General features: G+C 71.1%; 102 protein-coding genes, 1 tRNA gene and 1 riboswitch (1 of these 104 only partly in view). Of the genes, 62 read left to right on the top strand and 41 right to left on the bottom strand.

Going from position 1 to position 113,093, the window contains the following annotated elements; all coding sequences use genetic code 11:
• The 4 genes in view from iolD to iolC are tightly spaced (at most 34 nt apart) and all read right to left on the bottom strand, a layout consistent with a single transcriptional unit that may run on beyond the window.
• Positions 1 to 1,688, bottom strand: partial view of a 3D-(3,5/4)-trihydroxycyclohexane-1,2-dione acylhydrolase (decyclizing) gene (gene iolD, locus ACFY5C_RS02240; protein WP_389439476.1) — the 5' portion only. Its footprint begins 190 nt before the window's first position; 1,688 of the gene's 1,878 nt are visible here — the first part of the coding sequence; its start codon is at positions 1,686 to 1,688; its stop codon lies off the left edge, out of view.
• An 11-nt stretch (positions 1,689 to 1,699) separates the two neighbouring features.
• Entirely contained in the window at positions 1,700 to 2,587 is an 888-nt protein-coding gene (gene iolB, locus ACFY5C_RS02235) for a 5-deoxy-glucuronate isomerase (RefSeq protein ID WP_389439475.1), read from the bottom strand.
• Positions 2,588 to 2,615: 28 nt separating this feature from the next.
• Positions 2,616 to 3,494, bottom strand: a complete 879-nt coding sequence (locus tag ACFY5C_RS02230) for a deoxyribose-phosphate aldolase (RefSeq protein ID WP_389439473.1) — start codon at positions 3,492 to 3,494, stop codon at positions 2,616 to 2,618.
• A gap of 34 nt (positions 3,495 to 3,528) precedes the next feature.
• A complete protein-coding gene (gene iolC / locus ACFY5C_RS02225; protein WP_389439471.1) occupies positions 3,529 to 4,488 on the bottom strand; it encodes a 5-dehydro-2-deoxygluconokinase in 960 nt (319 codons plus the stop codon).
• A 297-nt stretch (positions 4,489 to 4,785) separates the two neighbouring features.
• Here iolC and ACFY5C_RS02220 point away from each other — a divergent pair, with 297 nt between their 5' ends.
• Genes ACFY5C_RS02220 through ACFY5C_RS02195 form a run of 6 tightly spaced genes read left to right on the top strand, consistent with a single transcriptional unit; the run spans position 4,786 to position 10,383 of the window.
• The gene (locus ACFY5C_RS02220) at positions 4,786 to 5,802 is read left to right on the top strand and encodes a sugar ABC transporter substrate-binding protein (protein ID WP_389439469.1); all 1,017 of its coding nucleotides are present in this window, start codon (positions 4,786 to 4,788) and stop codon (positions 5,800 to 5,802) included.
• Positions 5,802 to 6,881 carry an ABC transporter permease gene (locus tag ACFY5C_RS02215; RefSeq protein WP_389439467.1) on the top strand — a complete coding sequence of 360 codons (1,080 nt, stop codon included), beginning with the start codon at positions 5,802 to 5,804 and terminating at the stop codon, positions 6,879 to 6,881. The genes ACFY5C_RS02220 and ACFY5C_RS02215 overlap by 1 nt, the downstream gene beginning before the upstream one ends.
• A gap of 5 nt (positions 6,882 to 6,886) precedes the next feature.
• Positions 6,887 to 7,795, top strand: coding sequence for an ATP-binding cassette domain-containing protein (locus ACFY5C_RS02210; RefSeq protein WP_389439465.1), 909 nt, complete (start codon positions 6,887 to 6,889; stop codon positions 7,793 to 7,795).
• A 1-nt stretch (position 7,796) separates the two neighbouring features.
• A complete protein-coding gene (locus tag ACFY5C_RS02205) occupies positions 7,797 to 8,699 on the top strand; it encodes a sugar phosphate isomerase/epimerase family protein (protein WP_389439463.1) in 903 nt (300 codons plus the stop codon).
• A gap of 25 nt (positions 8,700 to 8,724) precedes the next feature.
• Entirely contained in the window at positions 8,725 to 9,747 is a 1,023-nt protein-coding gene (locus ACFY5C_RS02200) for a Gfo/Idh/MocA family protein (protein WP_389439461.1), read from the top strand.
• Between the two features lie 3 nt (positions 9,748 to 9,750).
• Positions 9,751 to 10,383 (top strand): DUF2690 domain-containing protein, encoded by a 633-nt coding sequence (locus tag ACFY5C_RS02195; protein WP_389439459.1) that lies wholly within the window; start codon positions 9,751 to 9,753, stop codon positions 10,381 to 10,383.
• Here ACFY5C_RS02195 and ACFY5C_RS02190 read toward each other — a convergent pair.
• A complete protein-coding gene (locus ACFY5C_RS02190; RefSeq protein WP_389439457.1) occupies positions 10,343 to 10,960 on the bottom strand; it encodes a TetR/AcrR family transcriptional regulator in 618 nt (205 codons plus the stop codon). The genes ACFY5C_RS02195 and ACFY5C_RS02190 overlap by 41 nt on opposite strands.
• A 121-nt stretch (positions 10,961 to 11,081) precedes the next feature.
• Between ACFY5C_RS02190 and ACFY5C_RS02185 the strand changes: the two genes are divergently transcribed.
• The 5 genes from ACFY5C_RS02185 (at position 11,082) to ACFY5C_RS02165 (ending at position 17,983) form a co-directional block, all read left to right on the top strand.
• Positions 11,082 to 12,293 carry an alpha/beta fold hydrolase gene (locus tag ACFY5C_RS02185; RefSeq protein WP_389439455.1) on the top strand — a complete coding sequence of 404 codons (1,212 nt, stop codon included), beginning with the start codon at positions 11,082 to 11,084 and terminating at the stop codon, positions 12,291 to 12,293.
• Positions 12,290 to 13,645, top strand: a complete 1,356-nt coding sequence (locus tag ACFY5C_RS02180; RefSeq protein ID WP_389439453.1) for an MFS transporter — start codon at positions 12,290 to 12,292, stop codon at positions 13,643 to 13,645. Before ACFY5C_RS02185 ends, ACFY5C_RS02180 begins: the two co-directional genes overlap by 4 nt.
• 5 nt (positions 13,646 to 13,650) lie before the next feature.
• Positions 13,651 to 14,826, top strand: a complete 1,176-nt coding sequence (locus ACFY5C_RS02175) for a thiolase family protein (protein ID WP_389439451.1) — start codon at positions 13,651 to 13,653, stop codon at positions 14,824 to 14,826.
• Positions 14,823 to 17,009 carry an AMP-binding protein gene (locus tag ACFY5C_RS02170; protein ID WP_389439449.1) on the top strand — a complete coding sequence of 729 codons (2,187 nt, stop codon included), beginning with the start codon at positions 14,823 to 14,825 and terminating at the stop codon, positions 17,007 to 17,009. The genes ACFY5C_RS02175 and ACFY5C_RS02170 overlap by 4 nt, the downstream gene beginning before the upstream one ends.
• Before the next feature lie 95 nt (positions 17,010 to 17,104).
• A complete protein-coding gene (locus ACFY5C_RS02165) occupies positions 17,105 to 17,983 on the top strand; it encodes an MBL fold metallo-hydrolase (protein WP_389439447.1) in 879 nt (292 codons plus the stop codon).
• Here ACFY5C_RS02165 and ACFY5C_RS02160 read toward each other — a convergent pair.
• Genes ACFY5C_RS02160 through ACFY5C_RS02120 form a run of 9 tightly spaced genes read right to left on the bottom strand, consistent with a single transcriptional unit; the run spans position 17,922 to position 28,464 of the window.
• Positions 17,922 to 18,728 carry a thioesterase II family protein gene (locus ACFY5C_RS02160; RefSeq protein ID WP_389439445.1) on the bottom strand — a complete coding sequence of 269 codons (807 nt, stop codon included), beginning with the start codon at positions 18,726 to 18,728 and terminating at the stop codon, positions 17,922 to 17,924. The genes ACFY5C_RS02165 and ACFY5C_RS02160 overlap by 62 nt on opposite strands.
• The gene (locus tag ACFY5C_RS02155) at positions 18,725 to 19,834 is read right to left on the bottom strand and encodes an alpha/beta fold hydrolase (RefSeq protein ID WP_389439443.1); all 1,110 of its coding nucleotides are present in this window, start codon (positions 19,832 to 19,834) and stop codon (positions 18,725 to 18,727) included. The genes ACFY5C_RS02160 and ACFY5C_RS02155 overlap by 4 nt, the downstream gene beginning before the upstream one ends.
• A complete protein-coding gene (locus tag ACFY5C_RS02150) occupies positions 19,831 to 20,058 on the bottom strand; it encodes a hypothetical protein (protein ID WP_389439441.1) in 228 nt (75 codons plus the stop codon). Before ACFY5C_RS02150 ends, ACFY5C_RS02155 begins: the two co-directional genes overlap by 4 nt.
• Positions 20,055 to 20,294 (bottom strand): phosphopantetheine-binding protein, encoded by a 240-nt coding sequence (locus tag ACFY5C_RS02145; protein WP_369274833.1) that lies wholly within the window; start codon positions 20,292 to 20,294, stop codon positions 20,055 to 20,057. Before ACFY5C_RS02145 ends, ACFY5C_RS02150 begins: the two co-directional genes overlap by 4 nt.
• The gene (locus tag ACFY5C_RS02140) at positions 20,291 to 22,228 is read right to left on the bottom strand and encodes an HAD-IIIC family phosphatase (protein WP_389439439.1); all 1,938 of its coding nucleotides are present in this window, start codon (positions 22,226 to 22,228) and stop codon (positions 20,291 to 20,293) included. Before ACFY5C_RS02140 ends, ACFY5C_RS02145 begins: the two co-directional genes overlap by 4 nt.
• Positions 22,225 to 23,247: a 3-oxoacyl-ACP synthase III family protein gene (locus ACFY5C_RS02135; RefSeq protein WP_389439437.1), complete on the bottom strand. Its 1,023-nt coding sequence runs from the start codon at positions 23,245 to 23,247 to the stop codon at positions 22,225 to 22,227. The genes ACFY5C_RS02140 and ACFY5C_RS02135 overlap by 4 nt, the downstream gene beginning before the upstream one ends.
• Positions 23,247 to 26,303: a type I polyketide synthase gene (locus ACFY5C_RS02130; RefSeq protein ID WP_389439435.1), complete on the bottom strand. Its 3,057-nt coding sequence runs from the start codon at positions 26,301 to 26,303 to the stop codon at positions 23,247 to 23,249. Before ACFY5C_RS02130 ends, ACFY5C_RS02135 begins: the two co-directional genes overlap by 1 nt.
• Positions 26,300 to 26,620, bottom strand: a complete 321-nt coding sequence (locus tag ACFY5C_RS02125) for an acyl carrier protein (RefSeq protein ID WP_389439433.1) — start codon at positions 26,618 to 26,620, stop codon at positions 26,300 to 26,302. The genes ACFY5C_RS02130 and ACFY5C_RS02125 overlap by 4 nt, the downstream gene beginning before the upstream one ends.
• A gap of 23 nt (positions 26,621 to 26,643) precedes the next feature.
• Positions 26,644 to 28,464: a fatty acyl-AMP ligase gene (locus tag ACFY5C_RS02120; protein ID WP_389439432.1), complete on the bottom strand. Its 1,821-nt coding sequence runs from the start codon at positions 28,462 to 28,464 to the stop codon at positions 26,644 to 26,646.
• 272 nt (positions 28,465 to 28,736) lie between these two features.
• Between ACFY5C_RS02120 and ACFY5C_RS02115 the strand changes: the two genes are divergently transcribed.
• The 5 genes from ACFY5C_RS02115 (at position 28,737) to ACFY5C_RS02095 (ending at position 34,261) form a co-directional block, all read left to right on the top strand.
• Positions 28,737 to 29,453, top strand: a complete 717-nt coding sequence (locus tag ACFY5C_RS02115; RefSeq protein ID WP_389439430.1) for a 4'-phosphopantetheinyl transferase family protein — start codon at positions 28,737 to 28,739, stop codon at positions 29,451 to 29,453.
• 169 nt (positions 29,454 to 29,622) lie between these two features.
• Entirely contained in the window at positions 29,623 to 31,227 is a 1,605-nt protein-coding gene (locus ACFY5C_RS02110; protein ID WP_389439428.1) for a DHA2 family efflux MFS transporter permease subunit, read from the top strand.
• Positions 31,228 to 31,233: 6 nt separating this feature from the next.
• Entirely contained in the window at positions 31,234 to 31,920 is a 687-nt protein-coding gene (locus ACFY5C_RS02105; RefSeq protein ID WP_389439426.1) for a TetR/AcrR family transcriptional regulator, read from the top strand.
• A complete protein-coding gene (locus tag ACFY5C_RS02100) occupies positions 31,917 to 33,131 on the top strand; it encodes an alpha/beta hydrolase family protein (RefSeq protein WP_389439424.1) in 1,215 nt (404 codons plus the stop codon). Before ACFY5C_RS02105 ends, ACFY5C_RS02100 begins: the two co-directional genes overlap by 4 nt.
• A gap of 314 nt (positions 33,132 to 33,445) precedes the next feature.
• Entirely contained in the window at positions 33,446 to 34,261 is an 816-nt protein-coding gene (locus ACFY5C_RS02095) for a BTAD domain-containing putative transcriptional regulator (RefSeq protein ID WP_389439422.1), read from the top strand.
• A gap of 398 nt (positions 34,262 to 34,659) precedes the next feature.
• On the opposite strand, the gene ACFY5C_RS02090 is transcribed toward ACFY5C_RS02095, so the two are convergent.
• Genes ACFY5C_RS02090 through ACFY5C_RS02075 form a run of 4 tightly spaced genes read right to left on the bottom strand, consistent with a single transcriptional unit; the run spans position 34,660 to position 38,694 of the window.
• A complete protein-coding gene (locus tag ACFY5C_RS02090) occupies positions 34,660 to 35,679 on the bottom strand; it encodes a Gfo/Idh/MocA family protein (protein ID WP_389439420.1) in 1,020 nt (339 codons plus the stop codon).
• Positions 35,676 to 36,680 carry a Gfo/Idh/MocA family oxidoreductase gene (locus ACFY5C_RS02085; RefSeq protein WP_389439418.1) on the bottom strand — a complete coding sequence of 335 codons (1,005 nt, stop codon included), beginning with the start codon at positions 36,678 to 36,680 and terminating at the stop codon, positions 35,676 to 35,678. Before ACFY5C_RS02085 ends, ACFY5C_RS02090 begins: the two co-directional genes overlap by 4 nt.
• Positions 36,681 to 36,740: 60 nt before the next feature.
• On the bottom strand, positions 36,741 to 37,517 hold the full coding sequence (locus ACFY5C_RS02080; RefSeq protein WP_389439416.1) for an SDR family oxidoreductase: 777 nt from the start codon (positions 37,515 to 37,517) through the stop codon (positions 36,741 to 36,743).
• Positions 37,518 to 37,533: 16 nt separating this feature from the next.
• Positions 37,534 to 38,694: a phytanoyl-CoA dioxygenase family protein gene (locus tag ACFY5C_RS02075; RefSeq protein ID WP_389439414.1), complete on the bottom strand. Its 1,161-nt coding sequence runs from the start codon at positions 38,692 to 38,694 to the stop codon at positions 37,534 to 37,536.
• Positions 38,695 to 38,801: 107 nt separating this feature from the next.
• On the opposite strand from ACFY5C_RS02075, the gene ACFY5C_RS02070 reads away from it, so the two are divergent.
• Together ACFY5C_RS02070 and ACFY5C_RS02065 are read left to right on the top strand one after the other, a co-directional pair.
• Positions 38,802 to 39,830, top strand: coding sequence for a LacI family DNA-binding transcriptional regulator (locus ACFY5C_RS02070; protein WP_389439412.1), 1,029 nt, complete (start codon positions 38,802 to 38,804; stop codon positions 39,828 to 39,830).
• 66 nt (positions 39,831 to 39,896) lie between these two features.
• Positions 39,897 to 40,514, top strand: a complete 618-nt coding sequence (locus ACFY5C_RS02065; protein WP_389439410.1) for a TMEM175 family protein — start codon at positions 39,897 to 39,899, stop codon at positions 40,512 to 40,514.
• Between the two features lie 9 nt (positions 40,515 to 40,523).
• On the opposite strand, the gene ACFY5C_RS02060 is transcribed toward ACFY5C_RS02065, so the two are convergent.
• Complete coding sequence (locus tag ACFY5C_RS02060) at positions 40,524 to 41,681, bottom strand: Gfo/Idh/MocA family protein (RefSeq protein ID WP_389439408.1); 1,158 nt, start codon at positions 41,679 to 41,681, stop codon at positions 40,524 to 40,526.
• Between the two features lie 134 nt (positions 41,682 to 41,815).
• Here ACFY5C_RS02060 and ACFY5C_RS02055 point away from each other — a divergent pair, with 134 nt between their 5' ends.
• A complete protein-coding gene (locus tag ACFY5C_RS02055; protein ID WP_389440650.1) occupies positions 41,816 to 42,820 on the top strand; it encodes a LacI family DNA-binding transcriptional regulator in 1,005 nt (334 codons plus the stop codon).
• On the opposite strand, the gene ACFY5C_RS02050 is transcribed toward ACFY5C_RS02055, so the two are convergent.
• Entirely contained in the window at positions 42,810 to 43,154 is a 345-nt protein-coding gene (locus ACFY5C_RS02050) for a cupin domain-containing protein (protein WP_389439406.1), read from the bottom strand. The two genes, ACFY5C_RS02055 and ACFY5C_RS02050, sit on opposite strands and share 11 nt — an antisense overlap.
• A 223-nt stretch (positions 43,155 to 43,377) precedes the next feature.
• Here ACFY5C_RS02050 and ACFY5C_RS02045 point away from each other — a divergent pair, with 223 nt between their 5' ends.
• From ACFY5C_RS02045 to ACFY5C_RS02015, 7 genes are all read left to right on the top strand, one after another.
• A complete protein-coding gene (locus tag ACFY5C_RS02045) occupies positions 43,378 to 44,028 on the top strand; it encodes a GntR family transcriptional regulator (protein WP_389439404.1) in 651 nt (216 codons plus the stop codon).
• A gap of 72 nt (positions 44,029 to 44,100) precedes the next feature.
• A complete protein-coding gene (locus ACFY5C_RS02040) occupies positions 44,101 to 44,889 on the top strand; it encodes a PIG-L deacetylase family protein (protein WP_389439402.1) in 789 nt (262 codons plus the stop codon).
• On the top strand, positions 44,886 to 45,596 hold the full coding sequence (locus tag ACFY5C_RS02035) for a 4-carboxy-4-hydroxy-2-oxoadipate aldolase/oxaloacetate decarboxylase (RefSeq protein ID WP_389439400.1): 711 nt from the start codon (positions 44,886 to 44,888) through the stop codon (positions 45,594 to 45,596). The genes ACFY5C_RS02040 and ACFY5C_RS02035 overlap by 4 nt, the downstream gene beginning before the upstream one ends.
• Positions 45,593 to 46,702 (top strand): 4-oxalomesaconate tautomerase, encoded by a 1,110-nt coding sequence (locus tag ACFY5C_RS02030; protein WP_389439398.1) that lies wholly within the window; start codon positions 45,593 to 45,595, stop codon positions 46,700 to 46,702. Before ACFY5C_RS02035 ends, ACFY5C_RS02030 begins: the two co-directional genes overlap by 4 nt.
• Positions 46,699 to 47,649, top strand: coding sequence for a catechol 2,3-dioxygenase (locus ACFY5C_RS02025; protein WP_389439396.1), 951 nt, complete (start codon positions 46,699 to 46,701; stop codon positions 47,647 to 47,649). The genes ACFY5C_RS02030 and ACFY5C_RS02025 overlap by 4 nt, the downstream gene beginning before the upstream one ends.
• Positions 47,650 to 47,795: 146 nt before the next feature.
• The gene (locus tag ACFY5C_RS02020) at positions 47,796 to 49,124 is read left to right on the top strand and encodes an MFS transporter (protein ID WP_389439394.1); all 1,329 of its coding nucleotides are present in this window, start codon (positions 47,796 to 47,798) and stop codon (positions 49,122 to 49,124) included.
• Between the two features lie 159 nt (positions 49,125 to 49,283).
• On the top strand, positions 49,284 to 49,631 hold the full coding sequence (locus ACFY5C_RS02015; protein ID WP_389439392.1) for a hypothetical protein: 348 nt from the start codon (positions 49,284 to 49,286) through the stop codon (positions 49,629 to 49,631).
• A 21-nt stretch (positions 49,632 to 49,652) separates the two neighbouring features.
• On the opposite strand, the gene ACFY5C_RS02010 is transcribed toward ACFY5C_RS02015, so the two are convergent.
• Positions 49,653 to 50,585 (bottom strand): alpha/beta hydrolase fold domain-containing protein, encoded by a 933-nt coding sequence (locus tag ACFY5C_RS02010; protein WP_389439390.1) that lies wholly within the window; start codon positions 50,583 to 50,585, stop codon positions 49,653 to 49,655.
• Between the two features lie 173 nt (positions 50,586 to 50,758).
• Between ACFY5C_RS02010 and ACFY5C_RS02005 the strand changes: the two genes are divergently transcribed.
• Positions 50,759 to 50,832 (top strand) — tRNA-Pro (locus tag ACFY5C_RS02005).
• Positions 50,833 to 51,264: 432 nt separating this feature from the next.
• On the opposite strand, the gene ACFY5C_RS02000 is transcribed toward ACFY5C_RS02005, so the two are convergent.
• The 6 genes from ACFY5C_RS02000 to ACFY5C_RS01975 form a co-directional block, all read right to left on the bottom strand.
• Complete coding sequence (locus ACFY5C_RS02000) at positions 51,265 to 52,203, bottom strand: ABC transporter permease (RefSeq protein ID WP_389439388.1); 939 nt, start codon at positions 52,201 to 52,203, stop codon at positions 51,265 to 51,267.
• Positions 52,190 to 52,987 (bottom strand): ABC transporter ATP-binding protein, encoded by a 798-nt coding sequence (locus ACFY5C_RS01995; RefSeq protein WP_389439386.1) that lies wholly within the window; start codon positions 52,985 to 52,987, stop codon positions 52,190 to 52,192. Before ACFY5C_RS01995 ends, ACFY5C_RS02000 begins: the two co-directional genes overlap by 14 nt.
• Positions 52,988 to 53,023: 36 nt before the next feature.
• On the bottom strand, positions 53,024 to 54,130 hold the full coding sequence (locus ACFY5C_RS01990) for an ABC transporter substrate-binding protein (protein WP_389439384.1): 1,107 nt from the start codon (positions 54,128 to 54,130) through the stop codon (positions 53,024 to 53,026).
• A gap of 107 nt (positions 54,131 to 54,237) precedes the next feature.
• A complete protein-coding gene (locus ACFY5C_RS01985) occupies positions 54,238 to 54,339 on the bottom strand; it encodes a putative leader peptide (protein ID WP_389439382.1) in 102 nt (33 codons plus the stop codon).
• 85 nt (positions 54,340 to 54,424) lie between these two features.
• Entirely contained in the window at positions 54,425 to 56,386 is a 1,962-nt protein-coding gene (locus tag ACFY5C_RS01980) for an FAD/NAD(P)-binding protein (protein ID WP_389439380.1), read from the bottom strand.
• Positions 56,383 to 57,381: an amino acid ABC transporter permease gene (locus tag ACFY5C_RS01975; protein WP_389439378.1), complete on the bottom strand. Its 999-nt coding sequence runs from the start codon at positions 57,379 to 57,381 to the stop codon at positions 56,383 to 56,385. Before ACFY5C_RS01975 ends, ACFY5C_RS01980 begins: the two co-directional genes overlap by 4 nt.
• A 547-nt stretch (positions 57,382 to 57,928) precedes the next feature.
• Between ACFY5C_RS01975 and ACFY5C_RS01970 the strand changes: the two genes are divergently transcribed.
• The 5 genes from ACFY5C_RS01970 to ACFY5C_RS01950 all read left to right on the top strand — a co-directional run bounded on the left by ACFY5C_RS01970 (position 57,929) and on the right by ACFY5C_RS01950 (position 62,899).
• Complete coding sequence (locus ACFY5C_RS01970; protein ID WP_389440647.1) at positions 57,929 to 59,080, top strand: LLM class flavin-dependent oxidoreductase; 1,152 nt, start codon at positions 57,929 to 57,931, stop codon at positions 59,078 to 59,080.
• Positions 59,077 to 59,592: a GNAT family N-acetyltransferase gene (locus ACFY5C_RS01965; protein ID WP_389439376.1), complete on the top strand. Its 516-nt coding sequence runs from the start codon at positions 59,077 to 59,079 to the stop codon at positions 59,590 to 59,592. Before ACFY5C_RS01970 ends, ACFY5C_RS01965 begins: the two co-directional genes overlap by 4 nt.
• Positions 59,589 to 60,563, top strand: a complete 975-nt coding sequence (locus ACFY5C_RS01960) for an ABC transporter substrate-binding protein (RefSeq protein ID WP_389439374.1) — start codon at positions 59,589 to 59,591, stop codon at positions 60,561 to 60,563. Before ACFY5C_RS01965 ends, ACFY5C_RS01960 begins: the two co-directional genes overlap by 4 nt.
• Positions 60,560 to 61,324, top strand: a complete 765-nt coding sequence (locus tag ACFY5C_RS01955) for an amino acid ABC transporter ATP-binding protein (RefSeq protein WP_389439372.1) — start codon at positions 60,560 to 60,562, stop codon at positions 61,322 to 61,324. Before ACFY5C_RS01960 ends, ACFY5C_RS01955 begins: the two co-directional genes overlap by 4 nt.
• Before the next feature lie 285 nt (positions 61,325 to 61,609).
• Entirely contained in the window at positions 61,610 to 62,899 is a 1,290-nt protein-coding gene (locus ACFY5C_RS01950) for a sulfite oxidase (RefSeq protein ID WP_389439371.1), read from the top strand.
• A gap of 11 nt (positions 62,900 to 62,910) precedes the next feature.
• Here the strand turns inward: ACFY5C_RS01950 and ACFY5C_RS01945 are convergent, their stop codons facing one another.
• Positions 62,911 to 63,117, bottom strand: a complete 207-nt coding sequence (locus ACFY5C_RS01945) for a hypothetical protein (RefSeq protein ID WP_389439369.1) — start codon at positions 63,115 to 63,117, stop codon at positions 62,911 to 62,913.
• A gap of 139 nt (positions 63,118 to 63,256) precedes the next feature.
• Here ACFY5C_RS01945 and ACFY5C_RS01940 point away from each other — a divergent pair, with 139 nt between their 5' ends.
• From ACFY5C_RS01940 to ACFY5C_RS01910, 7 genes are all read left to right on the top strand, one after another.
• The gene (locus ACFY5C_RS01940) at positions 63,257 to 63,337 is read left to right on the top strand and encodes a putative leader peptide (RefSeq protein ID WP_351078001.1); all 81 of its coding nucleotides are present in this window, start codon (positions 63,257 to 63,259) and stop codon (positions 63,335 to 63,337) included.
• Between the two features lie 195 nt (positions 63,338 to 63,532).
• The gene (gene sfnG / locus ACFY5C_RS01935; protein WP_389439367.1) at positions 63,533 to 64,660 is read left to right on the top strand and encodes a dimethylsulfone monooxygenase SfnG; all 1,128 of its coding nucleotides are present in this window, start codon (positions 63,533 to 63,535) and stop codon (positions 64,658 to 64,660) included.
• Positions 64,661 to 64,723: 63 nt separating this feature from the next.
• Positions 64,724 to 65,281 (top strand): NADPH-dependent FMN reductase, encoded by a 558-nt coding sequence (ssuE, locus tag ACFY5C_RS01930; protein WP_389439365.1) that lies wholly within the window; start codon positions 64,724 to 64,726, stop codon positions 65,279 to 65,281.
• Positions 65,278 to 66,474: an SfnB family sulfur acquisition oxidoreductase gene (locus ACFY5C_RS01925; RefSeq protein WP_389439363.1), complete on the top strand. Its 1,197-nt coding sequence runs from the start codon at positions 65,278 to 65,280 to the stop codon at positions 66,472 to 66,474. Before ssuE ends, ACFY5C_RS01925 begins: the two co-directional genes overlap by 4 nt.
• A 41-nt stretch (positions 66,475 to 66,515) precedes the next feature.
• Positions 66,516 to 67,667 carry an LLM class flavin-dependent oxidoreductase gene (locus ACFY5C_RS01920; protein ID WP_389439361.1) on the top strand — a complete coding sequence of 384 codons (1,152 nt, stop codon included), beginning with the start codon at positions 66,516 to 66,518 and terminating at the stop codon, positions 67,665 to 67,667.
• A gap of 149 nt (positions 67,668 to 67,816) precedes the next feature.
• Positions 67,817 to 69,022, top strand: coding sequence for an acyl-CoA dehydrogenase family protein (locus ACFY5C_RS01915; RefSeq protein ID WP_389439359.1), 1,206 nt, complete (start codon positions 67,817 to 67,819; stop codon positions 69,020 to 69,022).
• Positions 69,023 to 69,073: 51 nt separating this feature from the next.
• Positions 69,074 to 69,532, top strand: a complete 459-nt coding sequence (locus ACFY5C_RS01910) for an RrF2 family transcriptional regulator (protein ID WP_389439357.1) — start codon at positions 69,074 to 69,076, stop codon at positions 69,530 to 69,532.
• Positions 69,533 to 69,565: 33 nt separating this feature from the next.
• Here ACFY5C_RS01910 and ACFY5C_RS01905 read toward each other — a convergent pair whose 3' ends face one another.
• Positions 69,566 to 70,306 (bottom strand): class I SAM-dependent DNA methyltransferase, encoded by a 741-nt coding sequence (locus ACFY5C_RS01905; RefSeq protein WP_389439355.1) that lies wholly within the window; start codon positions 70,304 to 70,306, stop codon positions 69,566 to 69,568.
• A 162-nt stretch (positions 70,307 to 70,468) separates the two neighbouring features.
• Here ACFY5C_RS01905 and ACFY5C_RS01900 point away from each other — a divergent pair, with 162 nt between their 5' ends.
• The 11 genes from ACFY5C_RS01900 to ACFY5C_RS01850 all read left to right on the top strand — a co-directional run bounded on the left by ACFY5C_RS01900 (position 70,469) and on the right by ACFY5C_RS01850 (position 80,078).
• Positions 70,469 to 70,567: a putative leader peptide gene (locus tag ACFY5C_RS01900; RefSeq protein ID WP_328877807.1), complete on the top strand. Its 99-nt coding sequence runs from the start codon at positions 70,469 to 70,471 to the stop codon at positions 70,565 to 70,567.
• Between the two features lie 72 nt (positions 70,568 to 70,639).
• Entirely contained in the window at positions 70,640 to 71,536 is an 897-nt protein-coding gene (locus tag ACFY5C_RS01895) for a glutathione S-transferase C-terminal domain-containing protein (protein WP_389439353.1), read from the top strand.
• Between the two features lie 67 nt (positions 71,537 to 71,603).
• Positions 71,604 to 71,711, top strand: a riboswitch (SAM riboswitch).
• Positions 71,712 to 71,743: 32 nt separating this feature from the next.
• A complete protein-coding gene (locus ACFY5C_RS01890; RefSeq protein ID WP_389439351.1) occupies positions 71,744 to 71,893 on the top strand; it encodes a hypothetical protein in 150 nt (49 codons plus the stop codon).
• A gap of 182 nt (positions 71,894 to 72,075) precedes the next feature.
• Entirely contained in the window at positions 72,076 to 73,059 is a 984-nt protein-coding gene (locus ACFY5C_RS01885) for an amino acid ABC transporter permease (RefSeq protein WP_389439350.1), read from the top strand.
• Positions 73,056 to 73,880 (top strand): amino acid ABC transporter ATP-binding protein, encoded by an 825-nt coding sequence (locus tag ACFY5C_RS01880; RefSeq protein ID WP_389439348.1) that lies wholly within the window; start codon positions 73,056 to 73,058, stop codon positions 73,878 to 73,880. The genes ACFY5C_RS01885 and ACFY5C_RS01880 overlap by 4 nt, the downstream gene beginning before the upstream one ends.
• A gap of 77 nt (positions 73,881 to 73,957) precedes the next feature.
• Entirely contained in the window at positions 73,958 to 74,980 is a 1,023-nt protein-coding gene (locus tag ACFY5C_RS01875) for an ABC transporter substrate-binding protein (RefSeq protein ID WP_389439346.1), read from the top strand.
• A gap of 43 nt (positions 74,981 to 75,023) precedes the next feature.
• Positions 75,024 to 75,158 (top strand): putative leader peptide, encoded by a 135-nt coding sequence (locus ACFY5C_RS01870; protein ID WP_389439344.1) that lies wholly within the window; start codon positions 75,024 to 75,026, stop codon positions 75,156 to 75,158.
• Between the two features lie 79 nt (positions 75,159 to 75,237).
• Positions 75,238 to 76,479 (top strand): LLM class flavin-dependent oxidoreductase, encoded by a 1,242-nt coding sequence (locus ACFY5C_RS01865; protein ID WP_389439342.1) that lies wholly within the window; start codon positions 75,238 to 75,240, stop codon positions 76,477 to 76,479.
• Between the two features lie 20 nt (positions 76,480 to 76,499).
• Positions 76,500 to 77,873 carry an NtaA/DmoA family FMN-dependent monooxygenase gene (locus ACFY5C_RS01860; RefSeq protein WP_389439340.1) on the top strand — a complete coding sequence of 458 codons (1,374 nt, stop codon included), beginning with the start codon at positions 76,500 to 76,502 and terminating at the stop codon, positions 77,871 to 77,873.
• Complete coding sequence (locus ACFY5C_RS01855; RefSeq protein WP_389439339.1) at positions 77,870 to 78,961, top strand: LLM class flavin-dependent oxidoreductase; 1,092 nt, start codon at positions 77,870 to 77,872, stop codon at positions 78,959 to 78,961. The genes ACFY5C_RS01860 and ACFY5C_RS01855 overlap by 4 nt, the downstream gene beginning before the upstream one ends.
• Positions 78,954 to 80,078, top strand: coding sequence for an LLM class flavin-dependent oxidoreductase (locus ACFY5C_RS01850; RefSeq protein ID WP_389439337.1), 1,125 nt, complete (start codon positions 78,954 to 78,956; stop codon positions 80,076 to 80,078). The genes ACFY5C_RS01855 and ACFY5C_RS01850 overlap by 8 nt, the downstream gene beginning before the upstream one ends.
• 55 nt (positions 80,079 to 80,133) lie before the next feature.
• Here ACFY5C_RS01850 and ACFY5C_RS01845 read toward each other — a convergent pair whose 3' ends face one another.
• The 5 genes from ACFY5C_RS01845 to ACFY5C_RS01825 form a co-directional block, all read right to left on the bottom strand.
• Complete coding sequence (locus ACFY5C_RS01845; RefSeq protein ID WP_389439335.1) at positions 80,134 to 81,003, bottom strand: TauD/TfdA dioxygenase family protein; 870 nt, start codon at positions 81,001 to 81,003, stop codon at positions 80,134 to 80,136.
• Positions 81,004 to 81,030: 27 nt separating this feature from the next.
• Entirely contained in the window at positions 81,031 to 81,822 is a 792-nt protein-coding gene (locus ACFY5C_RS01840) for an ABC transporter ATP-binding protein (protein WP_389439333.1), read from the bottom strand.
• Entirely contained in the window at positions 81,809 to 82,861 is a 1,053-nt protein-coding gene (locus ACFY5C_RS01835) for an ABC transporter substrate-binding protein (protein WP_389439331.1), read from the bottom strand. Before ACFY5C_RS01835 ends, ACFY5C_RS01840 begins: the two co-directional genes overlap by 14 nt.
• Positions 82,862 to 82,977: 116 nt before the next feature.
• Positions 82,978 to 83,754, bottom strand: a complete 777-nt coding sequence (locus ACFY5C_RS01830) for an ABC transporter permease (protein WP_389439329.1) — start codon at positions 83,752 to 83,754, stop codon at positions 82,978 to 82,980.
• Positions 83,755 to 84,300: 546 nt separating this feature from the next.
• Complete coding sequence (locus tag ACFY5C_RS01825) at positions 84,301 to 85,386, bottom strand: M12 family metallopeptidase (RefSeq protein WP_389439327.1); 1,086 nt, start codon at positions 85,384 to 85,386, stop codon at positions 84,301 to 84,303.
• 94 nt (positions 85,387 to 85,480) lie between these two features.
• Between ACFY5C_RS01825 and ACFY5C_RS01820 the strand changes: the two genes are divergently transcribed.
• Entirely contained in the window at positions 85,481 to 87,379 is a 1,899-nt protein-coding gene (locus ACFY5C_RS01820; RefSeq protein ID WP_389439325.1) for a LuxR C-terminal-related transcriptional regulator, read from the top strand.
• A 27-nt stretch (positions 87,380 to 87,406) separates the two neighbouring features.
• Here ACFY5C_RS01820 and ACFY5C_RS01815 read toward each other — a convergent pair whose 3' ends face one another.
• On the bottom strand, positions 87,407 to 89,974 hold the full coding sequence (locus tag ACFY5C_RS01815; RefSeq protein WP_389440644.1) for a CHAT domain-containing protein: 2,568 nt from the start codon (positions 89,972 to 89,974) through the stop codon (positions 87,407 to 87,409).
• 148 nt (positions 89,975 to 90,122) lie between these two features.
• On the opposite strand from ACFY5C_RS01815, the gene ACFY5C_RS01810 reads away from it, so the two are divergent.
• The 3 genes from ACFY5C_RS01810 to ACFY5C_RS01800 are packed head-to-tail and all read left to right on the top strand — an operon-like array spanning position 90,123 to position 92,694.
• On the top strand, positions 90,123 to 91,559 hold the full coding sequence (locus tag ACFY5C_RS01810) for a S8/S53 family peptidase (protein WP_389439323.1): 1,437 nt from the start codon (positions 90,123 to 90,125) through the stop codon (positions 91,557 to 91,559).
• A gap of 59 nt (positions 91,560 to 91,618) precedes the next feature.
• Positions 91,619 to 92,194 (top strand): sigma-70 family RNA polymerase sigma factor, encoded by a 576-nt coding sequence (locus tag ACFY5C_RS01805; RefSeq protein WP_328877796.1) that lies wholly within the window; start codon positions 91,619 to 91,621, stop codon positions 92,192 to 92,194.
• An 8-nt stretch (positions 92,195 to 92,202) separates the two neighbouring features.
• Positions 92,203 to 92,694, top strand: coding sequence for a hypothetical protein (locus ACFY5C_RS01800; protein ID WP_389440643.1), 492 nt, complete (start codon positions 92,203 to 92,205; stop codon positions 92,692 to 92,694).
• A gap of 9 nt (positions 92,695 to 92,703) precedes the next feature.
• On the opposite strand, the gene ACFY5C_RS01795 is transcribed toward ACFY5C_RS01800, so the two are convergent.
• Together ACFY5C_RS01795 and ACFY5C_RS01790 are read right to left on the bottom strand one after the other, a co-directional pair.
• Positions 92,704 to 93,492 carry an N-formylglutamate amidohydrolase gene (locus tag ACFY5C_RS01795; protein WP_389439321.1) on the bottom strand — a complete coding sequence of 263 codons (789 nt, stop codon included), beginning with the start codon at positions 93,490 to 93,492 and terminating at the stop codon, positions 92,704 to 92,706.
• Between the two features lie 108 nt (positions 93,493 to 93,600).
• Positions 93,601 to 95,820 carry an NADP-dependent isocitrate dehydrogenase gene (locus ACFY5C_RS01790; RefSeq protein WP_389439319.1) on the bottom strand — a complete coding sequence of 740 codons (2,220 nt, stop codon included), beginning with the start codon at positions 95,818 to 95,820 and terminating at the stop codon, positions 93,601 to 93,603.
• Between the two features lie 235 nt (positions 95,821 to 96,055).
• Here ACFY5C_RS01790 and ACFY5C_RS01785 point away from each other — a divergent pair, with 235 nt between their 5' ends.
• Entirely contained in the window at positions 96,056 to 97,624 is a 1,569-nt protein-coding gene (locus ACFY5C_RS01785; RefSeq protein WP_389439317.1) for a M1 family metallopeptidase, read from the top strand.
• 14 nt (positions 97,625 to 97,638) lie between these two features.
• On the opposite strand, the gene ACFY5C_RS01780 is transcribed toward ACFY5C_RS01785, so the two are convergent.
• The 3 genes from ACFY5C_RS01780 to ACFY5C_RS01770 form a co-directional block, all read right to left on the bottom strand.
• On the bottom strand, positions 97,639 to 98,748 hold the full coding sequence (locus ACFY5C_RS01780) for a mechanosensitive ion channel family protein (RefSeq protein WP_389439315.1): 1,110 nt from the start codon (positions 98,746 to 98,748) through the stop codon (positions 97,639 to 97,641).
• Positions 98,749 to 99,134: 386 nt separating this feature from the next.
• Complete coding sequence (locus ACFY5C_RS01775; RefSeq protein WP_389439313.1) at positions 99,135 to 99,899, bottom strand: crotonase/enoyl-CoA hydratase family protein; 765 nt, start codon at positions 99,897 to 99,899, stop codon at positions 99,135 to 99,137.
• A 103-nt stretch (positions 99,900 to 100,002) separates the two neighbouring features.
• Entirely contained in the window at positions 100,003 to 100,968 is a 966-nt protein-coding gene (locus ACFY5C_RS01770; RefSeq protein ID WP_389439311.1) for a YbhN family protein, read from the bottom strand.
• A 195-nt stretch (positions 100,969 to 101,163) separates the two neighbouring features.
• Here ACFY5C_RS01770 and ACFY5C_RS01765 point away from each other — a divergent pair, with 195 nt between their 5' ends.
• The 4 genes from ACFY5C_RS01765 to ACFY5C_RS01750 all read left to right on the top strand — a co-directional run bounded on the left by ACFY5C_RS01765 (position 101,164) and on the right by ACFY5C_RS01750 (position 108,899).
• On the top strand, positions 101,164 to 103,101 hold the full coding sequence (locus tag ACFY5C_RS01765) for an ABC transporter ATP-binding protein (RefSeq protein ID WP_389440640.1): 1,938 nt from the start codon (positions 101,164 to 101,166) through the stop codon (positions 103,099 to 103,101).
• Between the two features lie 94 nt (positions 103,102 to 103,195).
• Entirely contained in the window at positions 103,196 to 107,119 is a 3,924-nt protein-coding gene (locus ACFY5C_RS01760) for a glycoside hydrolase family 2 TIM barrel-domain containing protein (RefSeq protein WP_389439310.1), read from the top strand.
• A gap of 149 nt (positions 107,120 to 107,268) precedes the next feature.
• Positions 107,269 to 108,648: a serine/threonine-protein kinase gene (locus ACFY5C_RS01755; protein WP_389439308.1), complete on the top strand. Its 1,380-nt coding sequence runs from the start codon at positions 107,269 to 107,271 to the stop codon at positions 108,646 to 108,648.
• Positions 108,645 to 108,899, top strand: a complete 255-nt coding sequence (locus ACFY5C_RS01750; RefSeq protein WP_389439306.1) for a hypothetical protein — start codon at positions 108,645 to 108,647, stop codon at positions 108,897 to 108,899. Before ACFY5C_RS01755 ends, ACFY5C_RS01750 begins: the two co-directional genes overlap by 4 nt.
• Positions 108,900 to 108,917: 18 nt before the next feature.
• On the opposite strand, the gene ACFY5C_RS01745 is transcribed toward ACFY5C_RS01750, so the two are convergent.
• The gene (locus tag ACFY5C_RS01745) at positions 108,918 to 109,391 is read right to left on the bottom strand and encodes a hypothetical protein (protein ID WP_389439304.1); all 474 of its coding nucleotides are present in this window, start codon (positions 109,389 to 109,391) and stop codon (positions 108,918 to 108,920) included.
• A gap of 451 nt (positions 109,392 to 109,842) precedes the next feature.
• Between ACFY5C_RS01745 and ACFY5C_RS01740 the strand changes: the two genes are divergently transcribed.
• The 3 genes from ACFY5C_RS01740 (at position 109,843) to ACFY5C_RS01730 (ending at position 112,620) form a co-directional block, all read left to right on the top strand.
• On the top strand, positions 109,843 to 111,363 hold the full coding sequence (locus tag ACFY5C_RS01740; RefSeq protein WP_389439302.1) for a catalase: 1,521 nt from the start codon (positions 109,843 to 109,845) through the stop codon (positions 111,361 to 111,363).
• A gap of 447 nt (positions 111,364 to 111,810) precedes the next feature.
• On the top strand, positions 111,811 to 112,233 hold the full coding sequence (panD, locus tag ACFY5C_RS01735) for an aspartate 1-decarboxylase (RefSeq protein ID WP_389439300.1): 423 nt from the start codon (positions 111,811 to 111,813) through the stop codon (positions 112,231 to 112,233).
• A gap of 42 nt (positions 112,234 to 112,275) precedes the next feature.
• On the top strand, positions 112,276 to 112,620 hold the full coding sequence (locus tag ACFY5C_RS01730; RefSeq protein WP_389439298.1) for a GNAT family N-acetyltransferase: 345 nt from the start codon (positions 112,276 to 112,278) through the stop codon (positions 112,618 to 112,620).
• Positions 112,621 to 113,093 lie beyond the last annotated feature (473 nt).

Raw genomic sequence — 113,093 nt, 5'->3', positions numbered from 1 at the left:
GCCTCGCGCAGCTCGCCCACCGTCTTGGCGCGCAGGACGTCCATGCCGAGGCTGGCGGCGTTGGCGGCGAGGTCGACCGGGAGCGGGGCGCCGGTGAAGGTGCCGTCGGCGGCCCGGTAGCGGTAGTCGGTGCCGAAGCGCTCGCCGCCGACCTCGTTCGACAGCCCGCCGATGGAGGCGTAGCCGTGGTTCTGGATCAGGACGACGTTGACCGGCAGGCCCTCCTGGACCGCGGTCACGATCTCCGTCGGCATCATCAGATAGGTGCCGTCGCCGACCAGCGACCACACGGCCGTGTCCGGGGCGGCCTGCTGAACCCCGATCCCGGCCGGGATCTCGTAGCCCATGCAGGAGTAGCCGTACTCCAGGTGGTACTGGCGCGGCGAACGCGCCCGCCACAGCTTGTGCAGGTCACCCGGGAGTGAACCGGCCGCGTTGATCACCACGTCGTCGTCCCCGACGACCGCGTCCAGCGCGCCCAGCACCTGCGTCTGCGTCGGTACGGCCGTCTCGTCGTCGGCGCGGTAGGCGGCCTCGACGACCGCGTCCCAACGCTCCTTGCCGGCGCGGTACTCGGCCTCGTACGCGCCGTCCACCCGGTGGCCGGAAAGCGCCTCAGCCAGGGCCGTGAGCCCGGCCCGCGCGTCGCAGACCAACGTCCGCGCGGCCAGCTTGTGCGCGTCGAAGCCGGTGATGTTGAGGTTCAGGAACCGCACGTCCGGGTTCTGGAAGAGCGTGCCGGAGGCGGTGGTGAAGTCGGTGTATCGCGTGCCCACGCCGATGACCAGGTCCGCGGCCCGGGCGACGTCGTCGCTGACCGAGGTGCCGGTGTGGCCGATGCCGCCGAGGTCGGCGGGGTGGTCGTGGCGGAGTGAGCCCTTGCCGGCCTGCGTGGACGCGACCGGGATGCCGGTGGCCTCCACGAAGGCCTTCAGCGCAGCCTCGGCCTCGCTGTGGTGGACCCCGCCGCCCGCGACGATCAGCGGGCGCTCGGCCGCCCGGATCGCCGCCACGGCCGCCGCCAGCTCGACCGGGTCGGGCGCGGGGCGCCGTACGTACCAGACGCGCTCGGCGAAGAACTCCTGAGGCCAGTCGTACGCCTCCGCCTGGACGTCCTGGGGCAGGGCCAGTGTGACCGCGCCGGTCTCGGCCGGGTCGGCGAGGACGCGCATGGCGTTCAGCGCGGACGGGATCAGGGCCTCGGGGCGGGTGATCCGGTCGAAGTAGCGGGAGACGGGCCGGAGCGTGTCGTTGACCGACACGTCCGCCTCGGTCGGGTGCTCCAGCTGCTGGAGCAGTGGGTCGGGGGCGTGCGAGGCGAAGTAGTCGCCGGGGAGCAGGAGGACCGGGAGACGGTTGATCGTCGCCAGGGCCGCACCCGTCACCAGGTTCGTCGCGCCCGGTCCGATCGACGTCGTCACCGCCTGTGCGGAGAGCCGGTTGAGCTGGCGGGCGTAGCCGACGGCCGCGTGCACCATGGACTGCTCGTTGCGGCCCTGGTGGTACGGCATGACGCCCTCGCCCGCCTGGAGGAGGGCCTGGCCGACGCCGGCGACGTTGCCGTGGCCGAAGATGCCCCAGGTGCCGGCGATCAGCCGGCGCCGTACGCCGTCGCGCTCGGTGTACTGCACGGACAGGAACCGCACCAGCGCCTGGGCGACGGTCAGGCGGATCGTGGGCTGGCTCATCTCTGGGGACCTCACTGGGACTCAGCGGTGTAGAGGGGCAGACGGGGGTCGACGGGCTGGTCCGGCCAGGTGCCGCGGATCCAGGCGTGGTCGGGGTGGTCGCAGATCAGCCAGGCGCGCTCGGCCTCGGGGCCCGCCATGACGTTGAGGTAGTACATGTGGTGGCCGGGCACGGCCATGGAGGGCCCGTGCCAGCCGTCGGGGATGAGCACGACGTCGCCGCCGCGCACCTCGGCCAGCACATCGGTGTTACGGCCGTGGCCGGACGGGGAGACGCGCTGGTAGCCGAGACCGGGGGTGCCCTCATGGCCGGCGAACTCGAAGTAGTAGATCTCCTCGAGGACCGACTCCTCGCCGGGGCGGTGCTCGTCGTGCTTGTGCGGCGGGAAGGACGACCAGTTGCCGCCCGGCGTGATGACCTCGACCGCGATGAGCTTGTCGCACTCGAAGACGCCTGCCGCACCGAAGTTGTTCACCTGGCGGCTGCTGTTGCCCGTGCCGCGCAGTTCCACCGGCACCGACGACGCCGGACCGTAGCGGGCGGGCAGCCGCCGGGAGCACCGCGCGCCGGTCAGCGCGAACCGTCCGCCGGCGGGCGACGAGACGGTCGTACGGGCGTCGCGCGGCACATAGGCGAAGTCGCTGACAGCGGTGAACACGCTGTCACGGCCGGTGAGGTGAAACGTGTCATGGCCGAAGTCGTCGGTGGCCTCGACCGTGCAGCCGCCGTTCAGCGGCAGCACGATCCACTCGCTGTCGTCGGTGTCGAAGCTGTGCGAGCCGCCGGGCGGCAGCTCCAGGATCCGCAGGCTGGAGTAGCCCCAGCCGGCCTTCTCGGGCGTGACGTCCACGACGTACGGGCCGCCGAGCGCCTTTCCCGCGGGAAGGTGATACGTCATCGTGTTCCTCCGGGTCACAACAGCCGGGTCACAACAGGCCGACGGCCGTGTCCACCGCCGTCTCCACGCTGCCCTCGGCCGGGTAGAGCAGCGAGCGGCCGACGACCATGCCCTGGACGGTCGGGAGCCGGAGCGCCTTGCGCCAGCGCTCGTAGGCACCCTCCTGGTCGTCCCCGACCTCGCCGCCCAGCAGGACGACGGGCAGTGTGGACGTCTGAAGAACTTCGGCCATGTCGTCGGGGTCATGGGTGACGGGCAGTTTCAGCCATGTGTACGCCGAAGTGCCGCCCAGGCCCGACGCGATGGCGATCGACTTGGTGACGGCCTCGGCGGACAGGTCGTTGCGCACCTTGCCCTCGACCCGCCGGGATATGAACGGCTCGACGAACAAAGGCAGTTGGAGCGCGGCCATGGCGTCGACGGCGCGGGCCGTGGACTCCAGGGTGGTGAGCGAGCCCGGGTCGTCGTAGTCGATACGAACCAACAGCTTCCCCGCGTCGAAGCGCAGCCGGGCGATGTCCTCGGCGCGGTGGCCGGTGAAGCGGTCGTCCATCTCGAAGGACGCTCCGGCCAGGCCGCCGCGGTTCATGGAGCCCATGACAACCTTGTCGTCGAGGACGCCGAGCAGCAGCAGATCCTCCAGGATGTCGGCGGTGGCCAGCACCCCGTCCACGCCGGGCCGGGACAGGGCGATGCAGAGACGTTCCAGCAGATCGGCCCGGTTGGCCATGGCGAGCCGGTGGTCACCGACGCCCAGCGCGCCGCGTGCCGGATGGTCGGCGGCCACGATCATCAGGCGGCCGCTGTCGCCGACCAGCGGGCGGCGCACCCGGCTTGCCGCCGCCTGCGCGATCGCCTCGGGGTTCCGGGCTCTGACCGCGGTGAGGCCGGAGATGCTGATGCTCAAGGAAAGCTCCGTTCAGGGGTGGCTCGGTCGGCCGTCATGACGCCTGGGCGAGGAGGCTCTCGACCTCGGACTCGGTGGGCATCGCGGAGGAGCAGGCGAGGCGGGACGCTACGAGGGCGCCGGCGGCGTTGGCGTACCGCATGGTTTCGGCCAGGTCCCACCCGGACAGCAGCCCGTGGACCAGCGAGCCGCCGAAGGCGTCGCCCGCGCCGAGGCCGTTGACCACCTCGACCGGCACCGGCGGCACCTCGGCCTGAGTGCCGTCGCGGTGGACCGCCAGCACGCCCTTGGGGCCCTGCTTGACGACCGCCAGCTCCACGCCCGCCGCCAGCAGCGCCTCGGCGCAGGCGCGCGGCTCGCGGACGCCGGTGGCGATCTCGCACTCGTCGAGGTTGCCGACGGCGACCGTCGCGTGCCGAAGGGCCTCGGCGTAGTACGGACGGGCCTCGTCCGGGTCGCGCCAAAACATTGGCCGCCAGTCGAGGTCGAAGACCGTCGTGCCCGCCTTGTCGCGGGCCTTGAGGGCGGCGAGGGTGGCCGAGCGGCTCGGCTCCTCGCTCAGACCGGTGCCGGTGATCCAGAACACCCGGGCCGAGCGGATGGCCCAGTAGTCGAGTTCGTCGGAGTGTATCTCCAGGTCAGGGGCCTTAGGCTGCCGGTAGAAATACAGCGGGAAGTCGTCCGGCGGGAAGATCTCGCAGAACGTCACCGGCGTCGGATACGCCGCGACGGGCGTCACCCAGCGGTCGTCGACGCCGAAGTCCTTCAGGGCCTCGTGCAGGTACGCGCCGAACGGGTCGTCGCCGGTGCGCGTGATCACGGCGGTGTCCCGACCGAGCCGAGCGGCGGCCACCGCGACGTTCGCGGCGGAGCCTCCGAGGAATTTGCCGAACGTCTCCACCTGCGTCAGAGGTAGGCCAGACTGCAGGGGGTAGAGATCGACTCCTATCCTTCCCATCGTGATCAAGTCGAAGGACTTGGCTGACTCGGCCATGCGCGACGCTCCTACAGCTGGACTGGGGGTGCGGGTCCCATCGGGCCTGCCGCCTCCCAGGTGTAGGTCGTGGAGGCCGACGCTGTCAATAGTTTGTACTTACATTCGGACCTGAGCGTGAAATGATGTCTTAACAAAGTATTGACAGTGGGCGCATCCAGGGATTGGATTCCGTGCCAGCGAACCCGCCGTGTTCCACGACACACGACCCGGACTTCCCAAGGGTCCGGGTCTCGGATCCAGTGATCATCCCTTTCCCCCCGTCGCACACCCGTCGCACAGTGAGGTGCTGGAAAGATGGACCGCTACTACCCCCGCTCCCGCAAGCTGGCCCCCATGGTGGCTCTGGCTGCCGCGGCTGCGCTGACCCTCGCAGGCTGCTCCAGCGGCTCCGGTGGCAAGCAGGCCGAGGAGGGTGGGGAAAACGCTTCTGCGGGCAAGGCCACCACTCCCCGTATGACTGTCGCCCTGGTGACGCACCAGGCGCCCGGTGACACCTTCTGGGACATCGTCCGCAAGGGCGCCGAAGCGGCCGCCGCGAAGGACAACATCAAGCTGGTCTACTCAGCCGACCCGAACGCGGGCAACCAGGCCAACCTGGTGCAGAACGCGATCGACCAGAAGGTCGACGGCATCGCGATCACCCTTGCCAAGCCGGACGCCATGAAGGACGTCGTCAGCAAGGCGAAGGCCGCGAACATCCCTGTCGTCGGTCTCAACTCCGGTGTGAGCGACTGGCAGAAGCTCGGCCTGATGGAGTTCTTCGGCCAGGACGAGACGGTGGCCGGCGAGGCCCTCGGCAAGCGCCTGAACGAGGAGGGCGCCAAGAAGGCCGTCTGTGTCATCCAGGAACAGGGCAACATCGGCCTCACCCAGCGCTGTGACGGAGTGAAGAAGACGTTCGACGGCACGACCGAGACCCTGAACGTCAACGGCACGGACATGCCGTCCGTGAAGTCCACGATCACCGCCAAGCTCAAGACGGACAGCGACATCGACTACGTGGTCGCCCTCGGCGCCCCGTTCGCGCTGACGGCCGCGCAGTCCGTGGACGAGACGGGCAGCAAGGCGAAGGTCGCCACCTTCGACCTCAACAAGCAGCTGACCGGAGCGATCAGCAAGGGCGACATCGAGTTCGCCGTCGACCAGCAGCCCTACCTCCAGGGCTACCTGGCCATCGACTCCCTGTGGCTCTACAAGAACAACGGCAACTACATGGGCGGCGGCGAGGCACCGGTGCTGACCGGACCGGCCTTCGTCGACAAGACGAACGTCGAGACGATCGACAAGTTCGCCGCGAAGGGCACTCGGTGATGGGCATGACCCGACAGGCTGAGCCGGCGGTGACCACACCGCCGGCCTCCGGCCCCGGCAAGCAATCCGACGGGCGGACCAAGGAGCGCCCTGTGGCGCTGCGCCTCCTCGCCCGTCCCGAGGTCGGTGTCTTCCTCGGCGCCGTCGCGGTGCTGATCTTCTTCCTCATCACGGCCCCGGCCGTGCGTGACGGCAGCTCGATGGCGAACATCCTGTACCAGTCGTCGACGATCGGGATCATGGCCCTGCCGGTCGCGCTGCTGATGATCGGCGGCGAGTTCGACCTGTCCGCCGGTGTCGCCGTGATCACCTCGGCCCTGACCGCGAGCATGGTCAGCTACCAGCTGACGATGAACGTCTGGGTCGGTGTGATCGTCGCCCTGATCGTGTCCCTCGGAGTCGGTCTGTTCAACGGCTGGCTGCTGGTCAAGACCGGTCTGCCGAGCTTCCTGGTCACCCTCGGCACGTTCCTGATCCTCCAGGGCGTGAACCTCGCGGTCACCAAGCTGATCACCGGCAACGTCGCCACCGACGACATCAGCGACATGGACGGCTTCGACCAGGCCAAGGCGATCTTCGCCTCGTCCTTCGACGTCGGCGGTGTCCAGGTGAAGATCACCGTCGTGTGGTGGCTCGTCTTCGCGGCGCTCGCCACGTGGGTCCTGCTGCGCACCAAGTACGGCAACTGGATCTTCGCGGTCGGCGGCAACAAGGGGTCCTCGCGGGCCGTCGGTGTGCCCGTGACGTTCACGAAGATCTCGCTGTTCATGCTGGTCGGCTTCGGCGCCTGGTTCGTCGGCATGCACCAGCTGTTCTCGTTCAACACCGTCCAGTCCGGTGAGGGCGTCGGTCAGGAGCTGATCTACATCGCCGCCGCGGTGATCGGTGGCTGTCTGCTGACCGGTGGCGCGGGCTCCGCGATCGGGCCGGTCTTCGGCGCGTTCATGTTCGGCCTGGTGCAGCAGGGCATCGTCTACGCCGGCTGGAACCCCGACTGGTTCAAGGCCTTCCTCGGCGTGATGCTCCTCGGCGCCGTCCTCATCAATCTGTGGGTCCAGCGCACGGCGACCCGGAGGTGACCCGAATGACAGGCAACGAAACCGGCACCCACGGTGCCGTCCTGCAGGACAAGACCCCGCAGAAGGACGCCCCGGTCGTCGAACTGCGCAACGCCGGCAAGTCCTACGGCAACATCCGCGCCCTGCACGGCGTCGACCTGAAGGTGTTCCCGAGCCAGGTCACCTGCGTTCTCGGTGACAACGGCGCGGGCAAGTCGACCCTCATCAAGATCATCTCGGGGCTGCACCAGCACACCGAGGGCGAGTTCCTCGTCGACGGCGAACCCGTGCGCTTCTCCACCCCCCGCATGGCGTTGGACAAGGGCATCGCGACGGTCTACCAGGACCTGGCCGTCGTCCCCCTGATGCCGGTGTGGCGGAACTTCTTCCTCGGCTCCGAGATGACGAAGGGCCCCTGGCCCGTACGCCGTCTCGACATCGACAAGATGAAGAAGACCGCCGACGAAGAGCTGCGCAACATGGGCATCATCCTCGATGACCTGGAACAGCCCATCGGCACCCTCTCCGGCGGCCAGCGCCAGTGCGTGGCCATCGCCCGCGCCGTCTACTTCGGCGCCCGGGTCCTCATCCTGGACGAGCCCACCGCCGCCCTCGGCGTCAAGCAGTCCGGCGTGGTCCTGAAGTACATCGCCGCCGCCCGCGACCGCGGACTCGGCGTCATCTTCATCACCCACAACCCCCACCACGCCTACATGGTCGGCGACCACTTCAGCGTCCTGCGCCTGGGCACCATGGAGCTCAACGCCTCCCGCGACGAGGTCAGCCTCGAAGAACTCACCAACCACATGGCCGGCGGCACCGAACTCGCCGCCCTCAAGCACGAACTGGCCCAGGTCCGCGGCGTCGACGTCGAGGAACTCCCCGAGGCCGCCGACCTGACCGCACCCGTGGCATCCTCCGAAGGGAAGTCCTGACATGCCCCCTGTGCTGGACCGCATCCGGGTCGGCTCGGCCCCCGACTCCTGGGGCGTGTGGTTCCCCGACGACCCCGTCCAGGTGCCCTGGGAACGCTTCCTCGACGAGGTCACCGAGGCGGGCTACGAGTGGATCGAGCTGGGCCCGTACGGCTATCTGCCGACCGACCCGGCCCGGCTCACCGACGAGGTGAACCGGCGCAACCTGAAGGTGTCCGCGGGCACGATCTTCACCGGCCTGCACCGCGGCCCGGGCGTCTGGGAGTCCACCTGGGAGCACGTCAGCCAGGTCGCCGGTCTCACCCAGGCCATGGGCGCCAAGCACCTGGTCGTCATCCCGTCCTTCTGGCGTGACGACAAGACCGCCGAGATCCTGGAGCCGCCGGAGCTGACCGGCGAGCAGTGGGCCCATCTGACGAAGGGCATGGAGCGGCTCGGTCACGAGGTGAAGGAGCAGTTCGGCCTCGACATCGTCGTGCACCCGCACGCCGACACCCACATCGACACCGAGGCACACGTCGAGCGCTTCCTCGACTCGACCGACTCCGACCTGGTCAACCTCTGCCTGGACACCGGCCACTACGCCTACTGCGGTGGCGACAGCGTCAAGCTGATCGAGACCTACGGCGAGCGCATCGGCTATCTGCACCTCAAGCAGGTCGACCCCGAGATCCTCGCGGACGTGGTGAAGAACGAGATCCCGTTCGGACCCGCCGTCCAGCGCGGCGTGATGTGCGAACCCCCGGCCGGCGTGCCGGAGTTGGGTCCGGTCCTGACGGCCGCGCAGAAGCTGAACGTGGACCTGTTCGCGATCGTCGAGCAGGACATGTACCCCTGCGAGCCGGACAAGCCGCTGCCCATCGCGGTCCGTACCCGCAAGTTCCTGAGCTCCTGCGGCGCCTGACGACCCGAAAGGACGGCCGATCACCATGACCCAGCGTCCGCACACGCTCGGAGTCGCCGTCATCGGTACCGGAAAGATGGGCGCCGACCACGTCCGCCGTGTCCAGGAGGTCATCAGCGGGGCACGGGTGACCGCCGTCGTGGACGTCGACGCGGAACGCGCCAAATCGGTGGCCGCCCGCGTCGACGGCTGCACCGCCCACACCGACCCGGCGGCCGCGATGGCGTCGGCCGACGTCGACGCGGTGATCATCGCCTCGCCGGGGCCCGCCCACGAGGCGGCACTCCGCACGGCCTTCGAGCACGATCTGCCGGTACTGTGCGAGAAACCCCTCACCCCCGACTCAGCGTCCGCGCTGCGCGTCCTGCAGGCCGAGCAGAAGCTGGGCCGGCGCCGGGTCCAGGTCGGCTTCATGCGGCGCTACGACGCCGAGTACACGAAGCTCAAGGCCCTGCTGGAGACAGGTCAGTTGGGCCGTCCCCTGATGCTCCACAACCGGCACCGCAACGTCGCCAGCCCGCCCGGCTGGACGTCCGAGATGCTCATCAACGACTCGGTGACGCACGAGATGGACGTGACCCGCTGGCTGCTCGGCCACGAGATCACGGCCGTCACCGTGCTGGCCCCGACCCCGTCGGGGAACGCGCCGGACGGCATCCGCGACCCGCAGTTCGTCGTCTTCGAGACCGACGGCGGGGCGATCGTCGACGTCGAGATCTTCGTCAACTGCGGCTTCGGCTACCAGGTCCAGGCCGAGGTCGTCTGCGAACGCGGCACCGCCCGCGTCGGCGACGGCCACGCCATGGTCACCAACGCGGCCGGCCGCTGGGGCGGCATCATCGCCCAGGACTACATCGAGCGGTTCGCCGACGCCTACGACCGTGAGGTGCAGGCCTGGGTCGACGCCACCCGGCGCGGTGAGGTCACCGGACCCAGCGCGTGGGACGGGTACGCCGTGGCCGCGGTGTGCGAGGCGGCCGTACGGGCGCTCGAGGAGGGCGGCCGGGTCCCGGTGGAACTGGTCGAGCGGCCCGCGCTGTACCAGTAGAGGGTGGAGGTGCCGCCCCGGTCGGGAAGGGATCGGCGTCCGCCGGTAACGGGCCGGCGCCTGCCGGGGACCGGGCCCCGGGCCGCGGACGCCGGGCGTAGGGAGCAGCGGTCGGCGCAGTCTCCGGGGCCCGGCCATGGCCTGTGGCGTGTGCTGCCGGGCCGGCCGGCGAATTCCGCAAGGCCCCGCAGTGCGGAGCGCAATGTGCTGCCCGTCGCGGTCGGTGCGGCCCTCGCCCCCGCGGTGGCCCCGGACGGGGAGGTGCCGTCCCGGAACGCCAGGACCGCGTCCACTGCGCCGCCGGGCTGCCGCGGACCGGCCTGTGCGGCCAGGGACCTGCAGAAAAAGGCTGCGGCCGGGGCCCCCTGGAACATGGCCGATCGGCGCCCCGGAGCCGGGATCGAGATCCGGTTCAGCGTGCGCTGCGAGGCGGCCTGGGCACGAATCCGGCAGTCCTGGATCGGTGACCGAGTCGAGATCGCCGGACCCGGTGGCCGGACCCAACGGGCCACCGTCGCCGACAAGTTTGACGCGGAAGGGCATCGCTTCACGCCGACGGCCCCGGCCCACGGCCCCTCGGTGTGCGCAGAAGCGTTCAGCGGCTGGCGGCGAGCGCCGCGAGGACGGCGTGTGTGAGGCGGGTGACGTAGGCGTCGTCGGTGGGGCCACCGACCGCGAGCATCCTGAAATACAGCGGAGCTCCGAAAATGTCGACGGCCAGGCCCATGTCGATGTCGCCGGGCAACTCGCCGCGGACCACCGCCTGGCGCAGGAGCGTCGCCACAGCCGCACGCCGGGGACCGAGGACCGCCTCGTGCAGCGCCTCGCGCAGGGAAGGGTTGCGGGCCGACTCGGCCACCAGGTCGGGGATGATCCGGCCGGCGAGGGGATGCCGCAGGTCGGCCATGGTGTGCCGGATGAAGCGCTCGACGTCGTCGTGCAGCGCCCCGGAGTCGGCCGTCGCGGGCAGGTGTGCGGCGGCGGCCTCCGAGACCAGCTCCACCACCATGGCCTCCTTGGCGGGCCAGCGGCGGTAGAGGGCCGCCTTGCCGACACGGGCTCGGCGGGTCACGGCCTCCATGGACATCCGGGCGTACCCGGTCTCGGCCAGTTCTTCGAAGACCGCCCGCCTGATCGTCTCGGTCACGGATTCCCGTAGCACCGCGGAGCCGGTGGGCCTGCGGTCGAACGTGTTCCGGCTGGTGGAGTCCACCGCGCGAGATTAGCACCGAACGGAACGGTTGCGTTCCGCCGAGGCCGGGTGTACGTTCCGCGACGAGACGGAACGGCCCTGTTCCGTTCCACCCCGGACCTGTCCGGGAAAGGGGGTCACGATGAAGTTCCTCTTCGACGATGTGGCGTTCTCCTTCCAGGCTCTGCGTACCGCCGGGCACGCCGCCTACGCCGGCGCGGACCTCGGCGAGGTCCTCGTCACCTGCCGGAACATCCCGGACGGCGACGAGCAGGGCTGGTACCGCGAGTGGACCGCGCTCGCCGAACGCCTCCACCGCATCGGCGACGAGGCGCTGGCCGCAGGCCACCGGGTCAGCGCCCGTGAGGCACTGCTGCGGGCCTCGAACTACTACCGGACCGCGGACTTCTTCCGCGTCGAGAACCGCGACGCCGACACCGAGTCGGACCGGCTCGCCCGGTGCTCGCGGCAGACCTTCGCACGGGCGGCCGAACTCTTCGACGTGCCCGCGCTGCGCCTGGAGATCCCTTATGAGGACACCACCCTGCCGGGATACCTGTTCCGCGCCGACGGAGCCGGCGACACGGCCCGCCGCCTGCCCACGGTGATCCACCACGGGGGCTACGACTCGACCCTGGAAGAGCTGTACTTCATGGTGGCGGGCGGTGCGCTGCGCCGCGGCTACCACGTGCTCGCCTTCGAAGGACCCGGTCAGCAGTCCGTCCGGCGGGAGCAGGGACTCGTCTTCCGGCCGGACTGGGAACACGTGGTCGGCCCTGTGGTCGACCACGCTCTGACCCGTCCGGAGGTGGACCCTGACAGGCTCGTGTTGTGGGGTACCAGCTTCGGCGGGCTGCTGGCCGCCCGCGCGGCCGCGTTCGAGGACCGCCTCGCCGCGTGCGTCCTGCACAACGGGATCTACGACTTCTACGAACTCCCGCTCCGCGGTATCCCGCCCCACCTGGGCGAATGGGTGGCGGAGGGCCGCGACGACGTGGCCGGGCCCGCACTGGACGTCGACATGGTGCGGAGCACACGGGTGCGCTGGTTCCTGCGGCACGGCATGTGGGTCTTCGGGGCCAAGACGCCCCCCGAGGCGCTGCGCGCCTGCGCGCCGTACAACCTCGACGGCGCGGCCGAGCATGTCACCTGCCCGACCCTGGTCCTCGACGCGGAGAACGACGTGATCTGCCACGGTGAGGCCAGGCGGGTGCACGACGCGCTGCGCTGCCCGAAGGAGTTCACGGTGTTCACCGACGCCGAAGGGGCCGGTGAGCACTGCCAGGAGGGCGCGGCGCTCCGCTTCCACCAGCGTACGTTCGACTGGCTCGACGAACGGCTGTCCCTGGCATGACCGTCGAAGCGGACACCCGGCCGGACGCCGCGGACGACACCCGGCGCCGCAGGCGCACCGTACTGACCCTGCTCGCGCTGTTCATCGTGATCAACGCCGCCGACAAGGCCGTGCTCGGTCTGACCGCGGGCCCCATCAAGGACGATCTCGACCTCACGGCCACCGAGTTCGGCACCATCGCCAGCAGCTTCTACCTGTTGTTCAGCCTCTCGGCGGTCTCCGTCGGCTTCCTCGGCGACCGCATCCGCCCCCGGCCCCTGCTTGCCGTGCTCGCCCTGGTCTGGGCGGCGGCCCAGCTGCCGATCCTCCTCCCCGCAACAGGATTCGCGGCGCTCGTCGCCACCCGGGTGGCGCTCGGTGCGGGTGAGGGGCCGGGGTACCCCCTGGCCAACTACACGGCCTTCACCTGGTTCCCGGAGAAGCGGCGTGCCCTGCCCTCGGCCGTCGTGGTCGCGGGTGCCGCCGGCGGCACCGTCCTGGCCGCCCCGCTGGTCGTCCTGGTCAGCAACAGCCTCGGCTGGCGGGCCGCGTTCGGCCTGCTCGGGGCCGTCGGGGTGGTGTGGGCCGTCGCCTGGCTCAGGCTCGGTGGCGGCGGCCCGTACACCGCGCGCCTCGGCCCCGCCCAGGACGAACCGTCCAGGGCGGCAGAGGAGCAGACGTCCGTGCCGTTCTGGCGCGTCGTCACCACCGGCACCTGGCTGGGGGCGACGTTCTCGGCGTTCGCGGTCATGTGGACGCTCGCACTGGGCTTCGCCTGGCTCCCGCTGTTCCTGGAGGAACAGGCCGGCTTCAGCGACGCGGAGGTCAGCGGGATCGTCGGCCTGCCCGCCCTGTCGATGGCCGTCCTCGTCCTCACCGCGGGAGCCGTCGCGCACCGGTTGCTGCGGCGAGGGGGGACCGCCCGGGTCGCGCAGGGGCTGATCGGCGCGTCACTTCCGCTTCTGGCCGGTGTCTGCCTGCTCCTGACGACCCGGGTCGGCCCCGCCGTCCTGCTGCCGCTGCTCGTACTCGCGTTCTCAGCCGGCAACGGACAGACCCCGCTGACCAACGCGGCGATCGCGGACATCTGCCCGCCCGGACGACGCAGCGCGGCTCTGGGACTGTCCTACGCCCTCGCCGCCCTCTCCAGCCTGCTCGCCCCCTACGTCACCGGCCGGATCATCGACGCCGCCCCCACCGAGGCCGTCGGCTACGGCCGGGCCTTCGACCTGACCGCCGGCCTGCTGATCACCGGTGCCGTCCTCTCGGCGTTCCTGATCCGTCCCGACCGGGACGCGCTCGCCCTGCTGCCCGACCCCCCGGTGGCGTCCCCCGCGTTCGGCACGGACGCGGAGCCCTCAGTGAAGGAGTGACCCCGATGCCCGTAGACATCGCCGTCGTCCACGGGGCCCGCACCCCGATCGGCCGGTACAAAGGCGATCTGAGTTCGGTGCCCGCCCACCGGCTGGGAGCCGTTGTGATCCGGGAGGCGGTCCTGCGCGGCGGACTGGAACTCGACGCCGTGGATGAAGTCGTCCTGGGCTGCGTGGGCCAGGTCGGCCCCGACGCGTTCAACGCCCGGCGCGCCGCACTGCGTGCCGGGCTGCCCGTGCGGACCACCGCGTACAACGTCAACAGGCTGTGCGGATCAGGACTCCAGGCGGTCTGGTCGGCCGCGCAGAGCCTCACCCTCGGTGCGACCGATGTCGTCGTGGCGGGCGGCAACGAGTCGATGACCCGTCAGCCGCTGCTCGACTACGGCGAACGGGCCCCCGACGAACTGGCCGAAGGCACGACCATCGACGGCACCGTCTCCCTGGTCACCGACCCCTTCGGGGACTACCCCATGGGCATGACGGGCGAGGCGGTGGCCGACCGGTACGGCATCTCGCGGCGGCGCCAGGACAGATGGGCCGCCGAGAGCCAGCGGCGCGCCTGTATCGCCTTGGAGGAGGGACGGTTCCAGGACCAGATCGTGCCCGTGACCACCGCGCACGGCATCGTCGAGCGGGACGAACACCCCCGGCCCGGTACGACGGAGGAGAAACTCGCAGGCCTGCGCCCCGTCTTCGCGGAGCACGGCACGATCACCGCCGGGAACTCGGCCGGCATCAACGACGGTGCCGCCGCCGTGCTCCTGATGCGCGCGGCCGACCTCGACTCCGGCATCACACCGCTGTGCCGACTGCGTGACGCCGCCGTCACGGCGCTGGAGCCGGAGATCATGGGCGTCGCCCCCGCGGAGGCGATCCGCACGCTGCTGCGCCGCAACGACCTCACCCTGGACGAGATCGACGTGATCGAACTCAACGAGGCGTTCGCAGCCCAGGTCCTCGCCGTCATGGACCACCTCAAGCTCGAACCGGACCGGGTCAACCCGAACGGTGGGGCGATCGCCCTGGGCCATCCCATCGGCGCCACCGGATGCGTCCTGCTGCTCAAGGCGGCGCACGAACTGCGCCGCACCGGCGGCCGGCTGGCCGTGGTGGCCCTGTGCATCGGCGGCGGCCAGGGCATCGCCGCACTGATCGAGAATCCGAGCGCGGCCCGATGAGCGCGTACGCCTGGTATCCGACGCGGGAGTTCACCGAGCGGAGCAACATCGCGGCGTTCTGCCGCAGGCACGGCGTCGACGGCGGCTACCGCGCGCTCCAGGCCAGGTCCGCGGCCGACCCCGAGTGGTTCTGGGAGCGGGCCGTGCAGGACATCGGCATAGTCTGGCACCGGCCGCCGCTGCGCGTGTGCGACGAATCCGGAGGCATCGCGTTCACGCGCTGGTTCCCGGGCGCGTACACCAACCTCGTGGACTCCTGCCTGGAGCGCCGGGTGCGGCAGGGGAGCGGGCAGGCTCCGGCACTGCGCTGGGAGCGGGAGGACGGCACGCGCGGGGTGCTGACCTACGGTGAGGCGGCCGCGTACAGCGCCCGGGTGGCCGGCGGGCTGCGCGGGCTCGGTGTCATGTCCGGGGACCGCGTGGCCGGCTACCTGCCTCCCGGTCCCGAGGCTTTCGTCCTGCTCTTCGCCTGCGCGCGCATCGGTGCCGTACTGGTTCCGCTGTTCTCGGGGTTCGGCGCCGAGGCCTTAGCGATCCGGCTCGTCGATGCCGACGTCCGGGTCCTGGTGACCGCCGGGGACGCCGTCCGGCGAGGGCGTCGGCAGGACATGGCGGCGGTGGCCCGCACATCACTGGAGAGCGCCACGTGCGTACGCCATCTCGTCGTCGTGCGGGAGCCGAGCGGGCCACGGCACTCGTCCGACTCACCTTGTCCGCGCGCCCCGGCTGGGCCTGGCGTGCCGTCCGGGACCGGTGGGCCCGACGAACGGGCCCACGCCGCTGAGGCTCCTTCGGTGGGTGGCGGGCGCGGTGAGCCGGTGACGGCCGAACGGCCCGCTTCGGCCGCCGGCGAGCGCGGTGAGCCGGAGGCATCCGAGAGGCCCTCCCCCGCAGGCGGCGAGCAGGAGGGGCGAAAAACGGTGCCCTCAGGGCCCGGTGGCCACGACCGCGTCGGGCTCGCGACGACGGACTGGCACCGGCTGGCCGCCGCCGAACCTGTCCCGGTCGTCTCGGTGCCCGTCACTGCCCCGTTCCTCCTGTTGCACACCTCCGGCACCACCGGCCGCCCGAAAGGCGCGGTCCACACCCACGGCGGCTTCCCGGCACAGGTCGGCAGCGAGACCCGGTACAACTTCGACCTGCGGCCGGACGACGTGGTCTTCTGGGTGACCGACCCCGGCTGGATCATGTTCCCGCTCATCGCCTTGGGCGGCACCCTCGCAGGCGCCTGCGTCCTGGCCTACGAGGGCGCGATCGACCACCCGGACGTCACCCGCCTGTGGCACCTGCTCGACGACCACGAGGTCACCGTCTTCGGGAGTTCGCCCAGCCTGGCCCGCATGCTGATGCGTCGTGAGGCGCGCGACCCGGTCGTGCCCTCCCGGCTACGGATCCTCGGCTCGACCGGGGAGCCGTGGACCGAGGACGCCTGGCGCTGGTACTTCGCCGAGTTCGGCGGCAAACGCTGCCCCGTGATCAACATCTGCGGCGGCACCGAGGTCGGCGGATCCCTGCTCGCCTCCGCGCCCACCCTGCCCCAGTCGCCGTGCGCCTTCGCGGGCCCCTGCCTGGGCATCGCCGCGGTTGTCGAGGACGACTCCGGCGCGCAGCCGCCGGAGGGGCAGCTCGGGGAGCTGGTCGTCGAGCGCTCCTGGCCGGGCATGACCCGGGGGTTGTGGCGGGCGCGCGAACGCTTCGCCCAGACCTACTTCGGCCCCAGGCCGGGCCATTGGTCCCACGGCGACCTCGTCTCACGCACCGGCGACGAGTGGTTCGTCCACGGGCGGCTCGACGATGTCATCAAGCTGGCCGGCAAACGGCTCGGGCCCACCGAGGTCGAGGACGCCGTCGTCGGCGACCCGGCTGTCGCCGAGGCGGCCGCGGTCGGTATCCCGCACCCTGTCACGGGGGAGGCCCTGTGGTGCTTCGCGGTCCCGGCCGACGGCCGGTCGCTGGGCGAGACGGAGGCCGAGCGGATTCGTGGGCGGGTGGCCGGTGCGCTCGGCGCCGCGTTCCGCCCCGCCCGGGTGGTCGCCGTGCCGGAGCTGCCCAGGACCCGCAACGGCAAGGTGATGCGGCGGCTCGTCCGCGGCCTCGTCACCGGCGAGGCACCCGGCGACCTGTCCACACTCGTCAACCCGGCCTGCCTCGACGCGATCCGTGCCGCCCTGCACGAGCAGTGAAGGCAGGACCCGTTCAGGCGGGCCACCCGACCCGGCACCCATGCAGGCGGACGAGACGTCCACAGCCCGCCACGCCCACCACCCAAGGGAGTTCCATGCCGACGATCGACATCCTCCTGCCCGGCTTCGCCATCGACACGGACCAGGGCTATCCCGCCTTCTGCGGGGTGTTCCTGGTCCGCGGTCCGGACGCGGCCGGACGGGAGAGGAACATCATCATCGACGCCGCCCACGTCGGCCGCCGCCCCTTCCTCTGGAACGCGCTCGCCCGACACGGCCTCACCGCCGAGGACATCGACACCGTCGTCCTCACCCACGCCCACTGGGACCACGTCCAGAACGTCGACCTGTTCCCGCGGGCCACCCTCGTCCTGCACCCCGACGAACGCCGGTACGCGCACCTCCCGCACGCCAACGACTGGGCCACGCCCGCCTGGACGGGGCTGCTGCTGGAACAGCTCCCCGTCCGCGAGGTCACGGACGGGGAGGAGATCATCCCGGGGGTCGGCGTCATCGGCCTGCCCGGCCACTCGCCCGGCAGCATCGGCGTGATCGTGCAGACCGAGCACGGGCGCGCCGCCATAACCGGTGACGCCCTGCACTTCGCGTACGTCGCCCGCACCAGGCGCAACCCCCTGGTGTTCTGGGACGCCGACCAGGCCGCCCACAGCATCGAGCGGGTCCTGACGGTGTCCGATCTGATCTACCCGGGCCACGACCGGCCGTTCCGGCTCACCGCGGCCGGTGACATCGACTACCTGGAGTCGTTCGAGCTCACCCTGACGGGGCTGCGGCCCGACGACCACGGCCTCGCGTTCGCCGACGCCTCGGCGCGGCCGCTGTGGGTCATGCCAGGCATCCAGGAGCAGCGCACGCTGTACGAGAAGAATGCCGAGGACATCCGGCGGCGGATCAGCCGGGTGCCCCGGGTGGTGCCCCCGGCTCCGCGAGAAGCCGGGCCAGCGAACGGTTGAGCCGGTCGAAGAACGCGTCGGGCGCCTCGCGCGGGAAGAAGTGGCCGCCGGGGACCGGAGTCAGGCGGAAGCGGTGCACATACCGCCCCCAGGCCCGCACGGCGGTCGGGTCGACGAGCGGGTCGTCGGTGCCGGCGAACGCCTCTACGGTCAGCGGCAGCCGGGCCCGCTCGTCGTCCGGGTCCGGCAGCCCCGCCCGCTGGTGGCTCGCGCAGATCCGCAGGTCGTCGCGGAGGATCGGCAGCAGCGCCCGCAGCCAGTCCTCCCGCCCCAGGAACCGCGGGTCCAGCCCGCCGAAGTCCACGAGCAGGCGGGCCAGTTCGCCGTCCTGGTACCGGTCGGGCGGCGGCAGCGTGGGCGTACGGTGCGGGGCCGCGTAAGCCCCGAGGAACAGTGCGTCCGGACCGCGGCCGCCCGCGCGCAGCCGGGCCGCCGCCAGCGCGAAGGACAGCAGGGCGCCCATGCTGTGCCCGTACGCGGCCCACGGTCCCTCGTCGAGCCAGGGAGCTAGCTCGCGCCCGAGGGCGTCGACCACCTCCCCGGCGTCCTGGTACCGCGGCTCGCGGTAGCGCGCCTCGCGGCCCGGCAGCTGCACCGGCAGGACGTCGACGTCCGCCGGCACGCGCCGGGCCCAGGAACTGAAGAACGAGGCCCCGCCGCCGGCGTGGTGAAAGCAGAACAGCCGCAGCCGGGCGCCCGCACGGGGCGCCCGGCTCAGGCAGGAGGCCGAGGCACTCCTCGTCATGCCGAGTCTCCGGCCGACGTACGGGCGAGGCGGTGGCGGGCGCGCAGGACGCGGGCGCGGGCCGAGGCGGCCCGGCGTACGGTACCCGCCGTGCCGGTCATGCGCAGCGCCTGCGACAGCAGCCACAGCCGGGTCTCGGCCGCCCGGTCGGGCCGGCCGCCGAGGACGTCGTTCTCCACCAGGCGCAGGTGCGGCACGGTACGCTCCAGCAGCTCGACGTCCGAGGGAGGCGCGATCTCGTCGGTGCGGCTCGCCGCGTAGGCGACCGGCGTGCGCAGCCGGGTGAGCCGCTCCTCGTCCAGCTCCCAGTCGGCCAGGGCGGCCGGAAGCCGGTCCACCGGTGTGCGCATGATGTGGGAGAGGGTCAGGTTCACCAGGCGCGGCAGCGGCGTGTGGTCCGCGGCGCGGACGAAGAAGTCCCGCACCGGAGCCCCGACGGTGGCCAGCCCCCGGATACGGTCGTCCTCCAGGGCCTGGCGCAGCGCGAGATGCCCGCCGAAGCTCAGGCCCACGACACAGGTGCGGGAGGCGTCGGCGGCGCGGCCGAGCAGGTCGAGGAGGTAAGTGAGCATGCGTGTGCTGTCCGTTCCGTAGGTGAGGGTGTTCTCGCCGACGCCGGGCAGTTCCGTTACCACGACGGCCGCGCCGAGCCGGTCGGCTCCGGCGAGCACCGGGGCCCACTGCTCCTTGGTGCCGGTGACGCCGCCCAGGACGATGATGAGCGGGAGCCTGTTATGGGTGGACAGGCCGGCGGCCCAGCAGGCGAAGCCGTTCTCCCCGTCGTGCAGGTCGAGCCGGGAGATGCCGCGTACGCGTTTGCGCCAGCGGTCGAAGGCCTCGACGCAGGCGCTCTGCGCCGCCTGCCGGAACGGCCCGTCGACGTAGGGGAAACGGGCCATCGCGTAGCAGCGGACGGCGTCCAGGTCGCGGCCGCGAGCCTCGGCCGCCATGCCGAGCGACGACCACTCGTGCACCCAGGCGCCGGGGCCCTCGTCCCCGACGTCCGTGCTGAGGCTCCGCATCACCCGGTCGATGACATCTGCGGGGATGCCCTGGGCGTGCGCGTGGGGCAGGGCGAACCTCCGCAGCTCCGCGAGGGGAATCATCGGGCCGCTCCTTTCTCTTCCTGGATCCGTTCCGGGGTATCGGGCGTGCCGTCGGTCGCCCGGCTGTTCCCGCGGCCGGTGAGGAAACGGGCGAGACCGGCCCGCACCCGCCTGCCGAGGCCGGGGGAGACGAACACGTCGAGCTGGGTGTCGAGGAACAAGGCGTGGAAGTGCAGGCAGGTGTCGGGGGCGTCGGGCGCGGCGGCGGGCCGAGGGGTGGTCACGGGCCGGCCACCACCTCGAACATCTGGCGGAACGTGCGTGCCTGGAGCACGTCGGCCACCGGGACGCGTCGGCCGACGACGTCCTCCACGACGGTCACGAGCCTGAGCAGCAGCACCGAGTCCCAGTCGGGGAAGTCGTCCAGCGGGCGATCGAGGTCGTCGGCCCGGACGTGCAGGCCGAGTTCCTCCTCCAGCAGCAGGCGGAACTCCGCGATGTCGGCGAGGGCGGTGGTCATGTCGGGTCTCCGTCGAACGGCCCGAACGCGGCGTGCAGCCGCAGATGGGCAGGGGCGGGGGCGATGTCGGTCAGGTCGTGCCGGAAGAAGACGGCCTCGGGATCGTCCGGGTCGGTGCCGACCGGGGCGAAACCGTGGTCGGCGTAGAAGGAGGCGAAGGCCGCGTTGCGGGGCGAGGGAAGGTAGCGGCCCGTCACCGCGCTCGCTCCGGTGTCGCGGGCGAACCGCAGCACCGCCGCCACACAGGCGCTCTCGATGCCCCGGGAGAACACCCGGCAGCTCAGGACGAAGTTGTCGATGCGCAGCACCTCTCCCTCACGCCGCAGGAACAGCGCGCCGACCAGGCCGTGGTCACCGAACCGGTCACGCGCGCGTACGGCGGGCACGTGGTGCCCCGGGCGGTCCACCTGCGCCGACACCTGGGCCGCCTGCAGACGTTCGGTGGCCAGGTGGAACTGGTTGGTGCGCAGGGTCAGCTGGGACACCCGAGCGATCTCGGACTCGTCCGGCGGCCGCAGGTCGACCTCCAGGCCGAGCCCGTCGAGATAGTCCTCGTAGGAGCCGACGTCCTCACGGAACTCCTGCCGCAGCGTCTCGGTGCGGTAGCGGCCGGCCCGCTCCAGGTCGGCCTCGGTCAGCTCGAACAGGTCGAACCAGCCGTCGGCCAGCAGCGCCGCGGGATGCAGCGCGGGCTCCTCGTCGACGCGGACCACGGCGACCTCGGGCAGCTGCTCGCCGACCAGCCCGCACTCGAAGGTGCTGTCGTCGACGAAGACGAAGCTGTCCAGGCCGAGCCCGAGCCTGTCCGCGATGTCGCGGAGATTGTCGTGCTTTGCCTTCCAGTTGGCGTTGACGCGGACGAAGTCGTCCTCGCGCAGCAGCATGCCCGGATGGGTGCGCAGCGTCGCGCGGACCAGCTCGGCGTCGTTCTTGCTGCTGACCGCGAGCAGTACGCCCTGCGCGCCGAGCTGCTGCACCGTCCGCTGGAACTCCTGGAAGGCCTCACCGCGCAGCCCCGCGCCGAGCTCGATGCCACCGGGCCCGGCCTCGCCGAGCACCCCGCCCCACAGTGTGCCGTCCAGGTCCAGCACCAGGCACTTGCGGGTGCGGCCGAGGCGGGCGCGTACGACGTGGGCGGTCTCCCGGGCGTAGGCGGCCAGCAGCGCGTCGGAGAGCCGGGCCCGGGCGTACTGCGCGGTGCGTGGCTCGCACGCCGGTACGCCCTCGGCGATCAGCGGGTCGAGGTCCACGGTGACCACGCCCGGGTACTGCTCGGCCAGGTTCAGCAGCCCGCTGTTGAACTCCCGCCACACCGCGCCGAGCCGGGCCCGCGAGCGCAGGTCGACCAGCTGGTGGGTGTAACGGCGGTGCAGCGGCACGGTGTTGAGAACGAGCAGGCCCCGGCCGGCCTGCTGGTGGGTGCGCACGGCGCCGGCCAGGAGCGAGAGCCTGGCCCGTGCGGCGGCCTCCACGTCCTCGGCTCGCCACGGCACCGTGACGTCGTCGAAGACGGTGTGCGCGTCGAGCAGGCAGAGCGTGAGCTGTGGCTGGTCCTCGCCGGCCGTCACCGGGCGCATCAGATCCTGGAGGTAGGCGCCGTACGGCGATACCTTCGCCTCCAGCAGCAGCCCGTGCCGGGCCAGTTCGGAGGTGAGGGGAGCCACCAGCCCAGCCACCGTCGAGTGGCCGGTGACGGTGACGGTGACCACCGGCACCTCCGCGTGGCAGCACACTTCCTTGGGATCGAGCCGGGCCAGCAACTGGCCCGCGGCCGGGAGGTCGGCCACCGGCATGCGCGACAGCAGGGACCGTACCGAGCCGTACTCCGCCGGGAGCCTGCCCGCGCGGTGCAGGGCGCGCAGCGCGCTCAACGCCTCGGAGTCGTGCCAGGTGGCCACCGGGTCCGGTGTGCTGTGCTTCTTGGTCGCCGTCATGAACGCTCCAGTGCGACACCGGACTTGATCCACTTGCTTGACTCGATGGCGACGGCGAGGGCGCGCCCGGGGCCGTCCCACTGCCGCAGCAGCTCCTCCAGCTGGAGGAACGGCAGCGCGTTGCCGTTGTTGCCGACATGGCGCACCACGTTGACGCGGCGGGCGTTCGGGGCGGGCATGCCGTCGGAGATGCGGTCGCTCATCCGGCCGGACAGCTGCGGGGGCAGCAGGAAGTCCAGCTCATGCGTGCCCCAGCCCAGGTCCTCCATGAGCTCCCAGAACGTCTGCTGGGCCAGCGCGGGCACCGCCTCCTCGATCGCCTTGTAGTCCTCGAAGACGGCGGTGCGGTCGGTGTGCCGGTCGCCGAGCCCGAACCAGTCGACGACCTGGCCCGGCTCCCGGCCCAGCCCCACCAGCCGGTTGAGCACCTGACGGATCACGACGCGCTGCCCGAGCGCTTCATTGCTGAGCACGGCCGCGCCGGCGCCGTCGCCGAAGAGCACGTAGTTGACCAGCTCGGCCGATGTGCGCGATCCCAGGTCGAAATCCGTCTCCAGGTGCTTGGCGCACACGTCGCCGCCGATCACCAGCACCGTGCCGCAGCGCTCGGCGAGCAGCAGCGTGCGGGCCACATCGAGGGCCTGCACGGCGCCGGCGCAGCCGGACTGCAGCTGATAGGTGGGGACGTTGTCGATGCCGAGCCGGTCCGCCACCAGGTTCACCGTGGCGGGCATCAGCTGGTCCGGCGTGGCCGTCCCCATGACGACGCAGTCGATGTCGTACGGCTCCAGACCGGCCTGAGTCAGCGCCCGGTCGGCGGCGGTCGCGGCGATGTCGGCCAGTGTGTGCCGTACCTCACCGGTCGGGAGGTCGACGGTGAAGTGCCGGGTGGCGTTGCCGATGAACATCTCGGCCCAGGTCTCGTCGACGCCGACGAGTTTGGCCAGGGTCGCGTTGTCCACGGGGTCACCGGGCAGACAGGTGCCGACCGAGGCCAGATGGACGATGGGGGCGGTCATCAGCGGGTTCCTTCCGGGGTTGTGGGTAAAGGAGCGGCGGCGCCTTCGGCGACGTGCCTCTCGCGCAGGAATCCGACGAGGTCACCCACGGTGCGCAGGCCGGCGAGCAGGTCTTCGATCGGGAGAGTGCCGAGTCGCGGGAGCGCGTCCTCGATGCGGGCCTTGAGCTCCATCACCCGGATCGAGTCGAAGCCCAGGTCCTCGTGCAGCCGGTGGTGGTCGTGCACGTGCTCGGGATCGTGCCCGCCGACCCGGCACACCAGTTGGCGTGTCAGGACGGCGAGAGGGTCCGGCAGGTCACCCGCCGGGGCCGGCGGGCACGATTCCCCGCGGTCCGCACCCCTACGGACCGCGGTGTCCGCGCCAGGGGGGACGGGCGGCGCGGACAGTTCGGGCAGGCCTGGGGCGGTGCCGGTGCGCCAGGCGCGGAACGAGTCGTCGAACACGTACGGCGGCAGTCGGCGGGGCACCCGGTCGGCCTCGGCGTACAGCACGTCCCACTCCGGTGCGAGCCCGGCGCACCACAGCTCACCGAACAGCTGCTGGGGCCGGTGGTCCGAGGCATGCTCGCCCGGGTGGGCGGCGTGCAGGCGCACCGGGCGACCGGCGTCCGGCTTGAGCCGGGCCAGCAGCGGGGTCAGCACCGCCCGCGGGCCGATCTCCACCACGTGGGTCACGCCTGCGGCCAGCAGAGCGCTCGCGGCATCGGCGAACCGCACCGGCGCGGTGATCTGCCGTGCCCAGTAGTCGGCGTCCATGGCTTCCCCGCCGGTGAGTTGATGGCCGTTCACCGTGGAGAAGAGCGGAATTCGTGGTCCCCGGGCGGGCAGGTCCGCGCACTCCCGGCGGAAGTCCTCGACCACGGGTTCCATCAGCGGCGAGTGGAAGGCATGGGAGACGGTGAGCCGCCGGGCGGCCACCCCACGCTTGGCCAACTGATCTTCCAGTGCGGCCAGTTCACGAAGGTCACCGGCGACCACCGTGCTGCCCGGTCCGTTGACGGCGGCCAGTCCGAGCCGCCGCCGCCTCACCAGCAGCGACTCGACGTCCGCGGCACCCATGCTCACCGCGAGCATCCCGCCGTCCCCGGGCAGCGCCTCCATCAGCGCCCCGCGCCGGGCGACCAGCCGGGCGGCGTCCGCCACGTCCAGCGCACCGGCCAGGCAGGCGGCGGCGAACTCGCCGATGCTGTGCCCGAGGACGTACGACGGCGCGATCCCGGACTCGACGAGGGCGGCGGCCATCGCGTACCCCACGGCGAACAGCGCCGGCTGGGCCGAGCGCGCCCGGTGGACCTCCGGATCGCCGTCGAGGACCAGGTCGCGCACCGACCGTCCGGTGTGCGGGGCGAGCACCTTGTCGATCTCGTCGAAATGCCGTGCGTAGGCAGGGAACGACCGGTACCAGGACGCGGCCATGCGGGGGTGCTGGGCGCCCTGCCCGGTGAAGGCGAACGCCACCGACGCCACCGCGCGCCGCCCGCCGTCCACCCGGGCGGCCTCCTCGGCGTGCTCCGCGGCCTTGCGCAACTCGGCGGCCAGCGTGGGCAGGTCGGCGGCGGCGACGGTAGCCCGATACGGCAGGCGGGACTTGACGCGATTGCTGGTCCAGCACAGCTGCGCCAGCTGGTTCTCCGGGCGGCGTGACAGGGCGTCGGCCTGCGCCAGCAGATTGGCGCGCAGCCGTTCGGGGGAGCGGGCGGAGACCGTGAACACCCCGGGCGCCCGGTCGCGGCCGCGGTGCACCGCTCGGGGGGCGGAGGCGAGCACGGCGTGGGCGTTGCTGCCGCCCATACCGAAGCTGCTGACCGCGGCGTGGACGGTGCCGGACGGCAGCCTGAGCGGTGCCTTGAGCAGGGAGAGCCGGCGCCCGGGCAGGTCCAGCCTCGGGTTCGCGTCGGCCGCGAACCGGCTGGGCGGCACCGTGCGGTGGTGGAGCGCCAGCACGGTCTTGATCAGCCCGGCGATCCCGGCCGCCCCCTCGGCGTGCCCGAAGTTGCTCTTGACCGAGCCCAGTCCCACGCTGCCGCCGCTGCGGCCACTGGTCAGCTCGCCGAGCGCCTGCGCCTCGATGAAGTCGCCCAGCAGGGTGCCGGTGCCGTGCGCCTCGACGAACCCGATGTCGTCGGCGGTGATGCCGGCCCGCTGCCAGACGGACTCGATCAGCCGTTGCTGCGCCCAGCGGTTGGGCGCGGTGATGCCGTTGCTGCGCCCGTCCTGGTTGATCCCGGTCTCCTTCAGCACGGCGTACACCGGCTGACGGTCCGTCAGGGCATCGCTGAGCCTGCGCAGCACCAGCACCGCCACGCCCTCGGCCCGTCCGATGCCGTCGGCCGAGGCGCTGAACGGCTTGCAGCGACCGTCGGGCGCCGAGAGGCCGGCCTGGGTGTAGAAGATGTTGATGACCGGCGTCATGATCAGGTTGGTCCCGGCCGCCAGCGCGAAGTCGCACTCCCCGGAGCGCAGTGAGCCCATCGCGAGGTGGACGGCGAAGAGCGAGGAGGAGCAGGCGGTGTCCACGGCGAGACTGGGGCCCTTGAGGTCGAGGTGGTACGAAACCCGGTTCGCGCCCATGAAGTAGCCATTGCCGGAGCCGTACCGGGCGGTGATCCTGTCGTAGTCGGCGAGCTGGAGATACGCCCACTCGTTGGCCATCACCCCGACGAACACGCCGGTGTCGGTGCCGGCCAGGTCCTGCGGGGCGACGGCCGCGTCCTCGATGGCCCGCCACGAGCACTGCAGCAGCAGCCGCTGCTGCGGGTCCATGGCCGCGGCCTCCCGCGGAGAGATCCCGAAGAAGCCCGGGTCGAACGCGTCGGGGTCCTGGATGAACCCGCCGCGCACGGTGTTGCTGCGGCCCGGCGGCCGGGCTTCGGAGGCGCTCTGCGGCGCGGTCGGTGAGGCGGTGTGGTAGCGGTCGGCGTCCCAGCGCTCGCCGGGAACCCGGTCGGTGCCGTCGCGTCCGTCCATGAGGAGCGACCAGTACTCGCGGGCGTCGCGGGCGCCGGGGAAGCGGCAGTCCAGGCCGACGACGGCGATCGGTTCGCGCTCGGTCACGACGGGTCCCCGGAGGCCAGGCGCTCGGCGAGGTGCTCACTGATCGCGTGGACGGTCGGGAAGTCGTAGGCGATGGTGGGGGAGACCGCGAGCCGGACGTGCGCCTCGATCTCGCCGCAGATGCTGATCGCCGCGACCGAGTCGATGCCGTAGTCGGCGAGCGGGGTGTCCGGGTCGATCTCCTCGGAGGCCCGGCGCAGATGGAAGGCCACCCGCTCGGTCAGCCACCCTTCGATGTCCGCAGCGCCGGAGTGCGGCGACGCCTGGTCCACGGGGGCGGTGCCGACGGGGGTGAGGGACTGGTCGGTGATGCTCATGGCGTGCATCTCTCTTCCGGATCTCAGCTGCTGGAGGACACGGCGGCGGTGCGTTCGGACGCCGGGTCCGGGGCGGGGAGCAGGGCGGCGACCGGTTCCTGGAGGCGCTGGTGCAGCACGGGCAGGGCGCCGTCGAGGAACAACTGCCGCATGAGCGTGCGCTGCGTCTTCCCGCTGGTCGTCTTGCGGATCACCCCGGGGCGGACAAGCACCACGCTCACGCCGGGCAGCTGCAACTGCCTGCTGAGCAGCGCCTGGACGTCGGCTGCGAGGCGGATCAGGTCCTCCTCGCTGCCGCCCGCGCGGGCCTTGAGCTCCTGCACCACGACCACGTGCGAGCGGTCGGACGCCTTGTCGGTGACGGTGAACACCGCGCCGCCGCCGCGCCGGAATGCCTCCCCGGACTCCTGGACGGCCTGCTCGATGTCCTGCGGGTAGAGATTGCGGCCGTGGTGGATGAGCATCTCCTTGATCCGGCCGGTGACGTAGAGCTCCTCGTGGAGCAGGGCGCCGAGGTCGCCGGTGCGGAAGTAGCCCGCCCGGCCGTCGGCCGTGACCGCCTGGAACGTCTCGGTGGTGAGCTCGCGCCGGTTCCAGTAGCCGGCGGCCACCGAGGGGCCGCGCAGCCAGATCTCGCCGATCCGGCCGCCGGGCAGCGCCTGACGGGTCATCGGGTCCACGATCAGGACCTCGGTGTCCTTCGGCCGGCCGCAGCCCACGAGGGTCCGGGCCGGGCGGTCGCTGCGCACGGGCCGCAGCTCGTCCTGCTCCAACGCGACAGCGTCGACGGTGAGTTCGAGGTGCGGCGCCTCGGTGTCGCCGCCGGAGACCAGCAGGGTGTTCTCGGCCAGGCCGTAGCAGGGCAGCAGGGACTCGGCGCGCAGACCGTTGCCGGCGAAGCGCCGGACGAAGGCGCGCAGGGTGTCGGCGCGCACCGGCTCGGCCCCGTTGAGCGCCACCCGCAGGCTGGACAGGTCCAGCCCCGCCGACTGCTCCTCGGTGACGCGCCGGACGCACAGGTCGTAGCCGAAGTTGGGCGAGGCGGTGCCCTCGACGCGATAGTCGTGGATCATGCGCAGCCAGCGGTGTGGCTGCTTGATGAAGGAGACCGGTGACATCTGCACGCTGGTACCGCCCACCCACAGTGGCTGGAGGGTCATCCCGATGAGCCCCATGTCGTGATAGAGGGGCAGCCAGCTGCCCGCCACGACACCTTCCGGGGTCCGCATCGCGGCGCGGATGGCCTCCTCGTTGGCGGCCAGGTTGGCGTGCGTGACCATGACGCCCTTGGGTTCGCTGGTGGAGCCCGAGCTGTACTGGAGGAAGGCCACGTCGGTGTCGCGCACGACGGGCGGTACCCACAGGTCGGGATCGGCTCCGTCCTGGTCGTCCGGGCCGGTCGACAGGCACACCACGTCCCGCTCTCCGGCGGCGGCCAGCCAGGCCCCGATGGCCTGCCGGAACTCGGGGAGCGTCAGCACCGCCCCGACCCCGGCGTCCCGCAGGATGCCGCTGACCCGTGCCAGCCGCTCGCCCGGCTCGTCGGGCAGGGGCGCGGGAATCGCGGTACGCCCGGCGTAGAAGCAGCCGAGGAAGGCCGTCACGAAGTCCAGGGTCGGCGGATAGAGCAACAGGACCGGGCGGGAGGGGTCGCCCTTGGACGCGTGGTGCAGCCGGGCGGCGACGAGGCGCGCCCGCCGGTCCAGTTCCGCGTAGCCGATCTCTTCGGATCGCATGGCCGGGCCGTCCTCGTGCAGATACACGAACGCGGCACGTTCGGGATGGCGGTCCACGCCGGCGCGTACGGCGTCGGTCAACGTTCGGTGCTGAAGCTGGTGAGCCACAGGCATTCCTTTCGGCGGTCGGTGACCGGTGTGGTGTGGAACGTCCGGGAGGCACCGAGTGCCATCCGGTGTCTCTCAGCCTCGATGCGCCGTGAAAAGCCGGCGTAAAGCGGAAATTGGCGCGCACGTCAAGGGTTTGGGGTTCAGCGGACGACGTCGGCGGGAGCCGGTACAACGGTGTGTGCGCGGAGCGGCACATTCAGTCCTGGCACGGGGTGCCGGTCACGGGGGTGACAGAAGGGGGTGTCATGGTCGAACAGGACGCTCTTCCTGTGAGGGGCGAACCCCTCCCTGTCGGTCCGCTGCCCGCGGTGGGTTGGCGTGCGGTCCAGGAAGCCGCGCGGCGGCACGGCTACGCCGTCTGCCACGGCCGGCCGGTGGACTGGGGGCGACATCCCGGCCCCGGCGCGCGCGAACTCCTCGGGCCGGACTGGTCGCGGTACTGCGCGGCACGCGAACCCCTCGTGCGGGCGCGGCTGCTGGGCTCGCGGCTGCTGCTGCGCCACACCGTTTCCGCCGTGGCCGGCGTGGAGCCGGACCGGGTCGTGCTGGGCCGCGACCGCCGTGGGCGGCCCGTCCTCCACGAGCCTCCCGGGCTGGACGTGGCCATCAGCCACACGGCCGGAATGCTGGTGGCGGGGGCCGCCCGCGGCCGTCTGATCGGAGTGGACGTGGAGGTGTCGGACCGCCCGCTGCTGACGCCCGGACTGGCCGATAGGTTCTGTCATCCGCGGGAGCTGGCGGAGCTGTCCGGGCTGCCGCCGGCCGAGCGGAATCAGAGACTGGTGCGTCTGTGGACGCTCAAGGAGGCCTATACGAAGGCACACGGCGTCGGACTGGCGTGGGACTTCGCACGACTGCGCCCCCGCCCCGGACCGCACGGCGACGGCTGGTGGTCCCTTGAGGCGGCGCCGGGTTGGCGACTGCGCTGTGACCGAGTGGCGGGGCGGTTCCTCGTTGCCGCGGCGCTGGGTCCTGACGGCCTGTAACTGCCCTTTCGTCAAGCCGAGTTCCGGTGGGTGCACGGCAACCGGGAATCGAGTCAAGGATGTTTCGATACACCGTTGACTCGATTGGTCGCCGGGTCTAGCGTCGGCAGTACACGGCACGAGAACGGCACTCAGCTCACGCACCCCCTCTTTACGAGGAGCGGAATCCGTGACTTCTCAGCCTCACCTCAGGCCTGCCGAGCACATCCCGTCGGCCGCGCACCCGCACAGGTGGCGCGTGCTGGCGGTACTGCTGGTCAGCCTCCTGCTCGTCGTCCTGGACACCTCGATCCTGAACGTTGCCCTGAAGACCCTCGCCGAGCCGGCACCCGTCGGCCTGGGGGCCACGCAGAGCGAGCTGCAGTGGTCGATCGACTCCTACACGCTCGTCTTCGCCGCCCTGCTCTTCACCACCGGTGTGCTCGCCGACCGCTGGGGACGCAAGCGGACGCTGCTGGCCGGGCTCGTCGTCTTCGGTGGCTGTTCCCTGTGGTCCGCCCACGCGGACAGCGCCGGCGAACTCGTCGTCGCCCGGGCGGGGCTGGGCGTCGGCGGTGCCCTCGTGCTGCCCGCCACTCTGGCGATCATCATGGCCGTCTTCCCACCCGCCGAACGCGCCCAGGCCATCGGTGTCTGGGCGGGTGCCGCCGGACTCGCTGTGGCGCTGGGCCCCGTCACCGGTGGCGTGCTGCTGGAGCACTTCTGGTGGGGCTCGGTGTTCCTGATCAACCTGCCCATCGTGCTGATCGGCGCCGTAGCCGCGCTGTTCGTCGTACCCGAGTCCCGCGACCCCGGGCGCGGCGGCTTCGACCCGCTCGGCGTCGCCCTGTCCGTCGCCGGCCTGACCGCCCTGGTGTACGGCGTGATCAAGGGGGGCGAGTCCGGTGACTGGGCGGACACCGCCGTCTGGGGGACGATGCTCTGCGGCCTCGCCGTCCTGGGCCTGTTCGCCGTCTGGGAACACCACAGTCGGTGTCCCGCGCTGGACCTCGCCCTGTTCACCGATCGTCGCTTCAGCGCCGCCGTGGCCGTCATCGGGCTGGTCTTCTTCAGCCTGCTCGGCGCCACCTTCTTCCTGGTCTTCTACCTCCAGAGCGTGCGCGGTTGGACCCCGCTGGAGGCCGGCCTCCTGCTGCTGCCCCTGGCGGTGGCCCAGCTGACGTTCGCACCGGCCGCGACGGTCGCCGCCAAGCGGATCGGGGTCCGGCCGGTGTGCGCCGGCGGGATGCTGCTCACCTCGCTCGGCTTCCTCGCGGTCGCGACCGTCGACGAGCGGACCGAGGTCTGGGTCCTGGAGTCCGTCCTGTTCGTGATGGGCGTCGGCATCGCCTGTGTGATGCCCCCGGCGACCTCCGCCGCCATGTCCGCTGTCGGCCCGGGCCGGTCCGGCACCGGAGCGGCGGTCAGCACCACCTTTCGGCAGGTGGGCGGCGCCCTCGGCGTCGCGGTCCTGGGCTCGGTGCTCTCCGTGGCTTACCGCTCCCGGATCGAGGACCACCTGGCGCCGCTGCCCGCCGCAATGAGAGACCCGGCGCAGGAGTCCGTCGCCGCCACCCTCACCGCCGCGCGGGAACTGGGCCCGGGCGGCGCCGCCATCGAGGACCGCGCGGTCGACGCGTTCGTCTCGGCCATGCACCTCACGTCCCTCGTCGCCGCGGGCGTCACGCTCGTCGGTGCTCTCGCCGCCCTGCTGCTCCTGCCCTCCCGTACGGCCGTCGGCACGCCCGGCGCCGAGGAGGCGACCGCCGAAGAACCCCACACCGCGGAGGTATGAACCCGTATGCCGCCACACCTCGACCGATCGGCAGCCGCCCCGGGGCGCACGGCCCGGGGCGGCCGCCAGCGCGATCCCGCCGCCGACCGGGCGATCCTGGACGGCACCCTCGCCCTGCTCAGCGAAGGGTGCAGCTTCGGCGACCTGTCCATGGACCTGGTCGCCCAGCGAGCCGGGGTGGCCCGCGCCACCATCTACCGCCGCTGGCGCAACAAGGAGGAACTGGTGCTCGCCGCGCTGAGCACCCTTGACCTTCCCGTGCCGCCGCTGACCGGACTCAGCCTGCGGGACAAGCTGGTGACCCTCGTGGACCAGCTGCGCCACCGTGGCCAGGACACCCCGCTGCACCGGCTGATCGGCAGCCTGCTGGGTGAGGCGGTGCGCCGCCCGCAACTGGTGGAGCGATTCGAACAGACCGTCACCGCCGCCCGGCGCGAGGCCCTGCTGGCGACGCTGCGCGACGGCGTCGACAGCGGTGAGCTGCGCGCCGACCTCGATCTGGAGGATGCGGTCGAGATTCTGACCGGACCGATGGCCGCCCGGCTGATCCTGCGTCAACGCACCGTGGAATCGCGTGCGTTCGCCGAGACGATCGTCGACACGTTTCTGAACGGAACCCGCACGACCTGTGCCGGAGCAGGACCCGGCACAGCACCGGAGCACTCCCCACCACCACAGGAGCCGCAACCATGAAATTCCTCTTCGACGACCCCGCCTTCGACTACCAGGCGCTGCGCACCGCCGGTTACGCCGATTACGGCGGTGCGCAGCTGGGCGAGGTCGTCGCGGTCGCCTCGCGCATCCCGAACGGCGACACCGAAGCGTGGCGGCACCAATGGGCCTCCCTCGCCGAAGGGGCTCACCGGCTGGGCACCGCCGCCCTGGGCGAGGGCCGCCGCGACGACGCGCGCGCCGCACTGCTGCGGGCACACAACTACTACCGGACCGCCGAGTTCTTCCAGCGCGACAACGCACGGGACCCGGAGGCCCTGCGGCTGATGCGGCTGTCCCGGGAGACCTTCGCCGACGCCGCCCAACTCATGGACCGGCCACCGGAGTTCGTGCGCATCCCCTATGAGGACACCTCGCTGCCCGGCTACCTGTACCGGGCGGATGACTCCGACGAGCCGCGGCCGATGGTCATCCATCACGGCGGCCTCGACTCCACCCTCGAGGAGGGCTACTTCTTCGTGGCGGCCGCGGCAATCGCCCACGGCTACGACTGTCTGTGCTTCGAAGGGCCGGGTCAGGGCTCGGTCCTTCGCGACCAAGGGCTGGCCTTCAGGGCCGACTGGGAGAACGTGGTCACGCCGGTCGTGAACCACGCGCTGTCCCTGCCGGGTGTGGACCCCGACCGGCTGGTCCTGGCCGGGACCAGCCTCGGCGGCCTGCTCGCCGTGCGCGCCGCCGCGTTCGAGCACCGGCTGGCCGGCTGCGTCGCCCACGACGCGGTCTGGCAGCTGGGTGATGTCGTGGCGCTGCCGCCATTCGTGCTGGAGTGGGTCGAGCAGGGGCACGACGACTTCGCCAACCCGGTGATGTGGGGAATTGCCGCGCAGCAGACCTTCACCCGCTGGATGCTGCGGCAAGCCCTGTGGACCTTCGACGCCGAGACCCCGGCCCAACTGCTGCGCCGGTTACCGGCGTTCGCCCTGTCCGACGTGATCGGCCAGGTGCGTTGTCCCGTGCTCGTCCTCGACGCGGAGGAGGACCTGTTCTTCACCGGGCTGGAGCACGCGAAGAAGGTGTACACGGGGCTGAATTCGCCCAAGACGCTGCACGTCTTCACGGCTGACGAGGGCGGCGGGGCGCACTGCCACTCCGGTGCCATGCGCCTGTTCCACGACCGGCTCTTCTCATGGCTGCTGGAGACTCTCGGGGCGGACCGGCCGGCGGCGACCTGACCGGCGACGGCCGGTCCGCGGCACATCCAGCTCGAAACAGCCCGGCCCGCTCCCCGCGGGCCGGGCTGCTCGGCTCCGAGTCATACGGCGGTTCGTGAGGCGGCCGATTTCTTTCCGGCCGCCTGTCATCGGACCGCCGAATTTCATTCTCCTTAATGGCCGTGTAACGAGCGAGACTGGTACCGAAGAACAAGCTCGCATATGCTGCACACCATAGCGACGAAATCGCTGATCATTGTGCCGCCCCCAGACCAGGGGCGGACGGGGGATCCGAAGATTAGTTGAATGCGTTCCACGCATTCGGGGGGTTTGTCGTGTCCCTGTCCCCTTTAGTGCCCGACCACACTCTGCATTATGCGCTGCTGGGGCGGCTGCGGGTGTCCCGCGGCGGCGCCGATCTCACACCCGAGCCGCCCAAGCTCGCCAAACTCCTCGCCCTTCTGCTGGTCAGGGCGGGTGAGACGGTGCCGGGGGAAAAGCTGATGGCGGAACTGTGGGAGCGGGAGCCGCCGCGCTGCGCGTCTACCAGCCTGCGCGTGTACGTCTCACAGCTGCGGAAATTGCTGAATGGCGATCAGCAAACATCCCCGATCGTCACGACACCGCCCGGGTACATTCTCGATGTAAGCGGCGCGGTGACCGATTCTCATGAATTCGAAACGCTCTACAGTCGTGGCCGGGAACGGTACTTGGCGGCCGATTTCCACCACGCATCCGAGCTCCTGCACAGGGCACTGTCCCTGTGGCGAGGACCTGTTCTCGAGGGTATTCCCGGGTCGCTGGACATCGAATCGTTCGCGGCCGTGCAGGAGGAGAAGCGGCTGAACTGCACCGAGCTGAGCATCGATTCCTCGCTGGCACTCGACCGGCATCATGAGGTGTGCGAGCAGCTGAAGGGCCTGCTCGTGCAGCACCCCATGAGGGAGCCCTTCTACCGTCAGCTGATGGTCGCCCTGTACCGGGCGGGCCGCCAGGGAGACGCGCTACAGGTGTACCGCCGCGCGCGCAGGGTGCTCAAGGAGGAACTCGGGGTCGAGCCCGGGCCGGCACTGCGGCTCGCCCAGGAGGCCATCCTGCGGGCGGACCCGGAGCGGCTCGAGGCCTCCGGGATGACCTCGTCCGTCCACTGACCGTCAGGGCCCCGTCCGGCCGGTCGGGCCCCGCACGGCGTCTGCTCATCCGGCGTTTGCGCCCCCTTGACCGCTCGCCCACAGCGTGCGGTCGATCCCGCATGAGCGGGAGAGCTGAGCTGTCGTGCTGGTTCGTGCGCGAGCGGGCACCGGCCACGGTGCCGTGACCTTGGTCCCGGCCGACGCCGTTTGCCGAAAGCCGTTGCCCGCTCGACCTGCCCCGTCCGGCACCGTTCCCGCACACGGGAGGAAGAGCCGTGGCCGGTCCGGCAGCCGTCCTTTTCACACTCCGCCTGATCGGGCTCACCGTCGGTCCGGCGGGGCCCCGGCGCACGGCGACACCCCAGGGCGACTGAATACCGTCCTCCGAGCACGGTGGGATCCCCGCGGTTCGGGCGTCAACTCACTGTCGTGCGCGGCCGTGGCTCGAACCCCGCCGCCCGGTAGGCCTCGTCGATCAGCGACATCGTCGCCAGCGCGTCGTCCGCGTCCAGCGCGAGCGGGGCGTCCCGGCGGATGTGCGCGGCGAGCGCCTCCAGTTGGTAGGTGTACGACGAGCGCGTGCCCAGCCGCTCCGTCCGCTCGCCCTGCGCCGTACGCACCACGACCCGGTCGTCGCGGTGCGGCAGCACGAAGTTCGGCGCGAACGCCTCGCCGCGCGAGCCGACGATCCGGCAGCTCATCTCCAGCTCGCCGTACGCCATGTGACAGCGCGCGGACGCGGTCGCCCCGCCGGGGAACTCCAGCTCGGCGTCCAGCCACTCGTCGACGCCCGCAGCCCCGGCCCGCTCCCCGCCTCGCGCGCAGACGACGCGCGGCGCACCGCCGGCCCAGGGCGCGAGCATCCGCACCGCGTGCAGGCTGTAGCAGCCGAGGTCCATCACGGCGCCGCCCGCGAGGGGCAGCGACCAACGCGGGTCCAGGTCGCCCGGTGCCGGGATCGCGACGAGCGTCTCCACCCGGTGCAACTCGCCCAGTTCGCCGCTCTGAACGATCTCGTGCAGGCGCCGGGTGACCGGGTGGAAGAGATAGTGGAACGCCTCCATGAAGACGCTCCCGGACTTCGTGACCGCCTCCCGCACCTCGGCCGCCTCCTCGGCGTTGCTCGCCGACGGCTTCTCCGTCAGGACGTGCTTGCCGGCCGCGAGCGCGGCGAGGTTCCAGGGCCCGTGCAGACCGTTGGCGAGCGGGTTGTAGACGACCTCGACCTCGGGGTCGGCGAGCAGGTCGGCGTAGGAGTCCACCACCCGCTCCACGTCGTGCTCGTCGGCGAACGCCGCGGCGCGGGCCCGGTCGCGCGCGGCCACCGCCACGAGACGGTGGCCGGTCGTCCGGGCCGGGCCGACGAGGGAGAGCTCGGTGATGCGTGCCGCGCCCAGTACCCCGATGCGCAGCGGTTCCCGGCCCGAATCGTTCATCCCTGCCGTACCTCCTCGATCGTCACCGGACGGTGCTCGTGCAGCGACAGTGTGCAGGCGTCGGCGATCCAGCCCGCCTCCAGGGCGTCCTCGATCGTGCACGGGGAGGGCCGGGTACCCGCCACGACCTCGGTGAACGCGGTGAGTTCGGCGCGGTATGCGGCGCTGAAGCGGTCCATGAAGAAGTCGTGCGGCGTGCCCGCCGGGAAAGTCACGCCCGGCTCGACCGAGCGCAGCGGCAGCTTGTCCTCCAGGCCGACCGCGATGGAGTCCGTGAAGCCGTGGATCTCCATGCGGACATCGTGACCCCGGGCGTTGTGGCGGGAGTTGGAGACGACCGCGATCGTGCCGTCGTCCAGGGTGAGGATCGCGCCGGTGGTGTCGGCGTCCCCCGCCTCCTTGATGTAGTCGGCGCCCCTGTTGCCGCCGACGGCGTACACCTCGCTCACCTCGCGGCCGGTCACCCAGCGGATGATGTCGAAGTCGTGCACCGAACAGTCCCGGAAGATGCCACCGGAGGCGGCGATGTACGCGGCGGGCGGCGGCGCCGGATCCAGCGTGGTCGAGCGGACCGTGTGCAGCTTGCCGAGCTCGCCACTCTGCACGGCGGCGCGGGCGTTGACGAAGCCGGTGTCGAAGCGGCGGTTGTAGCCGATCTGGATCGGCACGTCCTTGCCCTGGACCGCCTTCAGCACCTCGACACCCTCGGCCATGGTCCTGGCGACGGGCTTCTCGCAGAAGACGGGAACGCCGGCCTCGACGCCGGCCAGGATCAGCGCGGGGTGGGCGTCCGTCGCCGCCGCGACGACGATGCCGTCCACGCCGGCGGCCAGCAGGGCCTCGGGCGAGTCCACGACCTCGGCGCCGAACCGCTCCGCGGCGGCCTTGGCGGCGTCCGCGAACGGGTCGGTGACGACGAGGGAGTCGACCGCGTCGAGGCCGGAGAGGGTCTCGGCGTGGAAGGCGCCGATGCGGCCGAGGCCGAGGATTCCGATACGCATGGTTCTGCTTCCTTGGGTACGGGGCTTGCGAGAGGAGAGGTCGGAGTGGCAGACGAAGATCTAGTCGAGGCCGCCCAAGACGTTCTGGTCCCAGTCGATCACCGATCCCGTGACCACCCCGGACCGGTCGGACAGCAGGAACACCACGAAGTCGGCGATCTCGTCGGGTTGCCCGAGCTTCCCCATCGGCAACCCGGCGGCAGCCGACTCGCGCCAGCCGTCGTCGGCCCCGTGGAACGCCTTCTGCGTGGCGTCCTCGCCCTCGGTCGCCGTCCAGCCGATGTTGAGGCCGTTGATGCGGACCCGGTCCCAGCGGTGGGCGTGCGCGGCGTTGCGGGTCAGGCCGATCAGGCCGGCCTTGGCGGAGACGTACGGGGCCAGGAACGGCTGCCCGCCGTGTGCCGAGGACGTGATGATGTTGACGATCGTGCCGGGCGCCTTGCGGGCGACCATGTCCGAGACGGCGGCCTGCATGGCGAAGAACGGTGCCCTGAGGTTGATCGCGATGTGCTGGTCGAACAGCTCGGGCGTGGTGTCGAGGAGTGTGCCCCGGGAAGTCAGCCCCGCCGAGTTGACCAGGCAGTCGATCCGGCCGTACGCGTCGACGACCTCGGCGACGGAGGCTTTCGCCTGCTCGGCGTCCGACAGGTCGGCCCGCACGAACAGCGCCTTGCCCCCGGCGGCCGCCAGCTCGGCCACCAGGGCCTCACCGGGTTCGGCGCGCCGCCCGGTGACAGCCACGACCGCGCCTTCGCGCACGGCAGCCCGCGCGATGGCGGCGCCGACACCCTGGCTGCCGCCGTTGACGAGGACGACCTTGTCGTCGAGAAGTCCCATGTCTTTCCGGGTCCTTTCAGCTCTGGCGCCGCTCGGCGCCGGCCCGTAGCTCGTCCCGCAGGGCCTCGGGAGTCCATGCCTCGCGCAGTGCGCGCCGTACGACGTCCGCCTGGGAGGGCGGAGCCAGACCGTCGACCGGCGGGTCGCTGTCGAGGTTCGTGGGGAAGGGGTAGCCCTCGGCGCTCGCGGCGATCACGTTCGCCGTCCACGTCTCGTCCACGCCCGCCCGTCCCAGCAGCACCGGGTAGACGGCGTTCGCGACGGCCTCGCGGTCCACCGTCTCCATCGCCCGTCCGAACGCGGAGGACACCTGGAGGAGGTTCGCCATCCGCCGGATGTCCGCCGACCGGTTGGTGCCGGCCGCGTGGAACAGCGCCGGGTTGAAGAAGGCCGCATCGCCCTTGGCGAGGGGGAGCTGGACGTGCTGCGCCTCGAAGTACTCCTGGAACTCGGGCAGTCGCCAGGCCAGGTACCCCGGCTCGTACGTCTGTGAGTACGGCAGGTACATCGTCGGCCCGGATTCCACTGGCATGTCGCAGTGCGCGACGGCGCCCTGGAGGGTGAGCACGGGGGAGAGGGCGTGGACATGGGCCGGGTAGGCGGCAGCGACCTCGTTGGAGAGGAAGCCCAGGTGGTAGTCGCGGTGCACGCTCTGCGCGGCGCCGCCCGGGTTGACCACGTTCACCTGCGAGGTCACCTGGTAGCCGGGGCCGAGCCAGGCGCGGGAGACCAGCGCGAGGATGTCGTTGGCGTAGTAGTCCGCGAAGGCCTCGGGGTCGTAGAGGGCCGCCTTCTCCAGCGCGTTCCAGACCCGGTCGTTGGCGCCCGGCTTGGCGAAGTGGTCCCCGGCGCTCGCGCCCGAGGCGCGCTGCTCGGCGATCAGGGCGTCGAACACGGCGCTGAGCCGGTCGACGATCTCCGGGTCCGGGAAGGCGCCCTGGAAGACCACGATGCCCGGCCCGTCGGTGAGAGCGCGGACCAGCTCGGCCCGCACCGCCCTGCTGTCGTCCGCCTTACGGAGGCGGTCGCTGTCGTAGATCAGGACGTTCCGCTCGACGGCGGAGGCGTACGGGTGGTCGGCGAGGTCCGTGGTCCGCTCGACCACCTCACGGAAGCCGGCGAGGTCGCAGTCGTGCTCGGACAGCCAGGCCCGGCGGTGTACGGGGGTGAAGGACATCGGCGTCCTCTCGGTGACAGGGGCGACTCAGCGCTGCCATTCTTGTCATGACAATCCCGTCGAACAACCAGCAGACGACCATCAAAAACCCCTCAAGGAGCCGTCGCATGGGTCACCCGTTCCCGATCCGGGAGATCGCACGTCAGGCGGGCTTGAGCGAGGCCACGGTCGACCGGGTTCTGAACGGACGGGGAGGGGTGCGCGAGAGCACCGAGCGCGAGGTCCGCCAGGCGATAGCCGACCTGGACCGGCAGCGCACACAGGTCCGGCTGGTGGGCCGTACCTTCATGATCGACATAGTGATGCAGACGCCGGAGCGGTTCTCCACGGCCGTACGGGCCGCCCTGGAGGCCGAGCTGCCGGCCCTGCATCCGGCCGTCGTGCGCTCGCGCTTCCACTTCCGTGAGACGGGCCCGGTGGCGGAGCTGACGAGGACGCTGGACCGGATCGGCCGGCGCGGTTCGCAGGGCGTGATCCTGAAGGCCCCGGACGTCCCCGAGATGGCCGCCGCCGTCGCGCGGCTCGCGGAGTCCGGCATCCCCGTAGTGACCCTCGTGACGGACCTGCCGTCCACACCGCGCCTCGCGTACGTCGGCATCGACAACCGGTCCGCCGGTGCGACCGCCGCGTACCTCATGGGCCAGTGGCTCGGGGACCGTCCCGACCATGTCCTCACCAGCCTCAGCAGCGGCTTCTTCCGCAACGAGGAGGAGCGCGAGATGGGTTTCCGCAGCGCCATGCGCGCCCGGCACCCCGAGCGCACGCTCGTCGAACTCGCCGAGGGACAGGGCCTGGACGCCACCCAGTACGACCTGGTCAGGGCCGCCCTGGAGCGTGACCCCGAGATCCGCGCGGTCTACTCGATCGGCGGCGGCAACATCGCCACGCTGCGCGCCTTCGAGGACCTCGGGCGGCGGTGCGCGGTGTTCGTGGCGCACGACCTCGACCATGACAACACCCGCCTGCTGCGCGAGCAGCGCCTGTCCGCCGTCCTCCATCACGACCTGCGCCACGACATGCGCGAGGCCTGCCACATCGTCATGCGGGCCCACGGCGCGCTGCCGCCCGCGGGACCGACACTGCCGTCGGCGATCCAGGTGGTGACCCCCTACAACATGCCCACACCCATCGGGTGACGATCGCGGCCGTGCTCGTGGCGTGTACGCCCGCGCCGGGCGCTCCGGCTCCCTACCGTCGTGCCCATGTGGAAATCGAACCCGGAAGGTGGGCCCGAACGGCTGGTGGCGCTCGCCGACGGCGTGTTCGCCATCGCCATCACCCTGCTCGTCCTGGACCTCGACGTGCCACGGGGGCTGACCGGGCGGGAGTACCACGACGCACTGCGCGAGGTGCTGCCGGACTTCGGCGCCTACGCCCTCAGCGTGGTGGTGCTGGGCAGCTTCTGGCGTGACCACCGCCGGATCTTCCGCACCGTGCGTGAGGTCGACGGACAGCTGATCACCCTGTCCGTCTTCGGCCTGGGCATCGCGGCGCTGGTGCCGTTTCCCACCAGGCTGATCTCCGAGTACGGCGGCGAACCCGTCTCGGTCGCGGTCTACGCCGCGTCGGTCGCGGCGCTCGGAGCCGCCCACCTCGCCCTGGTCGCCGTACTGGCCCGGCGCCCGTGGCTGCGCGGCGACATCACCCCCGTGGGCGGCTTCGGGCTGTACGCCCTCGATCTCGCCGTGACGGTGACGGTGTTCCTCCTCACGATCCCGCTGACGCTGGTGGTCGGGGCCGCCGCCGCGTGGTGGTGGCTCGTCCTGGTCCCGCTCAAGATCTCCCTCGGCCGGCGCGCCCGTGTGCCCGCCGACCAGTGACCGATCCGGCTACGCGTCCACGTTCACCCACGCTCGGCTCTTCGCCGACCGCGCCATCGCGTCCAGCACGGCGGCGCTGTGCACCGCGTCCTGAAGGGTGGCCCCGTGCGGGACGCCCTCGGCGACGGAGCGCAGGAAGCGGGACGCCTCGATGACCTTGAGGTCGTCGTAGCCCATGGCGTTCGCCGCGCCCGGCTGGAAGGCGCCGAACTCGCCGTCGCCCGGGCCGACGTACACCGTGCTGACCGGCTGGTCCTGGTAGGTCGTGCCGCGGCTGATGCCCAGTTCGTTCATCCGGCGGAAGTCCCAGAGGACGGCGCCCTTGGTGCCGTGCACCTCGAAGCCGTAGTTGTTCTGCTCGCCGACCGAGACCCGGCAGGCCTCCAGCACGCCGCGGGCGCCGGAGGCGAAGCGCAGCAGGCAGTTGACGTAGTCCTCGTTCTCGACCGGACCGAGCTCGCCCCCGGTCGCGCGGCTGTGGCCGGCCGTGGCGCCGGTGGGGCGGGCGCGCTCCGGGAGGAAGATCGCCGTGTCGGCGGTCAGGGAGGAGATGTCGCCGAGCAGATGGCGGGCCAGGTCGGCGCCGTGTGAAGCCAGGTCGCCCAAGACCCCGCTGCCGCCGCGCTCCTTCTCGTACCGCCAGGTCAGGGCGCCGTCGGGGTGGGCGGCGTAGTCGCTGAAGAGGCGGAGGCGCACGTGCGTGACGGTGCCGATCTCGCCGGCGGCGATGAGGTCGCGGGCCGCCTCCACGGCGGGTGCGTTGCGGTAGTTGAAGCCGACCGCGCCCTGGACGCCGGCCTTGGCGACGGCGTCTGCGACCGCCCGGGCGTCCGCGACGGTCAGGCCCACCGGCTTCTCGATCCAGATGTGCTTGCCGGCCTCGGCCATCGCGACGCCGATCTCGCGGTGCAGGAAGTTCGGCGCGGTGATGCTGACCGCCCGCACACGCGGGTCGGCGGCCACCTCCCGCCAGTCACGGGTCGTCGAGGCGAACCCGAACTGTGCGGCGGCCTCCTCGGCCCGGCCGGGCACCTCCTCGGCGACGGTCACCAGCTGCGGACGCAGAGCCAGCTGCGGGTAATGGTGCGGGACGCGGGCGTACGCCTGGGTGTGCACCCGCCCCATCCAGCCGAATCCGACGACGGCGACACCGAGCGTATCCACCATTGCAGCCCTTCTCTGGACGTTGTTTGGACCGGTCCATCTGCTGTCCAAATCACCTTGGGTGCGGCCCGCCGCCGGTGTCAACCCTTTCCCGGCCCCTTTGACAAGGTGAGCACCGCATGGAACGGTCCATGTCCATGAGAGCGCCGACGATCCGTGATGTGGCCGACCGGGCCGGCGTCTCCAAGTCGCTGGTCTCGCTGGTCCTGCGCGGTTCGGACCAGGTGCGCACGGAGAAGCGGGAGGCCGTGCTGCGGGCCGTGCGCGAGCTCGGCTACCGCCCGAACGCCGCCGCGCGCAGCCTCAGCGAGCAGCGCACCCGCACGGTCGGCGTCCTCCTGAACGACCTGCGCAACCCCTGGTTCGTCGACATGCTCGACGGTCTGAACTCGCTCCTGCACGACAACGGCCTGCACATGCTCCTGGCCGACGCCCGGCTCAACCGCCGTACCGGACAGGACCCGACCGGCCCCTTCCTGGACCTCGGGGTCGACGGCCTGATCGTCGTCGGCACGCTGCCGGACCCGGCCGCGCTCGGGGCGGTCGCCGAGCGCCTCCCGGTGGTGGTGGCGGGCGCGCGCGAGCCGCGGCTGCCCGGCGTGGACGTCGTCGCCAACGACGACGAGCGGGGCGCCCGCCTGGTCACCGAGCACCTCATCGGCCTCGGGCACCGGCGCATCGCGCACATCGCGGGATACGGCGCGGTCGGTGAACTGCGTCGGAGCAGCTTCGAGGCGACCATGCGGGAGCACGGCCTCGCGGCCGAGGCGGTCGTCGAGCCGAGCGACATGACCGAGGAGGGCGGCTACCGCACGACGGTCCGCCTGCTGAGCCGGGCGGAACGGCCGACGGCCGTCTTCGCCGTCAACGACATCGCCGCCATCGGCGCGCTGTCCGCGGCCGACGAGTCGGGGCTGCGGGTGCCCCGCGACCTGTCCGTCGTCGGCTACGACAACACGAGCATCGCCCGCCTGCGGCACGTCTGGCTCACCAGCGTCGACAACGCCAGTCACGAGGTCGGCCGGCGCGCGGCCCGCTGCCTGCTCGAACGGTTCGACGGTGCCAAGAGTGCGGGCGAAGTCCGCCTCGCGGCACCGACGTTGGAGATCCGGGGCTCGACGGCACCCCCGCTCACTGGTTGATCGCGTACGCCTTGCGTAGCGTCTCGTGCACCGTCCACGTCGTACGGTCGCCCTCGCGCAGTACGGCCATGTCGCCGGGCCCCACCGTCAGCGTCGGCCCGCCCTCGACCTCGATGGTGGCCGACCCGCTGATGACGACGAACAGTTCGTCGGCCTCCGTGTCGGTGACCACGCCGGGCGTGATCTGCCAGATGCCCCGCACCTGACGCCCGTCCTCCGACTCCCAGACGACTTTCCCGGTCACCTCGGGTGTGCCGGAGACGATCTGCTCGGGTTCGAGCGGCTCGGGTTCGAGCTCGGCGTCGGGGATGTGCAGTACGAAGCTGTGCGTCATGCCGCGACCCTAGCCGGGGTGAACGGGGCAGGGGCGTGGACAGGGTGTGGGGTCTCGGCGGCGCCGAGCGGACACTCCGTCGCCACCGCGCACCGCCCGACGATTCTCGGCACGGCCCGGCACCGAGTGCGGCGGAGCCTTGCGCTCAATGCGGTAGACAAAATTGTTGACAATTCTGTTTGGCTAGATTTACGTTCGACAGGCACTCACTCAGGGAGGGCACATGCCGAAGGAAGCCCGTCCGAGCACCGGAGAGCAGGCCAAGCAGCATGCGCTCGCGCAGCTGCGGCAGGCGATCCTGCACGGCGAGATGGCACCGGCACAGCGGCTGGTGGAGAACGAACTCGCCGAGCAGTTCGGTGTCACACGGGCCAGCATCCGCGCGGCACTCATCGATCTGGAGGCACAGGGACTGGTCGAGCGGATCCGCAACCGCGGTTCGCGGGTGCGGGTGGTGACCGTGGAGGAAGCGGTCGCCATCACCGAGTGCCGCATGGTCCTGGAGGGGCTGTGCGCGGCCAAGGCAGCCGTCGCGGCCGGCGACGAGCAGCTGACCCAACTGGCGGACCTCGGCGCGGCGATGACCAAGGCCGTCGCCGACGGCGAGCCGATGACGTACTCGGAGCTGAACCAGGAACTGCACGCCAGAATCCGGGAGTTCTCCGGCCAGCGCACGGCCGTGGAGCTGCTGGAGCGGCTCAACGCACAACTGGTGCGCCACCGCTTCCAGCTGGCGCTCAGGCCGGGTCGTCCGCAGCACTCCCTGAACGAGCACCTGGCCATGATCGAGGCGATCCGGGCCAGGGACCCGCAGGCGGCCGAGGCGGCCGTCCGCGCCCACCTCAGCAGCGTGATCGAGGCGCTGCGCGACTGAGTCGTGCACGTCGCCGCGTGACGGCGCGTCGGAGGGCGGGCGCACACCTGTCACCCAAGGAGAAGACCCGTAATGACGCACGCCGATGCGCCCTCACCCACGCTCGAACAACCTCGCGCGGCGGGACCCGCGTCCCCGCCACGCTCGACCCTCGTCATCACCGCGCACGCCGGCGACTTCGTGTGGCGGGCGGGCGGAGCCATCGCCCTGGCCGCCGCCCGGGGCGAGAAGGTCACCATCGCCTGCCTGACCTTCGGCGAGCGCGGCGAGTCCGCCAAGGCCTGGCGCGAGGGCAGGAAGCTGGAGGAGATCAAGGCGATGCGCCAGGGAGAGGCCGAGCGTGCCGCCGCCACCCTCGGCGCCGAGGTCCGCTTCTTCGACGCCGGCGACTATCCGCTGATCGCCTCCGCCGAGCTGACCGACCAGCTCGTCGCCGTCTACCGCGAGACCCAGCCCGACGTGGTGCTCACCCACCCGACGGAGGACCCGTACAACGGCGACCACCCGGCCGCCAACCGCATGGCCCTCGAGGCCCGGATCCTCGCGCAGGCCATCGGCTACCCGGGCGACGGCGACATCATCGGCGCCCCGCCGGTCTTCTGCTTCGAGCCGCACCAGCCCGAGATGAGCGGCTTCCGGCCCGAGGTCCTGCTCGACATCACCGAGGTGTGGGAGACCAAGCGGGCGGCCATGGAGTGCCTCGGCGCCCAGCAGCACCTGTGGGACTACTACACCGACCTCGCCGTCCGCCGCGGCGTCCAGCTCAAGCGCAACGCCGGACCCAACCTGGGCCTGGCCCACAGGACCATGGCCGAGGCGTACATGCGCCCCTTCCCGCAGATCGCGAAGGAGCTGGCATGAGCGGCGTGATCGTCACCAACCCGCCCAGGGCAGAGCTGAAGGACGTCGACGCGCTGGCCTGCTTCGGCGTGGCGACGGTGAGCGAGGCGATGGGCCGAACCGGCCTGCTGGGGACGGCGATCCGTCCCGTCCAGCAGGGCGTGCGGGTCGCCGGTACGGCTGTCACGGTGCTGAGCTGGCCCGGCGACAACCTCATGATCCACGCCGCGGTGGAGCAGTGCGTCGAGGGCGACATCCTGGTCGTCACCACCACCTCACCCTGCACGGACGGCCTGTTCGGGGAGCTGTTCGCGACCGCCCTCCAGCAGCGCGGCGTGCGCGGTGTCGTGCTCGGCACGGGCATCCGCGACACCCAGGAGCTGCGGGACATGGGCTTCGCCGCCTGGTCGCGGGCGGTGTGCTCGCAGGGCACCGTCAAGGCCACCGGCGGCTGCGTGAACGTGCCGATCGCCATCGACGGCCAGGTCGTCCGCCCCGGAGACGTGATCCTCGCCGACGACGACGGCGTGGTCGTCGTACCGCGAGAGCGCGCCCGGGAGACGGCGGCGAAGGCCGAGGCCCGCGAGGCCAAGGAGGCCGCGACACGTGCCGCCTTCCTCGACGGCCAACTCGGCCTGGACCGCTACGGGTTGCGGGAGACCCTCGTACGGCTCGGTGTGACGTACAAGTCCTACGACGAGTACGTCCGTGAGGAGGCGCAGCCGTGACCGGCCAGGCCGAGGTCCGCTGCATGCTGATGCGCGGCGGCACCTCCAAGGGCGCCTACTTCCTGGCCACGGACCTGCCCGCCGACACCGGCGCCCGCGACGAACTGCTGCTGCGCATCATGGGCAGTCCCGACGAGCGGCAGATCGACGGCCTGGGCGGCGCGCACCCGCTCACGAGCAAGGTCGCCGTGGTCGCGCCGTCCTTGGACCCGGGTGCGGATGTCGACTACCTCTTCCTCCAAGTCGCCGTGGACAAGTCTGAGGTGAGCGATCGTCAGAACTGCGGGAACATCCTCGCGGGCGTCGGTCCGTTCGCCGTCGAGCGCGCTCTCGTGCCGGCGGGTCAGGGGCGGACCTCCGTACGCATCCGCATGGTCAACACCGGCGACTTCGCCACCGCCACCTTCCCGACCCCGCACGGCCGAGTCGATTACACGGGGGATGCCGAGATCTCGGGCGTACCAGGTGTGGCAGCCCCCGTGGTGATCGAATTCCCGCCCGGCGCCGGGAAGTTGCTGCCCACCGGAAACGTCCGCGACGGGATCGACGGCATCCCGGTGACCTGCGTGGACAACGGCATGCCGACCGTCCTCGTCCAGGCCGCCGCGCTCAAGGTCACCGGCTATGAGACGCCCAAGGAGCTGGAGGAGGACCTCGCGCTCGCCGAGCGCCTGCGAGAACTCCGGTCGGTGGCGGGCAAGTTGATGGGCCTGGGCGACGTCTCGGACACCACCGTCCCCAAGGTCACACTCCTCGCCCCGCCCCGCCATGGCGGCGCGGTCACCACCCGCACCTTCATCCCTGTCCGCTGCCACTCGTCGATCGGAGTGCTCGGGGCGGCCAGTGTCGCCGCGGGACTGCGCGTCGCAGGAGGCGTCGGCGCGGATCTCGCGGAACTTCCTCCCGAGGGCGACCGGGTCCGCCTCGAACACCCCGCGGGCTTCCTGGACATCGAATGCAGCCTCGGCACCGACTCCGCAGGCCTGCCAACTGCCGGCCGTACGGCTGTCGTCCGCACCGCCCGCAAGATCTTCGACGGCACCGTCTTCCCCCGGTCCACCGAGACGGCCCCGCTCCCCGTACCCACCACCGGAGGTTCCCGATGACCCCGCCGCTCGGCGACATCGCCCACATCGGCCACGCCCAGCTGTTCACCCCGGACCTGGACGCCAGCGTCGCCTTCTTCACCGACTACCTGGGCCTCACCGTCAACGGGGAGGACGGCGACACGGTCTACCTGAGGACCTTCGACGACTACGAGCACCACAGCCTGGTACTCACCGCCCGCGAACAGCCGGGCCTCGGCCGGCTCGCGCTGCGCACCTCCAGCGAGGAGGCACTGCACCGCCGTATCGAGGCGATCGAGGCGGCGGGCGGCTCCGGCAAGTGGGTCGAGGACGAGCCCGGTGTCGGCAGGCTGTTCCTGACCACCGACCCCGACGGGCACGAACACGCCCTGTACTGGGAGAGCGAGTACTACCGGGCACCGGCGGCGCTCGAGCCCGCGCTGAAGAACCAGCCGCAGGCCAGGCCCAACCGGGGCGTGGGCGTAAGGCGGCTGGACCACGTCAACTTCCTCGCGGCCGACGTGCCGGCCAACGCCGAGTTCCAGGAACAGGTGCTGGGCGCACGGGCCACCGAGCAGATCCGGCTCGACTCCGGGAAGATCGCGGCGCGTTGGCTGACCTTCACCGACAAGTCGTACGACGTCGTCTACACCTCGGACTGGACCGGCTCCGCCGGGCGGCTGCACCACATCGCCTTCGCGGCCGACACCCGTGAGGACATCCTGCGCGCCGCCGACCTCGCCATCGACACCGGCGTGTTCATCGAGACGGGCCCGCACAAGCACGCCATCCAGCAGACGTTCTTCCTGTACGTCTACGAGCCCGGTGGCAACCGTATCGAGCTGTGCAACCCGCTCACGCGGCTGGTGCTGGCCCCGGACTGGCCGCTGGTCACCTGGACCGAGGCCGAACGGGCCAAGGGGCAGGCGTGGGGCCTGAAGACGATCGAGTCCTTCCACACGCACGGGACTCCGCCGGTCGTCTGAGAAGGCGCCTCCTTCGGATCTTTCGAGTCACTCGGGTCTTTCCAGGCGCGCTGCTGGATTGTCGCTGAGATTGTTGACAAAAACGTTGACTCTTTGCCCTCCGGCTCCTTAGCGTCTGGCGCACAACGCACGAGAGGAAAACAAGGATGTCCTCCTCCCCCTCCCCAACCGCTCGCGTCGGCAGACTGGCCGTCCTCGCCGTCGGCCTGTGCTGGCTGGCCGTCCTCTTCGACGGCCTGGACATGTTCATCTACGGCTCGGTGCTGCCCCACATGCTGGAGCAAAAGGCTCTCGGCCTCACCCCGGACCAGGCCGGCGACCTGGGCAGTTACGCCACGTTCGGCATGCTGGTCGGCGCCCTGACCGCGGGCACGGTCGCCGACCGGATCGGCCGCAAGAAGCTGATGGTCGGCTGTGTGGCGCTGTTCTCACTGGCCTCCGGGCTGTGCGCGATGGCGGGCAGCGTCGGGGTGTTCGGCCTCGGCCGCACGCTCGCCGGAATCGGCCTCGGCGGTCTGCTGCCGACCGCGATCAGCATGGTCTGCGACTACGCCCCGCGCGGCCGTGGCGCTCTCACCATCGGCATGCTGATGACCGCCCACCACGCGGGCGGCATCCTCTCCGCGTATGTCGCCCTGTGGGTCGTCGAACCCCTGGGCTGGCGGGCCGCGTTCTGGTTCTGCGTGCTCCCGCTGCTGTTCGTGCCGGTCCTGGCCAGGTTCCTGCCCGAGTCGCTGAGCTTCCTGGTCGCCAAGGGCCGCAGCGAGGAGGCCGGCGAGCTGGCCCGGCGCCACGAGGTCGCACTGCCTGCCGCACCCACTGACGGGCAGGCCACCACCGGCCGTTGGAACTCCCTGGTCAGCCTGTTCCGCGGCGGTGAGTGGAGCCAGACCCTGCTGTACTGGCTGGCCTCCTTCGGCGGGCTCCTCCTCGTCTACGGCGTCGCCACCTGGCTGCCCACCCTGATGCGCGGTGAGGGGTACAACCTCGGCTCCGCGCTGACCTTCGTGGTCCTGTTCAACCTCGGCGGCATCGTCGGCATGCTGGTCGCCGGCCGAGCCTCCGACCGGTTCGGCGCCCCCCGGATCTCGGCGATCTGGTTCGCGCTGACCGCCGCCGGTGTCTTCCTGCTCAGCGTGCACATGCCGCTGGCGCTCACCTTCGGGGTGGTGTTCCTGACCGGGGTGTTCCTGAACAGCGCGCAGACCATGATCTACGCGACCGTCTCGATCCGCTCCCGCCCCGAGAACCGAGCCACCGCCGTCGGCTGGACCTCCGGCATGGGCCGCTTCGGTGCCGTGTTCGGGCCGTGGCTGGGCGGGCAGTTGCTCGCCGCGAACAAGGGCGACTGGGGCTTCACGGCATTCGCCCTGGCCGGCCTGTCGTCCATGGTCTTCATCGGGATCGCGGCGCTGCGCGGCTCGAAACGGACCGCTGGGAGCGACAGCGAGCAGAAACTCGTAGGAGCACACTGACCGCCCGTCATATGTACTGACGAGCCATATGTACAGATGAGCCGAACTGGGTTATACGACGGTCTCGCGTATTGTTGCGTCATATGCCCGTAGTGATGGAGGGCACCTCTCGGTGCGCCCGGGGCTGCTGAGTTGTTCGGTAAAAGGGGGAGCAGGGACGTGACGGCACTTCTCGCGCTGGCAGCCGTCGTCGCGTTCATGGCCAAGGCGGGCCTGCCGTGGTGGGTGGTCGTGGCCGTGGCCCTGCTGATGTCGGGCTTCGGAGCGGGCAGGTCCGGGAGCCAGGGGCGAGGCTCCCGGACCTCCTCGACGTCGGGCCCGGTGGGTCAGCCCATCTGGCCTTCGGCCGACCGGAGTCCGGCCGTCGTGCCCGTGGTCCCGGTGCACGTGCGGGTCCCGTCCCCCGAGGAGTACGGCGTGCCCGTGGGGAGCGCGGGGACACGCGTGGCCGTGGCCGGCGAGAGGCAACCCGCGGTCGCCAACGGGCAGAGCGGACTGGGCTCTTAGGTCCGACACCGGGCGGCGCCGTCAGGCCTTGACGGCCTCCCGGAGCCGCTGGGCGATGATCGTGTAAACGTCCCGCGCCTTGTCGTCGTCGGTCCCGTCGTACCCGTGATCGGCGCCGCGCACCTCATGGTGGTCGACCAGTGCGCCGACGCCCCGGAGCCGCTCCGCGTACCGCTCGGCCTCGGCGCGGAGCAGGTCGTGTTCGGCGCTGATCACCAGGGCGGGCGCGATGCCTTTCAGGTCCGCGGTGTCCGAAGGGTGAGCGGGGGACACGAGCGGATCGAGGCGCCGCCGCACATCCGGGACGTACGACGTGTCGAAGACGTCGCCCATCCAGGGTCGCAGCAGCGGCTTGGCGATGGCGGCGCGCTTGTTGCGGACGCCCGTCGCCAGGTCGAGCGGGGGATAGTGCAGCACCTGGAGCGCGATCGCCGGCCCGCCCTCCTCCAGGGCCTGCCGCGCCACGGCCGCCGCGAGCCCGCCGCCGGCGCTCTGCCCGCCCACGGTGAGCCGCCCGCCGTCCCACCCCTCCTCGGCGCCCTGCTCGGCAACCCACCGAACGATCTCGTACGCCTGCCGGGGCGGCGCCGGGAAGGGATGCTGCGGCGCGACGACATAGTCCACGTTGATCACGACCACCCCCGCCTCGGCGGCGAGGAACCGGCACAGCGGGTCGTCCAGCTCGGTCAGCGTCATGACGTAGCCGCCACCGTGGAAGTTCACGTGCACGGGCGGGGCCGGCTCGTGATGGGAGGGCAGATACACCGTGGCCCGGGCCGGAGCGATCGACGTGGGGATCGTCAACTCGCGTACTCTGCGCGGAAATTCGGGGAAGCGCGCGTGAGAGGCGGCGGCGGAACCCCGGCCGCCGGAACGCCGGTCGGCCATGACGGCAACCCGCTGCATGACCTTGGCGACGAGGCCGGCCACCGCCGGCCGGGTCAGGAGGGACATATGGCTTCCGTTCGGTCGCGGCCCGCGGGCCTGCCCGACAGCGGGCCGACTACTTGAGTTAGGCAATTATAGATGATCGCAATAATGGGTCAAGGTGTCGGAACGGTTGGGGTGGGACGCCCATGGGGTAGGGTTGACCTGCATGATCACGCGGTTCGCTGCGCGACAGGCATCGGGACGTGGCGCAGCTTGGTAGCGCACTTGACTGGGGGTCAAGGGGTCGCAGGTTCAAATCCTGTCGTCCCGACGGATGCCGGACGGTTCGTACGGCAAGGGCCTTGCACCACTTCGGTGGGGCAAGGCCCTTCACTGTTTCCGGTCGCTGTCTCATTCGCCCGGCGCCGGGCGTCGTTCCAGTCGATGGGCAGGTCGGCCGCGGGGACCTGCCAGAACGTGAGGACGGAATCCTTCATCGAGGCCCGCAGGCCGTTCATGATCGACCGGGGCGGTTCGGTTCTCGCGTACGTGTACAGCGCCTCCTTGTCGTGGGCACCGGGGGCCCCTGCCGACAGAGGGGGGCCAGGGCGGACGCCGGGTGGAGGGAAGTGCGCAAGCCGCGGCGGTCGCGTGCCGAAGGAGGTACTCCCTGACAGGTCGCGTGGCGGAGGCGGTACGCCCTGACAGGGCGGCACCCACTGTGCGGCCGGGGCCGCCCCGGCCCCTGGCCCCCTTCCTCGCCTCAGCGGGCCACCAACAGCCCCCGCCCCCGCAGCACCCGCCGCTCCAGCGGGCTGAAGATCAGCAGGTCGATGGCGATTCCGACGAGGAGGATCAGGAAGATGGCCAGGAACACCTGAGGCATGCTGCTGTTGTTGCGGCCGTTCTCCAGCAACTGGCCGAGGCCGACGCCGAGATCGGGGGAGGACGCGATGATCTCGGCGGCCATGAGCGAGCGCCAGGAGAAGGCCCAGCCCTGCTTCAGGCCGGCCAGATAGCCCGGGAGCGCCCCCGGCATCACGATGTGCCAGGCCTCGCGCAGTCCGGTCGCGCCCAGGGTCCGACCGGCGCGCAGGAACAGCGGAGGGATCTGGTCGACGCCCGCGACGAGGCCGTTGGCGATGGACGGGACCGCGCCGAGCAGGATCACGGCGTACATCATCGAGTTGTTGAGTCCCAGCCACAGCACGGCAGGCGGCACCCAGGCCACCGACGGCAGCGACTGGAGGCCGGACAGGATGGGTCCGATGGCCGCCCGGACGAACTTCACCCGGGCGACGAGCAGACCGAGCGGCGTGCCGATGGCGAGCGCCAGCAGGAAGCCGAGCAGGCCGCGTGAGACGGACGTCCAGATGTAGTCGAGCAGTGTTCCCTGGAGCCAGGCCTCGCGGACCTCGCCCCACACGTCGGACGGCGACGCCAGCTTGTAGTCGGGGGCGACCTCGGCCCACACCAGCAACTGCCAGACGACCAGCACCAACGCGACAGCGGTGACGGGCGGCAGCACCTTCCGGACCAGGGTCTCGCGCAACGGCGTACGGCCCACCGGCACCGACTCCAGCGCGTCGAGCCCGGCCTCCAGTCCCGCCAGATCGTTCGGATCCTGCGGCGCCCCGGCCGTCGTGGAGCCGTCCTCGGTGACGTCGGCCTTGAAGCCGACGCGATTGTCAGTGCCGGCCATGGCGGCGGATCTCCCCACGCAGTTCTTCGGTTATCTCGACGGACAGCTCGGCGACCGCGGTGTCCTCGATACGACGCGGATGCGGAATGCTGACCGTCCACTCCCGCGCGATCCGGCCGGGCCGCGAGGACAGCAGCACCACGCGCTGGGCCAGCCGCACAGCCTCGCGCACGTTGTGCGTCACGAACAGCACCGAGACCCCCGTCTCCCGCCAGATCCGGGTGAGTTCGTCGTGCAGCACGTCCCGGGTGATCGCGTCCAGCGCGGCGAACGGTTCGTCCATCAGCAGCAGCCGGCTGTCCTGCGCCAGCGCACGGGCCAGGGCGACCCGCTGCCGCATACCGCCCGACAGTTCGTGCACCCGCTTGCCGTACGACCCCTGCAGCCGGACGAGTTCCAGCAGCCGCTCCGCCTCGGGGCGGCGTTCCGTCTTGGCGACCCCGCGCAGCTTGAGCGCGAGCTCGATGTTCTTGCCGGCGGTCAGCCATGGGAACAGCGCGTGTTCCTGGAACATCAGGGCGGGCCGGCCGTCCGTGCCGATCGAACCGGCGGACGGCCGATCCAGCCCCGCGACCAGGTTCAGCAGCGTCGACTTGCCGCAGCCGGAGGCCCCCAGGAGGGTGACGAACTCGCCGGGCGCGACATCGAGCGTGATGTCGTCGAGGACGAGTTGCTGCCCGGCGGGGCCGGCGAAGGACTTCGAGACATGCTCGACACGGGCGGCATACGTCACCGCCGCGGCGTCCTCGGCGACCTTCGCGGTCGTGGCCGTCAGGGTGGCCATGGTCGTCACCTCCTGGGAACTGGGCGGATGCGGTGGTTACTTGACGCCGAGACCGGCGTCGTCGACCTCGTCCTTGCCGTCGGCCTTGAGGACCTTGTTGAGCGGCGTGAGGTCGTAGATGCCCTTCAGGTCGGGCTCCTCAAGCAGGCCGGCCTTCACCGCGTGTTCCGCCTCGCTGTCGAGGGTCGCGGCCAGCGGGTCGTCGAGGAAGGTGATCGACTTCCACGCCGGGTCGATGACCTCGGCGGGCAGGGCCTTGCCGGAGAGCTCCTCCAGGGCCTTGTTCGCGGAGGCCTTGGCCTTGTCCGGGTTGGCGTTGATCCACTCGTTGGTCTTCACCGAACCGCGCAGCACGGCCTCGACGACGTCCGGGTGCTCCTTGAGGAAGTCCTGCCGCACGATGATGTTCGTGATCACGAACTTCTTGTCGGGCCACAGGTCGGCCTCGTCGAGGAGGACCTTGCCGCCCTCGGCGACGAGCTTCGACGCGGTGGGCTCCGGCACCCAGGCGCCGTCGATCGAGCCGGACTTGTAGGCATCAGGCGTGATCTTGTTGTCGGTGCGGACGACGGAGACGTCACCCTTGCCGCTCTCCGCGTCGACCTGCCAGCCCTGCTCGGAGATCCAGTTGAGCAGCGCCACGTCCTGCGTGTTGCCGAGCTGCGGCGTGGCGATCTTCTTGCCCTTGACGTCCTTCAGGGACTTGATCTTCTCCGGGTTGACGACGAGCTTCACCCCGCCCGAGGCCGACCCCGAGATGATCCGCAGGTTCTTCCCGGCCGCCTTGGTGTAGCCGTTGATCGCGGGGGACGGGCCGATCCAGCCGATGTCGATGGAGCCGGAGTTCAGCGCCTCGATCTCGGACGGACCCGCGTTGAACGTCGAAGGCTTGATCGTGGTGCCGCCGAGCTCCTTCTGGAACAGGCCCTCCTGGACGCCCACCAGTGCGGTGGCGTGCGTGAGGTTGGGGAAGTAACCGATCTTCACCTCGTCGACGGAGAGCTTCTTGGCGTCCGCCGCGACCTCGGCCTGCTTGCCGTCGTCGGTGGAGTCGGCGCCGTAGCCGCAGGCGGTCAGCAGCAGAGGGAGCGCCGCTACGGCGGCGAGGGTGCGCAGGGTGGTGAGCGGTCTTGCGGCAGACACGGAGGTGTCCTCTCGGAATGAGTGGCAGGTGAGTGACAGGGGAGTACGGAACTACGTCGGAGAACGGCGGCGCTCGCGCGGAGCACGGGCAGGGTCCGCGAACGGCTTCAGACGAGCCGACAGATGGCGCTGGACGTACGCGCGAAATCGATGTGGCGACGCGAGGTCAGACGGGGCCGGACGAGGCCTGCGTGATCGCGCACAGTCATGGCCACCCCACCCCACCGATTCCTAGTTTTCCTACCTGGTTGATGGGGATCGTGGCAGAAGGCGGCGCTCACCCCAAGAGGGATTTCACATAGTGGACGTTGCCATCTCTCCCTTTGGGAACTGCGAGCTCAGGGCACACAGCAGTGCACGCGCCACCGCGTCGTTCTGGCGGAAGGCGGGCGCGTTCGTGCGCGGGCGGGCGAACGCGGCGACGGCCCGGCTGTTGGTGGGGGCGCCGAGGGCGATACGGCGTGGGTGCGTGCCGCCGAGGGACGGGTCGAGGACGTGGCCGTCCGCGGCGGAGACGGCCAGCAGGCCGGAGCGGTGGGTGTGGGTGGGGTCGGAGATGACCTCCTCGGTGAGGGCACCGGCTTGGTGCAGGTCACGCAGGAGGGGGTCCTCGGTGCGGTCGAGGGAGGGGCGGGGCAGATACGCCTCGATCAAGGCGGTGGCGTGGAGCGTGTGACCGGGGACGGTGGAGCCGGCCGCGGTGAAGGTGCCGGTCGCCTCGTCGGTGCCGATCCGGATGCCGGCGCCCAGGAAGCGGACGACCCCGGCCCGGGACAGGGCGAGCAGCTGGCGCAGCCGGAAGCCGGGCGGCCCGGAGGCCAGGAAGCTGAAGAACCCGTGCCACCAGCCGTCGAGCTGCTCGGCGACGGACCGAGCGGTCAGCCGTCCCCCAGCGACCAGGCGCGGCAACTGGCCGTAGATGGAGAGCAGCGCGAGGAACGCCCCGAGGTCGGCGCTGAACTCCGGGTCCTCGCGGCGGGCGACGTCCCGGGCGATCCGCTCCCGCAAGTGCGCCTGGAACGCGTCCGGCGCGGGGAAGGCGAGACCGTCCAGGGGGTGGTCAAGTGTCTCGAAGTCCAGCCGGTCCGCCGGGTCGGGTACGGCCGCGGCGACGAGGTCGGTCAAGTCGTCGGCGTACCAGTCCAGACGGTCGTAGGCGGCGACGAAGTCCGGCCAGGGGAGGGCGGTGCGCTCGGGGTGGGCGTGGAAGAGCTCGTGGTAGTGGCCGAAGCCGATCTCCTTGGCCATCAGCGGCCACACATCGCGCCGCAGATCCAGCGGGCGCCCCTCGGCGAGCAGCGCGTCGACCGCTTCGGGACCGAAGTGCCGGGGGAGCGGCGGCCGGGGGCCCTGGAGCCGGTAGCGGGTCTTGGAGTGGTAGGGCACTCCCCGCCGCGATCCGACGTGGAGGACGGGCTCGCGGCCGGACGGAAGGTAGGTGAGGCTGCCGTCGGTCTCGGTGCGGTAGGTGCCGCCGCGGCCCTCGGTGAGCAGCGCCATCAGGTCGATGAAGGCGAGCCCGAAGCCGCGCAGGACGACGTGTTCGCCGGGTTGCAGCGCGGACAGGTCGGCGTCGGCGGAGAACTCCGGCGGCAGATGGAAGCGGCCGTGGCGGCGGGCGAAGGCGGCGTGGGCGCGGTGTTCCGCGGCTGGGGTGGAGCCGATGTGTCCCTGGGCCAGGACCACCAGGTCGGCGGTGAGGGGGGTGGCGCGGTCGGCCAGGTGGACCTGCTGCGGGCCGTCCGGGGGGCCGGTGACCGCGGTCGCGGTCGTGCGGTGCCACTCGACCGTGACGGTGGGCGGCAGCTGGGCCAGCGCCCTGCGGAACACCCAGTCCAGATAGGCGCTCTGGGCCCGGCGGGTGGGGAAGTCCGTCCCGGCGAGCGAGCGCAGTTCGGCGAGCACCACCGGGTCGGCGGGCTCGGCGTGGGGCGCGTGGCGCGGGCCCCGGCCGGAGAACTGGGCCGCCCACTCGGCGAGCGAGGGCCCGGGCCGTACCGGCCCGTCGATGGTGGACGACTCGTCGGTGAACATCGTGACGTCCTCCGCCATCGAGTTCATCCGCAGCAACGCGGACTGTTCGTCCCGCCATACCCGACCCGGCCCTGGCGGATGCGGGTCGACCAGATGGATGCGCAACTCCCCTTCCCCGTCCCACAGTTCGGGGGCGTTGGCGCCGATGCGCTCCAGCAGGCCCGTGGCACGCGGGCCCGCGCCCACGACGACCAGGACCGCCGTGGCGGGGCTGCCGCTCACCGGTCACCGCCGATCGCCGGGCGGGCGTCCGCCGCCGTCGCCGCCCGCAGCCGAAGGCGCACGGCGGTCAGGTGGCCGCGCAGTCGCTGGAGTGGAGTGGGCGGCAGCGTGCGGGAGTTGCCGCGCGCGTAGTACCGCTCGACGTAGAACTGGCCCGCGCTCAGCACCGTGGTGACCGCGATGTACCACAGGGTGGCGACCATCAGCAGCGGGATGATCTGGTACGTCTGGTTGTAGATCAACTGCACCGAGTACAGCAGGTCGTGCACGGCCAGCACGCTGACGATGCTGGTGCCCTTGAGAGTGCCGATCAGCATGTTCCCGGCCGTCGGCACGATGGAGCGCATCGCCTGCGGCACGACGATCCGGCGCAGGGTGCGGCGTCTGCTCAGCCCGAGTGCCTGGGCGGCCTCGGTCTGCCCGGCGTCCACGGAGTGGATGCCGCCGCGCACCACCTCGGCGGCGTAGGCGGTCTCGTGCAGGGTCAGGCCGATGACGGCGGTGAGAGTGGGACCGAGCAGGTTGACCGTCTTGAACGTGAAGAACTCCGGGCCGAACGGGATGCCGAGACCGAGCGTCGGATACAGGGCGCCGATGTTGAACCAGAACAGCAGCTGCACCAGCAGGGGCGTGGACCGGAAGATCCATACATAGCCCCAACTCAGGGTGCGCAGGACCGGGTTGGCGGAGAGCCGCATCACGGCGAGCAGGGTGCCGAGCAGAAAGCCGAGCACCATCACCACTGCGGTCAGCCACAGCGAGAGCAGCAGTCCGTCGAGCACGGCGGCCGTGGTGAAGTACCGGCCCACCACATCCCATTGGAAGGCGTCGTTGCGGATCACGGAGTTGAGCACCATCGCGAAGAGCAACAGCGCGACGGCGGCGGTCAGCCACCGGCCTGCGTGCCGGCGCGGGACGATCCGAGGTGGGTCGACGCCGACCAGCGGGGGACTCTTCGTGGCGGGACTGGACGTGAGATCGGGCGACGTGACCATGAGGAGGCTCTCCGGGGGAGGGAACGCAGGCGTGGGTGACCCCAGGGGCACTCGGTGCGGCCGGGGGCCGGCGTCATCACGCTCGCCACGTCCCTCAACGCGGCCGGAGAGGCTGCCGCGCAACGCGGAGCCGATCCGGCGTCGATCGTATGTGCCCATGCCATCGATGTGTCAACAGCGGGCCGGGACGCGGATGTTCGGGCGTTCCGGCATCCGGGAGCTGCTTGACGGGGAGCACGATGTACTGCTCAATTGGTCGCATGACTGCCCAGCAGCGCTTGGTCTCGCGCGATTACATCGACTTCGGTCGAGTGTGGTCCGCGGCGTGTTGCGCCTGACTCGGCAGCGGGCCCTCTGACCGGCCCTTCCCTCCCTCGGTGACCCCGTCGCGGGCCGAGTTCTCCTTTCTTCGCGCGCTGCCGCAGCACCACTTTCCGACGCTTTGCGTCGTCACGCTCGCATTGAATTCAACTCGCCCATTCACCTTTGCGTACCAGGCAGTTCAGTCATGCCTGCCCGCATGCGCATTTCCCGAGAGGTCATCCCCATGCCAGTGGAGTTCCTCGGTATGGCCGCCACCAACAACGGCTCCGAAACCACGCCGCGCTCCGGCGCCGCCTTCGACAAGGACTACACGCTCCACCTCGCCCGGGCGCATGAGGACCACGGCTGGGACCGGGTGCTGTTCGCCTACGGCTCGGGATCGCCGGACCCCGCACCGGCCGCCGCATACATCGCGAGCCGGCTGGACCGCCTCCAGATCCTGCTCGCCCACCGGCCCAACGTCTCATACCCCACCTTCGCCGCGAAGACGTTCGCCACCCTCGACCAGATCAGCGAGGGCCGGCTGACCGTCCACTTCATCACCGGCGGCAACGATCACGAGCAGGGCCGCGAGGGCGACACGCTCACCAAGGACGAGCGCTACTCCCGCACCCGCGAGTACATCCGTGTCGTCAAGAAGATCTGGACCACCCACGAGCCGTTCGACCACGAGGGCGAGCACTACCGCTTCCACGACTTCGTCAGCGATGTCTTCCCTGTGCAGCAGCCCCGCCCCAATGTGTCGTTCGGCGGTTCGTCGCCCGCCGCGCTGGCCGCCGGAGGCGCCGAGGCCGACATCTACTGCCTCTGGGGCGAGCCCCTGGCGAAGACCGCCGAGCAGATCGAGAACGTGAAGGCCGCCGCGAAGGCCGCGGGCCGCACCGACGTGCCGCGCATCCAGGTCGCCTTCCGCCCGATCATCGCCCCGACCGAGGAACTGGCCTGGGAGAAGGCCCACCGCACGGTAGGTGCGATCAAGGCCCGCAGGGAACGGGGCGAGGCAATCACCAAGCGTCACAACGGGCACGTGCAGCCGCAGGCTGCACCACCTCAAAACGTCGGCTCGCAGCGCCTGATCGCCATCGCCGAGGCCGGGGAGCGTTACGACCGCGCCCTGTGGACCCCGACCGCCGCCGCGACAGGTGGCGCGGGCAACTCCAACGCCCTGGTCGGCACCCCGGAGACGGTCGCCCAGGCACTCCTCGACTACTACGACCTCGGCGTCGACATCCTCTCCGCCCGCGGCTACGACCTGCTGGGCGACGCCATCGACTTCGGCCGGCACGTGATCCCGATCGTCCGCGAGGAGGTCGCCAAGCGTGACGCCGAGCGGGCGGCGCGCGGTACGCAGACCCTGGTGGCGGTGAACGCATGACCTCCGCACCGGAGTTGACGGTGATCGAAGTGCCCGTGTCCGACACCAGGGTCGAGCCGCTGTTGCGCGAACTCGGCGACGAATACTCCAGACGCTACGGCCGGGACGCCCACGCCGAGCTCGCACGCTACCCCGACGAGGAGTTCACGGCGCCGCACGGCGGCGTCCTGCTTCTCCTCGTCGAGGCCGGAGCCCCGGTCGCGGGCGGCGCCTTCCGCAGATACGACGCGACCACGGCCGAACTGAAGCGGATCTGGACGCACTCCGCCCACCGCAGACGCGGTCTCGCCCGCCGCGTCGTAGCCGAACTGGAACGCGAGGCGAGCGTCCGGGGATATCGCCGCGTGTACCTGACCACCGGGCCACGCCAGCCCGAGGCCCGCGGCCTGTACCTGGCCACCGGCTACACACCGCTGTTCGACACGGAGGCCGACCCGGAGACCATCGGCCCGCTGCCTTTCGAGAAGCGCCTCGCAGTGCAGGTACGCACGGGAAGGGCCCCCGCCCAGTGAACATCCGCACGCTCAGAACCCGCACCCTCGGGACCCGTCTGCGCGGCGCCGCCGCCCTCGCCCTGCTGCCCCTGCTCGCGCTGACGGCCTGCGGCTCCGGCGGCACCGGCGGCGGCACAGCGGCGGTCGGTGCCGAGGCCTCCCCCGCACCGACCGACGACCCGGTGGCCGCCGTCCGCGAGGTGGACTCCGCCGCCGCCCTGCTCCCCGCCGACGTACGCAAGGCGGGCAAGCTGCGCGTCGGCAGCTCGATCGGATTCCCGCCCGGCGCCTACTACCCGAACGGCACGGACAAAGCGCCCGCCGGGCAGGACATCGACCTCGCGGACGCGGTCGCCAAGGTGCTCGGGGTCGGGCTGGAGCGTCAGGACGCCTCCTTCGAGGCGATCCTGCCCGCTCTCGGCAGCGGCAAGTACGACTTCGGCACCGGCAACTTCGGCGTCACCGCCGAGCGCCTGAAGACCATCGACTTCGTCACCTACATCAACGACGGCCAGGGTTTCGCGGTGAAGAAGGGCAACACCGCCCTCAAGTCGAAGATCACCGACCTCACCCAGCTGTGCGGGCTGACCATCGGCACCGGCGCCGGCACGACCTTCGAGGCGACCCTCACCGCGCAGAAGGGGGTGTGCGCGAAGGCGGGCAAGAAGCCGTACGACGTGAAGGTCTACTCGGAGAACGCGGCCACGCTCACCGCGCTCCAACAGGGCCGTATCGACGTGATCATGTCCACCATCAACGGCCTGCGCTACCAGGCGGCACAACCGGCGTCGCAGACCACTTTCCTCGGCGAGTACCACCGCCTGGACGTCGGCTTCGCCTTCAAGAAGGGCTCCCCGCTCACCAAGGCGTTCCAGGCCGCCGTCAACGAGCTGATCCGGAACGGAACGTACGCCCGGATCCTCGCCAAGTGGGGTACCTCTGCCTCCGCGATCGAGACATCGCGGGTCAACCCGCCGGAGCAGCCATGAGCGACGTCATGGTCGACGTCCACGGCGTCCACAAGAGCTTCGGCCCACTGGAGGTGCTGCGCGGCGTCGACCTGCAGGTCCGCGCCGGAGAGGTCACCGTGATCCTCGGACCGTCCGGCTCCGGCAAGTCCACGCTGCTGCGCACCATCAACCATCTGGAGAAGGTCAACCGTGGCTGGGTCAGCATCGACGGCGAGCTCATCGGCTACCGCCGCTCCGGGAACAAGCTGCATGAGCTGAAGGAGAAGGAGGTCCTGAAGCAGCGCACCAACATCGGGTTCGTCTTCCAGAACTTCAACCTCTTCCCGCATCTGACCGTGCTGGAGAACGTCGTCGAGGCTCCTGTCTCCGCGCTGCGCCGCCCGCGCAAGGAGACGGAGGCAACCGCCCTCCGACTCCTCGACCGGGTCGGCCTCGCGGACAAGGCCGACGCCTACCCACGCCGGCTCTCCGGCGGCCAGCAGCAGCGCGTGGCCATCGCCCGCGCGCTCGCCCTCGAACCGAAGGTGCTCCTCTTCGACGAGCCCACCTCCGCGCTGGACCCTGAGCTCGTCGGCGAAGTCCTCGACGTCATCAGGGACCTGGCGGGCAGCGGCACCACCATGATCGTCGTGACCCACGAGATCGGCTTTGCCCGCGAGGTCGCCGACACCGTGGTGTTCATGGACGGCGGAGTCGTGGTGGAGCAGGGACCGCCCGCGGACGTCCTGGACCACCCGCGTCAGGAGCGCACCCGCACCTTCCTCGCCAAGGTCCTCTGACGGCGCGCGCACCCAACTCCGGTCCGGACGCGCTCCGTTGACACCGTCAAACGCGGCGTGCTTGCATCGCGCCATGCCGCCACTGGAGCGTCTGACACGCCGCCGTGCCGTGGACCTCGTCCGCGTGGCCGCCGCATTGTGTCGGTTCCCCGGCTGACTCACGCTTTCCCCCCCGCACCCGCATTCGTTGGTGTCGTTGTACCTGGCAGCCCGACCCGCGCTGCGTCGCTGCGCTCCCACACCCGCCTCACCATCCGGCCCGACCATCGATGACGAGGACCCGTCATGCCCGCATCCCCTGTGCCCTCACCCCGTTCCGCGTCCCGCGTCGACGAGGACGCCTACGACCGCCGCAGGTTGCGCCAGTGGCTCGCCGGCGATGCCCGGGCCGACGGGGTCAGCCGCCGCCGGCTGCTCACCCTGCTCGCCGCCACTGCGGCCGCGACCGCGCTGCCCGCGCCGCGTCCGGCGCACGCGGCCGACACCCCGATCGTCAAACCGCTGCCGCCCGAGTGGTTCATCCAGCGCGGCACCAACGCAGAGACCCGCTGGGAGGCGCTGCGCGGAACGGGCCATCACACCCCCAACGAGCTGTTCTTCGTGCGCAACCACACAGCGACACCTGTTCTGGACGCCGCCGACTGGCGGCTGAGACTCTGGGGTGACGGGCTGCGCGGCAAGCCCTCCGAGGGCCGCCCGGTCGAGTTCGGGTACGACGATCTGCGCGCCCTGCCCGCCGTCACCCGGACCGCGTTCGTCGAGTGCGCCGGAAACGGCCGCAGCTACTACACCACCCAGCAGCAGGAAACGGTCACCGGAACGTCGTGGACACTGGGCGCCGTCGGCGTGGCGCGTTGGCGCGGGGTGCGCCTCGCCGACGTACTGCGCAAGGCCGGGCTGTCCCCGTACGCCGTGGACCTGCAGCCGCGCGGGCTGGACGCCGAGTACGTCAGCGGTGGCGAGAGCCTCGGCCGGGTGCGCCGGCCGCTGCCCTTGGCCAAGGCGCTGGACGACGTCCTGCTCGCGTACGAGATGAACGGGGAGCCGCTGCCGTACGACCACGGGTATCCGGTGCGGGTGCTGGTGCCCTCGTGGGTGGGGATCGCGTCGATCAAGTGGGTCGGCGACATCGAGGTGTCGGCGCAGCCGCTGTTCTCGCCGTGGAACACCACCTTCTACCGGCTGTTCGGCCCCTCCCACCCGCAGGAGGGCAGCGCGCCGCTGACCCGTCAGACCATCAAGAGCGCCTTCGAGCTGGCGAGCGGCGCGACCTTCCCGGTGGGACGGGAACAGGTGCTGCACGGTCGCTCCTGGTCGGGCGCGGGCGCCGTCGCGCGGGTCGACGTCAGCACCGACGGCGGCTCGACCTGGCGCACGGCCCGGCTGCACGACCGGCCCCGAGCCGACACCTGGACCCGCTGGTCCGTCGCCTTCAAGCCCGACACGACCGGTGCCACCCACCTCCTGGCCCGTGCCACCGACACGGCCGGCCGCCGCCAGCCGGACGTCGCCGAGCCCAACACCCAGGGCTATCTGTTCGACGCCGTGGTCCGGCATCCGGTGAACGTGGTCTGATCGGGTACGGGCTACGAAGGGGCGCTGTCCGCCCGCGCGTTGCGCACGAACAGCTCGCGCAGAGCGCGGACGGCCCGGGGAACCGGGCGGCACAGGCGGCTCTGCAGGACCAGCAGCACGTCGGTCGCGTCGTCGGCGAGCGGCCGTAAGGTGATCGCGCGCAGCAGCGAACCGAGTCGCGTGACGGCGGCGACGTATTCGAGCTGTTCGATACGCACGCCAGGAGCGTGACCCGGGACCGCGTACCGCGTTCAAGGGAAACCCTGTCACAAACCTCGTGAATACCGACTCTCAGCATGTGGAATCTCCCCCGGGCATTCTTGACCTCCCGGAGTACCCGCTGCTTTGATCGATGGCATGAAGCGACAGGACCTCACGCGGCGACGCCATGTCGACCTCGCGCGTGTCTCCAGCTCCTGCTGTCGCTGTCGGGTCTGAGCGCACCGAGGGAAACCCTCGCACTCGCGCCGCTCTCCTCGCGTATTTCATCGCCGGCCGATTTCCGTGCTGATTCCGTGCTGATCTCGGCTTTCCCCGGGACGGCGATTCCGCACGTCTGAATCCCGATCACCGAACACGTTTCCCTGCCACGCACGCGCCCTTTACGCGTGCGCAGTCATGCCAGGAGTTCCCATGCCCGTACCGCCCGGATCCGACCCCCTGCGCTTCGCCTACTGGGTGCCGAACGTCAGTGGCGGCCTGGTCACCAGCACCATCGAGCAGCGCACCGACTGGGGCTACGACTACAACCGCGAGCTCGCCGTCCTCGCCGAGAACAACGGCTTCGACTACGCCCTCAGCCAGGTCCGCTACATGGCCAGCTACGGCGCCGAGTTCCAGCACGAGTCGACCAGCTTCAGCCTCGCCCTGCTCCTTGCCACCCAGCGCCTGAAGGTCATCGCCGCCGTACACCCCGGTCTGTGGCACCCCGGCGTCCTCGCCAAACTCGGTGCCACCGCCGACCACCTGTCGAACGGCCGCTTCGCCGTCAACGTCGTCAGCGGCTGGTTCAAGGGCGAGTTCACCGCCCTCGGCGAACCCTGGCTGGAGCACGACGAGCGCTACCGGCGCGCCGAGGAGTTCATCAGCGCGCTGCGCAGGATCTGGACCGAGGACCACGCCGAACTCGCCGGGGACTTCTACCGGGTACGCGACTTCACCCTCAAGCCCAAGCCGCTCAACACCCCCGAGCGGCCGCACCCGGAGATCTTCCAGGGCGGCAATTCCACCGCCGCCCGCGCCATGGCCGGCCGTGTCTCCGACTGGTACTTCAGCAACGGCAAGGACTTCGGCGGCGTCACCGAGCAGATCAACGACGTCCGCGCCGCCGCCGCCCGAGCGGGCCGCAGCGCACCGAGGTTCGGGCTCAACGGCTTCCTCATCGCCCGCGACACCGAGGCCGAGGCCCGCGAGACGCTCCGCGAGATCGTCGCCAAGGCCAACACCGAGGCCGTCCACGGCTTCCGCGACGCCGTCCAGCAGGCCGGTCCGTCCACCTCCGACGGCAAGGGCATGTGGCAGGACTCCGGCTTCGAGGACCTGGTCCAGTACAACGACGGCTTCCGCACGGGTCTGATCGGCACGCCTGAGCAGATCGCCGAGCGGATCGTCGCCTACAAGCGGCTCGGCGTCGACCTCTTCCTCCTCGGCTTCCTGCACTACCTGGAGGAGGTCGAGTACTTCGGCAAGCGGGTGCTGCCGCTCGTACGCGAACTGGAGGCCCAGGAAGCCGAGTCGGCGCCCGTCGGCGCCCACGCCTGACCCGCACGTCCCCACCGGCGCACCGCCGGAGCCCACCCGGTACTCCTCCCGAAAGGCCCTCCCATGGCCACCATCCTCTCCGTCTCCGGCAGCCCCTCCGCCACCTCCCGCACCGCGCGCCTGCTGCGTCACCTGGACGGCCGGCTGATCGCCCAGGGACACGACGTGATCCCGCTCGACGTTCGCGCGCTCCCGCCGGAGGCCCTGCTGTACGCCCAGTTCCGGCACCCGGCGATCGTCGAGGCCACCGCCCTCTTCGAGCAGGCGGACGGCATCGTGATCGGCACCCCCGTCTACAAGGCCGCCTACTCCGGCCTGCTGAAGTCGCTGCTCGACCTGCTCCCGCAGTACGCGCTGGCGGGCAAGACGGTCCTGCCGCTGGCCACCGGCGGCACCACCGCCCACGTCCTGGCCATCGACTACGCCCTGCGGCCGGTCCTGAACTCCATGGGCCCCGCCCACATCACGCCGGGCTGGTTCACGCTCGACAAGGAGATCGCCGTGGCCGACGACGGCACCCTGACCGTCGCGCCCGGCGCCGCCGAGGCCCTGGCCCAGGTCACCGACCAGTTCTCGCTCGCCCTCGGTGGCCGCCCGACGGTGCTGGCGGCCACCGGATGACCGCCGCGACCGTGCTCACCGGCGACGCCGAGGCCCTGGGTGTCGCCGCCGAACTGGCCGCGGACTTCCGCAAGGACGCCGCCGAGCGGGACGCACGGCGCCGCCTTCCGCGCCCGGAACTGGAGCGGCTGTCCGCCTCCGGGCTGCTGGCTGTGACGGTGCCGGCGGAGTTCGGCGGCGCGGACGTCCGTACGGAGACCGTCGCCGAGATCTTCCGGCTGCTGGCCTCGGCCGACGCCAGCCTGGCCCAGATCCCGCAGAGCCACTTCGTGTACGTCAACGTGTTGCGTCGGCAGGGGAGTCGGGAGCAACAGGCGTTCTTCTTCGGCGAGGTACTGGCGGGAAAGCGGTTCGGCAACGCCCAGTCCGAGGCGGGAACCAGCCATGTCCAGGACATCCGTACGCGGCTCAGGCATCGCCCGGACGGTTCGTACGTCCTCGACGGCGTCAAGCACTACTCGACCGGCGCCCTGTTCGCCGACTGGATCCCCGTCCTCGCCCGCGCCGACGACGACAACCTCCACGTGGCGTACGTGCCGCGGGACGCACCCGGCCTCACCGTCGTGGACGACTGGGACGGCATGGGCCAGCGCACCACCGCCAGCGGCACCGTCCGCCTGGAGTCGGTGCCCGTGCCCGGCGACCGCGTGGTGCCGCACCACCTCACCTTCCGGCGGCCCCAACTCCACGGCGCCGTGGCGCAGTTGCTGCACGCCGCCATCGACGCGGGAATCGCCTCCGGAGCGCTCGCCGAGGCCGTGGAGTTCGTCCGCACGAAGAGCCGCCCCTGGTTCGAGAGCATCGACGAGGGCCACGCCACCGCAGCCGAGGACCCGCTGCTGATCCAGCGCTTCGGTGAACTGGCGATCCGGGTACGGGCCGCCGACGCGCTGCTCGTCACCGCGGCGCGCTCCGTGGACGCCGCCCACGCCGACCTGACCGACGACTCGGCTGCAGAGGCCTCGGTCGCCGTGGCAGCCGCCAAGGTGACGGCGGCGGAGGCGGCCCTGGAGGTCGCCAGCGCCCTCTTCGAGGTGGCCGGCACCCGCTCCGCGCTCGACTCCCTGGGCCTGCACCGCCATTGGCGCGACGCCCGCACCCACACCCTGCACGACCCGGCCCGCTGGAAGGTCCAGCACATCGGCCGCTACGTGCTGAACGGCACCAGACCGCCCCGGCACGGCCTGCTGTGACGGCCGACCCCCTTAACCACCTTCCTGATCGGAGCCCTCGCGTGTCCCTGACCTTCCACTGGTTCCTGCCCACCAACGGCGACAGCCGCCACGTCGTCGGCGGCGGCCACGGCACGCCCGCGACGGCGTCCGGCCGCGACCGGCCGCCGACGGTCGCCTACCTCAGCCAGATCGCGAGCGCCGCAGAGGATCTCGGCTTCGTCGGCGCGCTGACCCCCACGGGCGCCTGGTGCGAGGACGCCTGGCTCACCACCGCCATGGTCAGCCGGCACACCGAGCGTCTGAAGTTCCTGGTCGCCTTCCGGCCCGGGTTCGTCTCGCCGACCCTGGCCGCGCAGATGGCGGCCACCTTCCAGCGGCAGTCCGGCGGGCGGCTCCTGCTGAACGTCGTCACGGGCGGGGAGAACCACGAGCAGCGCGCCTACGGCGACTTCCTCGACAAGGACGACCGGTATCGCCGTACCGGCGAATTCCTGCAGATCGTAAGGGGGTTGTGGGAGGGCAAGACCGTCGACCTGGTCGGCGAGCACCTGCAGGTCGAGGACGCCAGGCTGGCCCGGGTGCCCGACCCGGTCCCGGAGGTGTACTTCGGCGGCTCCTCACCGATCGCCGGGGAGATCGCCGCCCGGCACGTCGATGTCTATCTCACGTGGGGAGAGCCGCCGGCCGCCGTCGCCGAGAAGATCGCCCGCATCCGGGCGCTGGCCGAGAAGGAGGGCCGCAGCGTCCGCTTCGGCATCCGCCTGCACGTCATCACCCGGGACACCGCCGAGCAGGCGTGGGCCGAGGCCCGGCGGCTGCTGGCCGGCTTCGACGCGGAGACCGTGCGGGCCGTACAGGCCGGGCTCGCCCGCAGTGAGTCCGAGGGGCAGCGGCGCATGCTCGCCCTGCACGGCGGCGGCACCGACGATCTGGAGATCTACCCCAACCTGTGGGCGGGGATCGGGCTGGTGCGGGGCGGCGCGGGCACGGCGCTGGTCGGCAGTCATGACGAGGTGGCCGAGCGGATCGCCGAGTACCACCGGCTGGGCATCGGCGAGTTCGTGCTCTCCGGTTATCCGCACCTGGAGGAGGCGTACTGGTTCGGCGAGGGTGTGCTGCCCCGGCTTGAGGAACAGGGGCTTTGGACCCACCCGTTCCGCAGCGCCACGGCGGCTCGTCCCGAGGCTCAGATCCCCTTCGCTGAGCGGTAATCGGCCACCAGGGACACGTATTCCCTAGATTTCCTATCGAATTACTAGGGAAGTGTTGACCCTGGTCGGTGGAGCGAGTGAGGATGACGCTGACCCGGTCGGCCGGGCAGCAGGCACCGCGTTCTCTTCGGCCATGAAGGAAGTCCGCCATGACAACCGGAACAGGAACGAGGTGTGCAGACTGGCTGCACACGGCCCGCGAACTGGCGGACGACCTCGCCACGGACGCGGTCGAGCGCGAGCAGGCCGGCAAGCCACCCCTCGACGAGGTCGCCCGGCTGCGCGAATCGGGCCTGCTCACGCTGCTCGTTGCGGCCGAGCGCGGCGGAGGCGGCGCCGACTGGCGCACCGCCTATACGGTCGTGCGGACCATCGCCGCGGCCGACGGGGCCATCGGTCACCTGCTGGGCGGCCACTACTTCCTGTCCTTCTGCGCCCGGTTCTTCGCCGGCCCCGACCATGCCGCGCGGATCGAGCGGGCGTTCGCGGCGGGGGAGTGGCACTGGGGAGGCGGTATCGCCTCGCAGGAACCGCCGCTCACGCTCACCCCCACGGCCAACGGCTATGTGCTGGACGGCCATCAGCGGTACGGCTGCGGAGTCGGTGTCGCCGACCGGCTGGTCGTCCGTGCCGCCGTGCCCGGCATCGGCGAGCCTCTCGCCGTCCTGGTCGATCCCGCCCACCCGGGCGTCGTCAGCGGCAGCGGTGGTGACACCTTCGGCCAGCGGCTGGCAGCGGCCGGCGACGTCGGGTTCGATGCCGTGCCGGTCGCGGCCGACGACGTGCTCGGCTCCCTCTCCAGCGACGAGGGCGTCCTGTCACCCTTCGCCGGCCTTGCCGCGCCGACCGCACGGCTGGTCTCCGCCCACCTCTGTCTCGGCGTCGTGGAGGGGCTGCTCGGCGAAGTCCGCGAGCACGGACGGGCGGTGCGGTCCCCCTGGCAGCCGTTCTCCCCGCAACCCTGGCCGGGCCACCCGCCGCAGGACCCGTACGTGCTGACCGCCTTCGGCGAACTCGCCGTAGGCGCACGTGCCGCCTCGGCCCTCGCCGGCCAGGCGGTGGACGCCCTGATCCGCGGCCTGGCGCGGGGCGAGGACGTCGACGACGAGGAGTGCGCGGAGATCGCCGTCCTCGCGAGCGCGGCCGAGGCCGCCGCCTCCCGGGCCGCGCAGGAGATCACCACCCGGGCCCTGGACGCCGTCGGAGCGCCCGCCGCCTTCGCCCGGCACGGCCTGGACCGCTTCTGGCGCGACACCCGCACACACACCCTGCGTGAGCCGATCGCCCACAGACTGCGCGAGGTCGGGGACTACTTCCTCAACGGCGCGCACCCGCCGTTCAGCCTTCCCGCCTGACCCGACGGTCGGCCGGTGGGGGCGGGCGCGGCAGTGATGGATAATCTCAGCATGCGGATCTCGGCGAGGGCGGACTATGCGGTGCGGGCGGCTTTGGAGCTGGCCGCGGCAGGGGACGACACCTCGCTCAAGGCCGAGGCGATCGCCGAGGCGCAAGGGATCCCGCACAAGTTCCTCGAGGGCATCCTGGGCGACCTGCGCCGGGGCGGCCTCGTCATCAGCCAGCGCGGCGGCAAGGGCGGCTACCGGCTGGCCCGCCCGGCGGACTCGATCGCCATCGCCGAGGTGATCCGCGTGGCGGACGGCCCCCTGGTCTCGGTGCGTGGCGTACGCCCGCCCGACCTCTCCTACATCGGCCCCGCGGAGTCCCTGCTGCCGCTGTGGATCGCCGTACGCGCCAACGTCCGCAAGATCCTGGGCGAGGTCACCCTGGCCCACGTGGCCGCGGCCAAGCTGCCCGACGACGTCCTGAGCCTCGCGGACGACCCGGAGGCGTGGACGAATCCCTGACCGTCGTCTCACGGCTCGTCGGTGGCGCCCGCATCAGTCGTCCGGCTTCTCCCATACCGACACATGCTTGCCGCTCTCGCTCGTGAACGGCTCGCGGGCCCAGTTCTCCCACCGGTCGCGCAGCCGCAGACCGGCGAGCCGGGCCATCAGGTCCAGCTCGGCCGGCCAGACGTACCGGAACGGGATGGACCAGTGCTCGGCACGGCCGTCCACGATGGTGACGTAGTTGGAGCTCATCGCCTGGGTGGCGACGTCGTAGGTGTCGAACGCCCACTGGGTGTCGCTGATGTGGAACGGTACAGCGCTCTGTCCGGGCGGCAGCCGGCGCAGATCGGGCACGCCCACCTCGACCACGAAGCAGCCACCCGGCCGCAGATGGGCGGCGGCGTTGCGGAAGCACTCGACCTGGGCGTCCTGGGTGGTCAGATTGCCGATCGTGTTGAACACGAGGTAGGCGAGCGCGAACTCGCCCGCCACCCGCGTCGTCGCGAAGTCCCCGATCGTCACCTGGACGGTGCGACCGCCGGGCTTGGCGCGCAGTCGGTCCACCATGGCGCGGGACAGGTCGATGCCGTGCACCGGGACCCCGCGGCCGGCCAGCGGCAGCGCGATCCGGCCGGTGCCGACGCCGAGTTCGAGCGCCGTGCCGTCGCCGGCGAGTTCGGTCAGGACGTCGACCGCGGGGCCGACCACGTCGGCGCGGAACATGTCCGCCGCTGACGTGTCGTAGGTGGCCGCGATGTTCTCTCCGAAGTAGCCGTCGCCATCGATCACACCGGGACCGTACTGCCGGCCGCCGTGACGAGGCACGTGAATTTGCCGACGGCCGTCACTCGAGCGGCGACTCCGACTGCTCGATCCTCGGACGCCCTCTTGACGTCGGCCGCGGACGGGCCGACACTCCAATCAAGTTTCCTAGTGAATTGGTAGGGAAGCATGGGGCGTCCTGAGTCGGTCACTGGCCGAGTGAGCCGTACGCCCCTTCTCACGTCCCGCCGTCACATCGATCTGCTCCGCGTCTGCAGCGCCATCTGACCCCCGAGCCGAGCCCGCGTCCGCAACAGCTTCAGCCACGCGTACGTCCTTCAGCCTGCCCCGGGGAGAGTCATGTCCGTCACACCGCTGGCCGCCCATCCGTCCGCACCGACCGCCCCCGCCTTCCGGGGCCGGATCGGCCGGGACGAGCGCAGCGGCCACTACGCCGTGCCGCGCCGCTACCGCCTCCACCTGACGACCGCCTGTGCGGACGGCCTGCGCATCGCCGTCGCCCACAGCCTGCTGGGCCTCGACGACGTCTGCCCGGCGACCTTCCTGCCCGCGATCCCCGACTGCGCCGACGGCGGGCACGCAGCGCTGCGTCCGCTGTACGACGCCAGCGTCCACCGGTACGCCGGACCGGCCCTCGCGCCGGTCCTCAGCGACGACTGGTCCGGGCGCATCGTGAGCACGCACGCCCCCGACATCACCCGCGACCTGGCCCGGCGCTTCGGCGGCTGTCGACTGGAGCTGTACCCGTGCGGCGCGGAGTCGGAGATCGAGGCAGTCGAGCGGATGTGTGCGCAGGACATCGAGGAGGCCGCACAGGCCGCGGGGGCGGCCGGTGCCGAGCGGGCGGAGCGGGACGAGGCGCTCGGGACACTTCTGCGTGCGCTGGGCGCGCTGGACCGGTGGCTGGACGGTCGCGAGTACCTGATTCGTGATCAGATCACAGCTACTGACGTCGAGTTGTGGGTCACTCTCGTCCAACTCGACACCGTCCACCGGCATCACCTGGACGCCGCCGCGGTCCAGCGCGTCGCCGCGCACGCCACCCTGTGGGCGTACGCGCGCCGGCTCGCCGCGCACCCCGCCTTCGGCGCGCATCTCGACCTCGACGCCATCTCCCGCCGCCACCACGCTCGTTGCCGGGGCCTGGAGGACGCCGGAGCGGCCGTCCAGATCCTGGACTGGGCGGCCCACGCGGCGGCCGGGACCGGGGCGCGAGCGCAGGTCGAGCGGCCATGAGCCGGTCCGCACAGTGGACCGGCGTTGACATCCGCTCGGGCAACTGTCTTAACTTACGGCCCAGAACGGTCATGAGCGTCAGCGACAAGCCCTGGCTGGCTGACCGGCAACCCTCGCATCGCGGTGGGGTGCCCCAGGTGACGACCGGACCGGATAACTTCGGTAAGCGCGAAGGCCCCCACGAGGGCCGGAAGAGTGAGTGACGCCATGGACGCAGCTCCCAGGACGGCCGTACGCCGCCCCCAGAGCCGCGCCCTGGCGTACGCGACGCTTTTCGTCGCCGACCGGGCCGTCGATCTGCTCCGCGTCAACAGCGCACTGTGTACCGCACCGGGCTGTGCCCGCGCCCGCGGCTGACTTCTCCCGTCTGCTGCCCCGCACTCCCTGACGAACACCGCCTCGGCGGTGTGCTGTCGTCCGCCCACCACCCGGTGACCGTGCGTCTTCCCGCGTCCTGACGAGCCGCAGCCGCAGTGCGGCTGTCGTCGCCGCGCCGTGCGCCGCGTCCCGGGGACATTCGACTCCTGCCGGAGCCCTCCATGAGTGAACCCCCAGGCGCCGTCGTCTCCCTCGCCGAGGCACCGCCGCCCGCCGACGCCCCGCCCATACAGCTCGCGGCCCAGCGCGTGCTGCCGCTGAGGCGGCCCGGCCGCTGGATCGCCACCGCGGTGGTCCTGGTCCTGGCGGCCCAGTTCGTGCACGGCCTGGTGACCAACCCCTTCTACCAGTGGGACCGCTTCGGCTACTGGTTCCTGCGGCCCACCATCCTCGATGGGCTCCTCATCACTCTCGAAGTCACCGCCTACAGCGCGGTGTTGGGGCTCCTTGGCGGCGTCCTGCTTGCACTGGCCCGGCTGTCGAAGAGCCCGGTGCTGCGCGCGGTCAGCTGGGTCTACGTCTGGGCGTTCCGCTCCGTCCCGCTGATCGTGGTGCTGCTGTTCCTCTACAACTTCAGCGCCCTGTACAAGACGCTGAGCGTGGGCATCCCCTTCGGTCCCGCCTTCTTCTCCTTCGACGAGTCGAAGCTGGCCACCGACATGGTCATCGCGGTCGTCGGCATCAGCCTGCACGAGTCCGCGTACGCCGCCGAGGTCGTCCGCGGCGGCATCCTCTCCGTCGACCAGGGCCAGCACGAGGCGTCCGCCGCGCTCGGACTGCCGAAGGGCTACCAGTTCCGCAGGATCGTCTTCCCGCAGGCGCTGCGCTCCATCGTGCCGAACTACGTCAACCAGCTCATCGGACTGATCAAGGGCACCTCGCTGGTCTTCTACGTCTCCCTGCTCGACCTGTTCGGCTCCGCGCAGTCCATGGGCTCCACCTACCCCGGCGACATCGTGCCGCTGCTGATGGTCGCGACCGTCTGGTACCTGATCCTCACCAGCGTCGTCTCCGTCGTCCAGTTCTACGTCGAGCGGTACTACGCCCGGGGCGCCACGCGCTCCCTGCCGCCGACCCCGTTGCAGAAGCTGCGCACCGGGTTCACCGACGTGAGGGCCCGCATCCGCAGGGAGGCCGCCGTATGACCGCCGAGACCCTCGACGACGCGCCCGCCACTGTGGAGGTGCACAACGTGCACAAGTGGTACGGCGCCCACAGGGTACTGAACGGGGTCGACCTGACCGTGCGGCCCGGCGAGGTCACCGTGATCATCGGCCCCTCAGGCTCCGGCAAGTCCACCCTGCTCAGGGTCATCAACCACCTCGAGAAGCCCGAGATCGGCCACGTCAGCCTCAACGGCGAGCTGATCGGCGTACGCAGGCAGGGCGACCGAAGGGAGATGGGGGTCCCCCCGGCCGAAGGCCGGGGGAGGCTGAAGGAGCTGAGCGAGCGGGCCATCCTGACGCAGCGCAGCAGGATCGGCTTCGTCTTCCAGAACTTCAACCTCTTCCCGCATCTGACGGTCCTCGACAACGTGGCAGCCGCCCCGGTGGCCACCGGCAAGCTCGCCAAGACCGCGGCACTGGAACTCGCCCGCGACCTCCTCGGCCGGGTCGGACTCGCCGACAAGGCCGCCGCCTATCCACGGCAGTTGTCGGGCGGACAGCAGCAGCGCGTCGCCATCGCCCGCGCCCTCGCACTGCGCCCGGGCGTCATCCTCTTCGACGAGCCGACCTCCGCGCTCGACCCGGAGCTGGTCGGTGAAGTCCTGTCCGTCATCAAGGACTTGGCGACCAGCGGCACCACCCTCGTCATCGTCACTCACGAGATCGGCTTCGCCCGCGAGATCGCCGACCGGGTCGTCTTCATCGACGGCGGCAGGATCGTCGAGCAGGGTCCGCCCTCCGAGCTCCTCGACAAGCCGCGCCACGAGCGGACCAGGGACTTCCTCAGCAAGGTCCTCTGAGCCCCCCGCTCCCCACGAGCTCCCCCCACGCGTCACCCGCCCCACCCTCACCACCCTCTTGAACACCAAGGACGGCCATGCCCACCCACATCTCCCGACGCAGCCTGATACGCGGCATCACCGCGGCGACCGCGGTCGCCACCCTCGCCACCGGGCTCGCCGCCTGCGGTGGGGACAGCGACGCCGCCACCAGAACGAACGACAGCGCGGGCACCGTCACCGTCGGCCGGCTCTCCAACGGAGCCGCCAAGGAGACCACCCTCAAGGTGTCCGAGGTGAAGTCCATCAGCGCGAAGCTGCCCGACGCCCTCAAGAAGAGCGGCAAGCTGGTCATCGGCTCCGGCACCCTGCCCTCCGGCGCCCCGCCCCTCGGTTTCGTGGGCAGCGACCAGAAGACCCTCACCGGCTCCGAGATCGACCTCGCCCGGCTGGTCGCGGCCGTCCTCGGCCTTGAGCCCGAGGTCAAGCGGTTCACCTGGGAGAACCTCTTCGTCGGCATCGACAGCGGCAAGGTGAACGTCGGCTTCTCGAACATCACCGACACCGAGGAGCGCAAGCAGAAGTACGAGTTCGCCTCCTACCGCAAGGACGACCTCGCCTTCGAGGCGCTCAAGGACTCGAAGTTCAGCTTCGACGGCGACTACCAGGCCCTCGCCGGCAAGACCGTCTCCGTCGGCGCCGGCACCAACCAGGAGCGCATCCTGCTGGAGTGGAAGGACAGGCTGGAGAAGGAGGGCAAGAAGCTGACCGTCAAGTACTTCCAGGACAACAACAGCACCTACCTGGCCCTCAACAGCGGGAAGATCGAGGCCTACTTCGGCCCCAGCCCCAACCTCTCCTACCACGTCACCCAGACCAAGGGCACGCCCAGCCCGACGAGGATCGCCGGCCAGTTCTCCGGTGCCGGGGCGACGCTCCAGGGCCTGATCGCCGCGACCGCCAAGAAGGACAGCGGCCTCGCCCAGCCCCTCGCCGACGCGATCAACCACCTGATCGACAACGGCCAGTACGCCAAGTGGCTCGCCGCCTGGAACCTCTCGGGTGAGGCCGTGGCCAAGTCGGAGGTCAACCCGCCCGGTCTGCCGTTGGACAACTCCTGACGGGAACACCCGCCGAGGCCGGCGCGTTGTGACTCATGCCGAGATGTGCGAGGCGCGAAAGCGCGCGACCGGGAGGACGGAGGTGGCGGACGTGACGCACATGTTCCACGCCGTCCACCTCCACTCCCGGCCCCACATCGACCTCCAGCGCGTGGCCGGCGCGCTCTGTTGCTCCTGACCCGTTCCTCCACCGCCGAGCCCACCCCCGCGTGAGGCCGTCGGCGTTCTGTCACGGACTTTCAGGAAGGCACCGACTCGTGTCCTCAACACCCTCTCCCTCCCTGCATCTCGCCGTCGCCCTGGACGGGACCGGCTGGCATCCCGCCTCCTGGCGCGAGCCGGTGGCCCGCCCCCGGGACCTGTTCACCGCCGGCTACTGGGCCGACCTGGTCACCGAGGCCGAGCGCGGACTGCTCGACTTCGTGACCATCGAGGACGGCCTCGGTCTCCAGTCTTCCCATTCCCTGGACCCGGACGAGCGCACCGACCAGGTGCGCGGTCGCCTCGACGCCGTCCTCATCGCCTCCCGCGTGGCCCCGCTGACCAGCCGTATCGGTCTGGTGCCGACGGTCGTCGCCACCCATACGGAGCCGTTCCACATCTCCAAGGCGATCGCCACCCTCGACTACGTCAGCGCCGGGCGCGCGGGGCTGCGCGTGCAGATCACCGCCCGGCCGAACGAGGCCGCGCACTTCGGCCGCCGTACCGTCGCGCGCATCGAGGCCTACGACAGCCCGGCCGCGCAGGAGGTCGTGACCGACCTCTTCGACGAGGCCGCCGACCACGTGGAGGTGGTGCGCCGCCTCTGGGACAGCTGGGAGGACGACGCCGAGATCCGGGACGCCGCCACCGGGCGCTTCATCGACCGCGACAAGCTGCACTACATCGACTTCGAGGGCCGGCACTTCAGCGTCAGGGGCCCCTCCATCACACCCCGTCCGCCGCAGGGGCAGCCGATCGTCAGCGCGCTCGCCCACGACACCGTCCCGTACCGGCTCGTGGCCCGCGCCGCCGACGTCGGATACGTCACCCCGCACGACGCCGACGAGGCCCGCGCGATCGTCGCCCGGATCCGCGCCGAGCAGGACGCCGCCGGTCGGGCCGCCGAGCCGCTGCACATCTTCGGAGACATCGTGGTCTTCCTCGACGACGACCCGGCAGCCGCGAGGGCACGCCGGGAACGGCTGGAGGCCCTCGCGGGACAGCCGTACACCAGTGACGCCCTGATCTTCACGGGCAGTGCTTCCCAACTGGCCGATGTGCTGCAGGAGTTGCACGGCACCGGTCTGTCCGGCTTCCGGCTGCGCCCCGCCGTCGCCGGACGCGACCTGCCGGGGATCACCCGGGGACTCGTCCCCGAGCTCCAGCGCCGGGGGGCCTTCCGCACCGCCTACGAGTCGGCCACCCTGCGCGGCCTGCTCGGTCTGGCCCGCCCCGCCAACCGCTACTCCCCCAGGCTCTCGACTTCGCTCGAGCCCGGGGGGACCCCCATCGCCTGAGCCGGAAGGACCCCGCCGCCATGACCAAGCCGCTGAAGCAGATCCACCTGGCCGCCCACTTCCCCGGCGTCAACAACACCACGGTGTGGAGCGACCCGCAGGCCGGCAGCCACATCGAGTTCAGCTCCTTCGCCCACTTCGCCCGGACCGCCGAACGCGCCAAGTTCGACTTCCTGTTCCTCGCCGAGGGGCTCAGGCTCCGTGAACAGGGCGGGAAGATCTACGACCTGGACGTCGTCGGCCGCCCCGACACCTTCACGATCCTCGCCGCGCTCGCCGCCGTCACCGAGCACATCGGCCTGACCGGCACCATCAACTCCACCTTCAACGAGCCCTACGAGGTCGCCCGCCAGTTCGCCGGCCTCGACCACCTCTCCGGCGGTCGCTCCGCCTGGAACGTCGTCACCTCCTGGGACGCCTTCACCGGCGAGAACTTCCGCCGCGGCGGCTTCCTGCCGCAGGAGGAGCGCTACTCCCGCGCCAAGGAGTTCCTCGCCACCGCGAACGAGCTCTTCGACTCCTGGCACGGCGACGAGATCCTCGCCGACAAGGAGACCGGCACGTTCCTGCGGGACGCCAAGGCCGGCGCCTTCCTCCACACCGGACAGCACTTCGACATCCACGGACACTTCAACGTCCCACGGTCGCCCCAGGGCCGCCCGGTCATCTTCCAGGCCGGCGACTCCGAGGAGGGCCGCGAGTTCGCCGCCGCGGAAGCGGACGCCATCTTCAGCCGGCACGGCACCCTGGAGGGTGGCCGGGCCTTCTACACGGACGTGAAGTCCCGCCTGGCCAAGTACGGCCGCCGCCCGGGCCAGCTGCTCATCCTGCCCGCCGAGACCTTCGCCCTCGCCGACACGGACGCCGAGGCCGAGGAGCTCGCCCGCGAGGTGCGCCGCCGACAGGTCAGCGGGGCCACCGCCCTCAAGCACCTGGAGTTCGTCTGGAACCGGGACCTGTCCTCGTACGACCCGGAAGGGCCCCTCCCCGACATCGACCCGGACATCGGCGACGACCACATCTCCCAGGGCCGCGCCCAGGTCCGCATGTACCGGGACCCGCTGGCCACCGCACGCGAGTGGCGAGAACTGGCCGAGGCCAACAAGTGGTCCATCCGCGACCTGGTCATCAACACCGGCAACCGGCAGAACTTCGTCGGTTCCCCGGCCACCGTCGCCAGGACCATCAACGACTTCGTCCAGGCCGACGCGAGCGACGGCTTCATCCTCGTCCCGCACATCACCCCGGCCGGCCTCGACGAGTTCGCCGACAAGGTCGTCCCGCTGCTTCAGGAACAGGGCGTGTTCCGCACGGAGTACGAAGGCACGACCCTGCGCGAACACCTCGGCCTGACGCACCCCGACGGGCACCACGACGAGCGGCTCGCGTCGTGAAGTTCATCGCCATCACCCTGATCGTGCACCGCCCGGATCCGGTCACCGGGGTGCGCAAGCCCACGCACGAGCGCTTCCGCGAGGTCCTCGACAACGCCCTGCTCGCCGAGGAGCTGGGCTTCGACGGCTTCGGCGTGGGGGAGCGGCACGAGCGGCCGTTCATCTCCTCGTCCCCTACGGTCGTCCTCAGCCATGTCGCCGCCCTGACGAAGCGGATACGGCTCTTCACGGCCGTGACGACGCTCAGCCTGCTCGACCCGGTGCGCGCCTACGAGGACTACGCCACCCTCGACCACCTCTCCGAGGGCCGGCTGGACCTCATCATCGGCAAGGGCAACGGCGCGGCCCAGCGCGACCTGTTCCACGTCACACCCGAGGACCAGTGGGACCGCAACGCAGAGAGCTACGAGGTATTCCGGCGGATCTGGCGCCAGGACAAGGTGACCGCGGCGACCCGCTTCCGCCCGCCGCTGACGGACGCCGAGGTGTGGCCGCGTCCCTACCAGCAGCCCGTCCGGGTCTGGCACGGCAGCGCCACCAGCAAGGAGTCGGTCGACCTGGCCGCCCGCTACGGCGACCCGCTGTTCTCCGCGAACGTCACCAACCCCATCGAACCGTACGCCGAGTTGATCCGTCACTACCGCGAACGCTGGGAGCACTACGGCCACGACCCGGCCGACATCGCGATCGGGGCCGGCACGGCAGGCATCCACGTGGCCCCCACCTCCCAGCAGGCCCTGGCCGCCTACCAGCCGGTCTTCGAGGCCAACCTGGCCTTCTACCGGCAGGCGGGACTGCCCGTCGCGTTCGAGACGCTGGAGGACTTCGTCGAGCGCAGCTCCGCCCTGATCGGCAGCCCGCAGCAGGTCATCGACAAGGTGCACCGCTACCACGAGCAGTTCGGCCACACGGCGGTCCACGTCCAGGCGGACGCGAGCGGCCTCACCGACACCCAGCACCGCGACTCGCTGGAACTGTTCCAGTCGGCGGTGGCACCCGTGCTGCGCAAGGACATCCCGGACCCGCCCTTCGCCTGGGCCCCGGTGCTTCCGGCAGCACCGACAGCGCAGGAGCGAGTCCATGTCTGACATCCCCCTCGGCGTCCTGGACCTGATACCGATCTCCTCCGGCTCGACGGCAGCGGACGCCCTGCGTAACTCCATCGACCTCGCCCGGCAGACCGAACGCCTCGGCTACGCCCGCTACTGGTTCGCCGAACACCACCTGAACCCCGGTGTGGCGGGTACGTCCCCCGCGGTCGCCCTGGCTCTGACCGCCGCGGCCACCTCCACCATCCGCCTCGGCTCCGGGGCCGTACAGCTCGGTCACCGGACCGCGCTGTCCACGGTCGAGGAGTTCGGCCTGATCGACGCCCTGCACCCCGGCCGCCTCGACCTGGGCCTCGGCCGCTCGGGCGGCCGCCCACCGGGGGAGAGGGCGACGACTGCGAAGCCGACGCCGGTCGTCGACGGCCGCGCCCCCAACGGCCTGCTGATCCCACCCCGCTTCTCCTTCGAGCACCTCCTCGGCTCACCCCGCATCGCCCTGCAGCGCAAACTGCTCCTGCTGCCGGGCGCCGAGTCGCAGGACTACACCGAGCAGATCGACGACATCCTCGCGCTGCTGGCCGGCACCTACCGATCCCCGGAGGCCATCGAGGCACACGCGGTGCCGGGCGAGGGCGCCGACGTCGAGGTGTGGATCCTGGGCAGCACCGGCGGCCCGAGCGCCGAGGCCGCAGGCGCCCGCGGCCTGCGCTTCGCCGCGAACTACCATGTCAGCCCCGCCTCCGTCCTGGAGGCGGTGGACGGCTACCGCGCCTGCTTCAAGCCCTCCGAGTTCCTCGACAAGCCCTATGTCAGCGTCTCGGCCGATGTCGTGGTCGCCGAGGACGACACGACGGCCCGCGAACTCGCGGCGGGCTACGGCCCGTGGGTCCGCAGCATCCGCACCGCCGAAGGCGCCATCGAGTACCCGGCCCCAGACGAGGCCCGCGCCCACGTCTGGAGCGACGAGGACCGGGCGCTGGTCCAGGACCGCGTCGACACGCAGTTCGTGGGGTCGGCGGGCCGGGTGGCCGACCAGCTGGCGCAGCTTCAGGAGGCCACCGGGGCGCAGGAGTTGCTGATCACGACGATCACGCACGACCACGCGGACCGGGTGCGGTCGTACGAACTGCTGGCGCGGGAGTGGAGTCGCAGGTGAAACGGCAGGCCCGGCGTGCGGGAGACCGCCGCCGGGCCTGCCTGCGCACACGCGGTCAGCGGTGAGCCGTGGGGCCGACCGGGGTGTCCCCGCGCAACGTGATGCGGTGCATGACGCGACGCCGGTCGCCGTAGTCACGGTTGGCGTAGTGCGCCGTGCTGCGGTTGTCCCACAGTGCGACGTCACCCGGCTGCCAACGATGCCGTACGACGTGCTCGGGCTTGGTCAGGTGGGCGTACAGGATGTCGAGGATGCCCCGGCTCTCGTACTCGGAGACCCCGGTGATGTGCGAGGTGAACCCGGGGTTCACGAACAGCCCCTTGCGCCCGCTCTCCGGGTGCACCCGCACCACCGGGTGCTCCACCGGCACCAGCTCGGTGAACACCTCGCCCTCCCAGACGTTTCCGCTTCCCCGCCGCTGCTGGGCGAGGTAGTAGCCGAAGGCGCGGTTGCCGTCGTGCACGGCGGTGAGCGTGTCGATGTACGCCCGCAGGCCCGGCGACAGCGACTCGTAGGCGAGCTGGCTGTCCGCCCAGTTCGTGTCGCCACCGTTGGGAGGCAGGACGACGGCGCGCAGGACGGAGATCGCCGGAGGCCGGCGTACGAAGGTCACGTCCGTGTGCCACACGTCGGAGAACCCGTTGTCCTGGCTGTCCAGCGCGTACACCTCGGCCGCCACGTCACCGGAGTCGTGGATCGGGTGCCCGGCGGTGACCTCGCCCAGGCGGCGGCCGAACTCGATCTGCGCGGAGTCGTCGAGGCCGTCCTGGCCACGCACGAAGAGCACCTTGTACGCCACGAGCGCTTCCCGGATCGCCTGGATCTGCTCGTCGCCGAGGCGAGCGAGGTCGATACCGTGCAGCTCGGCACCGAAGTTCGGACCGAGGGGGGTGAGGGGGAGCTGTGGCGGGGCGATGACGGTCATCCGAACATCCCTTCCTTGATACGAAGTTCAGGCAGTGGCGGCTGTCTTGACGGCGTGGGACACCTGGGCGCGCAGCTCGGCGAACTCCCGTGACTCGCGCAGCTCGTCGGCGTCGACCTCACCGCGGGGGAGGTCGATCGGCAGGTCCAGGGCGACGGTCCCGGGGGCCTTCGTCAGCACGACGATGCGGGAGCCGAGAAACACCGCCTCCTCGGCGGAGTGGGTCACGAACACCGTGGTACGGCCGGTGACCTGACGTACGTCCTCCTGGAGCCGCTCCCGGGTCAGCGCGTCCAGCGCCGCGAACGGCTCGTCCAGCAGGAAGAGGGGGTTCTCGGCGGCCAGGGCACGGGCGATGGCGACGCGCTGCTGCTGCCCGCCGGAGATCTCCCAGACGCGCCGCCTCTCGGTGCCCTCCAGCCCTACCCGGGCCAGCAACTCGGCGCGCCGCTGGGGCCATTGGGCACGAGGGATGCCTGCGTACCGCAGCGCCAGGTCGATGTTGCCCTGCACGGTCCGCCACGGGAACAGCCGCGGCGACTGGAACACCACCCCGGCCGCCTCGCCGGGCCGCGGCGCCTTGCCGGACACCCGGACCGAACCCTGCGTGGCCTGCTCGAACCCGGCGATCAGCCGCAGCAGGGTGCTCTTGCCGCAGCCGGAGGCACCCACCAGGACGAGGAACTCGCCTGCGGGGACGGTCAGATCGACCGGGCCGACGGCCGTGACGGGACCGTATCGATGAGTGACGTGCTCGATCCGGACGGAACCGTCGACGGCCGGCTCAACTGCGGCCTCGACAGTGTCACTTGAGGACATCGGGAAGCCCCTTCAGGTAGAACGCCTTGCGGACGACCGCCTCGGAGGGCGCCGCGTCGATCTGCTTCTGGCCGGCGAGGAACTGGGCGGTGTCGGTGACGTAGGTCAGCAACTTGCCCGGGCTGCCGTCGGTGCCCAGCCAGTCGGCCGAGGCGACCTGCTCCGGGGTGAGGAACACCCCTTGCGCGAGCTGTGCCTTGGCGTCGGCGGTGCTGATGCCGAGTTCGGCGGAGACGTCCTTGACAGCGCCGTCCGGGTCGGACTTCAGCAGCCGCAGCGCCTGAGCCGCCACCGACCGCCAGGTGCCGATCACCTTGGGATCGCGGGCGATCAGCTCGTCCGACACGACGGCCAGGTCGAGCGTCGGCTTGCCCGCCGCGCCGATCTCCTTGCTGCTCGTCAACTGTGTGCCGGTCTCGCGGAGTTCGTCGAGGGTGGGCAGCCAGACGTAGGCGGCATCGATGTCACCGCGCTGCCAGGCGGCGAGGATCGGCTGCGGCTGCAGGTCGATCAGTTTGACGTCGGACGTCTTCAGTCCGGCCTCCTCCAGCGCCGCCAGCAGGCTGTAGTGCGAGGTGGAGGCGAACGGCGTGGCGATGGTCCTGCCCTTGAGGCCCGCCACGTCGGTGATACCGGTCTGCTTACGGGCCACGAGAGCCTCGTTCTCGCCGGCCACGTCGAGGATGAAGGCGACCTTGTACGGGACCGGCGAACTGCCCGACACGCCGCGGGCGAACGGACTCGACCCGAGCGCGGCGATGTCGAGGGACTTGCCGAGGAAAGCCTGATTGACGCTCGCGCCGGAGTCGAACTTGATCCAGGAGATCTTGTAGTCCGGCAGGGCCTTCTCCAGCAGCTTGCGCTGCTTCACGATCAAGTCCCCGCTGGGGAACGCGAAGTAGCCGATCCGCAGCTGCCTGGAACCGCCGGACGAGGCCGCCTCGGTGTCCGAGGAGCAGCCGGTGACGGCGGCGGAGACCGTGGCCAGGGCGCCGGCGAGCAGGAGCCGGCGGGACGGGCCGGGGGAGAGACGGGACATGTCAGGGCCGTTTCTGTGCTGAGGGGTTCTTCTGCGCGAGGCAGAGAGTTTCGTCTGCTGCGCGGGGCAGCGGGGTGTCTTCTCCGCGGGGCGGGAGGTGGGTCTTCTACGCGGTCCTATGCGCGGCCGCGCCACGGGACGACGGCGCGTTCCAGCCGCAGCAGCAGCCCGTCGATGACGAGCCCGGAGACGCCGATGGCGATGATGCCGACGAGCACCACCGGGGTGTTGTTGTAGTTGGCGGCATCCTTGACCATGCCGCCGATGCCGGGCAGTCCGTTGACCAACTCGGCGGCGACGAGAGAGGAGTAGGCCACCCCCACGGCGAGCCGGACCCCGGTGAGCGTCTCCGGGAGAGCGGACGGGACCACGACGTCCCGGACGACGGCCCACCGCGACGCGCCGAGGGCACGGGCCGCCTCGATCAGGCTTTTCGGTACGGCCGCCACGGCTGTGGTGGTCGACACCGCCACCGGCGGGAAGGCGGCCACCGCCAGCAGCGTGACCTTCGGCTCCTCGTTGATGCCCAGCCAGATGATCAGCAGGGAGAAGTACGCCAGCGGCGGCAGCGTCCGCAGGAAGGTGATCCAGGGCTCGAACAGCGAGCGCACCCAGCCGACGGTGCCCATGAGCAGCCCGAAGACCACCCCGGCGGCAATGCCGATGCCGGCCCCGAGCGCGATGCGTTGCAGGCTGATGCCGAGGTGCTCGACGAGGGTGGTGCCGTTGTAGCCCCGTACGCCGTCGTGCGTGGTGGACACGTCGATGAACGCGTCCCACACCTGGGCCGGCGGCGGAACCAGCGTGGCGCTCCACGTCCCGCTTGCCGCCAGCAGCTGCCACAGGACGAGGAAGAACAGGAGCGAGCCGACCGGCAGTGCGACAGGGCGCACGCGCGCCCACACGCCCCGTGCAGGCGGGCGGAGCCGGGGCGGTACGTCGGCAGACGTGCGGGTGCGATCAGGCTTGGACAGAGCGGGAGTTGTGGACACGGGGCGTCCTCCATGGGGCGCCGGGACATGAGCTGCTGCCGTCGACCGACATGGGCGGCCGGCCCCGAGCGGGAAAGATGCTGAACGAAGCGGAGAAATGCACCCTGCGGCAGGGTGCGCGAACCGCTCTCGCCGGGTGGGACCACCGGGCGGCGCGGCACGTGAGACGGGGCTGAGTCAGCAACAACAACCCGAGCCCGGGCGTCGGCACAGGTCGATGACCAGGCGTCGCACGAGGGGCTCGGGAATCATGAGGCCTATTCCTACCGCAGCCGCAGCCCTTTACCAACAGGCGTCCACTCCCTGGAACACCGGCAGACATCCTGTGTCAGCCCGTGGCGTCGGCGTGGGCGGGACGTCACCCTCCCCCGAAGGTGGCGTCCCGCCCACTTCCCCGGCGCCGGACTGTGGACTCCCGCGTCCGAGCGCGTCAGCGGATCCGTGCCGTCACCAGCACATGACCGCTGTCTCCCCCGAACCCCAGCTGGAGTAGAGGCGCACTCTGACGTGATAGCGGCGGCCCTTGACGAGGCGGGCTTTGACGGTGGCGTTCTCCGGGGCGCCGCCGTCGTCCTGAGCGGTGAGGTACCGGGGTTCGCCTTCCCGTTCCTCGAAGACCACGACGACGGTGTCGCTGTCGCCGAAGGTGCCCACCGTGTACTCACGGGTCTCCGGCGGCTCGACGACGAAGTCGGCCTGCTCCGCCGGACCCAGCCGCAGCGGCACCGAACGGAACGGCACCAGCTCCCGCGGCTCCGGCGTCCCGGCCGGCGGGTACCAGCGCTGGACGAACTCCTTGTCGGCCCTGGACAGCACACCCGGCGGGTTCAAGCCCGCCCGGAACTGCTCCGGCTCCAGGATCAGCCCCGCCGAGAAGGGATACTCCATGATCGAGTGCGGGTCCCAGGCGGAACCGTTGACCTCGTTCGGATCGAGCTTGCGCAGGATGTTGAAGAACGTCCTGTCCCGGCTCCAGAAGTTCGGCGGGCCCGCCAGATCGGCGTAGACGGCCTCCTCGTCCCAGTGGATGCCGGCGAACGGGCTCTGGTGCTCGTGCAGCATGCCGAGCGCGTGCCCGATCTCGTGCAGGGCCGTTCCGCGCTCGCCGGGCACGGTCAGGTCCCAGCCGAAGTTCATGGTGCGTTCGTTGAGGCCGACCCGGAGCGCGTCCTTGCCCACGGTCGACCAGGAGCCGTCGCCGAGCTGGAAGCCGATGCGCAGTTCGGCCTCGGACCGGTCGCGCACCTCCACGAACGACAGCCCGATGCCGAGTCCCAGCCACTCCTGGAAGCACTCGCGCACGACGTCCTGCTGCTCCTTGCTGCCGACCCACGACACAAGCCGCATCTCGCCGGTCTCCGGATCGCCGATCACGGATCCGTCGGAGTCCCGGTCGAAGAAGCAGTAGTGCAGCACCGTGCCGTTGACCCACATCCGGCGGCCGCCGATGAGCGCACTGAGCCGCTCGGCGGCCAGCCCCGGCGCAAAGGCGGGGGCCGACTGCTGCGCCAGGGAGCAGTAGCGAGCGGTCATGCGGACAGCCTGCCGTCGGCCCGCCGCCGGCGCCTGAGTCGAGGGCTACTCAAGTACACCTGTATCAAGGGTGAGTCACCGCGCTCCTATTGCCGTGACGAACTTCGAACGTGACACGAAGGCCCTGGAGTTGCCCTGGCCGTTCACCGGCCGGGAGGACGAACTCGAGCTGGTGCGCGGGTCCTTGACCGCGGGCCGCCAGGGCCTCGTGATCACGGGTCCGGCGGGCTGCGGCAAGACCCGCCTCGTCACCGAGGCCGTCCGCGGCACCGAATGCGCCCGGGTGGCCGGGACCCCCGAGACCGGCCGGATCCGCTTCGCCGCGTTCGCACACCTCGTACCGGAGTCGGCCTCCCTGCACGGCGCCTTCCAGCACCTGGTCGGCGTACGGCTGCTCCTGGTCGACGACGCGCACCTGCTCGACGACGCCTCCGCCGCCCTCGTCCACCAACTGGCGGTGCACGGACGCACCCGTCTCCTGGTCGTCACCACCGACGGCGTCCCGGCCCCGGGCGCGATCTCCCGGCTGTGGACCGGCGAACTCCTGCCCCGCCTCACCCTGGAACCGCTGCCTCGCGAGGAGACCGCCCAACTGCTGGCGGCCGGAACCGCACTCGGCGGCGGCGGCCTCGAACCACTCACCGTGAACCGGCTGCACCGCCTGTGCCGGGGGGACCTGCGGCTGCTGCGCGACCTGGTCGGTGCGGTGCGCGAGCGCGGGCTGCTCCGCCGGGTCGCCGAAGCGGGCCCAGCCTCGGGGACGGCCTCGGACCCGGACTCGGACGAGTGGGCCTGGCGCGGCCCGGTGCCGGTGACCGCGACGGTGCGCGAGCACACGGCACAGGTCCTCGACCGCGCCTGTCCCGAAGAGCGCGAGATCCTCGAACGCCTGGCCTTCGCCGAACCGTTGCCCCTGGCTCTGGAACCGGATCCGCAAGAGGGTCTCGAACAGGATCTGGAACAGGGCCGGGAGCCACACCGCCTGGATCTTCGCGCCCTGGAGCGCCTGGAGGCCGACTCCCTGGTCCACGTCGACGACCAGGGCGGCGTCCGCCTCGCCCACCCCCTGCACGGCCCGGTGCTGCGGGCTGCGGCCGGCCGGCTGCGGGCGAGGCGGCTGTCCCGTACGACGGACGGATGCGAGACCGCGCTCGACGCCGAGCGCGCCGCACTGACCGGCGCCATCGAGCGGGCGGACGTACGAGCGCTGCCGACGCCGGTGGGGGAGTGGCTGGTCGCCGAAGGCATGCCGGTGCCGGCCGGATACGCGGCGGTGCGCGCCGGGTTCGCGCGGCTGCGCGGCGAGTTGCGTGAGGCGGCGGCATGGGCGCGGGAGGGCCTGCGCGGCGGCGGCGACGATCCGTCCTGCCGTCTCGAACTCGCCCTCGCCGCAGCGCAGTCGGGCGATCCGACGGCTGCGCACAAGATCCTGGGTGGCCGCCCCCACGGGGGTGGGGCGGTCACCCAGCCGACAGCGGCCCGCGGACTCGCCGACGGGACCGGCCATGCCTACGACGCGGTCCGCCTCGGCGACCCGGAGCGCGCCGCGGGCCGTCTGACCGGCGTCTTCGCCGAGCACGCCGCCGCGCTCGACCGTGGCGACGGCCCCGCGCTGGACCGGGTGGCCGCGGAGCTGGAGCAGCGCGGCTTCCTGCTGTTCGCGGCCGAGGCGCACGCCCATGCCGTACGGGCCCACCGCGACCCGCGTGCCGCCCGCACCGCACGCACGCGTGCCGTCGCCCTGGCCCGCCGCTGCCAGGGCGCCCGCACCCCGGCCCTGTCCGGCCTGGTCCTCGGCGAACTGACCACCCGGCAGCGCCAGATCGTCACCCTCGCGGCAACCGGCCTGAGCAACCGCCAGATCGCCGAGAAGCTGACTCTCTCCGTCCGCACGGTCGGCAACCACCTCTACAGCGCCTACGCCCGCCTCGGCGCCGGCGACCGAGGCGCCCTGCCGTGGCTGGTGGAACTGCCGGACGCGCAGTCGGCGTAAGGGAGTTGTTCAGGCCGGGCACCGGGATCAGGCGGCCCCGAACGCCGAGAACGCCCACCCCGTCGCCTGATGCAGCGCGTCCCCCGGCAGAGCCGCCCGCGCGTCGCGCAGCGCCTCCGCCAGGGACAGGCCCTGGCTCAGCCCCTTGTGCAGTGCGAGCATCAGCGGCACCACCGCAGCGTCGTTGACCGGAGCGCTGCTCGCCACCACGCCCGCCGTGCCCAGCGGCAGCAGGGCGGTGACCAGGCCGAGCAGTTCGTCGGCGCCTACGGAGGCGAAGCGGGCGGTGTCACAGCAGGAGAGGATGATCCGGTACGGGCTGCGGTCGAGGCGCTCGAAGTCATGGACGATGAGCGGCCCGTCGGCCATCCGCAGGTCCGAGAAGAGCGGGCTGTCCGCGCGGAACGTGCCGTGTGCCGCGATGTGCGCCAGCTCGGCCCCGTCCAGCTCTGCGAGGACACGCGGCACGCGCGCGTCCGCGTACTCCAGCACGACCGACCCGCCGTACCGGCCGGCCAGGTGCGGCACCTCCGCGCCACCGGTCGCCAGCCCAGGCCCGCGCACCAGCACATGCCGGCCACCGGGCGGCGGCTCGGTCTCCCGGGCGCGCAGCCAGCTGCTCGCCGACGGCGAGACGCTCAGGACCCGCTCCCGCAGCGACGGCAGCAGCGCCCACGGCACCCGGTGCAGCCGGGCCGGCGGTACGACCACCACGGGGCCGCCGCCCAGATGGGCCGCGGCCGGACCGAGGAGCAGCTCCTCCAGGCGCCGCCCCGCGGCCTCCACCACCGCGAGCCGCCCCTCGGCACCCGGGTGGGCCAGCCGCCGTAGCCCGGCCTGGACGTGCTCGGCCTCCCGCTCCGCATCGGCCAGCAGCCCGGCCTCGTACCGGCGCACCCGCCCCTGACCGCACAGCAGCACCTGAACCCGCCCGTCCAGCACGGCGAGTTCGGCCAGCCGTACGTCGTCGCCCAGCCGCTCCAGCAGCCGGCCCGGGTCGAAGCGGTAGCCGTCTTCGGGTGCGTCGCCGCGCATGTGCAGGGTCCGGGAGCGTATCTCCCGCTCCAGGCGCCGCTGTTCGCGTTCCAGGGCCGGAACGGGACGTGCCTCCATGCGGGCGGCCTCCGCGCGGGCCGCGATCTCCCGGAACGCCGTCAGGTTGCTCTGCAGCTCCGGGTCCGCGGGCGGCCGCGTCGGCGGGGTCGACAGCGCGGTGGCCCGCCAGCGCTCGCTCCACACCAGCAGCCGGCGTGGACTGCCGGAGTCGAGGCTGGCCTGCTGGGCCAGCGCGGCCAGCTCCGCACCCTGCTCGGTGGCGCGGGCACGCAACTCCGAGGCGCCCAGCGTCATGCGGTGGGCATCGAGGACGTCCAGGCCGCGCCGACAGGCCTCCAGGACGCCGCGCCCCGACCCGGCCGCCTGGGCCCGCAGCGCCTGCGCCGCCCAGCCCGTCATCCGCGCCAGCGGCGGCCCGCTGCGCCTGCTGCGGGCGGCGACCGCCAGATGCTGCTCGGCGTCGGCCCGCCAGCCCAGACCGAGCGCGATCCGGCCGGCGAGCAGCGAGGCCGCCGGCGCGGCCGGCGCGCCGAAGGAAGCCAGCCGTTCGGCGACCGCCGCCGTGTCGGCCACCAGCCGCCCCGAACTGCGCCCGGCGGCCACCCGCGCCTCGATCAGCACCAGCCGGGCATGCGTCTCCCACCAGCCGCGGCGCTGGCCCGCGAACAGCCGTACGGCCATGTCGGCGCGCGCGATCGCGGTGTGCGCCTCGCCCGCCAGCCGGGCGGCACGCGCGGCTGCAAGCAGCAACTCGGCCTTGCGGGTGGACTGGCCGCCGATGCCGTCGAGCACGGCGATCGCCGCGTCGGCCTCGGTCAGCGCCTCCCGGGCCAGCCCGGCGGCCATCAGCACCTCGCAGCGGCGGATGTTGAGCATGAAGGTCGGCGTGCCGAGCTTGGCGTACCGTTCCTCGGCCTCGTCGAGCAGCCGCAGCGCGGCCGGGATGTCGCCCGACCGGAACGCCGCGAGACCCCGGCTCTCCACCGCGTCGGCCTTGTCGTGCTCCTGGCCCGTGGTGTCCCACAGCGCCTCGGCCGCGGTGAAGTCGGCGTCCGCCCGGTCCACCGCGCCGACCGCCAGATGCACGGTCGCCCGCAGGGTCAGCGCCCGCGCCGTCCAGATGACGTCCTCCATCTGCCGCAGCACGGGTATCGCCTTGCGTACGTCCTCCAGCGCCTCCCGGTGATGGCCCAGCACCCAGCGGGCGTAGGCCCGGCGGAACAGCACGCGCGCGCGTGTGTGCCCGCTGCCGCGTTCGACACCGCGCTCCAGCGCGGCCAGCCCCTGCTGAGTGCGCCCCGCGTGCACCAGCGCGACCCCGAGCGCGGCCAGGACGTCCGCCTCCCGGTCGGCCGACTCCGCGCGTGCCGCGAGGTCCCGGGCACGCCGCAGGTGATACAGGGCGATGCGCATGTCGCCCCAGTCCCGCTGCCAGATGCCGATCACCTGGTGCGCGACGGAGGCGTGCAACGGCGTCGGATCGGCGTCGAGCACCCCTTCCGCCCTCGCCAGCGCGTCGTTCGGGGCGGCGAACACCATCGGCAGCAGTTCGAGAACCGATTCGCTTCCCGCTGTCACTCCACGGATGGTAGTTGCCGCGGAACTGTGCCACACCGGTTTGGCGCTGTATCAATCAGCGACGGCACAGCTCTGACTGATGAACGCCGCCTCAGGGGGAGGACCCGCCATGGCACCACAGCGATTCCACGAGCAGTTCGAGCAGATCCAACGCTCCATGCCCGACGTCCCCCTCGCGATGGGACCGGACGACTCCGCCGAGTTCATCTACGAGAAGGGCTATGTGCTGGTCCGCGACGGCGAGGACGCCCGCCTCGTCGAGGACACCGTACGCGCGCACTTCACCGCCGAGCCCGACCTCGTGCAGGACAACGTGCGGCGCGTGAGCCCGCAGACCAACCGCTCGGGCATCACCCGCATCCAGGTCGGCGACCCCGGCGAGGGCGACCGGGCAGGTGACCGTCCCGTCGCGCACGCCCTGCGCGCCCTGCGCGAGACGGAGGGCCGGGCCCGGCGCCGCCTGGTCAGCCGCAACCACCTGGTGTCGATCGCGGTCAACTCCTGTCCCGGCGACGAACCCGTGCCCGTCCCGGCCACCGAGCAGCTCAACCCCGCCCTGGCCGAGGGCGCCCACGACCCGGACACCGCCGTCGGCGTCCTCGTCATCGACACCGGCCTCATGAACGACTTCCGGTCCTCCCCGCTGCTCGCCCACACCGACGGCGACGCGCAGCTCAAGGAGTGCGACGACGACGGCGTCCTCCAGCAGTACGTCGGTCACGGCACGTTCATCGCGGGCCTCGTCGCCGCCGTCGCGCCGAACACGAACATCACGGTCCGCAACTCCCTCAACGACGCGGGCGCCATCCTGGAGTCCGAGTTCGGCGAGAAGCTCTTCGAGGCCGTCGACGCCGGCGGCTGGCCCGACATCCTCAGCCTCTCCGCCGGGACCTCCAACGGCCGCACCGACGGCCTGCTCGGCGTCGAGGCCTTCATGCAGGAACTGCGCGGACAGCGCACCCTGCTCGTCGCCGCGGCCGGCAACAACGGCAGCGCGACGCCCTTCTGGCCCGCCGCCTACGCAGACCTGCCCGACTATCAGGACACCGTGCTGTCGGTCGGCGCCCTGCGTGGCGACGGCGAGTTCGGCGCCTGCTTCAGCAACCACGGCCCCTGGGTCAAGGTGTACGCGCCCGGCGAGCGCCTCACCAGCGTCCTCACCGGCTTCGACACGCCCGTGCCGTACGTCTACCAGCACTCCACCTACGACGCCTGCCGGTACGGCTTCGGCTACTCCTGCTCCTGCGTCTCCCCGCGCCACACCGGCCTGTTGAGCGAGGCGGGCACAAGCGGCGGCACCAAACCCGACCAGGTGATGTTCGAGGGGTTCGCGCACTGGAGCGGCACCTCGTTCGCCACTCCCGTCGTCGCCGCGATGATCGCCACCCACATGAGCACCCAGCAGGAGAACGACCCGCGGGTCGCCCGGTACAAGATGCTCGCGGCGAACACCGGGTTCGCGGAGGTGCGGGGGGCGCATGTACCCGCGCTACGCCCCCCGACCTGGCGCCCTGTCCCCGTCGCACCGCCGGCTCCTGGCTCATGAGGGTCGGAACTGCCCCCTCCGCGGCGTACGATGACTTGCCGTACACGAGGGGTGGGGCTGTGGACCGTGCAGATGTCGGTGCGTTGGTCCAGTCCGCCGTCGACGGCGACGCGGCGGCCTGGAAGGCGCTCGTGGAGGGAATGAGCCCACTGGTGTGGTCCGTCGTGCGCGCGCACCGGCTCAATGACGCCGACGCCCACGAGGTGTACCAGACCGTGTGGTTCCGTTTCGCCCAGCACCTCGGGCGCATCCGAGAACCCGAGAAGGCCGGGTCCTGGCTCGCGAGCACCGCACGGCACGAGTGCCTCAAGGTGCTCAAGAGCTTAAGGCGGCTGACCGTGACGAGCGATCCGCAGCTGCTGGACCGGGTCAGCGAGGAACGTACGCCCGAACAGTCGCTCCTGGACTCCGAGGAGGCCGCCGCCGAGTCCGAGCGCATCCGCTGGATGTGGCAGGAGTTCGAGGAACTGGGCGACCGCTGCCGCCAGTTGCTGCGCGTGCTGATGGCCTCGCCGCCGCCCAGCTACCAGGAGGTGTCCGCCGCACTGGGCATCGCCGTGGGCAGCATCGGGCCGCTGCGGCAGCGCTGTCTGCGCCGGCTGAGGGCCCGACTCGACGCACGGGGAGCGCTGTGAACGACGACATGCACGACGAAGCGACCGGCGAGGAGCCCGTCGACCACAACGGGTCCGGCGACGACGGATTCGACATCGAACTGCTGGAGGAGGAACTCCGCCAGGCCGCCGCCATCCTGGACCCCGTGCCGGCCCACCTGCGGCAGCTCGCCGTCGAGGCCTTCGCACTGCACGACCTCGACGCCCGTATCGCCGAGTTGACCTTCGACTCGGTGGTGGACGCCATTCCGGTCAGGGGGGCCACGGACGTGCCGCGGATGCTGACCTTCCGCGCGGGCGAGGTGACCGTTGACGTGGAGGTGACCGCGCAGGGGCTGATGGGGCAGGTCCTGCCGCCCCAGCAGGCCCGGATCGAGGTGCTGGGCGGCCCGCAGACGGCCACCCCGGTGGTGGCCGACGACATGGGCCGCTTCACCAGCGACGCACCGCCGAACGGCCCCTTCGCGCTGCGACTGCGGACCGGCGCGGAGGTCGTCGTCACGGAGTGGCTGCGGGCCTGAGCCACAGGGTCAGCGAGCGGCGGCGTCCACCAGCGCCGCCAGTGCCGCCGAGAGCCGGGTGAGCCCCGCACCAGCGGGGCCGCCCGGCTCGGTCATGTACGTGTCCCGGCGAATCTCGATCATCAGCGCGCCGACCCGGGGCTCACTGCCGTAGAACTCCAGCGGTACGTACGTACCGCTGAACGGACTGTCCAGCCCCGTCTCCCCGCACGGCGCGAACGCCTCCCGGGCGGCGGCAAGCAGCTGGGGCGGCGTGTGGAACGAGTCGGTGCCCAGGCAGACCGGCGGCCGCCGGCCATCGCCGTGGAGTTCGTAGGGGAGGCGGGCGGTCGGATAGGAGTGCACGTCGATGATCACGGCTCGCCCGGTGGCGGCCAGGCGATCGGCCACGGCGGCCGTCATGGCTTTCGCGTACGGCCGGAAGTACCGCTCGACGAGCGGTTCCGGGTCCGTGCCGGCCGGCCGTAGATCCGCGAGATGCGTGGTCCGTGTGTAGACCGCGCCCATGCCCACGGCCAGCATCTCCTCCCGCTCGTCCGGGAACCGCTCCGGATCGACGACCAGCCGGGAGAGCCGGTTGACGAACTGCCAGGGAGGGAGCGACGCCCGCTCGGCCGCCGCCTCGGCGAGCTCGGCGGTGTGCGCGTCGGTGATGTGGTCGAGTTCGCGCTCCAGAGCCCGGTCGTCCAGCACGATCGAGGCCCGCGCATCGGCGGGGATCCGGCGGGCGGAGTGCGGGACGTGCAGGATCACGGGGGAGTCGGCGGCGCCGGGCAGCAGCTCGTAGGAAGCAGACATGGGGGCTCTCAAGGCGTTCTGGTCAGGGGCGGGGCCGGAAATGACTCCGCCCCGGCCGGGCGGTGCACCGGTCGGGGCGGAGACGGCGAGCCCTTCGGGCCCGACGGGTCAGCTCAGCGAGGCGAGCGCCTCGTTCCAGGTGGCCGACGGGCGCATGACCGCGGCGGCCTTGGCCGGGTCGGGCTGGTAGTAGCCGCCGATATCGGCCGGCTTGCCCTGGACGGCGTTCAGCTCCTCGACGATCTTCTGCTCGCCCGCGGTGAGCGTCTCGGCGAGCGGGGCGAAGGCCTTCGCCAGGTCCGCGTCGTCGGTCTGCCTGGCCAGCTCCTGCGCCCAGTACAGGGACAGGTAGAAGTGGCTGCCGCGGTTGTCGATGCCGCCGACGCGACGGGTCGGGGACTTGTCCTCGTTGAGGAAGGTCGCCGTGGCGCGGTCGAGGGTGTCGGCGAGGACCTGGGCGCGGGTGTTGCCGGTGGCCGTCGCGTACTGCTCCAGGGACGGCACCAGCGCGAAGAACTCACCGAGGGAGTCCCAGCGCAGGTAGTCCTCCTTGACCAGCTGCTGGACGTGCTTCGGCGCGGAGCCGCCGGCGCCCGTCTCGAACAGGCCGCCGCCCGCCATCAGCGGGACGACCGACAGCATCTTGGCGCTGGTGCCCAGCTCCAGGATGGGGAAGAGGTCCGTGAGGTAGTCACGCAGGACGTTGCCGGTCACCGAGATGGTGTTCTCGCCGCGGCGGATGCGCTCCACCGACAGCTTGGTGGCGTCGACCGGGGCGAGGATACGGATGTCCAGGCCCTCGGTGTCGTGCTCCGGCAGGTACGCGTTGACCTTGGCGATCAGGTTGGCGTCGTGCGCGCGGGTCTCGTCCAGCCAGAAGACGGCCGGGTCGCCGGTGGCGCGGGCGCGGGTGACGGCCAGCTTCACCCAGTCCTTGATCGGGGCGTCCTTGGTCTGGCAGGCACGGAAGATGTCACCGGCGGAGACCGCCTGCTCGATCACGACGTTGCCGGCCTGGTCGACCAGGCGGATCGTACCCGCGGCCTTGGCCTCGAAGGTCTTGTCGTGCGAGCCGTACTCCTCGGCCTTCTGCGCCATCAGACCGACGTTCGGGACGGAGCCCATCGTCGACGGGTCGTAGGCGCCGTTCGCACGGCAGTCGTCGATCACGGCCTGGTAGACGCCGGCGTAGGAGGAGTCCGGCAGCACGGCCAGGGTGTCGGCCTCCTGCCCGTCCGGGCCCCACATGTGACCGGAGGTGCGGATCATGGCCGGCATCGAGGCGTCGACGATCACGTCGGACGGCACGTGCAGGTTGGTGATGCCCTTGTCGGAGTCGACCATGGCCAGCTCCGGGCCCTCGGCGAGCTCCGCCTCGAAGGACGCCTGGATCTCGGCGCCGTTCGGCAGCGCGCCCAAGCCCTTGAGGATGCCGCCCAGACCGTCGTTCGGGGACAGGCCGGCGGCGGCGAGGGCCGCGCCGTACTGCTCGAAGGTCTTCGGGAAGAAGGCGCGGACCACGTGGCCGAAGACGATCGGGTCGGAGACCTTCATCATCGTGGCCTTCAGGTGCACGGAGAACAGCACGCCCTGGGCCTTGGCCTCGGCGATCTGCGCGGTGAGGAACTCGCGCAGCTCGGCCACGTGCATCACGGAGGCGTCGACGACCTCACCGGCGAGGACCGGTACGGACTCGCGCAGGACGGTGGTCGTGCCGTCCTCGGCGACGTGCTCGATCCTGAGCGCGCCGGGCTCGGAGATCACGACGGACTTCTCGGTGGAGCGGAAGTCGTTCCGGCCCATGGTCGCCACGTTCGTCTTGGACTCGGCGGACCAGGCGCCCATGCGGTGCGGGTGGGCCTTGGCGTAGTTCTTGACCGAGGCGGGGGCGCGCCGGTCGGAGTTGCCCTCACGCAGGACCGGGTTCACGGCGGAGCCCTTGACCTTGTCGTAGCGGGCCTGGATCTCCCGCTCCTCGTCGGTCTTCGGGTCGTCCGGGTAGTTCGGCAGCGCGTAGCCCTGGCCCTGGAGCTCGGCGACGGCGGCCTTGAGCTGCGGGATCGAGGCCGAGATGTTCGGCAGCTTGATGATGTTGGCCGCGGGCGTCTTGGCGAGCTCACCGAGCTCGGCCAGGGCGTCCGGGATGCGCTGGTCCTCGGTCAGGTACTCCGGGAACACCGCGATGATACGGCCGGCCAGCGAGATGTCCCGCGTCTCCACGGCGACACCCGCCTGCGAGGCGTACGCCTGGACCACCGGCAGGAAGGAATACGTCGCCAGGGCGGGGGCCTCGTCAGTGTGCGTATAGATGATGGTCGAGTCAGTCACCGGGTGCTCCGCTCCACGTCTGCAACATTGCTCGACATCAAGATATCTCGTGATCGATCGATCATCGACAGGGGTCCGCACAGAGCTGCCGGAAGTTTTCCGACATCTCGAATCCGCGCAAACGGATGTACCGCCTCCGTGCAACCGGATCGCCTGATCGCACAGTCATGTAAGGCGATCACCACCGATCCGGCGGCCGGCCCTGACCATCCGGCCACCCGAGCGAAAGCGGACCATGAGATATCGCAGCAGAGTGACGGCCCCCGCGGCCGCCCTGATCGGCACGGCAGCGGCCCTTGCCGCCGCCCCCTCCGCCCACGCGACGCCGGCACTGACGGGGACGCCGGCCGCCAAGACCTCCGGCACCCCGGGCCCCGAGACCCTCGGTGACCCCGTCTACCCGGCGCTCGGCAACGACGGCTACCGCGTCGCCGCCTACCACCTCGACTTCTCCTACGACGCCACGACCCGCCTGGTCGACGCCACCGCGACCCTGAAGATCCGCACCACCCAGGCCCTCACCCGCTTCTCCCTCGACTCCCTCGGCCTCGACATCCGCTCCGTCCGCGTCGACGGCCGCAAGGCCACGTTCGAGCAGGTCGACGAGAAGCTGCGCATCACGCCCGCCCGGACCCTGCCGGCCCAGTGCCGGGTCACCGTCTGCGTCGAGTACTCGGCGGACCCGCGCCGAATTCCGCAGCCGCACACCGGCTGGGTCGACACGCCCGACGGGTTCGCCGTGTGCTGCCAGCCGAACTTGGCCCACACCGTCTTTCCCTGCAACGACCACCCGTCCGACAAGGCCGACTTCTCCTTCCGCCTCGTCGTCCCGAGCGGGCTGAGCGGCGTGGCGACCGGCCGGCTCGTGCGTACCCAGCGCCTGGGCGGGGACCGTACGGCTTACACATACCGCTCCCGTGAGCCCATGGCCACGGAGCTGATCCAGATAACGGTCGGCGACTACGTGGTGAAGCAGCGGCAGGGCCCGCACGGCCTCCCGCTGCGGGACGTCGTCCCGACCGCACGGGCCGAGGCGCTGGAGCCGGCCCTCGCGCTCACACCGGGGATCGTGGCATGGCTGGAAGCGCGGCTCGGGGCGTATCCCTTCGAGACGTACGGACTGCTGCCCTGCAACTCCGACGACCCGAACGCCTTCGACTTCACGGGCCTGGAGACCCAGACCCTCACCATCTACAAGCCGAACTACCTGCTCCAGGCAGAGCCGAAGATCGGCTCGCACATGATGCACGAGCTGGTCCACTCCTACTTCGGCAACAGCGTCAGCCCCGCCACCTGGGCCGACCTGTGGATCAACGAGGGCCATGCCGACTTCTACGGGCTCCTCTATCGCTACGAGCGCGGCTGGCCCGACTCCCTGGGCCTGACCACCATGGAAGCCCGCATGAAGGACACCTACGCGCGCGGCGACCAGTGGCGCCACGACTCGGGGCCGGTCGCGGCACCGAACGCGGTGAACCTGTTCGACAGCCAGCGCTATCTGGGTGGCGTCCTGGTGCTGTACGCGCTGCGCAACCTCGTCGGCGAGCAGGCCTTCGACGCCCTCGAGCGGGCCTTCCTCGCCCGGTACCGCAACTCCTCGGCGTCGACGGAGGACTACATCACCGTCGCCTCCGAGGTCTCCGGTCAGGATGTGTCCGGGTTCCTGCGGGACTGGCTGTACGGCACGAAGACGCCGCGGATGCCGGGGCACCCGGACTGGACGGTCACCCCGGTGAACCCGTCCCTCGCCGCGCCGCACAGCCGCAAGGGCAGCCGGTCCCACGACAACTCGGCCACCCTCTAGGCACGTCCGGGCAGTCAGTCGAGGCGGACGGGGGTCACCTCGTCCGCCTCTCCGGGAAGGCGCGGATGCGGTATCGACTGCTGCGGAATCGACACCGCCCCCTGCTGGACCGTCACCGTCCGGGTGGGCGCCGGAATGCGGATGCCCTCCGCGCGGTAGCGCTTGTGCAGGCGCTTGATGAACTCGTGCTTGATCCGGTACTGGTCGCTGAACTCGCCGACGCCCAGGATGACCGTGAAGCCGATCCGGGAGTCGCCGAAGGTGTGGAAGCGGATGATCGGCTCGTGGTCCGGGAGAGCGCCCTCGACCTCGGACATCACCTCGGCGATGACCTCGTTCGTCACCCTCTCGACATGGTCCAGGTCACTGTCGTAGGCGACGCCGACCTGGAGCAGGATCGTCAACTCCTGCTCGGGACGCATGAAGTTGGTCATGTTCGTCTTCGCGAGTTCCCCGTTGGGGATGACGATCAGGTTGTTGGAGAGCGCGCGCACGGTCGTCTGACGCCAGTTGATGTCCTCGACGTAGCCCTCCTCGCCGCTGCTCAGCCGGATGTAGTCGCCGGGCTGGACGGTCTTGGAGGCGAGGATGTGGATGCCCGCGAAGAGGTTGGCGAGCGTGTCCTGCAGGGCCAGCGCGACCGCCAGACCACCGACGCCCAGCGCGGTGAGCAGGGGCGCTATGGAGATGCCGAGGGTCTGCAGCACCACCAGGAAACCGATGGCCAGGATCAGGACCCGGGTGATGTTGACGAAGATCGTGGCCGAACCCGCGACCCCGGGGCGGGACTGGGTGACCGTCCGCATCAGCCCGGCGATGCCGCGGGCCACCGACAGCGTCACGACGAAGATGAGCAGCACCGTCAGGATCTGGTTGACGTTGTGCTGGACCGTCTTCGTCAGCGGCAGCGCGGCGCCGGCGGAGGCCGCGCCGCCCAGGAACGCCGCCCACGGCACCACGGTGCGCAGCGTGTCCACGATGAGGTCGTCGCCGCTCCAGCGGGTGCGGTCGGCGTGCTTGCCCAGCCAGCGCAGCAGCATCCGCAGCAGGAAGGCCGCGAGCAACCCCGCCGCCAGCGCGATCCCGGCGATCACCAGGTCGTCCACCGTGAGTGCTCGCGTCACCGGTCACCCCCGGGGAGAGAAGCTGCGGCGAACCCCTTCGCCGACGGCCGGATGTGAAGTCTCGTCACGTTGTCACCTGCTCGATTCCGCGATGTGCCGTCGCACCGACCACCCAGTCCCCCGAGACCGGCACGAGGGCTCATCCTGCCGTATCGGGTACACGTGTTCGCACCAGGAGTGCCGGCCGGCGGGCCTCATCAGCCGCTTTCGGGCATTCTCCCTCGAACTACCGGCACCTTGAGGGCGGAACGGCCGCCTCCGGAGACGCGCTTGATGCGCGAGCGCCGCCCAGGGGGCGCTGTACGCCGCGCACGCTCCCGCAGTGACGGGGCATGGGGGTGTGGGGGTGCGGGATGGCGTACGGAGTGCCTCAGCGGTGAACCGCGTCACATGTCCGAGAACGACCCGTGCCGCCCCGCACCGGAGGCGAAGCGGGAGGCGCCCTGAAGGCTCTCCGCCAACACGCCCATGCCGTACCGGAGTTCGGCGCGCATCGCGGCCGGTTCGGCCAGTCCCTCCTGGTCGAGCACGGAGGCGCGGTCGGCCCGCAGGCACGCCTGCGGGAACCGCGCGATCGTGGCGGCCAGTTCCTCGGCCTCGGCGCGGGCACGTCCGCTCGGCACGACACGGTTGGCGAGCCCCATCCCGTACGCCTCGTTCGCCGGCACCGCACGTCCGGTCAGGATCATGTCCATCGCGCGACTGGTGCCGATCAGCCGGGGCAGCCGTACCGTGCCGCCGTCGATCAGCGGCACACCCCAGCGGCGGCAGAACACCCCGAAGACGGCGTCCTCCTCGGCGACCCGCAGATCGCACCACAGCGCCAGCTCAAGACCTCCCGCCACGGCGTGCCCGGCGACCGCCGCGATCACCGGCTTGGACAGCCGCAGCCGGGTGGGCCCCATCGGGCCGTCACCGTCCTCCGTGACCTCGTTGCCCCGCCCGCTGCCGAGCGCCTTGAGGTCGGCGCCCGCGCAGAACGTGCCACCCTCGCCCCACAGCACCGCGACCCGCGCCTCGTCGTCGGCGTCGAACTCCCGGAAGGCGTCGGCGAGATCGGCGGCCGTGGGCCCGTCGACCGCGTTGCGGACCTCCGGTCGGGAGAGAACGACGGTGGTGACGTGCCCCTGGCGCTCGACGCGGACCGGCATGGCGGGGGTCCCTTCCGTGGGTCGGACCCCGTACGTTACTGACTGGTCACATGACCTTCCACCGGTACCGCTCGGTCAGATGACCGTGATCGGACGACCTAGCTCAGATGACCTTGAAGCGCACGAGCGCCCCCAGCGTCAACGCCCCCGGCAGCAGCGGCAGCCACACCGTGATGATCCGGTACGCCAGCACGACCGCCGTCGCCACCGCCACCGGGCCGCCGGCCGCCACCAGCGCCACTATCAGCGCCGCCTCGACCGAGCCGAGCCCGCCCGGCGTCGGCACCAGGGCGACGGCGACGGTCGCCGCCAGATAGGCGAGCGCCATGTGGGCCGGCGGCACGTCGAGCCCCAGGGCGAGCCCGACCAGGACCAGCCCGGCCGCCTGCAACGCGGGGAAGGCCAGCGAGCCGCCCCACAGCGCCAGTGCCCGGGACGGGCGGGTGTGCACGGAGCGCGCTTCGTCCAGCGCGGTGCGCAGGAAGGAGAACACGGCGGTGCGCAGCCGACGTACGAGTGCGAAGACGGCCACGACCACGATCGCCGCCGCGCCGATGACCAGCAGCAGCGGGCCCCACGCGCCCTCCGGCAGGAGCGGCCCGAGTTGCAGCGCGTGCGGGAAGGCGATCAGCAGCGCGGCCAGCAGGCCCACGCGGGCCACGCTCTCCGCGAGCAGGTACAGGGCCAGCGCGGCCGAGGAACGGGCGAGCGGCAGCCCGCACACCGTCATGAAACGCAGGTTGACCGCGCTCGCGCCCAGCCCGGTGGGCAGCAGGTGGTTGGCGGAGCCCGCCGCGAACTGCGTGACGAGCAGCCGCAGTTTCGGCAACCGGTCGATCACGGCGCCCTGCCGGGTGACGGCCGCCGCGACCCAGGTCAGGCAGGTGGCGCAGGCCGCTGCGAGCAGCCACGGCCACTTGGCCGTCGCCAGATGACCGATGCCCTCCGCGAGCACGGAGCGGTGCTGCACCGCGACCACGATGACGAGGGCGAGCGGGAGCAGGACCAGGATCCGGCGGATCGGGAGACGTCTGAGCAGGCGTCCCGCGGGAAGTCGTACGGCTGTCACATCCGGAGAGGTTCTCCAGGCTGCGACAACTGCGGGTAGCGGGAGCGGGGACGGCGCCTTACGGACCGGCTGCGGACGGACACCGATCTCGGCGAACCCGTCGATATCGACTTCGCCGAGCCGGTCGAAAACGACCTCGGCCGATTCGATGTTGACCTCAACATTGCTTGAGGTTCTACGTTCTCTCGCATGAGCATGGAGACCACAGCCTGGACCCAGCTGCACAGCGTCATGAACGCCGAGCAGGAGCGCCGTCCCTTCGCCCGCGCCACGCTGCGCCGCATCGCCGCCTTCGCCCGCCCGCACCGCCGCCGGATCGCGCTCTTCGTCGTGCTCGGGGTGATGACCGCGCTGCTCGCCGTCGCGACCCCGGTACTCGCCGGACGCGTCGTCGACGCGATCGTGACGGGCGGCGACGAGGGCACCGTCGTCCGCCTGGCCCTGCTGATCGCCCTGATCGCGGTGGCGGAGACCGTGCTCGGGATCATCGCCAGGCGTCTGTCGGCGACGCTCGGCGAGGGACTCATCCTCGATCTGCGCACGGCTGTGTTCGATCATGTGCAGCGCATGCCGGTCGCGTTCTTCACACGCACTCGTACGGGAGCGCTGGTCTCCCGTCTCAACAACGACGTCATCGGCGCCCAGCGCGCCTTCAGCAACACGCTGTCCGGCGTGGTCAGCAACCTCGTCACCCTGCTGCTCACCCTCGCCGTCATGCTCACCCTGTCCTGGCAGATCACCCTGCTCGCCCTCGTCCTGCTCCCGGTGTTCGTGATCCCGGCCCGCCGCATGGGCCACCGCATGGCCCGCATGCAGCGGGAGGCCGCCGCGCTCAACGCCGCGATGGGCACCCGCATGACGGAGCGCTTCTCGGCGCCCGGCGCCACGCTGATCAAGCTCTTCGGGCGCCCGGGAGAGGAGTCGGAGGAGTTCACGGCCAGGGCCCGCAGGGTGGCCGACATCGGCGTACGGACGGCCGTGGCCCAGTCGGTGTTCATCACCGCGCTCACCCTGGTGTCGGCCCTGGCCCTCGCCCTGGTCTACGGCCTCGGCGGCTGGTTCGCCCTGCGCGGCACCCTGGAGCCGGGCGCCGTCGTCTCACTGGCGCTGCTGCTGACCCGTATGTACGCGCCGCTCACCGCGCTCGCCGGTGCCCGCGTCGAGGTCATGAGCGCCCTGGTCAGCTTCGAGCGCGTCTTCGAGGTGCTCGACCTGAAGCCGCTGATCGAGGAGAAGCCGGACGCGAAGAAGGTCCCCGAGGGCCCGGTGTCGGTGGAGTTCGACAACGTCCGCTTCGGCTACCCCTCCGCCGACAAGGTCTCCCTCGCCTCCCTGGAGGAGGTGGCGACCCTCGACACGCGCGGCGGCGCCGAGGTGCTGCACGGCATTTCCTTCCGCGCCGAACCCGGCCAGACGGTCGCCCTCGTCGGTTCGTCCGGCGCGGGCAAGTCGACCGTCGCCCAACTCCTCCCGCGGCTCTACGACGTCGACGAGGGCGCCGTACGCGTGGCCGGCACCGACGTCCGCGACCTGAGCGCCGAGTCCCTGCGCGGCACCCTCGGGATGGTCACCCAGGACGGCCACCTCTTCCACGACACCGTCCGCGCCAACCTGCTGCTGGCCCGCCCCACCGCCACCGACACCGAACTGTGGGACGCCCTGCGCCGCTCCCGCCTCGACGATCTCGTACGGTCCCTGCCCGACGGCCTCGACACGGTGGTCGGCGAGCGCGGCTACCGGCTCTCCGGCGGCGAACGCCAGCGGATGACCATCGCCCGGCTGTTGCTGGCCCGCCAGCGCGTCGTCATCCTCGACGAGGCCACCGCCCACCTCGACAACACCTCCGAGGCCGCCGTCCAGGAGGCGCTCACCGAGGCGCTGGAGGGCAGGACCGCGGTCGTGATCGCCCACCGGCTGTCCACCGTGCGGGCGGCGGACCTGATCCTGGTGGTCGAGGCCGGTCGGATCGTCGAACGCGGCACGCACGACGAGTTGCTGGAGGCCGGCGGACGCTACGCCGAGCTGTACCGGACACAGTTCGAGCAGCTGGATTCGGCCAAGGTCGACGGCCGTACCCATCAGGAACACACAAACCTCGACAGCATCATTGCTTCCACTGTGTTCACAACCTAGTGTGCGTTGGGTTTCCCAACAGCACCGCACATGATCTGACGCTCCCTCAAGCCGTGCAGCGCCGCACTGTCGTCCCGAGGAAGGCCACACGTCGATGCCGCTCACCCCCGTGCCCCCCACCGGCCCGACCCGCACCCCGGGCGTTCCGGTCAGCCGCCGCCGTCTGCTGGAGGGAGGAGCCGCCCTGCTCGGTGCGCTCGCCGTCTCCGGATCGTCCGCCACGGTGCACGCGGCCGACGGGGCCGGGGCGGCGGCCGGCACCCCGGAGTGGAACGGCCACATCGACGTCTTCCGGATCGGCACCCAGCCGCCGCACACCACCCTCATGCCGTACGCGGACGTCAGGCAGGCGCTGGACGCCGACCGCACCCGCTCGCCGTACCGGCTGAGCCTCGACGGCAAGTGGAAGTTCGCCTACGCCGACCGCCCCGACGACCGGGACGCCGACTTCCACCGCACCGACGTCGACGACAGCGACTGGGACACGATCCCCGTCCCCTCCGTCTGGCAGATGCACGGCTACGACCGTCCGATCTTCGTCAACATCACCTACCCCTGGTGGGGCCCGAACGGCCTCGGCGAGGAGGCACAGCTCCCGGCCGCGCCGACCCGCTTCAACCCGGTCGGACAGTACCGGCGAACCTTCACCCTGCCGCGCGACTGGTCGGGGCGGCGCACCTTCCTGCACTTCGAGGGCGTCAAGTCCGCGCACTACGTGTGGATCAACGGGGAGTTGGTGGGGTACGCCGAGGACTCGTTCACCCCCGCCGAGTACGACATCACCCCGCACCTCAAGCCCGGCACCAACCAGATCGCCGTCGAGGTCTACCGCTTCTCCGACGGCGACTGGCTGGAGGACCAGGACATGATCCGGCTGAGCGGCATCTTCCGGTCGGTCTACCTCTACTCCACGCCCCAAGTCCGGCTGCGCGACTTCAAGCTGGACACCCCGCTGAGCGACGACTACACGGCAGCCGAGCTGTCCGTCACGGCGAGCGTGCGCTCGTACGGGGGACCGGGGGAGGGCGGCTACTCCGTCGAGACCCAGCTGTACGACGCCCGCGGCCACGCCGTCTGGTCCAGGCCCCTCCGGCAGGCGGTCGACCTCGCGTCCGCCCCCGCAGGTGAGGACGTGACCGTGCGGGCGAGCAGAGCCGTGCCCGAGCCGAAGCTGTGGTCCGCCGAGCACCCGAACCTCTACACCGCCGTACTGCGGCTGCGCGACCCGGCCGGGAAGGTGATCGAGACCCTCTCGCACCGCGTCGGCCTGCGCGAGTTCGCGCTCAAGGACGGCCTGATGCGGATCAACGGCAGGCCCGTCTCCTTCCGCGGCGCGAACCGGCACGAGATGCACCCCGACAGCGGCATGGCACTCACCCGCGCGCACATGGTCAAGGACATCGAGATCATCAAGCGGATGAACATGAACTCCGTCCGCACCTCGCACTACCCCAACAACCCGCTGTGGTACGAACTCGCGGACGAGTACGGCCTCTACCTCGTCGACGAGACCAACCTCGAGACCCACGGCATCCGCGGCGAGTACCCCGGCGATCACGCCGACTGGACCAAGGCGTGCGTGGCCCGCGCCCAGAGCATGGTCCACCGCGACAAGAACCACCCCTCGGTCGTCATCTGGTCGCTCGGCAACGAGGCCGGCGGCGGCAGCACCTTCGTCGCCATGCACGACTGGATCAAGTCCTACGACCCGACGCGCGTGATCCAGTACGAGGGCGACGACCGGCCGACGATCAGCGACATCCGCTCGGAGATGTACGACTCCCCGTCCCGAGTCGAGCAGCGCGCGAAGGACACCGCCGACACCCGGCCGTACGTCATGATCGAGTACGCGCACGCGATGGGGAACTCGAACGGCAACTTCAAGGAGTACTGGGACATCGTCCGCCGCTACGACGTCCTCCAGGGCGGCTGGATCTGGGACTTCGTCGACCAGTCGCTGAACTGGCCCGTACCGACCCGCAAGTTCCTCACCGAGGGCGGGCCGGGCGCCCTGCGCGGCGAGATCCTCACCGCGAGCGGCACCTTTGACCGCGGCAAGGGAGTCTCCGGGGCCACCGTCTTCCCCCGCGACGAGCGCCTCGACCTCACGGGCTCGCTCACCCTGGAGGCCTGGGTCACCCCGCACTACACCGGCTACCACCAGCCGATCATCGCCAAGGGCGACACTTCGTACGCCCTGAAGCAGTCGGACAACACGCTGGAGTTCTTCATCTACGGCGGCGGCCAGTGGGTCACCGCCAACTGGACCCTCCCGGCCGACTGGACCGGCCGCGAGCACCACATCGCCGGCGTCTTCGACGCGGACGCGGGCACGCTGACCCTGCACGTCGACGGTGAGGTGAAGTCCACCCGCGCCACCACGCGCAGGCCCGCCACCAACACCGCGCCCCTCGCTCTCGCCACCGACGTGGACAACCCCACCCGGGAGTTCAGCGGCACGATCCGCCGAGCCCGCGTGTACGCGCGTGCGCTCAGCGCCGCCGAACTCGGCCGCGACAGCCGAGGTCCCGCTGACGAGGGCGTACGTTTCTGGTTCGACGCGGCCACCGTCGACCTCACCGAGAAGCGGCCCCGCGCGAAGACCTTCTTCCCGTACGGCGGTGACTGGGGCGACAACCCCAACGACGGCACCTCCAACGCCGACGGCATCGTCACCGCCGACCGCAGCCACACCGGCAAGGCGGCCGAGATCAAGCAGATCTACCAGGCGGTCAACGCGGCACCGGCCTCCGGCGACTCACTGACCCCCGGCGCGGCGATCACCCTCACCAACGAGTACCTGTTCACCAACCTCCGTGAATTCGACGGCCGTTGGGAGCTGCTCGCCGACGGTGCGGTGGTGCGGCGCGGCAGGCTGAGCCGCACCCAGCTGGACATCCCGCCGCTCGGCAGCAAGGACGTCACGGTGCCGGTGCAGCTGCCGGACGACCCCGCCCCGGGCACCGAGTTCTTCCTCCAGCTCTCCTTCACCACCAAGGAATCCACCCCCTGGGCGAAGGCGGGCTTCGAGGTGGCCAAGCAGCAACTCGCCCTCGACGCCGGCATCCCGGCGGTGACGCCCGTCCCCTTGGCGCGCGTGCCCGCACTGCGCCACGAGGACGGGGACAAGACGATCACCGTCAAGGGCGATGGCTTCTCGGTCACCGTCGACAAGAGCAACGGCATCATCACGTCGTACGAGTCTCGGGGCACCCGGCTCCTCACCTCGGGACCGGTGCCGAACTTCTGGCGGGCACCCACCGAGAACGACCGCGGCAACGGCCAGCACACCCGCAACCAGACCTGGCGCGACGCGGGCACCAACCGCAAGGTGACGAACGTGGCGGTGCGCACCCTGCGCGACAAGGCGGTGGAGATCAAGGTCGGCGGCACGCTGCCGACCTCCGTCGAATCGACGTACACCACCACCTACACGGTGTTCGGCAACGGCGAGATCAAGGTCGACAACTCCCTGCACCCCGGCGCCGCGTCCCTGCCCTACATCCCGGAGGTCGGCACGCTGCTGTGCCTGCCCGGACGTTTCGAGCAGCTGCGCTACTACGGCCGCGGGCCCGAGGAGAACTACGCCGACCGCCACGACGCCACCGACGTCGGCGTGTACTCCGGAACCGTCTCCGAGCAGTGGACGCCGTACATCCGCCCCCAGGAGAACGGCAACAAGACCGACGTCCGCTGGATCGCCCTGACCGACTCCAGGGGCACCGGCCTCCTCGTCTCCGGCGAACCCCTGCTGGAGGTCAACGCCTCCCACTTCACCCCGGAGGACCTGTCGTCCGGCGTCCGCCACGACTACCAGCTCACCCCGCGCGACGAGGTGGTCCTGCGCGTCAACCACCGCCAGATGGGCCTGGGCGGCGACAACAGCTGGGGCGCGCACACCCACGACCAGTACAAGCTGTTCCCGAGCCGCGACTACGCCTACACCTACCGGCTGCGGCCGCTGACGGACGTGGACGAGGCGATGGCGGCGTCCCGCCGGCCTACCGCGGTGGAGTGACCGGACGCGACCGCCAACTCACCCCACCTGGGCCAACCTCCTTCGATCCCGGCGTGATTCACCTGTGACGCCCGCAGAGCAACCGGTGATGTTGTAATGAGCGTCGGGCTGTAGTGCCACGCTCAGCTGATCAGGGGGACGAAAAGATCATGGAGAACTTGCGGCCCGGCGATCCCACGCAGGTCGGGGACTACCGGTTGCTCCGACGGCTCGGGGCCGGGGGCATGGGGCAGGTGTTCCTCGGGCGCTCGCAGCGGGGCCGTACGGTCGCCGTGAAGCTGGTCCATGCGCAGTTGGCGTACGACGCGGAGTTCCGCCGCCGGTTCCGCGCGGAGGTGGCCGCGGCGCGGCAGGTGGGCGGGGAGTGGACGGCCCCCGTCCTGGACGCCGACACCGAGGCGGAGACGCCCTGGGTCGCCACCGGGTACGTCGCCGGTCCCACCTTGCACGAGGCGGTGACCGGGATGGGCGGGCCGCTGCCGGAGCAGTCGGTGTGGCATCTGGCCTCCGGTCTGGCGCGTGCGCTGCAGAGCATCCACGGCTGCGGGCTGGTGCACCGGGACCTCAAGCCGTCGAACGTGATGCTGACGGTCAACGGCCCCCGGGTGATCGACTTCGGTGTCGCCCGCGCGGCGGAGGCCAGTGTGCTGACCCGCACCGGTGCGATGGTCGGCTCGCCGGGGTACATGTCGCCCGAGCAGATCCTGGGCAGCGAGGTCACCGGGCTGAGCGACGTGTTCAGCCTCGGCCTGGTGCTGGTGTTCGCCGCCACGGGCCGCCAGGCGTTCGGCGCCCCTGACAGCGGTGCCCACGCCGTCATGCTGCGGGTGACCGAGGACGAACCGGACCTGGAGGGGATGTCCGAGCCGCTGGCCGAGTTCGTGCGACGCTGCCTCACCAAGCAGCCCGAGCAGCGGATTCAGCTGCCGGAGATCGTGGCGGCGGCAGCGGCGGCCACGGCGGACGCCAACTCGGACGCATGGCTTCCGGGTGCCCTGACAGCGGAGCTCGGCCGGCACGCCGCCACCCTCCTCGACCTCGAGGAGGCCCCACCGCCGACCCAGGTCGACAACCCGGCGGGTCGTGTCGGGGACGACCTGCACGCCCTGCCGACCATGCTGGGCGGGCGTGTCCCGCCTCCGCCGCCGGGCACTCCGACGCCGGTACCGATGCCCCCTGTACCGTCGCCGACCCCCACGCCGACGCCGACCCCCATGCCGCCGATGCCGACACCGCGGACAACGGTGACCACACCGCCGATGCCGCCGGTACCGGGCGGCTTCCAGCCCGGCGGCCGCAGCACCAGCCGGGTCGGTCCCGCGCTGCTCGCTTTTGCCGCCATCGTCGTACTCGCCGTCGTTCTGGCCGTGGCGGTTCCCGGCCTCGGAGGGAAAAGGACGGGGCCAACTCAGAGGCGTCCGAAGGGGCTTCCTCCGCGACGTCCCAGAAAGCGTCCCCCGCCGACTACAAGGGCAAGTGGAACGGGAACATTCGCGAGTCGGACGGCAGCCTCTACTCGATCCAGGTGAACTACACGGGCGGCGAGATCGGCGATCAGGTGGCCACCGTCGAGTACCCGTCGCTGGCGTGCAGCGGCCGATGGGTCCTCACCATGGACACGGGGCAGTCGGTCCAGGTCCGCGAGGAGATCACCAAGGAAAGCGACCCGATGAACTGTGTCGACGAGGTCGATCTCATCCTGACCCCCGCGGGCGACGGCGGTCTGCGCTACGAGGTGACGAGCGTGGAGGACACCGGAACGCTGCGGCGTAGCAAGTGACCGACAGGGATGAGGACGTCAGTCCGGCAGCGGCAGCGGAGGAAGCTTCTGGTACTCGGACCGGCCCCGGTTGAGCACGGAGATCGTCGCGGCGGTCAACCACGGCACGGTCGGTCCGGCCAGCCGCATCGGCTCCCACTGCTGGTAGTCGGTGAACAGCGCCCACTGGTCGAGCACGGGAAGAAAACTGATGATCTCGTGGTGCCGAACCGTCACCCAGCGGTTCTCGGCCGCGACGTGCAGCAGCATGCGACGGTCGGTGAGTATCGCGCGGCAGGAGGAGAAGTCGCGCCATTGCGCCTGAGCCATCGCCTGCGCCCGGTTGCGGGCGCTGTTGTTGGCGAGCGCGTCTCCGACCAGCCCGGCGGCGACGAACATCGGTGACCCGAAGTAGAAGCCCGAGCGCTGGTTGTAGGTCACATTGGTGCCGTAGAAGCGCGAGTAGTCCGCCGACACGTCGCCGTATGCGATCTCACCCACCTCGAGCAGCACGCCTGGAGTGGCGATCGGGGCCAACTCCCCTCCGCTGCTCAGGTATCGGTGGAGAGAACAAGCCGCCTCCCATCCCTGCTGGTGAAGGGCGCGCAGGTGATCGTCAGCTGAATTCCGTTGTGGCACTGCCTCTAGCCCCCACTGCGACACAGAACGGGTGGATCTCCGTCCGCTCCCATAATGCCAGGTGAGGATGGATCGGGACCCGAGTATTGCGCGCTGAGCGCAGGACCTTCACGGGTGCGCGCGAGGTCGGCCGAGACGCGGCGGGCACATTTTCCCACGTGCTCATCACCTGCGCTCCTGATGCCGGTGGGTCGAGGCCAGGGCGTTTATCCCGCCTGCTCCGGGTCACGCGCCATAGGGAAAAAAGTGTCGGCTGGGATCGTCTATGCCGCGTCCGCACGGGAGTCGCGACCTGGCCGTCGACACACCAGGAAAGGGACGACTCATGACGGAGATCCGACCCGCCACCACCTCCGATTCCGGCGCACCGGTGGAGAGTGACGAACACTCGCTCACCGTGGGCCCCGGGGGGCCGATCCTGTTGCAGGACGCGTATCTGATCGAGCAGATGGCGCAGTTCAACCGAGAGCGGATTCCCGAGCGGCAGCCGCATGCCAAGGGAAGCGGCGCCTTCGGTCACTTCGAGGTGACGCACGATGTCAGTGCGTACACGAAGGCCGCCCTGTTCCAGCCCGGTACGCGCACCGACCTGGTCATCCGCTTCTCGACCGTCGCCGGTGAGCGCGGCAGCCCGGACACCTGGCGTGACCCGCGCGGCTTCGCGGTGAAGTTCTACACCAGCGAGGGCAACTACGACATGGTCGGCAACAACACGCCGGTCTTCTTCGTGAAGGATCCGATGAAGTTCCAGCACTTCATCCGGTCCCAGAAACGCCGCGCGGACAACAACCTGCGCGACCACGACATGCAGTGGGACTTCTGGACCCTCTCTCCGGAGTCCGCCCACCAGGTCACCTGGCTGATGGGAGACCGCGGCATCCCGCGGACCTGGCGCCACATGAACGGCTACACCTCCCACACCTACATGTGGATCAACGCCGCCGGCGAGCGGTTCTGGGTGAAGTACACCTTCAAGACGGACCAGGGCGTCGAGTTCTTCACCCAGCACGAGGGCGATCAGATGGCCGCGGCCGACACGGACTACCACACCCGGGATCTCTTCGAGCACATCCGGGACGGTGACTACCCCAGTTGGACCCTGTACGTGCAGGTGATGCCGTACGAGGACGCCGCGGGCTACCGCTTCAACCCGTTCGACCTCACCAAGGTGTGGCCGCACGGGGACTACCCGCTCATCCCGGTCGGCCGTATGACGCTCGACCGCAACCCCACCGACAACCACGCGCAGATCGAACAGGCGGCGTTCCAGCCCAACAACTTCGTGCCCGGCATCGGCCCGAGCCCGGACCGCATGCTGCTGGCCCGGCTGTTCTCCTACGCGGACGCCCACCGCCATCGCATCGGTGGCAACTACCAGCAGCTTCCGGTGAACGCCCCCGTCGTCGACGTCCACACCTACTCGAAGGACGGGGCGATGGCCTACCGGAACACGACCGATCCGGTGTACGCCCCGAACTCCAAAGGCGGCCCCGCGGCGGACACCGAGCGTTACGGATCCCCGCCCAGCTGGACGGCCGACGGCGAGATCACCCGGGCCGCCTACGTCTCCCACCCAGAGGACGACGACTGGGGGCAGCCCGGCACCCTGGTGCGCGAAGTCATGGACGACGCGGCCCGCGATCGTCTGGTCGACAACGTCGTCGGACATCTCCTCAACGGAGTGAGCGAGCCCGTCCTCGAGCGGGCCTTCGAGTACTGGTCCAACATCGACGAGACCATCGGCAAGCGCATCGCCGACGGCGTACGGGCCAAGGCCGACGAGAAGGACCCCAAGGCCGCCGAACAGGGCAACCCGGCACGGAGCTCCATGCAGCGCAAGGCGTGAAGTCCGGTCGAGCCCTGCGTGCGGCAAGCACGGCTGACGCCGACGGCCCGGCGGGAGGGGCGGAGCGCTCCCTTCCACCGGGCCGTCGGCTCTGCCGCCGTCAGCGCACATTGATCAGCGGCGAGGACCACGCGCCGGACGCTTCGGCGCGTCGCCAGAGCGAACTGCCGGTGGGCGGGTGTTCGCGGCGATCGGACACGCGGTTCGGGACTGGGGGGAGCAGGTGCACACGGCGTGGGGGCATCTGGCGGTCCCTGGCCGGCAACTGGCTGGCGCACAGGCGTCACCTCCGAGCCCCGATGTGGCGATCGTCACGCAGGTCGGCGCAGGCCATTAAGTACGCTGATCTCGGCCGTCGGCGAGCGGACCTGCAACTCGCCGTAGGTATGGAAACAGCCCTTGACCTGCAATAACGCAGGCAGGGAGCCTATGTGTGGGAGTACCTCGATGATCCGTACCATGTTCAAGTCCAAGATCCACCGAGCCACCGTCACCCAGGCCGACCTGCACTACGTGGGATCGGTGACCATCGACGCGGACCTGCTCGACGCCGCCGACCTGCTGCCCGGTGAGCTCGTCCACATCGTCGACATCACCAACGGCGCCCGCCTGGAGACCTACGTCATCGAGGGCGAGCGCGGGTCCGGGGTCATCGGGATCAACGGCGCTGCCGCCCATCTCGTCCACCCCGGCGACCTGGTGATCATCATCAGCTACGCTCAGATGACCGACGCCGAGGCACGGGAGTTCGAGCCGCGGGTCGTGCACGTGGACGGCGCCAACCAAATCGTGGCCCTGGGCGCGGACCCGTCCGAGCCGGTGCCGGGTTCGGACCAGGAGCGCAGCCCGCAGGCCGTGCCGGTGGCCTGACCGCCACACATCCTCAGCCTGACGACGGACCAGGAGCGTGCCATGAGCGACATCGAGATCCGTGACGACCGGGCGGCGGGCCGCCTGGAAGCCCTCCAGGGCGACGAAGTCACCGGCCGCATCGAGTACTTCGTCCTCGAATCCCCGGCGCGCGCTCTCGTCCCCGTCCACACCGTCGTGGAACCGGCCCACGAGGGGAAGGGCATCGCGGGCTCCCTGGCACGCGAGCTGTACGGCATGGCGGCGCGCGAGGGAGCCGTCGTCGCGCCGCTCTGCCCGTACGTCGTGAAGTGGGCCGAACGACACCCCGACGAGGCCCCTGTGGCCGACCCGGGGCTGCTGGAGGCGGCGATGGACTGGCTGCGGGAGCACCCCGAGCGCTTCTGACGCCCACCTGGGCGCCCCGATCGACGCGGGGGAGTGACTGGCGGCGCGGCCCTCGGGTACGCGGGGGAGTAGTCCAGAGCCGACGCGTACCGATTGGCTGGAGGACGCCATGACGAACCCGTATCCGGACCCCGTCCCTCCGGGACCGACCCCGGGCCCGGAGCCACAGCCCCCCGACCCCCACCCGGTACCACCCCCGGAGCCCCCGCCGGCACCCGAGCCCCCGCCGACCCCCGGGCCACCTCCAGCCCCGGGCCCGACCCCACCGTCACCGCCGACTCCGCCCGCACCCCCGGATCCGTCCCCGATCCCCCCGGGCCCGGAGCCGGTGCCGAGCCCGGAGCCTGGCCCACCACTCAGCTGAGCCAGGTAAAGAGAAGCGGGGGGGGGGGGCCCCCCCCCCCCCCCCCCCCCCCCCCCCCACCCCGGGGGGGGGGGGGGGGTGGGGGGGCGGCCCCGGGGGGGGGGCCCCC

Source organism: Streptomyces sp. NPDC012935 (assembly GCF_042900345.1).
GTDB lineage: Bacteria > Actinomycetota > Actinomycetes > Streptomycetales > Streptomycetaceae > Streptomyces.
This window is presented reverse-complemented; position numbering and strand designations above follow the sequence as displayed.

Coding starts and splice junctions, on each gene's coding strand:
- ACFY5C_RS01800 (WP_389440643.1), top strand. CDS start 92,203: ATGCACGACGAAGCGACCGGCGAGGAGCCCGTCGACCACAACGGGTCC.
- ACFY5C_RS02200 (WP_389439461.1), top strand. CDS start 8,725: ATGACCCAGCGTCCGCACACGCTCGGAGTCGCCGTCATCGGTACCGGA.
- ACFY5C_RS01810 (WP_389439323.1), top strand. CDS start 90,123: ATGGCACCACAGCGATTCCACGAGCAGTTCGAGCAGATCCAACGCTCC.
- ACFY5C_RS01795 (WP_389439321.1), bottom strand. CDS start 93,492: ATGTCTGCTTCCTACGAGCTGCTGCCCGGCGCCGCCGACTCCCCCGTG.
- ACFY5C_RS01740 (WP_389439302.1), top strand. CDS start 109,843: ATGACGGAGATCCGACCCGCCACCACCTCCGATTCCGGCGCACCGGTG.
- ACFY5C_RS01975 (WP_389439378.1), bottom strand. CDS start 57,381: ATGGTCACGTCGCCCGATCTCACGTCCAGTCCCGCCACGAAGAGTCCC.
- ACFY5C_RS01885 (WP_389439350.1), top strand. CDS start 72,076: ATGAGTGAACCCCCAGGCGCCGTCGTCTCCCTCGCCGAGGCACCGCCG.
- ACFY5C_RS01785 (WP_389439317.1), top strand. CDS start 96,056: ATGAGATATCGCAGCAGAGTGACGGCCCCCGCGGCCGCCCTGATCGGC.
- ACFY5C_RS02010 (WP_389439390.1), bottom strand. CDS start 50,585: ATGTCCCTCCTGACCCGGCCGGCGGTGGCCGGCCTCGTCGCCAAGGTC.
- ACFY5C_RS01895 (WP_389439353.1), top strand. CDS start 70,640: ATGTCCGTCACACCGCTGGCCGCCCATCCGTCCGCACCGACCGCCCCC.
- ACFY5C_RS02055 (WP_389440650.1), top strand. CDS start 41,816: ATGAGAGCGCCGACGATCCGTGATGTGGCCGACCGGGCCGGCGTCTCC.
- ACFY5C_RS02070 (WP_389439412.1), top strand. CDS start 38,802: ATGGGTCACCCGTTCCCGATCCGGGAGATCGCACGTCAGGCGGGCTTG.
- ACFY5C_RS02185 (WP_389439455.1), top strand. CDS start 11,082: ATGAAGTTCCTCTTCGACGATGTGGCGTTCTCCTTCCAGGCTCTGCGT.
- ACFY5C_RS02140 (WP_389439439.1), bottom strand. CDS start 22,228: ATGACGGCGACCAAGAAGCACAGCACACCGGACCCGGTGGCCACCTGG.
- ACFY5C_RS02080 (WP_389439416.1), bottom strand. CDS start 37,517: ATGGGACTTCTCGACGACAAGGTCGTCCTCGTCAACGGCGGCAGCCAG.
- ACFY5C_RS02050 (WP_389439406.1), bottom strand. CDS start 43,154: ATGACGCACAGCTTCGTACTGCACATCCCCGACGCCGAGCTCGAACCC.
- ACFY5C_RS02025 (WP_389439396.1), top strand. CDS start 46,699: ATGACCCCGCCGCTCGGCGACATCGCCCACATCGGCCACGCCCAGCTG.
- ACFY5C_RS02040 (WP_389439402.1), top strand. CDS start 44,101: ATGACGCACGCCGATGCGCCCTCACCCACGCTCGAACAACCTCGCGCG.
- iolC (WP_389439471.1), bottom strand. CDS start 4,488: ATGGCCGAGTCAGCCAAGTCCTTCGACTTGATCACGATGGGAAGGATA.
- ACFY5C_RS01900 (WP_328877807.1), top strand. CDS start 70,469: ATGGGGCGTCCTGAGTCGGTCACTGGCCGAGTGAGCCGTACGCCCCTT.
- ACFY5C_RS02145 (WP_369274833.1), bottom strand. CDS start 20,294: ATGACCACCGCCCTCGCCGACATCGCGGAGTTCCGCCTGCTGCTGGAG.
- ACFY5C_RS01765 (WP_389440640.1), top strand. CDS start 101,164: ATGGAGACCACAGCCTGGACCCAGCTGCACAGCGTCATGAACGCCGAG.
- ACFY5C_RS01775 (WP_389439313.1), bottom strand. CDS start 99,899: ATGCCGGTCCGCGTCGAGCGCCAGGGGCACGTCACCACCGTCGTTCTC.
- ACFY5C_RS02090 (WP_389439420.1), bottom strand. CDS start 35,679: ATGAACGATTCGGGCCGGGAACCGCTGCGCATCGGGGTACTGGGCGCG.
- ACFY5C_RS01880 (WP_389439348.1), top strand. CDS start 73,056: ATGACCGCCGAGACCCTCGACGACGCGCCCGCCACTGTGGAGGTGCAC.
- ACFY5C_RS02175 (WP_389439451.1), top strand. CDS start 13,651: ATGCCCGTAGACATCGCCGTCGTCCACGGGGCCCGCACCCCGATCGGC.
- ACFY5C_RS02035 (WP_389439400.1), top strand. CDS start 44,886: ATGAGCGGCGTGATCGTCACCAACCCGCCCAGGGCAGAGCTGAAGGAC.
- ACFY5C_RS02215 (WP_389439467.1), top strand. CDS start 5,802: ATGGGCATGACCCGACAGGCTGAGCCGGCGGTGACCACACCGCCGGCC.
- ACFY5C_RS02065 (WP_389439410.1), top strand. CDS start 39,897: ATGTGGAAATCGAACCCGGAAGGTGGGCCCGAACGGCTGGTGGCGCTC.
- ACFY5C_RS01995 (WP_389439386.1), bottom strand. CDS start 52,987: ATGGCCACCCTGACGGCCACGACCGCGAAGGTCGCCGAGGACGCCGCG.
- ACFY5C_RS01850 (WP_389439337.1), top strand. CDS start 78,954: ATGTCTGACATCCCCCTCGGCGTCCTGGACCTGATACCGATCTCCTCC.
- ACFY5C_RS01950 (WP_389439371.1), top strand. CDS start 61,610: ATGCCCGCATCCCCTGTGCCCTCACCCCGTTCCGCGTCCCGCGTCGAC.
- ACFY5C_RS01970 (WP_389440647.1), top strand. CDS start 57,929: ATGCCAGTGGAGTTCCTCGGTATGGCCGCCACCAACAACGGCTCCGAA.
- ACFY5C_RS02155 (WP_389439443.1), bottom strand. CDS start 19,834: ATGATTCCCCTCGCGGAGCTGCGGAGGTTCGCCCTGCCCCACGCGCAC.
- ACFY5C_RS01985 (WP_389439382.1), bottom strand. CDS start 54,339: ATGACTGTGCGCGATCACGCAGGCCTCGTCCGGCCCCGTCTGACCTCG.
- ACFY5C_RS01840 (WP_389439333.1), bottom strand. CDS start 81,822: ATGTCCTCAAGTGACACTGTCGAGGCCGCAGTTGAGCCGGCCGTCGAC.
- ACFY5C_RS02105 (WP_389439426.1), top strand. CDS start 31,234: ATGCCGCCACACCTCGACCGATCGGCAGCCGCCCCGGGGCGCACGGCC.
- ACFY5C_RS02220 (WP_389439469.1), top strand. CDS start 4,786: ATGGACCGCTACTACCCCCGCTCCCGCAAGCTGGCCCCCATGGTGGCT.
- iolB (WP_389439475.1), bottom strand. CDS start 2,587: ATGACGTATCACCTTCCCGCGGGAAAGGCGCTCGGCGGCCCGTACGTC.
- ACFY5C_RS01835 (WP_389439331.1), bottom strand. CDS start 82,861: ATGTCCCGTCTCTCCCCCGGCCCGTCCCGCCGGCTCCTGCTCGCCGGC.
- ACFY5C_RS01910 (WP_389439357.1), top strand. CDS start 69,074: ATGCGGATCTCGGCGAGGGCGGACTATGCGGTGCGGGCGGCTTTGGAG.
- ACFY5C_RS02075 (WP_389439414.1), bottom strand. CDS start 38,694: ATGTCCTTCACCCCCGTACACCGCCGGGCCTGGCTGTCCGAGCACGAC.
- sfnG (WP_389439367.1), top strand. CDS start 63,533: ATGCCCGTACCGCCCGGATCCGACCCCCTGCGCTTCGCCTACTGGGTG.
- ACFY5C_RS02135 (WP_389439437.1), bottom strand. CDS start 23,247: ATGACCGCCCCCATCGTCCATCTGGCCTCGGTCGGCACCTGTCTGCCC.
- ACFY5C_RS01825 (WP_389439327.1), bottom strand. CDS start 85,386: ATGACCGCTCGCTACTGCTCCCTGGCGCAGCAGTCGGCCCCCGCCTTT.
- ACFY5C_RS02165 (WP_389439447.1), top strand. CDS start 17,105: ATGCCGACGATCGACATCCTCCTGCCCGGCTTCGCCATCGACACGGAC.
- ACFY5C_RS01730 (WP_389439298.1), top strand. CDS start 112,276: ATGAGCGACATCGAGATCCGTGACGACCGGGCGGCGGGCCGCCTGGAA.
- ACFY5C_RS02170 (WP_389439449.1), top strand. CDS start 14,823: ATGAGCGCGTACGCCTGGTATCCGACGCGGGAGTTCACCGAGCGGAGC.
- ssuE (WP_389439365.1), top strand. CDS start 64,724: ATGGCCACCATCCTCTCCGTCTCCGGCAGCCCCTCCGCCACCTCCCGC.
- ACFY5C_RS02060 (WP_389439408.1), bottom strand. CDS start 41,681: ATGGTGGATACGCTCGGTGTCGCCGTCGTCGGATTCGGCTGGATGGGG.
- ACFY5C_RS02125 (WP_389439433.1), bottom strand. CDS start 26,620: ATGAGCATCACCGACCAGTCCCTCACCCCCGTCGGCACCGCCCCCGTG.
- ACFY5C_RS01925 (WP_389439363.1), top strand. CDS start 65,278: ATGACCGCCGCGACCGTGCTCACCGGCGACGCCGAGGCCCTGGGTGTC.
- ACFY5C_RS01890 (WP_389439351.1), top strand. CDS start 71,744: ATGGACGCAGCTCCCAGGACGGCCGTACGCCGCCCCCAGAGCCGCGCC.
- ACFY5C_RS01955 (WP_389439372.1), top strand. CDS start 60,560: ATGAGCGACGTCATGGTCGACGTCCACGGCGTCCACAAGAGCTTCGGC.
- ACFY5C_RS02210 (WP_389439465.1), top strand. CDS start 6,887: ATGACAGGCAACGAAACCGGCACCCACGGTGCCGTCCTGCAGGACAAG.
- ACFY5C_RS01870 (WP_389439344.1), top strand. CDS start 75,024: ATGTGCGAGGCGCGAAAGCGCGCGACCGGGAGGACGGAGGTGGCGGAC.
- ACFY5C_RS02205 (WP_389439463.1), top strand. CDS start 7,797: ATGCCCCCTGTGCTGGACCGCATCCGGGTCGGCTCGGCCCCCGACTCC.
- ACFY5C_RS01760 (WP_389439310.1), top strand. CDS start 103,196: ATGCCGCTCACCCCCGTGCCCCCCACCGGCCCGACCCGCACCCCGGGC.
- ACFY5C_RS02180 (WP_389439453.1), top strand. CDS start 12,290: ATGACCGTCGAAGCGGACACCCGGCCGGACGCCGCGGACGACACCCGG.
- ACFY5C_RS01755 (WP_389439308.1), top strand. CDS start 107,269: ATGGAGAACTTGCGGCCCGGCGATCCCACGCAGGTCGGGGACTACCGG.
- ACFY5C_RS01845 (WP_389439335.1), bottom strand. CDS start 81,003: ATGACCGTCATCGCCCCGCCACAGCTCCCCCTCACCCCCCTCGGTCCG.
- ACFY5C_RS01965 (WP_389439376.1), top strand. CDS start 59,077: ATGACCTCCGCACCGGAGTTGACGGTGATCGAAGTGCCCGTGTCCGAC.
- ACFY5C_RS02160 (WP_389439445.1), bottom strand. CDS start 18,728: ATGACGAGGAGTGCCTCGGCCTCCTGCCTGAGCCGGGCGCCCCGTGCG.
- ACFY5C_RS01940 (WP_351078001.1), top strand. CDS start 63,257: ATGAAGCGACAGGACCTCACGCGGCGACGCCATGTCGACCTCGCGCGT.
- ACFY5C_RS01815 (WP_389440644.1), bottom strand. CDS start 89,974: ATGGTGTTCGCCGCCCCGAACGACGCGCTGGCGAGGGCGGAAGGGGTG.
- ACFY5C_RS02085 (WP_389439418.1), bottom strand. CDS start 36,680: ATGCGTATCGGAATCCTCGGCCTCGGCCGCATCGGCGCCTTCCACGCC.
- ACFY5C_RS02000 (WP_389439388.1), bottom strand. CDS start 52,203: ATGGCCGGCACTGACAATCGCGTCGGCTTCAAGGCCGACGTCACCGAG.
- ACFY5C_RS01915 (WP_389439359.1), top strand. CDS start 67,817: ATGACAACCGGAACAGGAACGAGGTGTGCAGACTGGCTGCACACGGCC.
- ACFY5C_RS02020 (WP_389439394.1), top strand. CDS start 47,796: ATGTCCTCCTCCCCCTCCCCAACCGCTCGCGTCGGCAGACTGGCCGTC.
- ACFY5C_RS01875 (WP_389439346.1), top strand. CDS start 73,958: ATGCCCACCCACATCTCCCGACGCAGCCTGATACGCGGCATCACCGCG.
- panD (WP_389439300.1), top strand. CDS start 111,811: ATGATCCGTACCATGTTCAAGTCCAAGATCCACCGAGCCACCGTCACC.
- ACFY5C_RS01860 (WP_389439340.1), top strand. CDS start 76,500: ATGACCAAGCCGCTGAAGCAGATCCACCTGGCCGCCCACTTCCCCGGC.
- ACFY5C_RS02100 (WP_389439424.1), top strand. CDS start 31,917: ATGAAATTCCTCTTCGACGACCCCGCCTTCGACTACCAGGCGCTGCGC.
- ACFY5C_RS02045 (WP_389439404.1), top strand. CDS start 43,378: ATGCCGAAGGAAGCCCGTCCGAGCACCGGAGAGCAGGCCAAGCAGCAT.